106 protein-coding genes, 2 pseudogenes and 1 riboswitch (1 of these 109 only partly in view) are annotated in these 113,571 nt (G+C 71.8%); of the genes and pseudogenes, 49 read left to right on the top strand and 59 right to left on the bottom strand.

All coding sequences use genetic code 11. From position 1 onward, the window contains the following. Positions 1-170 carry the start of a cation:proton antiporter regulatory subunit gene (locus GIS00_RS17285; RefSeq protein WP_154769651.1) on the bottom strand. 328 nt of this gene lie to the left of the window's left edge, so 170 of the gene's 498 nt are visible here — the first part of the coding sequence; its start codon is at positions 168-170; the stop codon falls past the left edge of the window. Between the two features lie 116 nt (positions 171-286). Between GIS00_RS17285 and GIS00_RS17280 the strand changes: the two genes are divergently transcribed. Both GIS00_RS17280 and GIS00_RS17275 read left to right on the top strand, forming a co-directional pair. After that, positions 287-1,363, top strand: a complete 1,077-nt coding sequence (locus tag GIS00_RS17280) for a serine hydrolase domain-containing protein (RefSeq protein ID WP_322098068.1) — start codon at positions 287-289, stop codon at positions 1,361-1,363. A gap of 23 nt (positions 1,364-1,386) precedes the next feature. Then, positions 1,387-2,292, top strand: a complete 906-nt coding sequence (locus GIS00_RS17275; protein WP_154769650.1) for an SDR family NAD(P)-dependent oxidoreductase — start codon at positions 1,387-1,389, stop codon at positions 2,290-2,292. A gap of 18 nt (positions 2,293-2,310) precedes the next feature. On the opposite strand, the gene GIS00_RS17270 is transcribed toward GIS00_RS17275, so the two are convergent. From GIS00_RS17270 to GIS00_RS17245, 6 genes are all read right to left on the bottom strand, one after another. Continuing rightward, on the bottom strand, positions 2,311-2,817 hold the full coding sequence (locus GIS00_RS17270; protein ID WP_154769649.1) for a PaaI family thioesterase: 507 nt from the start codon (positions 2,815-2,817) through the stop codon (positions 2,311-2,313). Next, positions 2,817-4,049 (bottom strand): MFS transporter, encoded by a 1,233-nt coding sequence (locus GIS00_RS17265; protein WP_154769648.1) that lies wholly within the window; start codon positions 4,047-4,049, stop codon positions 2,817-2,819. The genes GIS00_RS17270 and GIS00_RS17265 overlap by 1 nt, the downstream gene beginning before the upstream one ends. 103 nt (positions 4,050-4,152) lie before the next feature. Beyond that, complete coding sequence (locus tag GIS00_RS17260) at positions 4,153-4,875, bottom strand: copper resistance CopC family protein (RefSeq protein WP_154769647.1); 723 nt, start codon at positions 4,873-4,875, stop codon at positions 4,153-4,155. After that, positions 4,872-5,654: a YcnI family copper-binding membrane protein gene (locus GIS00_RS17255; RefSeq protein WP_230313691.1), complete on the bottom strand. Its 783-nt coding sequence runs from the start codon at positions 5,652-5,654 to the stop codon at positions 4,872-4,874. Before GIS00_RS17255 ends, GIS00_RS17260 begins: the two co-directional genes overlap by 4 nt. 84 nt (positions 5,655-5,738) lie before the next feature. Continuing rightward, positions 5,739-6,269 carry a hypothetical protein gene (locus tag GIS00_RS17250; RefSeq protein ID WP_154769646.1) on the bottom strand — a complete coding sequence of 177 codons (531 nt, stop codon included), beginning with the start codon at positions 6,267-6,269 and terminating at the stop codon, positions 5,739-5,741. A 67-nt stretch (positions 6,270-6,336) separates the two neighbouring features. Beyond that, complete coding sequence (locus tag GIS00_RS17245; RefSeq protein WP_154769645.1) at positions 6,337-6,939, bottom strand: DUF6474 family protein; 603 nt, start codon at positions 6,937-6,939, stop codon at positions 6,337-6,339. A 96-nt stretch (positions 6,940-7,035) separates the two neighbouring features. Here GIS00_RS17245 and GIS00_RS17240 point away from each other — a divergent pair, with 96 nt between their 5' ends. Then, positions 7,036-8,679 (top strand): TM0106 family RecB-like putative nuclease, encoded by a 1,644-nt coding sequence (locus GIS00_RS17240; protein ID WP_322098067.1) that lies wholly within the window; start codon positions 7,036-7,038, stop codon positions 8,677-8,679. A 10-nt stretch (positions 8,680-8,689) separates the two neighbouring features. Here the strand turns inward: GIS00_RS17240 and GIS00_RS17235 are convergent, their stop codons facing one another. From GIS00_RS17235 to GIS00_RS17225, 3 genes are all read right to left on the bottom strand, one after another. Further along, positions 8,690-9,454: an SDR family NAD(P)-dependent oxidoreductase gene (locus GIS00_RS17235; protein WP_154769644.1), complete on the bottom strand. Its 765-nt coding sequence runs from the start codon at positions 9,452-9,454 to the stop codon at positions 8,690-8,692. Between the two features lie 515 nt (positions 9,455-9,969). Then, the gene (locus GIS00_RS17230; RefSeq protein WP_154769643.1) at positions 9,970-11,352 is read right to left on the bottom strand and encodes an MFS transporter; all 1,383 of its coding nucleotides are present in this window, start codon (positions 11,350-11,352) and stop codon (positions 9,970-9,972) included. Between the two features lie 34 nt (positions 11,353-11,386). Continuing rightward, positions 11,387-11,989, bottom strand: coding sequence for a TetR/AcrR family transcriptional regulator (locus tag GIS00_RS17225; protein ID WP_154769642.1), 603 nt, complete (start codon positions 11,987-11,989; stop codon positions 11,387-11,389). Positions 11,990-12,233: 244 nt separating this feature from the next. Here GIS00_RS17225 and GIS00_RS17220 point away from each other — a divergent pair, with 244 nt between their 5' ends. Further along, a complete protein-coding gene (locus tag GIS00_RS17220; protein WP_322098066.1) occupies positions 12,234-13,172 on the top strand; it encodes a proline dehydrogenase family protein in 939 nt (312 codons plus the stop codon). 94 nt (positions 13,173-13,266) lie between these two features. Beyond that, on the top strand, positions 13,267-14,892 hold the full coding sequence (gene pruA, locus GIS00_RS17215) for an L-glutamate gamma-semialdehyde dehydrogenase (protein ID WP_154769640.1): 1,626 nt from the start codon (positions 13,267-13,269) through the stop codon (positions 14,890-14,892). An 18-nt stretch (positions 14,893-14,910) separates the two neighbouring features. Here the strand turns inward: pruA and GIS00_RS17210 are convergent, their stop codons facing one another. The 3 genes from GIS00_RS17210 to GIS00_RS17200 all read right to left on the bottom strand — a co-directional run bounded on the left by GIS00_RS17210 (position 14,911) and on the right by GIS00_RS17200 (position 18,933). Further along, on the bottom strand, positions 14,911-16,047 hold the full coding sequence (locus GIS00_RS17210) for an epoxide hydrolase family protein (RefSeq protein ID WP_154769639.1): 1,137 nt from the start codon (positions 16,045-16,047) through the stop codon (positions 14,911-14,913). A 25-nt stretch (positions 16,048-16,072) separates the two neighbouring features. After that, positions 16,073-17,572, bottom strand: coding sequence for an amino acid permease (locus GIS00_RS17205; RefSeq protein ID WP_154769638.1), 1,500 nt, complete (start codon positions 17,570-17,572; stop codon positions 16,073-16,075). 113 nt (positions 17,573-17,685) lie between these two features. Beyond that, positions 17,686-18,933, bottom strand: coding sequence for a cytochrome P450 (locus GIS00_RS17200; RefSeq protein ID WP_154769637.1), 1,248 nt, complete (start codon positions 18,931-18,933; stop codon positions 17,686-17,688). Positions 18,934-19,034: 101 nt separating this feature from the next. On the opposite strand from GIS00_RS17200, the gene GIS00_RS17195 reads away from it, so the two are divergent. Together GIS00_RS17195 and GIS00_RS17190 are read left to right on the top strand one after the other, a co-directional pair. Continuing rightward, entirely contained in the window at positions 19,035-19,490 is a 456-nt protein-coding gene (locus tag GIS00_RS17195) for a YdeI/OmpD-associated family protein (RefSeq protein ID WP_154769636.1), read from the top strand. Positions 19,491-19,495: 5 nt separating this feature from the next. Next, positions 19,496-20,338 carry an NAD(P)H-binding protein gene (locus GIS00_RS17190; protein WP_154769635.1) on the top strand — a complete coding sequence of 281 codons (843 nt, stop codon included), beginning with the start codon at positions 19,496-19,498 and terminating at the stop codon, positions 20,336-20,338. Between the two features lie 37 nt (positions 20,339-20,375). Here GIS00_RS17190 and GIS00_RS17185 read toward each other — a convergent pair whose 3' ends face one another. Beyond that, positions 20,376-20,534 carry a hypothetical protein gene (locus GIS00_RS17185; protein ID WP_154769634.1) on the bottom strand — a complete coding sequence of 53 codons (159 nt, stop codon included), beginning with the start codon at positions 20,532-20,534 and terminating at the stop codon, positions 20,376-20,378. Between the two features lie 297 nt (positions 20,535-20,831). Between GIS00_RS17185 and GIS00_RS17180 the strand changes: the two genes are divergently transcribed. The 7 genes from GIS00_RS17180 to GIS00_RS17150 all read left to right on the top strand — a co-directional run bounded on the left by GIS00_RS17180 (position 20,832) and on the right by GIS00_RS17150 (position 28,887). Next, the gene (locus GIS00_RS17180) at positions 20,832-22,211 is read left to right on the top strand and encodes an ATP-grasp domain-containing protein (protein WP_154769633.1); all 1,380 of its coding nucleotides are present in this window, start codon (positions 20,832-20,834) and stop codon (positions 22,209-22,211) included. Then, positions 22,208-23,719 carry a coproporphyrinogen-III oxidase family protein gene (locus tag GIS00_RS17175; protein ID WP_154769632.1) on the top strand — a complete coding sequence of 504 codons (1,512 nt, stop codon included), beginning with the start codon at positions 22,208-22,210 and terminating at the stop codon, positions 23,717-23,719. The genes GIS00_RS17180 and GIS00_RS17175 overlap by 4 nt, the downstream gene beginning before the upstream one ends. Next, positions 23,719-24,999: an MFS transporter gene (locus GIS00_RS17170; RefSeq protein WP_196073328.1), complete on the top strand. Its 1,281-nt coding sequence runs from the start codon at positions 23,719-23,721 to the stop codon at positions 24,997-24,999. The genes GIS00_RS17175 and GIS00_RS17170 overlap by 1 nt, the downstream gene beginning before the upstream one ends. Then, entirely contained in the window at positions 24,986-26,182 is a 1,197-nt protein-coding gene (locus GIS00_RS17165) for an ATP-grasp domain-containing protein (RefSeq protein WP_154769630.1), read from the top strand. The genes GIS00_RS17170 and GIS00_RS17165 overlap by 14 nt, the downstream gene beginning before the upstream one ends. A gap of 65 nt (positions 26,183-26,247) precedes the next feature. After that, positions 26,248-26,658, top strand: a complete 411-nt coding sequence (gene speD, locus GIS00_RS17160; protein WP_154769629.1) for an adenosylmethionine decarboxylase — start codon at positions 26,248-26,250, stop codon at positions 26,656-26,658. Positions 26,659-26,689: 31 nt separating this feature from the next. Then, positions 26,690-27,862, top strand: coding sequence for a hypothetical protein (locus GIS00_RS17155; RefSeq protein ID WP_154769628.1), 1,173 nt, complete (start codon positions 26,690-26,692; stop codon positions 27,860-27,862). Next, entirely contained in the window at positions 27,859-28,887 is a 1,029-nt protein-coding gene (locus GIS00_RS17150; protein ID WP_230313690.1) for a methyltransferase, read from the top strand. Before GIS00_RS17155 ends, GIS00_RS17150 begins: the two co-directional genes overlap by 4 nt. Here the strand turns inward: GIS00_RS17150 and GIS00_RS17145 are convergent. The 3 genes from GIS00_RS17145 to GIS00_RS17135 are packed head-to-tail and all read right to left on the bottom strand — an operon-like array spanning position 28,835 to position 31,441. After that, positions 28,835-29,653 carry an AlkZ-related protein gene (locus tag GIS00_RS17145; protein ID WP_154769627.1) on the bottom strand — a complete coding sequence of 273 codons (819 nt, stop codon included), beginning with the start codon at positions 29,651-29,653 and terminating at the stop codon, positions 28,835-28,837. The genes GIS00_RS17150 and GIS00_RS17145 overlap by 53 nt on opposite strands. Further along, positions 29,640-30,458, bottom strand: a complete 819-nt coding sequence (locus GIS00_RS17140; protein ID WP_154769626.1) for a helix-turn-helix domain-containing protein — start codon at positions 30,456-30,458, stop codon at positions 29,640-29,642. Before GIS00_RS17140 ends, GIS00_RS17145 begins: the two co-directional genes overlap by 14 nt. Before the next feature lie 11 nt (positions 30,459-30,469). Beyond that, on the bottom strand, positions 30,470-31,441 hold the full coding sequence (locus tag GIS00_RS17135) for an aldo/keto reductase (RefSeq protein WP_154769625.1): 972 nt from the start codon (positions 31,439-31,441) through the stop codon (positions 30,470-30,472). Positions 31,442-31,496: 55 nt separating this feature from the next. On the opposite strand from GIS00_RS17135, the gene GIS00_RS17130 reads away from it, so the two are divergent. Then, positions 31,497-32,879 carry a UDP-glucose dehydrogenase family protein gene (locus GIS00_RS17130; RefSeq protein WP_154769624.1) on the top strand — a complete coding sequence of 461 codons (1,383 nt, stop codon included), beginning with the start codon at positions 31,497-31,499 and terminating at the stop codon, positions 32,877-32,879. On the opposite strand, the gene GIS00_RS17125 is transcribed toward GIS00_RS17130, so the two are convergent. Continuing rightward, positions 32,817-34,136, bottom strand: coding sequence for an SAM-dependent methyltransferase (locus GIS00_RS17125; protein WP_154769623.1), 1,320 nt, complete (start codon positions 34,134-34,136; stop codon positions 32,817-32,819). The genes GIS00_RS17130 and GIS00_RS17125 overlap by 63 nt on opposite strands. Positions 34,137-34,429: 293 nt before the next feature. Here GIS00_RS17125 and msrA point away from each other — a divergent pair, with 293 nt between their 5' ends. Further along, entirely contained in the window at positions 34,430-35,110 is a 681-nt protein-coding gene (gene msrA / locus GIS00_RS17120; protein WP_154769622.1) for a peptide-methionine (S)-S-oxide reductase MsrA, read from the top strand. A 48-nt stretch (positions 35,111-35,158) separates the two neighbouring features. Here msrA and GIS00_RS17115 read toward each other — a convergent pair whose 3' ends face one another. From GIS00_RS17115 to GIS00_RS17100, 4 genes are all read right to left on the bottom strand, one after another. Next, positions 35,159-36,055, bottom strand: coding sequence for a hypothetical protein (locus GIS00_RS17115; protein WP_154769621.1), 897 nt, complete (start codon positions 36,053-36,055; stop codon positions 35,159-35,161). A gap of 207 nt (positions 36,056-36,262) precedes the next feature. Next, entirely contained in the window at positions 36,263-37,828 is a 1,566-nt protein-coding gene (locus tag GIS00_RS17110; RefSeq protein WP_154769620.1) for a GMC family oxidoreductase, read from the bottom strand. A 1-nt stretch (position 37,829) separates the two neighbouring features. Next, on the bottom strand, positions 37,830-38,345 hold the full coding sequence (locus tag GIS00_RS17105) for a hypothetical protein (protein WP_230313689.1): 516 nt from the start codon (positions 38,343-38,345) through the stop codon (positions 37,830-37,832). 114 nt (positions 38,346-38,459) lie between these two features. Then, positions 38,460-39,236: an IclR family transcriptional regulator gene (locus GIS00_RS17100; protein WP_196073327.1), complete on the bottom strand. Its 777-nt coding sequence runs from the start codon at positions 39,234-39,236 to the stop codon at positions 38,460-38,462. A gap of 54 nt (positions 39,237-39,290) precedes the next feature. Here GIS00_RS17100 and GIS00_RS17095 point away from each other — a divergent pair, with 54 nt between their 5' ends. From GIS00_RS17095 to GIS00_RS17085, 3 genes are all read left to right on the top strand, one after another. Then, the gene (locus GIS00_RS17095; protein WP_154769618.1) at positions 39,291-39,617 is read left to right on the top strand and encodes a putative quinol monooxygenase; all 327 of its coding nucleotides are present in this window, start codon (positions 39,291-39,293) and stop codon (positions 39,615-39,617) included. Between the two features lie 220 nt (positions 39,618-39,837). Continuing rightward, the gene (locus GIS00_RS17090; protein WP_322098064.1) at positions 39,838-40,410 is read left to right on the top strand and encodes a mismatch-specific DNA-glycosylase; all 573 of its coding nucleotides are present in this window, start codon (positions 39,838-39,840) and stop codon (positions 40,408-40,410) included. A 175-nt stretch (positions 40,411-40,585) separates the two neighbouring features. After that, complete coding sequence (locus GIS00_RS17085; protein ID WP_154769616.1) at positions 40,586-41,215, top strand: TetR/AcrR family transcriptional regulator; 630 nt, start codon at positions 40,586-40,588, stop codon at positions 41,213-41,215. 19 nt (positions 41,216-41,234) lie between these two features. Here the strand turns inward: GIS00_RS17085 and GIS00_RS17080 are convergent, their stop codons facing one another. Together GIS00_RS17080 and GIS00_RS17075 are read right to left on the bottom strand one after the other, a co-directional pair. Continuing rightward, complete coding sequence (locus tag GIS00_RS17080) at positions 41,235-42,197, bottom strand: NAD(P)/FAD-dependent oxidoreductase (RefSeq protein WP_322098063.1); 963 nt, start codon at positions 42,195-42,197, stop codon at positions 41,235-41,237. Between the two features lie 18 nt (positions 42,198-42,215). Then, positions 42,216-42,764: a hypothetical protein gene (locus GIS00_RS17075; protein ID WP_154769615.1), complete on the bottom strand. Its 549-nt coding sequence runs from the start codon at positions 42,762-42,764 to the stop codon at positions 42,216-42,218. Positions 42,765-42,826: 62 nt separating this feature from the next. Between GIS00_RS17075 and GIS00_RS17070 the strand changes: the two genes are divergently transcribed. Then, the gene (locus tag GIS00_RS17070) at positions 42,827-43,357 is read left to right on the top strand and encodes a DinB family protein (RefSeq protein ID WP_154769614.1); all 531 of its coding nucleotides are present in this window, start codon (positions 42,827-42,829) and stop codon (positions 43,355-43,357) included. Here the strand turns inward: GIS00_RS17070 and GIS00_RS17065 are convergent. After that, positions 43,344-44,165 (bottom strand): TetR/AcrR family transcriptional regulator, encoded by an 822-nt coding sequence (locus GIS00_RS17065; protein WP_154769613.1) that lies wholly within the window; start codon positions 44,163-44,165, stop codon positions 43,344-43,346. The genes GIS00_RS17070 and GIS00_RS17065 overlap by 14 nt on opposite strands. A 93-nt stretch (positions 44,166-44,258) precedes the next feature. On the opposite strand from GIS00_RS17065, the gene GIS00_RS17060 reads away from it, so the two are divergent. Together GIS00_RS17060 and GIS00_RS17055 are read left to right on the top strand one after the other, a co-directional pair. Then, positions 44,259-45,146, top strand: a complete 888-nt coding sequence (locus tag GIS00_RS17060) for an ABC transporter ATP-binding protein (protein ID WP_154769612.1) — start codon at positions 44,259-44,261, stop codon at positions 45,144-45,146. Next, positions 45,143-45,889: an ABC transporter permease gene (locus tag GIS00_RS17055; RefSeq protein WP_154769611.1), complete on the top strand. Its 747-nt coding sequence runs from the start codon at positions 45,143-45,145 to the stop codon at positions 45,887-45,889. The genes GIS00_RS17060 and GIS00_RS17055 overlap by 4 nt, the downstream gene beginning before the upstream one ends. Before the next feature lie 5 nt (positions 45,890-45,894). Here the strand turns inward: GIS00_RS17055 and GIS00_RS17050 are convergent, their stop codons facing one another. The 4 genes from GIS00_RS17050 to GIS00_RS17035 form a co-directional block, all read right to left on the bottom strand. After that, complete coding sequence (locus GIS00_RS17050; protein WP_154769610.1) at positions 45,895-46,395, bottom strand: DinB family protein; 501 nt, start codon at positions 46,393-46,395, stop codon at positions 45,895-45,897. After that, the gene (pgi, locus tag GIS00_RS17045) at positions 46,382-48,067 is read right to left on the bottom strand and encodes a glucose-6-phosphate isomerase (protein ID WP_154769609.1); all 1,686 of its coding nucleotides are present in this window, start codon (positions 48,065-48,067) and stop codon (positions 46,382-46,384) included. Before pgi ends, GIS00_RS17050 begins: the two co-directional genes overlap by 14 nt. 143 nt (positions 48,068-48,210) lie before the next feature. Continuing rightward, positions 48,211-49,176, bottom strand: coding sequence for a prolyl aminopeptidase (gene pip, locus GIS00_RS17040; RefSeq protein ID WP_154769608.1), 966 nt, complete (start codon positions 49,174-49,176; stop codon positions 48,211-48,213). 140 nt (positions 49,177-49,316) lie between these two features. Then, positions 49,317-50,048: a hypothetical protein gene (locus tag GIS00_RS17035; protein ID WP_154769607.1), complete on the bottom strand. Its 732-nt coding sequence runs from the start codon at positions 50,046-50,048 to the stop codon at positions 49,317-49,319. A 403-nt stretch (positions 50,049-50,451) separates the two neighbouring features. On the opposite strand from GIS00_RS17035, the gene GIS00_RS17030 reads away from it, so the two are divergent. Next, on the top strand, positions 50,452-50,808 hold the full coding sequence (locus GIS00_RS17030) for a helix-turn-helix domain-containing protein (RefSeq protein ID WP_154769606.1): 357 nt from the start codon (positions 50,452-50,454) through the stop codon (positions 50,806-50,808). Between the two features lie 103 nt (positions 50,809-50,911). Further along, positions 50,912-52,900, top strand: coding sequence for a hypothetical protein (locus GIS00_RS17025; protein WP_154769605.1), 1,989 nt, complete (start codon positions 50,912-50,914; stop codon positions 52,898-52,900). Positions 52,901-52,949: 49 nt separating this feature from the next. Here GIS00_RS17025 and GIS00_RS17020 read toward each other — a convergent pair whose 3' ends face one another. Continuing rightward, positions 52,950-54,185: a GNAT family N-acetyltransferase gene (locus tag GIS00_RS17020; RefSeq protein ID WP_154769604.1), complete on the bottom strand. Its 1,236-nt coding sequence runs from the start codon at positions 54,183-54,185 to the stop codon at positions 52,950-52,952. A 92-nt stretch (positions 54,186-54,277) separates the two neighbouring features. On the opposite strand from GIS00_RS17020, the gene GIS00_RS17015 reads away from it, so the two are divergent. After that, the gene (locus GIS00_RS17015) at positions 54,278-55,147 is read left to right on the top strand and encodes an Fpg/Nei family DNA glycosylase (RefSeq protein WP_154769603.1); all 870 of its coding nucleotides are present in this window, start codon (positions 54,278-54,280) and stop codon (positions 55,145-55,147) included. A gap of 6 nt (positions 55,148-55,153) precedes the next feature. Here the strand turns inward: GIS00_RS17015 and GIS00_RS17010 are convergent, their stop codons facing one another. From GIS00_RS17010 to GIS00_RS16995, 5 genes are read right to left on the bottom strand one after another with little or no spacing between them, the layout of a single operon-like run. Continuing rightward, the gene (locus GIS00_RS17010) at positions 55,154-55,945 is read right to left on the bottom strand and encodes an ECF transporter S component (protein ID WP_154769602.1); all 792 of its coding nucleotides are present in this window, start codon (positions 55,943-55,945) and stop codon (positions 55,154-55,156) included. Next, positions 55,942-57,540: an ABC transporter ATP-binding protein gene (locus tag GIS00_RS17005; RefSeq protein WP_154769601.1), complete on the bottom strand. Its 1,599-nt coding sequence runs from the start codon at positions 57,538-57,540 to the stop codon at positions 55,942-55,944. Before GIS00_RS17005 ends, GIS00_RS17010 begins: the two co-directional genes overlap by 4 nt. After that, complete coding sequence (locus tag GIS00_RS17000) at positions 57,537-58,664, bottom strand: energy-coupling factor transporter transmembrane component T (RefSeq protein ID WP_322098062.1); 1,128 nt, start codon at positions 58,662-58,664, stop codon at positions 57,537-57,539. The genes GIS00_RS17005 and GIS00_RS17000 overlap by 4 nt, the downstream gene beginning before the upstream one ends. Further along, positions 58,661-59,767 carry a putative sodium/potassium/calcium exchanger gene (locus tag GIS00_RS26970; RefSeq protein ID WP_196073334.1) on the bottom strand — a complete coding sequence of 369 codons (1,107 nt, stop codon included), beginning with the start codon at positions 59,765-59,767 and terminating at the stop codon, positions 58,661-58,663. Before GIS00_RS26970 ends, GIS00_RS17000 begins: the two co-directional genes overlap by 4 nt. Beyond that, positions 59,764-61,404: an LPXTG cell wall anchor domain-containing protein gene (locus GIS00_RS16995; RefSeq protein WP_154769600.1), complete on the bottom strand. Its 1,641-nt coding sequence runs from the start codon at positions 61,402-61,404 to the stop codon at positions 59,764-59,766. Before GIS00_RS16995 ends, GIS00_RS26970 begins: the two co-directional genes overlap by 4 nt. Positions 61,405-61,487: 83 nt before the next feature. Further along, a riboswitch (cobalamin riboswitch) is annotated at positions 61,488-61,619 on the bottom strand. Positions 61,620-61,802: 183 nt separating this feature from the next. Here GIS00_RS16995 and GIS00_RS16990 point away from each other — a divergent pair. From GIS00_RS16990 to GIS00_RS29045, 3 genes and pseudogenes are all read left to right on the top strand, one after another. Further along, positions 61,803-62,051 (top strand): hypothetical protein, encoded by a 249-nt coding sequence (locus GIS00_RS16990; protein ID WP_154769599.1) that lies wholly within the window; start codon positions 61,803-61,805, stop codon positions 62,049-62,051. Positions 62,052-62,316: 265 nt separating this feature from the next. Beyond that, positions 62,317-62,649, top strand: coding sequence for a rhodanese-like domain-containing protein (locus GIS00_RS16985; RefSeq protein ID WP_154769598.1), 333 nt, complete (start codon positions 62,317-62,319; stop codon positions 62,647-62,649). Between the two features lie 38 nt (positions 62,650-62,687). Further along, a pseudogene (locus GIS00_RS29045) lies at positions 62,688-63,500 on the top strand (DUF4328 domain-containing protein); the annotation flags it as partial. A gap of 167 nt (positions 63,501-63,667) precedes the next feature. Here GIS00_RS29045 and GIS00_RS27825 read toward each other — a convergent pair. Continuing rightward, positions 63,668-64,798 carry an SDR family oxidoreductase gene (locus tag GIS00_RS27825; RefSeq protein WP_154769596.1) on the bottom strand — a complete coding sequence of 377 codons (1,131 nt, stop codon included), beginning with the start codon at positions 64,796-64,798 and terminating at the stop codon, positions 63,668-63,670. Between the two features lie 562 nt (positions 64,799-65,360). On the opposite strand from GIS00_RS27825, the gene GIS00_RS16970 reads away from it, so the two are divergent. Beyond that, positions 65,361-66,308 (top strand): DUF5926 family protein, encoded by a 948-nt coding sequence (locus GIS00_RS16970; RefSeq protein WP_322098061.1) that lies wholly within the window; start codon positions 65,361-65,363, stop codon positions 66,306-66,308. Between the two features lie 64 nt (positions 66,309-66,372). On the opposite strand, the gene GIS00_RS16965 is transcribed toward GIS00_RS16970, so the two are convergent. Continuing rightward, positions 66,373-67,182 (bottom strand): CPBP family intramembrane glutamic endopeptidase, encoded by an 810-nt coding sequence (locus GIS00_RS16965; protein ID WP_154769594.1) that lies wholly within the window; start codon positions 67,180-67,182, stop codon positions 66,373-66,375. Positions 67,183-67,342: 160 nt separating this feature from the next. Here GIS00_RS16965 and GIS00_RS16960 point away from each other — a divergent pair, with 160 nt between their 5' ends. Continuing rightward, positions 67,343-68,737, top strand: coding sequence for a polysaccharide deacetylase family protein (locus GIS00_RS16960; RefSeq protein ID WP_154769593.1), 1,395 nt, complete (start codon positions 67,343-67,345; stop codon positions 68,735-68,737). On the opposite strand, the gene GIS00_RS16955 is transcribed toward GIS00_RS16960, so the two are convergent. Together GIS00_RS16955 and GIS00_RS16950 are read right to left on the bottom strand one after the other, a co-directional pair. Then, positions 68,724-69,197 carry a hypothetical protein gene (locus tag GIS00_RS16955; protein WP_154769592.1) on the bottom strand — a complete coding sequence of 158 codons (474 nt, stop codon included), beginning with the start codon at positions 69,195-69,197 and terminating at the stop codon, positions 68,724-68,726. The genes GIS00_RS16960 and GIS00_RS16955 overlap by 14 nt on opposite strands. 46 nt (positions 69,198-69,243) lie before the next feature. After that, a complete protein-coding gene (locus tag GIS00_RS16950; protein ID WP_154769591.1) occupies positions 69,244-71,364 on the bottom strand; it encodes a hypothetical protein in 2,121 nt (706 codons plus the stop codon). Here GIS00_RS16950 and GIS00_RS16945 point away from each other — a divergent pair. The 3 genes and pseudogenes from GIS00_RS16945 to GIS00_RS16935 all read left to right on the top strand — a co-directional run bounded on the left by GIS00_RS16945 (position 71,336) and on the right by GIS00_RS16935 (position 74,750). Then, positions 71,336-72,343, top strand: coding sequence for a polysaccharide deacetylase family protein (locus GIS00_RS16945; protein WP_154769590.1), 1,008 nt, complete (start codon positions 71,336-71,338; stop codon positions 72,341-72,343). The genes GIS00_RS16950 and GIS00_RS16945 overlap by 29 nt on opposite strands. A 76-nt stretch (positions 72,344-72,419) precedes the next feature. Then, a complete protein-coding gene (locus GIS00_RS16940) occupies positions 72,420-72,956 on the top strand; it encodes a TOPRIM nucleotidyl transferase/hydrolase domain-containing protein (protein WP_407666881.1) in 537 nt (178 codons plus the stop codon). 585 nt (positions 72,957-73,541) lie between these two features. Continuing rightward, positions 73,542-74,750, top strand: a pseudogene (locus GIS00_RS16935) (IS30 family transposase). 426 nt (positions 74,751-75,176) lie between these two features. Here GIS00_RS16935 and GIS00_RS16930 read toward each other — a convergent pair. From GIS00_RS16930 to GIS00_RS16875, 12 genes are all read right to left on the bottom strand, one after another. Continuing rightward, on the bottom strand, positions 75,177-76,280 hold the full coding sequence (locus tag GIS00_RS16930) for an ABC transporter substrate-binding protein (RefSeq protein ID WP_154769588.1): 1,104 nt from the start codon (positions 76,278-76,280) through the stop codon (positions 75,177-75,179). Next, on the bottom strand, positions 76,277-77,470 hold the full coding sequence (locus GIS00_RS16925; protein ID WP_322098059.1) for an ABC transporter permease: 1,194 nt from the start codon (positions 77,468-77,470) through the stop codon (positions 76,277-76,279). The genes GIS00_RS16930 and GIS00_RS16925 overlap by 4 nt, the downstream gene beginning before the upstream one ends. Next, positions 77,467-78,237 carry an ATP-binding cassette domain-containing protein gene (locus tag GIS00_RS16920; RefSeq protein ID WP_154769587.1) on the bottom strand — a complete coding sequence of 257 codons (771 nt, stop codon included), beginning with the start codon at positions 78,235-78,237 and terminating at the stop codon, positions 77,467-77,469. Before GIS00_RS16920 ends, GIS00_RS16925 begins: the two co-directional genes overlap by 4 nt. Further along, the gene (locus GIS00_RS16915; protein ID WP_196073326.1) at positions 78,234-79,151 is read right to left on the bottom strand and encodes a DUF2090 domain-containing protein; all 918 of its coding nucleotides are present in this window, start codon (positions 79,149-79,151) and stop codon (positions 78,234-78,236) included. The genes GIS00_RS16920 and GIS00_RS16915 overlap by 4 nt, the downstream gene beginning before the upstream one ends. A 28-nt stretch (positions 79,152-79,179) precedes the next feature. Continuing rightward, positions 79,180-80,661 (bottom strand): FGGY-family carbohydrate kinase, encoded by a 1,482-nt coding sequence (locus tag GIS00_RS16910; RefSeq protein WP_196073325.1) that lies wholly within the window; start codon positions 80,659-80,661, stop codon positions 79,180-79,182. Beyond that, on the bottom strand, positions 80,658-81,707 hold the full coding sequence (locus GIS00_RS16905; RefSeq protein WP_154769584.1) for a class I mannose-6-phosphate isomerase: 1,050 nt from the start codon (positions 81,705-81,707) through the stop codon (positions 80,658-80,660). Before GIS00_RS16905 ends, GIS00_RS16910 begins: the two co-directional genes overlap by 4 nt. Next, positions 81,704-82,705: a LacI family DNA-binding transcriptional regulator gene (locus GIS00_RS16900; RefSeq protein ID WP_154769583.1), complete on the bottom strand. Its 1,002-nt coding sequence runs from the start codon at positions 82,703-82,705 to the stop codon at positions 81,704-81,706. The genes GIS00_RS16905 and GIS00_RS16900 overlap by 4 nt, the downstream gene beginning before the upstream one ends. Then, entirely contained in the window at positions 82,702-83,667 is a 966-nt protein-coding gene (locus GIS00_RS16895; protein ID WP_196073324.1) for a 1-phosphofructokinase family hexose kinase, read from the bottom strand. The genes GIS00_RS16900 and GIS00_RS16895 overlap by 4 nt, the downstream gene beginning before the upstream one ends. Positions 83,668-84,129: 462 nt before the next feature. After that, complete coding sequence (locus tag GIS00_RS16890) at positions 84,130-86,979, bottom strand: FAD-binding and (Fe-S)-binding domain-containing protein (RefSeq protein ID WP_154769581.1); 2,850 nt, start codon at positions 86,977-86,979, stop codon at positions 84,130-84,132. 4 nt (positions 86,980-86,983) lie between these two features. Continuing rightward, positions 86,984-88,174, bottom strand: a complete 1,191-nt coding sequence (locus tag GIS00_RS16885) for a Gfo/Idh/MocA family protein (protein ID WP_322098058.1) — start codon at positions 88,172-88,174, stop codon at positions 86,984-86,986. Continuing rightward, a complete protein-coding gene (locus tag GIS00_RS16880) occupies positions 88,171-89,022 on the bottom strand; it encodes a class I fructose-bisphosphate aldolase (protein WP_230313687.1) in 852 nt (283 codons plus the stop codon). Before GIS00_RS16880 ends, GIS00_RS16885 begins: the two co-directional genes overlap by 4 nt. Next, positions 89,019-90,056, bottom strand: coding sequence for a LacI family DNA-binding transcriptional regulator (locus GIS00_RS16875; protein WP_196073323.1), 1,038 nt, complete (start codon positions 90,054-90,056; stop codon positions 89,019-89,021). Before GIS00_RS16875 ends, GIS00_RS16880 begins: the two co-directional genes overlap by 4 nt. Positions 90,057-90,257: 201 nt before the next feature. Between GIS00_RS16875 and GIS00_RS16870 the strand changes: the two genes are divergently transcribed. From GIS00_RS16870 to GIS00_RS16855, 4 genes are read left to right on the top strand one after another with little or no spacing between them, the layout of a single operon-like run. Then, on the top strand, positions 90,258-90,812 hold the full coding sequence (locus GIS00_RS16870) for an AAA family ATPase (RefSeq protein WP_196073322.1): 555 nt from the start codon (positions 90,258-90,260) through the stop codon (positions 90,810-90,812). Between the two features lie 40 nt (positions 90,813-90,852). Then, on the top strand, positions 90,853-91,782 hold the full coding sequence (gene pheA, locus GIS00_RS16865; protein WP_322098057.1) for a prephenate dehydratase: 930 nt from the start codon (positions 90,853-90,855) through the stop codon (positions 91,780-91,782). After that, positions 91,779-92,456 carry a histidine phosphatase family protein gene (locus GIS00_RS16860; protein ID WP_154769578.1) on the top strand — a complete coding sequence of 226 codons (678 nt, stop codon included), beginning with the start codon at positions 91,779-91,781 and terminating at the stop codon, positions 92,454-92,456. The genes pheA and GIS00_RS16860 overlap by 4 nt, the downstream gene beginning before the upstream one ends. Positions 92,457-92,481: 25 nt before the next feature. Beyond that, positions 92,482-93,141, top strand: a complete 660-nt coding sequence (locus GIS00_RS16855) for a DUF1707 SHOCT-like domain-containing protein (protein WP_154769577.1) — start codon at positions 92,482-92,484, stop codon at positions 93,139-93,141. Positions 93,142-93,148: 7 nt separating this feature from the next. Here GIS00_RS16855 and GIS00_RS16850 read toward each other — a convergent pair whose 3' ends face one another. Further along, positions 93,149-94,099 (bottom strand): PfkB family carbohydrate kinase, encoded by a 951-nt coding sequence (locus GIS00_RS16850; protein WP_154769576.1) that lies wholly within the window; start codon positions 94,097-94,099, stop codon positions 93,149-93,151. A gap of 245 nt (positions 94,100-94,344) precedes the next feature. On the opposite strand from GIS00_RS16850, the gene GIS00_RS16845 reads away from it, so the two are divergent. Beyond that, positions 94,345-94,752 carry a DUF6855 family protein gene (locus tag GIS00_RS16845; protein ID WP_154769575.1) on the top strand — a complete coding sequence of 136 codons (408 nt, stop codon included), beginning with the start codon at positions 94,345-94,347 and terminating at the stop codon, positions 94,750-94,752. A 37-nt stretch (positions 94,753-94,789) separates the two neighbouring features. Next, entirely contained in the window at positions 94,790-95,437 is a 648-nt protein-coding gene (locus GIS00_RS16840; RefSeq protein WP_154769574.1) for an alpha-ketoglutarate-dependent dioxygenase AlkB, read from the top strand. 8 nt (positions 95,438-95,445) lie between these two features. On the opposite strand, the gene GIS00_RS16835 is transcribed toward GIS00_RS16840, so the two are convergent. Next, a complete protein-coding gene (locus tag GIS00_RS16835) occupies positions 95,446-96,564 on the bottom strand; it encodes a phosphotransferase (RefSeq protein WP_154769573.1) in 1,119 nt (372 codons plus the stop codon). Between the two features lie 55 nt (positions 96,565-96,619). On the opposite strand from GIS00_RS16835, the gene GIS00_RS16830 reads away from it, so the two are divergent. Further along, positions 96,620-97,054: a MarR family winged helix-turn-helix transcriptional regulator gene (locus tag GIS00_RS16830; protein ID WP_154769572.1), complete on the top strand. Its 435-nt coding sequence runs from the start codon at positions 96,620-96,622 to the stop codon at positions 97,052-97,054. 96 nt (positions 97,055-97,150) lie between these two features. On the opposite strand, the gene GIS00_RS16825 is transcribed toward GIS00_RS16830, so the two are convergent. From GIS00_RS16825 to GIS00_RS26965, 5 genes are all read right to left on the bottom strand, one after another. Further along, complete coding sequence (locus GIS00_RS16825) at positions 97,151-97,498, bottom strand: metallopeptidase family protein (protein ID WP_154769571.1); 348 nt, start codon at positions 97,496-97,498, stop codon at positions 97,151-97,153. A gap of 195 nt (positions 97,499-97,693) precedes the next feature. Then, positions 97,694-99,421, bottom strand: a complete 1,728-nt coding sequence (locus tag GIS00_RS16820) for an MDR family MFS transporter (RefSeq protein ID WP_154769570.1) — start codon at positions 99,419-99,421, stop codon at positions 97,694-97,696. Between the two features lie 74 nt (positions 99,422-99,495). After that, entirely contained in the window at positions 99,496-100,101 is a 606-nt protein-coding gene (locus GIS00_RS16815) for a MarR family winged helix-turn-helix transcriptional regulator (protein ID WP_196073321.1), read from the bottom strand. A gap of 123 nt (positions 100,102-100,224) precedes the next feature. Continuing rightward, a complete protein-coding gene (locus GIS00_RS28475; RefSeq protein WP_196073320.1) occupies positions 100,225-102,129 on the bottom strand; it encodes an alpha/beta hydrolase in 1,905 nt (634 codons plus the stop codon). Continuing rightward, positions 102,126-102,416, bottom strand: a complete 291-nt coding sequence (locus GIS00_RS26965; protein WP_196073319.1) for a hypothetical protein — start codon at positions 102,414-102,416, stop codon at positions 102,126-102,128. Before GIS00_RS26965 ends, GIS00_RS28475 begins: the two co-directional genes overlap by 4 nt. 140 nt (positions 102,417-102,556) lie before the next feature. Between GIS00_RS26965 and serS the strand changes: the two genes are divergently transcribed. Further along, positions 102,557-103,819 (top strand): serine--tRNA ligase, encoded by a 1,263-nt coding sequence (serS, locus tag GIS00_RS16805; RefSeq protein ID WP_322098056.1) that lies wholly within the window; start codon positions 102,557-102,559, stop codon positions 103,817-103,819. Positions 103,820-103,871: 52 nt separating this feature from the next. On the opposite strand, the gene GIS00_RS16800 is transcribed toward serS, so the two are convergent. Next, positions 103,872-104,360 (bottom strand): phosphoribosyltransferase, encoded by a 489-nt coding sequence (locus GIS00_RS16800; RefSeq protein ID WP_154769567.1) that lies wholly within the window; start codon positions 104,358-104,360, stop codon positions 103,872-103,874. Between the two features lie 207 nt (positions 104,361-104,567). On the opposite strand from GIS00_RS16800, the gene GIS00_RS16795 reads away from it, so the two are divergent. The 8 genes from GIS00_RS16795 to GIS00_RS16760 all read left to right on the top strand — a co-directional run bounded on the left by GIS00_RS16795 (position 104,568) and on the right by GIS00_RS16760 (position 113,439). Next, positions 104,568-105,611, top strand: a complete 1,044-nt coding sequence (locus GIS00_RS16795; protein ID WP_154769566.1) for a hypothetical protein — start codon at positions 104,568-104,570, stop codon at positions 105,609-105,611. A gap of 229 nt (positions 105,612-105,840) precedes the next feature. Next, on the top strand, positions 105,841-107,247 hold the full coding sequence (allB, locus tag GIS00_RS16790; protein ID WP_154769565.1) for an allantoinase AllB: 1,407 nt from the start codon (positions 105,841-105,843) through the stop codon (positions 107,245-107,247). Between the two features lie 230 nt (positions 107,248-107,477). Then, entirely contained in the window at positions 107,478-109,007 is a 1,530-nt protein-coding gene (locus GIS00_RS16785) for an NCS1 family nucleobase:cation symporter-1 (protein ID WP_154769564.1), read from the top strand. 253 nt (positions 109,008-109,260) lie between these two features. Further along, positions 109,261-110,079, top strand: coding sequence for a GntR family transcriptional regulator (locus GIS00_RS16780; protein WP_154769563.1), 819 nt, complete (start codon positions 109,261-109,263; stop codon positions 110,077-110,079). Further along, the gene (gene uraD / locus GIS00_RS16775) at positions 110,076-110,600 is read left to right on the top strand and encodes a 2-oxo-4-hydroxy-4-carboxy-5-ureidoimidazoline decarboxylase (RefSeq protein ID WP_322098055.1); all 525 of its coding nucleotides are present in this window, start codon (positions 110,076-110,078) and stop codon (positions 110,598-110,600) included. Before GIS00_RS16780 ends, uraD begins: the two co-directional genes overlap by 4 nt. Further along, positions 110,597-110,947: a hydroxyisourate hydrolase gene (gene uraH, locus GIS00_RS16770; protein WP_154769562.1), complete on the top strand. Its 351-nt coding sequence runs from the start codon at positions 110,597-110,599 to the stop codon at positions 110,945-110,947. The genes uraD and uraH overlap by 4 nt, the downstream gene beginning before the upstream one ends. A gap of 4 nt (positions 110,948-110,951) precedes the next feature. After that, a complete protein-coding gene (gene pucL / locus GIS00_RS16765; protein ID WP_154769561.1) occupies positions 110,952-111,857 on the top strand; it encodes a factor-independent urate hydroxylase in 906 nt (301 codons plus the stop codon). Between the two features lie 157 nt (positions 111,858-112,014). After that, a complete protein-coding gene (locus tag GIS00_RS16760; protein ID WP_154769560.1) occupies positions 112,015-113,439 on the top strand; it encodes a nucleobase:cation symporter-2 family protein in 1,425 nt (474 codons plus the stop codon). Positions 113,440-113,571 lie beyond the last annotated feature (132 nt).

Below are 113,571 nucleotides of genomic sequence, written 5' to 3'. Positions count from 1 at the left end.
GCGGAACACGAGTCCGGGTCGTCCTTGCTGAACACCACGAGATCGCGCTTGCCGTTGCGGTGGCTCACCACGCCGACCCGCCGGCCGGCCTCGGTGAGGAAGTCGTGGCGGATGCCGACGCCGGGCAGCCGGGTCTCGCTGATGTCGACGTCTTCGCTGAAGATGCCCATCTCCGTATCGCCTCCACTGACCTGCACCGGGCATTCGTTGCCCGGATCGTGCAACGCCGGACCGGTCGAGGGTAATCCCGTGGCGGGGGTGCGTGTGCCGGGCGTACGGTCCGACCGTGCCGGACCTCGACGAAGCCCTCCGGACCTGCGCCGATGCGGGGTTCTCCGGCACCGTCTGCGTGCGCCGCGGCGGGCAGGACCTGCTGCACGCCGGTTACGGCCTGGCCTCCCGCCGCTGGCTGGTCCCGGTCTCCACGGCGACCCGGTTCGACGCCGCGTCCATCGGCAAGGTGTTCACCGCGGTGGCGGTGCTGCAGCTGGTCGACGCCGGCCGGCTGGCCCTCGACGAGCGGATCGGCCGGTTCGTCGACCTGTCCGGCACGGTGATCGACCCGGACATCACCGTGCGGCAGTTGCTGCTGCACCGGTCCGGGATTGCGGACTTCGACGAAGAGAACCCCGCGAATCCTTCGGAGGCGCGGCCGTCGGTCTGGCTGACGGTGCCGTGCCAGGCGATCAACAGCACCAGGGACTTCCTGCCGCTGTTCGGCTCGCTGCCGCCGAACTTCGCGCCCGGCACCGACTTCCGCTACTCCAACGCCGGGTACGTGGTGCTGGGGCTGGTGATCGAGGGGGTGACCGGCCGGGAGTACCGCGAGGTGGTGACCACCGACGTGCTGCAGCGGTGCGGGCTGGCCTCCAGCGGGTTCTTCGACCGGCGGGAGGACCGGCCGGACGTCGCCGAGGGCTGGGAGCCGCTCACCGACGACCCGGCCGGCGGCTGGACGCAGAACCTCTACGAGTACCCGCCGGTCGGCGCCCCGGACGGCGGGATCCACCTGACCGCAGGCGATCTCGCCACCTTCCTGCGACTGCTGCGCACCGGCGAGGTGCTCTCGCCGGCCTCGACGACGGCGATGCTCACCCCGTTCGACGTCTATCGCCGGCGCGAGGACTGCACGCTGGAGTACGGGTATGCGCTGGAGTTCGTCCGGGACGCCGGCGGGGTGGTGCGCAGCACCTACAAGGACGGCGCGTCGCCCGGTGCCGGCGGGATCGGCCGCTGGTACCCGGACATCGACGTGGACGTCGCGATCCTCGGCAACGCGGAGAGCATGTTCGAACCGGTGGTCGACGTGGTGCACGACTGGCTGCGCGCGCAGTTCCCGGAGATCGGGCCGTCCGGCTTCTGAACCCGGGGTAGTAGGTTCGCCGGATGAGCCGTTGGCACCGCGTCACCACCGCAGAGGACCTGACCGGGCGGCGGGCCGTGGTGACCGGGGCGAACACCGGCCTCGGCTTCCGGACGGCGCTGGACCTCGCCGCGCTGGGCGCGCACGTGACGCTGGCGGTCCGCCGGCCGGAACGCGGTGAGCAGGCCGCCGAGCGGATCCGGAGGGCCGGAGCTCCGGGCGGGATCGATGTGGCGGCACTGGATCTCGGGGATCTGGCGACGGTGCACCGGTTCGCCCGGGACCGCTCGGAACCGGTCGACGTACTGGTCAACAACGCCGGTCTGATGATGGTGCCCCGACGGGAGATCACCATCGACGGCTTCGAGAGTCAGATGGGGGTCAACCATCTCGGCCACTTCGCGCTCACCGCGCTGCTGTACGAACGGCTCTCGCCGGATGCGCGGGTGGTGTCGCTGTCCTCCATCGCCCACCGGTCGGCCCGGCGACTTGACCACGGCATGGGTCTGGTCGGCGACTACGACCCGGCCACCGCCTACGGCCAGTCCAAGCTGGCGGTGCTGCTGTTCACCGCCGAGTTGCACCGCCGGCTGGCGGCCGTCGGCAGCGGCATCCGCGCCGTCGCCGCCCATCCCGGATGGTCCGCCACCGCGGAAGGCCCTGCGCCGCAGGACGATCCGGGGCTGCAGGTACGGATCGGCCGGGCCGCGACCGCCCTGCTCGGAACCCGGCCCGCCCACGGTGCGCGTTCCCAGGTGCACGCCGCATCGGCGTCCGGCGTCCGCTCCGGCGACTTCTGGGGCCCGCGGTTCCTCACCGCCGGGATGCCGCACCCGGCCCGGACCTCCCGCGCCGCCACCGATCCCGCCGACGCCGAATGGCTCTGGGCGGAGTCGGAACGGTTGACCGGCGTGCTGTTCCGGCCCTGACCCGTCCTGCGTGTGCTTTCAGGCCGGGCCCATCACCAGGCAGGTGGAGCTGGCGGTGGCCAGCACCGTGCCGGCCGCGTCCCGGACATCGCCCTCGGCGAAGGCCGCCCGGCGTCCCGGCTTGGTGACCCAGCCGTGCGCGGTGAGTTCGGCGCCGGCCCGCACCGGACGCAGGTAGTTCACCTTGATCTCGAGCGAGGTGTAGGCGACCCCGGCCGCCAGCGTGGTGTGCACGGCGCAGGCGGTGACGGTGTCCAGCAGCGTGCAGACCAGCCCGCCGTGCACCACACCGATGGGGTTGTAGACCGACTCGTCGGGCAGACAGCCGAACACCACCTCGCCCGGGTCCACCCGCTGCACGGTGAAGCCCATCAGCTGGGCGATCGGGGGTGGCGGCATGTCGCCGGCCATCATGCTGCGCAGGAAGTCCAGGCCGCTGAGATCGCGCCCGCGCAGGGCGAGATCGGCGGGATCGGCCCAGGACACCGTCTTGGACCGGGCGGGGACGGCAGGCTGGTCGCTCATCACTGCATGCTAGGTCCGGGTATCTCGTCCTCGATCGCGCGGTCCCGGGTGAGCCGGACGCCGACCAGCACCATCGGCACCAGCGACACGATCGCCACCACCAGCGGGACGGTCCAGTCCCCGGTCAGGTCGTGCAGCGCGCCGAACACCAGCGGCCCGATCGCGCCGAGCAGGTAGCCCAGGCACTGGGTGAACGCGGACAGCGCGACGGTGCCGTCCGGGGTGCGGGCCCGCAGCGGCACCATGGTCAGGCCGAGGGCGAAGGTGCCGCCGCCGATGCCGACCAGCAGCATCCACAGCCAGGCGGCGTCGGCCGGGGCCAGTAACATGCCGAGATAGCCTCCCGCGTAACAGATCCCGAAGACCATCATCACCGGTCTGATCCGGGACTGCGTGCGCAGCAGCAGCGGAACGGCCAGCGACAGGGCGATGCTCAGCGCCGGCGGGATCGCCAGCAGCGCGCCCATCGTCACCGGCGGCACCCCGGCGTCCAGCAGCACCTGGCCGAGCCAGCCGAGGGCGATGTAGATCTGCACGGTCTGCAGGGCGAAGAAGCCGGCCATCGCCCAACCCAGCCCGGTGCGCAGCAGCGCCCGGAGCGGGACCGCCGCGCCGCGACCGGCGCGTTCGCTGCCCCGGCTGCGCAGCACGACCAGCAGCCACGGCACCAGCGCGGTGACCGCGACCAGCGCCCACACCAGCAGGCCGGTCCGCCAGTCGCCGCCCAGGCCGTTCTGCAGCGGGATGGTCACGCCGGATCCGATGGTGGCGCCGAGGGAGAGCGTCGTGACGTACACCGCGGTGACGGTGGTGATGTGCTCCGGGAAGTGCCGCCGGATCAGGCCGGGCATCAGCACGTTCCCGGCCGCGAGACCGATCAGCGACACCCCGGTGCCGGCGAACAGTGCGGTCGCCCCCGGCACCAGCACCCGGAACAGCTGACCGGCGAGCGATGCCACGATCGCCACCAGCACCAGCCGATGGGCGCCGATCCGGCCGGCGACCCACGGGGTGACGATGCCGGCGAAGGCGAACACCACCGGCGGCAGGGCGTTGAGCGCGCCGCCGGCCAACCCGTCCAGGCCCAGGTCGGACCGGATCAGCGGCAGCACGGCGCCGACCGAGTTCACCGACAGCCGCAGGTTCAGCGCCAGCGCGATGACCGCGACCAGCATCAGCCCCAGCGGGATGCGCCGGGCCCCGGCGGGTGATCTCTCGGGGACGTCCGGCACGCCCCGCACGGTCCCACGACGCCGACCGCCGGTGACGCCCGGGGGATCTCCTCGAGCGTCACCGGCCGTGTGCGCGGTGCTGTGGTGCCGGCGTGGCCGGTTGTCAGTCCTGGGGGCCGGGGGTGTCCTTGGACGGCTTGCGGATCAGCACCACTGCGGCGCCGGCCACCAGCACCGCTGCCACCGCCAGGCCGATCCAGATCCAGGCGGACAGGCCGGAGTCGTCCTCGCCGCTGGTGGGGGTGACCGCGCTGGTGACCGGTGCGGCCGATGTCGCGGACGATGCCGGCGACGACACCGTGGTGTCCGGGCTGCTGGTCGTCGCTGCCGTCGTGCTGCTGTCCGGCGACGAGCCGGTGGTGGCTGCCGTCGTGCTGCTGCTCGCAGTCGTGCTGCTCGACGGGGTGCTCGGCGAACTGCTGCTGCTCGAGGTGCTGGAACTGCTGGTGGGCGCGGCGGCGCTGACGGTGAAGCGGAGTTCGCCGGTCACCGGATGCCCGTCGGCGGAGACGATCCGGTAGGCCAGGATGTACTCCCCGGCCGGTCCGGCGGTCGCCGCGGAGCTGACCACGTTGCCGTCGACGCTCACCGCGCCGGTCTGGTACTGGTTCCCGTCCGGACCGGTCAGCGCGATGACCGGCTCGAAGTTCTGCACGGCCTGGTCGAAGGTCAGGGACACGGTGGTCGGCGGTGCATCGAGCACCGCCCCCTCCGCGGGGTCGCTGCCGGTCAGCACGTCGTGCGCGGAGGCCGGACCGGCCGCGAACAGCAACGCTCCGGTCGCGAGCAGCCCGGTGAGCAGGATGCGGATCAGGCGCCCTCTCATCGGGCGCTCCGCCCGCGCCGGATGCCGATGGCACCGACGAGCAGCCCACCGGCCCCGACCACGATGCCGATGACGGCGAGCACCCGGGCCGCCGAGTCGGTGTCGCCGTGCTCCGCTGCTGCGGACACGGTGGCCGTGCTGTCGGTGGCCGGGGCGGTGGAGGTGTCTGCGCCGTGGGAATGCCCGGCGTCGCCGTCGCCGTCGGCCTGCACGACGGTCAGGGTGGGTGCCGGGTGCTCCGGCTCCTCACCGCTCGCCGGGGTCGGCTCGTCCCAGTCGACGACGGTGCCGTCCGAGTAGGTCTGGGCCGCGGGGAACGAGATCGACTCCACGTCCGGCACCGGGCCGACGGAGACGTCGAACTCTGCGAACTCACCGAGCGAGATCTGCCCGTCGGCATCGGCTTTCCAGGTGATCGAGGTGACGGCCTCGGTGATGGTGGTGTTCCCCTGGGTCACCGGAGTGTCCAGGGTCGACCGGGTGACGGTCGCCGTCCAGCCCGGCTCCTTCTTGACCGAGACGGAGGCGAACGGATGGTCGGTGGGGAAGTCGACGGTCACCTGGACCGTCGATGCGGTGGCCGACTCGTTGGGCACCCGGAAGGTGAGCTTCGAGTAGCTGCCGGCGGTGGCGGTGCCGGGGTTCACGGTGACGTGCGCGGAGGCCGCGCCGGCGCCGATCAGCAGGCCGAGACCGGTGAGCAGGGTGAGCACTCCGGCGCGGCGGGCGATGCCCGGCTTCCGGGGTTGAAAAGGTGTTGCTGGCAAGGGGAGTGACAAGGTGTTTCCTTCAGGACGTCAGGAACGCGCGGCACCGTCGGGGCGCGGGCGCGGACACACCGGCGGCCGTCAGGAGGCCACCGGTCAGGGGAGGAGCGACACCCGTGGCGGTCCGCGCCGGACTGCGGGACCGGAGACGAGTCGGGCCAGTGCCGGGCCGGGCACCGCGGTGGTGCGGACGAACCAGGACAGGATGGCGATCGGGCCGGCGGCGACCCCGGCGGACAGCACCAGCCGGCGCCGGCCGACCCGGCCGGCTGCCCGGTCGGCGGCGGTCAGCACCAGGCCGGTCAGCAGGGCGGCGAGCAGGTGGAAGACGACCATCCGGCCGCTGGGCCACCCGTCGCCGGACCCGTGGTGCGCGGAGGCGGAGAAGAGCAGGTGGAACAGCACCTGGGCGGCGAGCAGGGCGCCGGTCACCGACAGCGCGGAGCGTCGGCGATCGGCGAGACCGACGGCCATCGGGACCAGCGCGGCGCCGACCACCACGGTGACCGCGGGATCGGGCAGGCCGCCGCCGGCGGCCTGGTGACCGGCCGTGGCCAGCAGCGCCGACGACCCGGCGAAGACGACGGCGCGCGGCACCCGCCAGGGGCTCTGTCGCGCGCGTTCCACAGCTGTCGAGCTTAGTGCCCGGGATCCCGTGCCGGATCTGCTCCGGGCCGGCCGGACCTGCGTGCGGTCAGGCGGCGACGAGGAAGGTCATCAGGTCGGCCTCGATCTGACCGAGTTCCTTGCCGACGGCGTGCAGAGTGGCGCGGCGGCGTCCGGGCGGCATGGACCCGGAGGCCCGGACCGCGGTGGACAGGTCGGCCAGCCGCTCCCGGGCGACCTGGACGAAGCGGGTCACCTGCAGGTCGCGGGACCGGCGGTTGCGCAGGTCCTCGATCGACCGCTCCAGGCCGACGATCCGCGCGGACACCGGTCCGGTCGGCCCGCGGAACTCGGCCACCTCGCTGATGCCGACGCCCAGCTTCGCCGCCCGGCGCTGGTCCAGGAACCCGCGGGCGCCGGTGGATGCCTTGAGCGCCAGCGGGGCGAGTGCCGGACCGGCGATCTTCGCCGCAGCGACGGCCCGACGTGCGGTCTTCGGGTCGGTGAGGGTGCCGATCAGCCCGCCCTTGGCAGCCTTGGCCTCGGCCCGTTTGGTGGCCTCGAGGGCCTTGCGATCGGCGGTCTTCCCGGCCTTCAGCGCCTTCTTGTCGGCCTTCTTCGCAGCCTTGGCAGCCTTCTTCGCGGCCTTGTCGGCACCGCCGCCGGCGCTCTTCTTCCTGCCGAACACCACGGGTTCTCCTTCGTCGTGGGCGGAATCCTGCACCGTGGGTTCCCACCCTAGTGGGGTCACTCACCCCTGTCGGTGCGGGCTCCTAGGGTGGGGATCGTGCAGGTGCCCGTCGGATCCCCGATGCCGGTCCGGCTCGCGCCGTCGGCGGCCGGCCGGTGCCGGCGTCGTGTGCATCTCGACAACGATCCGCAGGCCCCCCGGGAGCGCCGGCTGGCGGCGGACGACGGCGCCCGGCACCGCATCGCCGACATGGACGCGCACCGCGACCGGGTGGTGCAGGAACTCGCCGTCGCCTTCCCCGGTGCGCCGGAGGGAGCCTCGGCGTGGGACGTGCTCGACGCCGGCGGGCGACCACCGGTGGTGCTCGGGCTGCCGCTGGCCTCCGAGCACCGGGTCGGTGACCCGGAGATGGTGGTGTGGCTCGGCGACGGCTACGTGCCGGTGATCGTGCGCAGCCACCGCACCACCGACCAGGGTGCCGGTGCCGTGCTGTCGTCGCCGGCCGAACCGCTGCGGCGCACGGTCGCCGACGGCCGCAAGCCGAGGCCGCACCAGTCCGACGTCCTCGCGCTGGCGCACCTCTACCGGTTGCTGGGCGAGCAGGGCCTCGCGTCCGACACCGCGCTGGGCGGGGTGATCGGCCGCGGTCACGCCGACGCCGGGGAGCCGGGTGCGGCGCACGACGACGCGGAGAACGTGCTGTGGCACGACCTCTCGGTGCTGCTGCCGGAGTACGACCGGCGGTTCGCGGACCGGCTTGCGGTCGCCACGGCGGCGCGGGCCGGTCAGGTGCTGGCCCGGCCGACCCGGATCGGCGAGTGCCGCCGCTGCCCGTGGTGGCCGGTGTGCTCGGTGGAACTCGAAGCGGGACACGACATCTCGCTGGTCTCGGCGGGGGGCGACACCGAGGTGCTGCTCGGCGCCGGGGTGCGGACGGTCGACCAGCTGGCCCGGATGCCCGCGGACGAGGTGGCCGAGCTGCCGCTGACCGGGATCGACCCGGCGACGGCGCGGACCCGGGCCCGGGCCTGGTTGGTGGGGGCACCGGTGGTCCGCCGGCACGGCCGGATCACCGTGCCCAGGGCGGATCTCGAGCTCGACGTCGACATGGAGTCCTACCTGGACGACGGCGCGTACCTGTGGGGCACGTTCCTCACCGGACCGGCCGTCACCCGGCTCGGACTCACCGCCGGGTACCGCCCGTTCGCGTCCTGGCGGCCGATGCCCGATGCCGACGAGGGTCGGGCCTTCGCCGACTTCTGGGGGTACCTGACCGAATTGCGCCGGCTGGCCGCCGAGCACGGGCTGACCTTCGCCGCCTACTGCTACTCCCGCTGGGCCGAGGAGCGCTGGCTGCGGTCCACCCCGGTGCGGTATCCCCAGGTGCCGGGCATGCCGGGCACCGCCGCGATCGAGGCGTTCTGCTCCGGGCCGCAGTGGGTGGACATGTACCAGCAGATCCGCGACCAGTTCATCGTGCCCGGGTCCATGAAGCTGAAGTCGCTGGCGCCGCTCGCCGGGTTCCACTGGCGGGACGCGGAGCCCGGCGGGGAGAACTCGATGGCCTGGTACCGGACGGCCGTCGGCTTCGACGGCGCCGCGCCGGACGTCGCCTCCGCCGAGCGGGTGCTCCGCTACAACGAGGACGACGTCCGCGCGACGCTGGCGCTGCGCGAGTGGATGACCCACCGCAGCGGCACCGTGCCGACAGCGGCCGAGCTGGACGCCCGGGTGTTCTGAGCAGGGGTTTTTAGCGGGGGGCCATCCGCAGCGAGCCGTCGAGCCGGATGACCTCGCCGTTCAGGTAGTCCTGGGCGGCGAGGGAGAGCACCAGCGCGGCGTACTCGTCCGGCCGGCCGAAGCGGGCCGGGAACGGCACGGTGGCCTGCAGGCCCTTGCGGAACTCCTCGGTGATCGAGGCCATCATCGGGGTGTCCAGGATGCCCGGGGCGATCGTCATCACCCGGATCCCCGACTGCGCCAGGTCGCGCGCGGCCGGGAGGGTCATGGCGGCCACGCCGCCCTTGGACGCGGAGTAGGCGATCTGCCCGATCTGGCCGTCGAACGCCGCGACGGAGGCGGTGTTGACGATCAGCCCGCGCTGGCCCTGCTCGTCGACCGGCTCGGTGGCGGCCATCGCCTCGGCGGCGAGGCGCAGCACGTTGAAGGTGCCGATCAGGTTGATCCCGATCACCCGGGAGAACTGCTCGAGCTCGTGCACGCCCTTGCGGGACAGGATGCGGCCCGGGGTGGCCACGCCGGCGCAGTTGACCGCGAGGCGCAGCGGCTTGCCGGACTCGACCGCCTTGGTCACCGCCGCCTCCACGTCGGCCGGCTCGCGGACGTCACCGGACACCGGGACGATGCCCTCGCCCGGCGCGCCCGCGCGCTCCCAACCGACACCGAGGTCGATACCGATGACGGTCACACCCTGAGCGACCAGGGCGGCGGCGGTGGCGGCGCCGAGGCCGGAGGCCGCGCCGGTGACGATGGCGGAAGAGCCGGAGAGCTGCATCTGTGGAGACTCCTGAAGTCGTTCGCGGTGGATCGGCACGCGCGCGGTGCCGTCCTCATCATGGGGTGCCGCCGGGCCGCTGCCCACGGTCCCCCGCCACCTGTGGTCACCCTCACCCCCGGGCCGGCGCGGATTCCTTTCGTGGCCTCGGAGCGATAGTGGGACGGGCCGCGACGTTCCCGCTGGAACGTCGTGCCCTCCCGGATCGGGGACCTTTTCCGTCGGTGGGCGATGGTTTCGGTCCCGGATGTGGCACTGCCGGTCCGGACCACCGATCGACCCCCGCCCGGCTCGGGAACCGGCTGACCGCAGGTCCTCCCGAATCCGGGACCTTTTCCGTCGGTGGGCCATGGTTTCGGTCCCGGATCTGCACTTCTGACGGGATCACCGCCACCCGGCTCGAGAACCGGTCCGCCGCAGATCCTTCCCGCTGGTCAGGGCAATCAGTGAACCCGACCCTCGACCCACCGCAGTCAGGGCTCGAGAACCGCCACGAGACCCCCACCACCCCGCCCTCAGCGGCTCTCCCGCGGCAACGCCCGGTCGAAGACGGCCATCAGCAGGGCCACCGCGGCGGCGACGAGGACGAAGAGGGCGAGGACGTGCAGACCGCCGGTGGTGGCGCGGTCGCCGTAGACCAGGCCGATGACGGCGGCGGAGACGATGGCGGAGAGGTAGACGCCGGTGCGGGACAGGCCGGCGGCGGCGCCGATGGCGGAGTCGGGCGCGGAGCGGTAGAGCACGGTCTGGTTCGCCACCGACGCGAAGCCCTGCCCGAGCCCGGCCACACCGGACACCAGCACCAGCAACCAGGTACCGCTGCCCGGGTCGAGCAGCAGCATCAGCGCCGCCCCGGCGGTCAGCAGCGACCCGGCGACGATCAGCGGCCAGCGGGTCGGGATCACCCTGGCGATCAGGATCGAGCCGATCCCGGCCAGGATCGCGTTCGGCAGTTGGATCAGCCCGGCCCCGCCGCTGGAGTAGCCGGCCTCCTCCTGCAACCACTGGGAGAGCCCGTAGAGCACGGTGTAGGGCGCCAGGTAGGTGACGAACATCCGCAGGAACGTGCGCACCAGCACCCCGTTGCCACCCAGCATCCGGAGGTCCAGGAAGGGACGCCGGCGGGAGAGTTCCCACCGCACCAGTGCCGCACCCGCCACCAGGGTCAGCACCGCCAACCACCAGCCCGAGGGCCGCAGGTCGTGCAGGAACAGCAGCAGCCCGGTGATCGTCGCGGCGAACAACAGGGTGCCGACGGGATCCAGCAGCTCGACCCACCCCGGCCGGGCCGCGGCTTCGGCGGACCGCGCGGGCCGGGTGCGGTCGGACGGCAGCCACAGGATCCCGAGCACCAGGGCGGTCAGCGCCAGCGGGACGTTGACCAGGAACGTCGCCCGCCAGTCGAACGCGGCGATCAGCACGCCGCCGAGCACCGGACCCACCGCCGTGCTGGACAGGGCGGCGATGGACAGCCCGGACACCAGGGTCTGCGGCGCAGGCCGGCCCAGCCGCAGCGCCTGGTCGCGGATCATGGTCAGCGCCGCGGGGTAGGCGGCGGAGGTGCCGATGCCGATGCCGATCCGGGCCAGCAGGGCCCCGGTGAACCCCGGCACCAACTCGGGCAGCACGCCCGACACCGCGACCAGCGCGGTGCCGAGGAAGAAGATCCGCCGTGGCCCGAGCAGGTCGGCGAGGTTGCCGAGCACCGGCTGCGCCACCGCGCTGGCCAGGTACAGGCCGGTGACCAGCCAGATCACCGTGGCGGTGGGCAGGCCCAGGTCGCGGCCGATCGGCACAAGGGCCACCGCGATCATCGTGGTGTTGATCGGGTTCAGCACGGAGCCCAGCAGCAGCGGGACGGCGAACCGGGCCCCGAAACCCTTCGTCTCCGCGCTCACCCCCACAGACTAGTGAGTCTGCCTAACAAACTTGTCAGCCGGTCAGTGCGCTGTCCACGTAGCCGTGCAGGATCCGCCGGGCCCGGGACGGGGAGAGCGCAGCGTCCGGCAGGTAGGCCTGGACCACCAGACCGTCCATCAGCGCGATGAACTCGACCGCCGCGGACTGCGGGTCGGCGACCCGCAGCGAACCGTCCGCGTCCGCCCGGGCCAGCAGCCGGCCGGCCAGCGCGTGCAGGTCCCGGTAGATCTGCGACTGCCAGGCGCTGTAGGTGGGCCGGTGCGCGGCCATCGCCCAGAAGTCCAGCCACAGCTGCCAGTGCGCGCGGCTCGCGGCATCGGAGCCAAGCAACCCGTCGATCAGCTCGGCCACGCCCTCCCGGCCGGTGGCGGCCTGCTCGGCGCGCTGGTACACCGGATCGGAGAAGCTCTCGGTCTCGAGCTCCAGCACCCCGGCGAGCACCTCCTCGATCCCGGCGAAGTGGTAGGTGACCGTGCCCACGGCGACCTCTCCGGCGGCGGCCACGTCGCGCACCGTGGTGGCGTGCAGCCCGCGCTCGGCGATCACCGAGCGCGCCGCCTCCAGCAGCATCCGGCGCCGTACCTCGGGCGGCAGGCGCCGCGGCCCCCCGGCCATCCGCCCCACCTCCGGTTGTCCCTGCTGCTCGGTGGTTCCTGCAGCTCAGTCGTTCATCCAGTCCAGTCGGTCAGTTGTCCGATTGTGGCACGGATCGCCTGCTCGCGCTGGAACTGACCCCGTGACGGCGGCTGGTCCGGGTGCTACGCTCGCACTCAGATGCTTAATCGGGCAGTTGTACGATAATAGCCGTACGCCGCCACCCGCTCCGATGTCACTCCGCCTCCCAGAAGGGTTGCCCGCCGTGGCCTTCCTCCTCCGCAAGCCGATCCTGGCGCTGTCCGGCAGCGACACGGTCCGCTCGGTGATCACCACCCTGCCGCCGACCCGCGCGGTGGTGGACCGGTTCGTGGCCGGCGAGCACACCGTCGACGTCATCGACGCCGTGGTCCGGCTGCGCGAGCAGGGGCTGCAGGTCACCCTCGACCACCTCGGCGAGTACACGGAGGAGAAGGCGCAGGCCGACGCCACCGTCGCCGCCTACCTGGAGCTGATCGACGCGCTGGTCGTGGCGAACGTCGCAGCCGGCACCGAGCTGTCGGTCAAGCTCTCCGCAGTCGGCCAGTCGCTCCGCGACGGCGGCCACGACTACGCCCTCGCCTCGGCGCGGACCATCGCCGACGCCGCGTACGCGGTCGGCGCCCGGCTGAACCTGGACATGGAGGACCACACCACGGTCGACTCCACCCTGGCGATCCTGGCCGACCTCCGGCGCTCCCACCCGGACGTCGCGGTCGCCGTGCAGGCCATGTTGTTCCGCAGCGAGGACGACCTGAAGACCCTCGCCGGCCCGGGATCCCGGGTGCGGCTGGTCAAGGGTGCCTACGACGAGCCGGCCGAGGTGGCGCACAAGGACCCGGCCGAGGTCGACCTGGCCTACGTCCGCGGGATGAAGATCCTGATGGCGGGAGAGGGCTACCCGATGATCGCCTCGCACGACCCGCGGATGGTGGCCATCGCCGCGCAGCTCGCCGAGGACGCCAGCCGCGCCCCCGACACCTGGGAGCACCAGATGCTCTACGGCATCCGCGCCGACGAGCAGCACCGGTTGGCCGCGCTCGGCCGCACCGTCCGGGTCTACGTGCCCTACGGCACCGACTGGTACGGCTACTTCACCCGCCGGCTCGCCGAGCGCCCGGCGAACCTGCTGTTCTTCCTGCGGGCCATGGTCTCCCGGAACTAGGCGAGCACGCCGGACGAGCCACCGACAGCCACGAGATCCACCAGCCCCCAGCACCACAGACTCCAGCACCACCGAACGCCAGGAGATGTCACCGATGGACGCGATCACCACCCCGCCGGCCCCGGTCAACGAGACCGTGCTGACCTACGCCCCCGGCAGCAAGGAGCGGGCGGAGCTGCAGGCCGCATTGGCCTCGTTCGACTCCGTGCTGGAGCTGCCCGCGGTGATCGGCGGCGACAAGCGGCTGCCCGCAGGTGATCCGTTCCGGGTGGTGGCCCCGTTCGACCATGCCCGGGTGCTCGGCACCTCGGCCAACTCGGTGCAGTCCGACGCGCAGGCCGCGGTCGACGCGGCGCTGGCCGCGGCCCCGGCCTGGCGCTCGCTGTCCTTCGACGACCGCGCCTCGATCCTGCTCCGTGCCGCCGATCTGCTGACCGGCCCCTGGCGCGCCCGGATCAACGCCGCAACGATGCTCGGCCAGGCCAAGACGGCCACCCAGGCGGAGATCGACTCGGCCTGCGAGCTGGCCGACTTCTGGCGCTACAACGTGCATTTCGCTCGCGAGATCCTGGCCGGCCAGCCGATCGCGAACTCGCCCGGCATCTGGAACCGCACCGACCACCGCCCGCTGGAGGGCTTCGTCTACGCGATCACCCCGTTCAACTTCACCGCCATCGCCGGCAACCTGCCGACCGCGCCGGCGCTGATGGGCAACGTCGTCGTCTGGAAGCCGTCGACCACCCAGCAGCTCGCCGCGTCGCTGCTGATGGACCTGCTGACCGAGGCCGGGATGCCGGCTGGTGTCATCAACATGCTGCCCGGTTGGGGAGCCGAGATCTCCGAGGTGCTGCTCGCCCACAAGGATCTCGCCGGTATCCACTTCACCGGGTCCACCAAGGTGTTCCAGAGCCTGTGGGCATCGGTCGGCGCGAACATCGCGAACTACCGCTCCTACCCGCGGCTGATCGGCGAGACCGGCGGCAAGGACTTCGTGCTCGCCCACTCCTCGGCCGACATCGATGTGTTGCGCACCGCTCTCGTCCGCGGCGCCTTCGAGTACTCCGGCCAGAAGTGCTCGGCCGCCTCCCGCGCCTACATCCCGGCCTCGCTCTGGCCGGCGCTGAAGGACGACCTGATCGCCGAGACCGAGGCGCTGAAGGTCGGTTCGGTGGAGGATTTCTCGAACTTCACCTCGGCCGTCATCGACGACCGCTCCTTCGCCCGGTTGAAGGCGGCGATCGACCGGGCGCACGCCACCGACGGGATCGACGTGCTGGCCGGCGGCACCTACGACGACTCGACCGGGTACTTCGTCCGGCCCACCCTGCTGCAGGGCACCGATCCCCGTGACGAGATCTTCTGCAACGAGTACTTCGGGCCGGTGCTGTCGATCCACGTCTACCAGGACAACGCGTTCGATGCGGTGCTCACCGAGGTCGACACCGCCTCGCCGTACGCGCTGACCGGCTCCATCATCGCCCGTGACCGCTATGCGGTGGCGAAGGCGTCGGAGGGGCTGCGGTTCACCGCGGGTAACTTCTACATCAACGACAAGCCGACCGGCGCGGTCGTCGGGCAGCAGCCGTTCGGCGGTGGCCGGGCCTCCGGCACCAACGACAAGGCCGGTGCCGCGGTCAACCTGCTGCGCTGGACCTCGCCGCGGTCCATCAAGGAGACCTTCGTGGCACCGATCTCGGTGGGCTACCCGCACCAGGGCTGAACCGCACCTGGCCGACCGCTACGGCGGCCCGAGGATGGCGTCGAACCCGGCGCGCACCTCGTCGACGAAGATCCCCGGCTGTTCCATCGCCGCGAAGTGACCGCCGCGCACCGGCTCCGAGAAGTACCGGATGTCCGGGAAGCGGCGCTCCGCCCAGCGACGGGACGGCCGGGGCACGTCGCGGAACACCGAGCACGCCGTCGGCACCCGCACCAGGTCGGCCGGTCCAGGCGGGCTCGAGAGGCGTTGCTGCACAGTGCCGATGCTCTCCCAGTACAACCGTGCCGACGAGGCGGCGGTGCGGGTGAGCCAGTACAGGGTCACGTCGTCCAGTACCTGGTCCCTGGTCAGCACCGACCACAGATCGCCGGTGCCGGCGGTGTCCACCCACGACCGGAACCGCTCCAGGATCCAGGCGAGCTGGCCGGCCGGAGAGTCGGTGAGGGCGTAGCCCAGGGTCTGCGGCCGGGTGCGCTGCTGCTCGGTGTACCCGGCGCCGTCGTCGACGGCCGCCTCCAGCAGTCGCACCGCCTCCTGCTCGCCCGCTGTCCACGGCGGATCACCGGCGGCCACCAGTGGCGGCGTCAGGTGGATCCCCAGCAGCCGGGCGGGATGTCGGAGCGCCAGCTCGGTGGTGATGCTGGTGCCCCAGTCGCCGCCGGAGGCGAGGAACCGCTCGTACCCCAGCGCCGACATCAGCTCCGCCCAGGCATCCGCGATCCGCTCGATGCCCCAGCCGGTCTCGCGCGGCGGCGGGCTGAACCCGTAGCCGGGCAGCGACGGGCAGATCACATGGAACGCCCGGCCGTGATCCGGTGCGGTGAGCGGCCCGATGACGTCGAGGAACTCGAGCACCGACCCGGGCCAGCCGTGGGTGAGCAGCAGCGGTACCGCGGCCGGGTCGGCGGACCGGGCGTGCACGACATGCAGACGAGTACCGCCGATGTCGAGCAACTCCTGCGGGAAGATGTTGAGCCGCCGCTCGATCCGCCACGGGTCGTACTGCTGTGCCCAGTACCCGCAGAGGTCCACCAGTTCGGCGAGCGGCACACCCTGGGACGGGTCGGTCTCGGCGTCCGGCCAGCGGGTCCGGCGCAACCGGTCCCGCAGGTCGTCGACGTCGGCGGCCTCGATCCGTACCCGGAACGGCGTCATCGCAACAGGTATCGTCCGGGACCTGTCACTGCTCGTCCAGCTTTCCGCTCGCCTCGTCGGCCAGCGGGCGGGCAGCGATGACCGGATACTCGCCGGTGATCGCCATCCGCTCCTGCGCCACCGCCATCACCCGTTTGCGGGCCAGGTACCAGCCGCCGATCAACGCCGGGATGATCACGACCAGGGTGCTCACCGTCCAGGTGCCGATCGGTGCGTCGAAGCCCATCAGCACCAGCACCAGCAGCAGGAAGGCCAGCGTCGCGTACCCGGTCCAGGGCGCGCCGGGCATCCGGAAGGCCGGCCGGTGCAGGATGCCCTTCTGCCACCAGCGGTACAGCTGCAGCTGGCACACCACGATGGTGGCCCAGGAGGCGATGATGCCGAGAGCCGACATGTTGAGCACGATCTCGAACGCCTCGCCCGGATTGAGCGCGTTCAGGCCGACGCCGAGCAGGGTGATGCAGCCGGTCAGCAGGATGCCGCCGAACGGCACCCCGTTCCGGCTCATCTTCCCGGTGAACCGCGGTGCGCTGCCGTTCATCGCCATCGAGCGCAGGATCCGGCCGGTCGAGTACAGGCCGGCGTTCAGCGAGGACAGCGCGGCGGTGAGCACCACGATGTTCATCAGGGTGCCGCCGCCGCCGAACCCGATGTGCGAGAAGAACGTGACGAAGGGACTCTCGCTCGCCTGGTAGGTGGTGTAGGGCAGCAGCAGGGCCAGCAGCACCAGCGACCCGACGTAGAAGATCGCGATCCGGAAGATCACCGAGTTGATGGCCCGCGGCATGATCTTGGCCGGGTTCTCCGTCTCCCCGGCGGCGGTGCCGACGAGTTCGACGGCCGCGTAGGCGAACACCACGCCGGAGGTGACCAGCACCAGCGGCAACGCGCCGGTCGGGAAGAGCCCGCCGCTGTCCGAGAGCATACCGAAACCGGTTGGTTCGCCGTCGATCTCGAAGCGGCCGGCGAGGAACACGGTGCCCACCACCAGGAAGGCGACCAGCGCGATCACCTTGACCATCGCCGCCCAGAACTCCAGCTCGCCGAACAGCTTCACCGAGATCAGGTTCATCGCCAGCACGATGGCCAGCGCGATGAGCGCGATCAACCACTGCGGGATCCCGCCGAAGGCGTTCCAGTAGTGCATGTAGGTGGCGATCGCCGTGACGTCGACGATCGAGGTCATCGCCCAGTTCAGGAAGTACATCCAGCCGGCGACGAAGGCGGCCTTCTCGCCGAGGAACTCACGGGCGTAGGAGACGAACGACCCCGACGACGGGCGGTGCAGCACCAGCTCGCCGAGCGCGCGCAGGATGAAGAAGACGAAGACGCCGCAGATCGCGTAGATGATGAACAGACCCGGGCCGGCGCTGGCCAACCGGCCGCCGGCGCCGAGGAACAGGCCGGTGCCGATCGCGCCGCCGATGGCGATCATCTGCAGCTGCCGGGGCTTGAGGCCCTTGTGGTAGCCCTCGTCCTCGTGGGCCAGCGCCGAGTTGTCGTACGCGTCCCGGTCGACGGTCATGGGTCCCCCTTCGCGACAGCACGTGTCTCGTGCGCGAGAGGGAACATACTGCTACCCACGTCACCGGAGCGGCACGCTGTGTGACATTCCGATGACGCGTCCGGACAACCGGGTCACCAGGTGACGGGCAGCGCCTCCACGCCGTGCACCACGGAGTAGTCGCGGAAGGCGATCTGGCCGGCCGGCACCGCCGGCTGCAGGTCGGGCAGGCGGGCGAACAGCCTCGGGTAGGCGATGCGCAGCTCCATCCGGGCCAGCTCGGCGCCCACGCAGCGGTGGATCCCGTGGCCGAAGGCGAAGTGCGACACCGGTTCCCGGTCGGCGACGAAGCGCTCCAGGTCCGGTCCCAGCGCCGGGTCGCGGTCGTTGGCGGTGAGCGAGACCAGCAGCATCTCGCCGGCGGCGATCGGCACCCCGCCGACCTCCATGTCCTCCTTGGCGAACCGCGGGAACGCCATCTGCACCACGGTCAGATAACGCAGCAGCTCCTCGACGATCTTCCGGGTGGCCGCCTCGTCGTCCAGCGAGGCGCGCACCTCCGGTTCCGCCTGCATCAGCACCAGGGTGCCCAGCGCCAGCATGCTGGCGGTGGTCTCGTGGCCGCCGACCAGCAGCCCGTCGGCCAGACCGGCCAGCTCGCGGTCCGTGAGGTCGTCGCCGTGCTCGCGGATCAGCATGCCGAGCAGGCCCTCGCCGGGGTCCGCCCGCTGCTGCGCGACCAGTTCGCCCATGTACTCCAGCGAGTCGCTGATCGCGTCCAGGCCGGTGCCGACGCCGCCGAAGATGTCGAACCGGGAACCGGTCAGCCGGCCGAAGTCCTCGCGGTCCGGGAACGGCACGTCCAGCAGCTCGCAGATGACCAGCGACGGCACCGGCATCGCCACCTGCTCGACGAAGTCGGCTCCCGGGCCGGCCTGCTGCAGGGCGTCGAGCCGTTGGTCGACGATCTCCTCGATCCGCGGCACCAGCCGCTGCAGCCGGCGCATGGTGAACTCCGGCGTCAGTGCCTTGCGCATCCGGGTGTGGAACGGCGGGTCGGCGAAGCCGAGGCCGCCCGGGTCCTGTTCGGCGGAGGCGATACCACCGGTGGTCTCGGTGAGCCGGGCGAAGTCGTTGCTGAAGGCGGCCGGGTCGCCGAGCACCTTCCGGGCCTCGGCGTAGCCGGTGACCAGCCACGCGCTGATGCCGAACGGGAACTGCAGCTTGCGCACCGGCTGGGTCTCCCGGGTCTGCCCGAGCGCCGGGATCGGATCGAAACCGTCCCGCTGCAGCGGCATGAACGCCTCCGCCATGGCCGCCGCCTGCGCGGCCATCGCGGCGTCCTCGTCGGTCTCCGGTACCTGGCTGTTCTCGCTCACCATTCGACAGTGCCATGTCACGCGCCGTGGCGACTGCTCCGACGGAGTGACCGGCGCCACGCCGGGCCCTTCTCCGGTGATCATCTGCGTCATAGAGTGCCGCCATGCAGATCCGCACCGCCGTCGTGCAGGCCGAGGGGAAGAAGGCGACCGGGTTCGAGATCCCGCCGGCCTCGGTGGCCGAGCTCGGGACCGGCAAACGTTTCAAGGTGGTCGTCACCGTCAACGGCGGCTACAGCTACCGCAGCAGCGTGGCCTCGATGGGTGGCGCGTTCATGATCCCGTTGTCCGCCGAGCACCGGACCGCCGCGGGCGTGCAGGCCGGTGACGAGGTCGACCTGACGGTGGAGCTGGACGAGGCGCCGCGCGAGTTGGAGATCCCGGAGGACCTGGCCGCCGCGCTCGCCGCGGACCCGGCGGCGCAGGCGTTCTTCGACGGGCTCTCGTTCAGCGGCAAGCGCGTGCACACCCTGGCCGTCGAGGGTGCGAAGACCGCGGAGACCCGGCAGCGCCGGATCGCCGCCGCGGTGGACAAGCTGTCCCGCGGGATCGCCCGGTAGCCGACATGCCCGTGCTGGTGATGGGCGCGACCGGGAACACCGGTGCCGCGGTCACCGGCGCCCTGCGCGCGCAGGGGATCGAGGTGCTGGCGGTGAGCCGGCGGGCGCAGGAGTGGCCGTCCGGCGTGCGCGGTGTGGTGGCTGACGTCAACGATCCGGACGGGCTGCGCAGCGCCGCGCGCGACGCCACCGGTGCCTACCTGCTGAGCGGCTACCCGGCCGAGGCCGGCCTGCTGGACTCACTGCCGGCCGACGCCCCGGTGGTGCTGTTGTCGTCGAGTTCCGTCGCGCTGGACCCGGAGCGCGCCCGCTCCAACCCGGTGGCCGGCTACCACCTGGGCTCCGAGGAGGCGGTGCGGGCGTCCGGGCACCCGTGGACGATCCTGCGGCCCAACTCGTTCATGGCCAACGCGCTGCGCTGGCTGCCGCAGCTGCGCGACGGCGACGTGGTGCGCGGCCAGTTCGGCGACATACCGGTGGCCGTGGTCGATCCCGACGACATCGGGGCGGTGGCCGCGGCGGCCTTCGCGGATCCGTCCGTCCACGCCGCCCGGACCTACCGGCTCAGCGGCCCGGCGGCGCTCACCCCGGCCGAGCAGGTACGGATCCTCGGCGAGGGCATCGGCCGGTCCCTGCGGTTCGAGGGCTGGGACGACGAGCAGGCCCGGACCGAGATGGGCCGGGACATGCCGGCCGAGTACGTGGACGCCTTCTTCGGGATCTTCCGCGGCGGCCTGGCCGACGAGACCACCGTGCAGCCGGACGTCGGGCGGGTGCTGGGGCGGCCGCCCGCGACCTTCGCCGGCTGGGTGGCCCGGCACGCGGCGGAGTTCCGCCGGCCGGTCTGATCCAGCCGGTCACCTCCGGCCGGTCACATCCAGCTGGTCACATCCAACACAGGCCACAGGTCGGGGCGTAGGGGTCGGGGCCGGCGGTGGTGCCGGCGGCGGCGGGTGCGGCGGACAGGGCGACCGTGGCGGCGGCGCCGAGGGTGACGGCCGCGGTGGCGAGGCGCTGCAGGTGCCGGCGGATGGTGCGCATCATGATCGTTTCCTTCGCGTCGTGGAGTGGAGCGGCGGTGGGGGAACGGCGGGGGTTGCGGGGTTGGGGAGGGTCCGGGGCTGCGGCAGGCGGTGCCGAGGAACCCGGCGTGATCGGTGGCCGGCGATCGGCCGTGGGTGATGGGTGGTGCTCGGTGCTGCACGACCAGTAGAGCCGGTTCGGCCCCGCTCCGGGAACGTTCCCGGCAGGTCGTGTCCGGAACCGGCCATCCTGCGGCGACGACCTTGTCCGGCGCCGGACGCCGCTGGTCAGGTGGTCCCCGAGAGGAGGACGACCGACATGACACGTCCAGACACGACGACAGACCGGGCAACTGCCCATGCAACAACTGCCCGCGCGGCGACAGCAGGCAGCACCTCGGTGCCGCCCCGAGGTCCGCGCGCCGTCGCCTGCACCCGCACCGCGGTGCCGGCCCAGCGCCGCGACCGCGGCACGGTGGTGCTGGTGGACCCGCTGCACACCGGTGCCGGGTTCAAGCGGGCCGCCCGGGAGCGCGGGTACCGGGTGGTCGCGATCTACACGATGCCCCGGGAGGTGCTGCGGGCGATCGATCCGGAGTACACCCGCGGTGCCGTGCTCAACCTGCACACCCGGGACGTCCCGCGGGCGGCCCGCTCCCTGCCGTCCGACGTGGTCGCGGTGGTGCCCGCCACCGAGCCCTCGGTCGATTTCGCCGACCGGCTGGCGGCCCGGCTCGGGTTGCCCGGGAACCTGCCGGCCACCGCACGCGCCCGCCGCGACAAGACCGAGATGCGGCGCCGCGCCGTCGGATCCGGCATCCGGGTGCCCCGCCACCAGGTCACCCACGCGGCCGGGATCCGCTCCGCCGCCGACGCTCTCGGTTACCCGGCGATCCTCAAGCCGCCGACCGGGGCCGGATCGGCCGGTGTCACCCTGCTGCCGGACGCCGCCGCGGCCGACCGTGCGGTGGCCGCCCTCACCGGGACCGACCTGTTCGGCGCCCCGGTGCTGCGGTACCTGGTCGAGGAGTACGTCCGCGGCCGCGAGCTCGCGGTCAACGTCTTCACCGTCGACGGGGTGCACCAGCTGGTCGACGTCTGGGAGTACCGCCGGCCCGACGGTGCCGACTACGACCAGCCCTACTGGGATGTCGTGCAGCTGGATCCGGACGACCCGGCCGCCGCGGCCGGCTGGGCCTTCGCACGCACGGTGATCGACGCCTTCGGTGTGCGCACCGGGCCCAGCCACACCGAGATCAAGCTCGGCGCCGCGGGTCCGGTACTGATCGAGACGGCCAGCCGGCTGCCCGGCGCGCACATGACGGACGTCTGGGCCGCGCACGCGGGTCTCCGCCCGTTCGAGGCGACCATCCAGGCGCTGTGCGCCGACGGCACCGCCGGCCGTGGCGCGCTGGCGGCGTTCACCCGGCCCGTCACCTTCGACGCCCGACCGGCCGTCTGCTGCATCGGCAACGACGACCGCCCCGGCCTGCTCACCGCCGTACACGGGATCGACGACGTGCTGGCGATCCCCGGAGTGGCGCAGGTCCTGCTCGGATACGAGGTGGGACAACAGGTCCCGCTCACCACCGGGCTGGACAGCGTCGTCGCCACCGTCCTGCTGTCCGCCCCCGACCGCCACACCCTCACCGACGTCCTCGACCGCGTCCGCGGCACCCTGAAGGTGGAGATCTCATGATCAACCTCGTCCCCGGCAAGTCCCTGCTGAAGTTCGACAGCCAGCTCCCGCTGTACAACTGGCTCTACCCGATGAAGGGCCAGGACCTGGACACGGTCACCCACGGCGAGCTGTTCACCTCGGTCGACACCGCCTACGTCCGTGGGCGTTCGCTGTACTTCCACATCCCGTTCTGCGACACCATCTGCACCTTCTGCACGCTCAACCGCGGCATCGGGCACACCGGTGACGAGGCGGTCGAGGCCTACGTGCAGGCCCTGGTCAAGGAGGTTGCGATCAAGGCCCGGCACGCATCGGTCACCGCACTGCCGATCACCGCGATCTTCTTCGGCGGCGGCAGCCCGAGCATCCTGACGGCCGGCCAGATCCGCCGGATCGGCCAGGCGATCCACACCCACTTCGACATGAGCCAACTGCGCGAGTTCTGCTTCGAGGTGGAGGTGAAAAGCGTCACCGAGGAGAAGTGCGCGGCGATGCGCGACATCGGAGTCAACAAGGTGCGTTTCGGCTGCCAGTCGTTCGACCCGACCTACCGCCGGCTGTTCAACATCACCGCCTCGGTGGAACAGACCTACGCCGCGGTCGAGATGTTCTCCCGGTACTTCGAGTGGACCAGCCTGGACATGATCTACGGGATGCACGGGCAGAGCTTCGAGCAGTTCTCCTCGGACATCGAGCAGGCGATGGCGCTCGGCACCGGCACGATGGAGCTCTACCCGATCACCAACATCGTCACCCAGGCACCGCTGCACCACGGCTACGCGGCGAAAGGCCTGCAGCCGCTGAGCTTCACGCACAAGATGGCGATGACCATCTACCTCAACCAGTACCTGCGCGCCTCCGGCTGGCAGCAGCACAACGGCCACGGCTTCCTGCGGCTGCCGGAGGGGCACGTCCGCGAGCCGCAGTTCATCTCCCGCGCCTACACCAACATCTACAACGAGTACTGCTGGGCCTACCACGATCTCGACCTGATCGGCTTCGGCTCCAGCGCGATCTCCCAGGTCGACCGGTTCACCGTGATGAACGACGAGAACCGGGTCAGCTACACGAAGCGGCTGCTGGAGGAGGACGACTTCCGGATCAACGTGAGCGTCGCCGACGACCTGCCCTGGGCCCGCGGGCTGGTGCTGCGGCTGCCGTACTTCGGGTTCGTCGAGAAGTCGCTGATCCCGTGGGAGCACATCCCGGCGGAGATGGTCGACAAGCTGGGTCGACTGGTCGACGAGGGACTGCTCGAGGAGGACGAGAAGGAGTACCGCGTCACCGAACTCGGCTGGATCTGGTACGTCGACATGATGTACTACCTGTCCCCGGCGGACGACCAGCGGATCCTCGACGAGTTCGTCGAGCTCAAGGACCGCACCCGGGGCATCACCGACGGCGACCGGCGCACGCTGCCGCTCACGCCGATCGGCGGTGGCGGCACCGCCGGCGCACCCGCCTGCGGGACCGGATGCGGCAGCGCGGCCCGGCCGCCCGCCCGGGTGTTGCAGGGAGCCGTGTGATGACGGCACCGGAATCGGGGCTGCGGTCGCTGCTGCCGGCCACCCGGCCGGCCCGTCTGCTCTCCGGCGGCGCGCTGCTCAGCTCGGTCGCGTTCTTCGCCGTGATGCCCTTCGGCACGCTGTACCTCGCGGCGGTCACCGATCTCGGCGCGGCGGCCATCGGCGCGGTCGTCGGCAGCGTCTCGCTGATCGGCGCCATCGGCGGGGTGTTCGGCGGCCTGCTGGCCGACCGGATCGGCGCCCTGCGCACCCTGCAGCTGGGCCTGGTGCTCAACGTGCTGACCTTCGGGGCCTTCGCCGTGGCCCGCGAGACCTGGCTGCTGATCACGCTCTTCGCCCTGCTCGGGGTGGCCCGGCTGCTGGTCGAACCGGCCACCAAGAACCTGATGTCCACGGTCTCCGGGGACGCCCGGGTGTTCCGGCTGCGGTACATGATCCTGTGTGTCGGGGCGATCGCCGGGCCGCTGATCGGTGCCGCGCTCTACCACGTCGGCCCGGCGGCGTTCTTCCTGGTGCCGGCCGCCTTCTTCGCCGGCTACCTGGTACTGATGGCCACCTCACGGGGTGACTTCCCGGACACGCTCACCCGGGACCCGGCCGCCGGGCTGCCCGGCGGCGGTGCCCTGCGGCGGGCGGTGACCGACCGCCGGCTGCTCGCCGCGGTGGCGGCCGGTGCCGTGGTGTTCTTCGTGTTCTCCCAGCTGGAGTCCATGGTGCCGCTCGCCATGCAGAGCACCTTCGGCGACCGGACGGCATCGCTGTTCGCCGGCCTGCTCATCGCGAATGCGGTGCTGGCACTGTGTTTCCAGCCGCTCGCCGACAAGCTGTCCGCCCGGCTGGGCCACCGGGCACTCGTGTTCACCGGCGCAGCGGCCTTCGCCCTGGCCTTCGGCTGCTTCGCGCTGATGGACGTCTCCCCGGTCTGGCTGTACGTCGGGGTGGCGGTCTGGACCGTCGGCGAGGGACTGCTGCTGCCGCTGCCGGACATGGCCGTGCACGACCTGGCCACCCCCGAGAACAAGGGCGCCTACTTCGGTCTCGCCGAACTCCGGTACGTCGGGTTCTTCGCCGGCCCACTGGCCGGTGGCGCGCTGATCGGCACCACCGGCACCGGGGTCCCGCCGGTCTACTACCTGGTGATGGCGCTGGCCATCGGTGTCGCGGTGCCGTTCCTGCTGCTCCGCCGGCAGGCACCCGAACAGGAACCGGGCGGCGCGGATCGCGGTGCCGGCGACCCTGCGGCTGACCGGGTGGAGGAGGTGTCCGGTGTCCCGGCGTGAGCGCGTGGTGATCGCGCACCGGATCCCGGCCGCCGTCACCCCGCTCGGCAGCTGGTTGACCGAGATCGCCGACGACGTCGTGCTCGTCACCTCCGCGGAAGCGGCGGACGGCTACCGCGGGGCCATGGGTGAGGTGATCGCCGTCGCCGACTACGGATCGAACGAGACGGTCGAGGTGCTGCGAAGGCTGTGCCGGGACGGCGGGGTGTCGCGGATCGTCTCCGGCACCGAGGACGACGTGCTGCGGGTCGCCGCGGTGCGGGAGGAGTTCGGCCTGCCCGGGATGCACACCGTCGCGGCCACCGCCTTCATCGACAAACTGGTGATGAAGGCGGCGGCAGGCCGGGCGGTCGAGGTACCACGGCACACCGGGGACATCGACCCGGATCACCTGCGGGACTTCGCCTCCCGGGTGCCCGGACCGTGGGTGGTCAAGCCGCGACGCAGCTACGGCTCGCGCGGGATCGAGGTGGTCACCGGGATCGGCCACCTGCTCGCCGAGACCGCCGGCCGCGACCCGGACGACACCCTGGTCGAGCAGTTCGTCGACGGGACCCTGCACCACGTCGACGGTTTCATGTGCGGTGGCGAGGTGGTGCTGGCGCTGCCGTCGGAATACCTGGGCACCTGCCTGTCGTTCCAGGACAGCACGCCGCTCGGCAGTGTCCAGCTGGATGCCGCCGACCCGGTGTGCCGGCAGCTGGTGGACTTCGCCCACGCGGTGGTCGGCGCGCTGCCGGCCACCGATGCCGGGCCGTTCCACCTCGAGGTGTTCCGGCGCCCGGACGGATCCCTGGTGTTCTGCGAGATCGCCTGCCGGCTCGGCGGCGGTCACATCATGGAGTCGCTGACCTACCGACTGGGGGTCAACCCGGTGCAGGTCTGGTACCGGCTCCAGGCCGGTCTGCCCGCGGACATCCCGACCGTGCCCGCGGCCGGCAGCGTCGGGTTCCTGCTGGTGCCACCGCGGATCGGCACCCTCACCGCCATCGACACCCCGGACCTGCCCGGATACGTCCGCGACTTCTGCATCCGGACCGAGGTGCCACGCGACTTCCGCGGCGCCACCGCCAGTACCGACGAACTGCTCGGTTTCGTCGTCGACGGCCCCACCGCCGCGACCGTCCGGGAGAACCTGCGTTCCTGCACCGCCCTCGCCGACCGCATCACCACCTGGGTCTGACCCCTCACACGACCCCACCCGCACGACCCCACAGACGACCACACACACACGGGAGAGAAGCCATCATGGGACTGTTCGCCTTCGGCGGTACACACGTGCTCAGCGACATCAGCGGGATCCCGGACGACGTGGTCGCCGACCACGACCTGATCCTGGGTGCCATCGCCCGTGGGATCCGCACCTCCGGCGCCACCCTGTGCGGCATGCAGGTCAAGGAGTTCGAACCGGCCGGGATGACCGCGATCTACCTGCTCAGCGAGTCGCACGTCTCGGTGCACACCTACCCGGAGAGCAACGCGCTCTTCCTGGACGCCTTCACCTGCGGTGAGACCTGCCGCCCGGAACTGATTCTCGACGAGCTGCTGGCCGCGCTCGGCCGGTGCGACCACCGCACCAGCACCGTGCACCGCGGCACCGCACGCCCCCGCCACGCGATCCGGCCGGTCGAGGCGCCGGTGCTGGCCGCCGCCCGCTGACCGCGGGCCCACCACGAGAGAGGTGATCACCATGGCGCAACCCCTCGAACGGCTCGAGCCCACCGGGCCGGCCGTCGACCACCACCGCTGGGCGAGCGGCTGCCCGCGCTCCCGGGAGCGGGCCCGGACGGCCGTGCACGGTTGGCGGCCCGGCACCGGCTTCCCCTACGACGAGGTGCTCGACCACTACCGCGCGGTCGGCCGCAACCAGGCCGACGTCACCATCTGCCGGTCGGCCGAGGCCGGTGCGGCCGCCTCCGGCTGGCCGCTGGCCCAATGGCTGCCGATGACCCTGGACGCCGGGATCGGCGGCTACGACTCCTATCTCGGATCCGCGTTGTTCGAGGACCTGCCGGGGGTGGAGCCGGCCGGATCCGAGCGGACCTGCGCCGTCACCGACACCCTGGTGGTGGCCCTGCTGGCGGACCTGTGCCGCACCGAGATCCGGCACTGGGAGACCGCCGGCGACAGCCCCGCCCGTGGCGCCCGGGTGCGCGCCGTGGTGCACGCGCTGCAGGCCGCGGCCGGGTTCGCCCCGGCCTCCCGGGTGCTGCCGGAGGGGATCTCGGGCAGTGCGCTGCCGGACCTCGCCGCCACCGGACGGCGGGCCGCCGCCGAGGTGCTGGTGGCCTGCCCGTCCTCCGTACGGTTCGCCGTCGACCTGAGTCTGCTGCCGACCACGACGGTGCACGACGAGATCATGTTCGTCCGCACCATCCAGGCCTTCGAGTGTGTCTACCGCCAGGTGGCGGGGCGGCTGCGGGCGGCGAGCGGCGCGGCCGGCCGGGGCGAGGTCGGCGACGCGATGGCGGCCTTGCAGGACGCCACGGCACGGCTCGACGCGACCAAGGCCCTGTACCGGGTGGTCACCACCATCTCCAAGGACGCGTTCGCGGTGATCCGCGGCGCCACCGACGGCCGGAGCGCCATCCAGTCCCGGGCCTACGCCGAGGTGGAACAGCTGGCCGCAGGTCCGGCCGCACCGCTGCGGGACCATACGAACACCGGGATATGTTCCGCAGCTGAGGATCTCGGCCGGGCCTGGGTGTCGATGAAACGCACGCACTGGGGGATCGCGCTGAAGGTGATCGGCCGGGTGCGCGGCACCGGCGGCACCGAGGGTGCCGACTACCTGGAGCAGAAGGCGGTGCAGCCACTGTTCCCGCAGACCGGCCGCACCGCGGGGGCGGGGTGCCCGGTATGACCGCGCTGCTGGCCGACGAACTGACCGAGCACCTGGACGGCGAGTACGCCGCGCTGCGCCGACAGATCATGGGCTACATCGTGTCCCGCAGCATCATGGCGATCACCGAGGCCGGGATCCCGGACCTGCTGCACGACGGCCCGCGCTCGGTGCCGGACCTGGCGACGGCGGCCGGGGTGGACGCCGATGCGCTGCGCCGCATGCTCGGCCTGCTGGAGAGCGAGGGCCTGCTCACCGGTGTCGCGCCGGACCGGGTCGAGCTGACCGGTCGTGGCCGGTTGCTGTGCTCGGACACCCCGGGGTCGCTCAAGCACCTGTGCGCGCTGATGGACCACGAGGCGTACACCTGCTGGTCCGGGGCCGGGCACGCGCTGCGCACCGGCGGTGCCGCCTTCGACCAGGTCTACGGCCAGCCGTACTTCGACTGGCTGGCCGGGCATCCCGACGACGCGACCCGGTTCCACGCCGCCCAGGCCGGGCTGGTGGAGATGCGGCTGCTCCCGCTGCTGGCGCTCGACTGGTCGGCCACCCGCACCGTGGTCGACGTCGGGGCCGGGGACGGGGTGCTGCTGCACACGCTGCTCACCGCGCAGCCGCACCTGGCCGGCATCGGGTTCGACCTGCCCGAGGTCACCGCCGCGGCCCCGGTCGGCGAGCGGACCACCCGGGTGGGCGGCAGCTTCTTCGACGGGGTGCCGGTCGGCGGCGACACCTACGTGCTGGCCCAGATCCTGCACGACTGGCCGGATGTCGACGCCGTGCGCATCCTGCGCCGGGTGCGCGAGGCGATGCTGCGCACCGGCTCGCCGGCCGCCCGTCTGCTGGTGCTGGAGCAGGTGGTGCCGGACGACACCCGGCCGCACCCGGCCCGGCTGCTGGACCTGCACATGCTGGTCCTGCTCGGCGGCCGCGAACGGACCGAGCGGCAGTGGCGGGAGCTGCTGTCCCGCAGCGGGTTCCGGGTGGAGCGGATCACCGCCGGCGCGCGGTCCGCGCTGCTCGAGGCCGTGCCGGAGCCGGACTGACCCGCAGCGCGTCCAGCGCCGCCCGGGCCCGGTCGATCGGCCAGGAGAACCCGGAGGCCAGCTCGCGCGGCCGGCAGTCGACCATGGTGTCCAGGAAGATCGCGGCCGCGGCCCTGTCCCGCTCGGGTCGGGGCCGGCCGCCGAGCCCGGGGAAGGCCCGCGCGGTCAGCTCCAGCACGCTGCTGGGCCAACCTGCCCGGCTGTCGTCGACGCCGTAGTGGGTGATCAGCAGGGCCCGGCCGAGCTCCTTGCGGGCCTTGGCCAGATCGGCGGCCGAGTGGCAGACCTGTTCCCGCAGCACCGGTGTCGACGTCGGCCCGTTCCGCCGGAGGAAATCGGCGAGCCGCCGGGAGGTCTCGCTGAGGCCGACCGCGGAGTCCGCGTCGTCCTCGTCCCCGGCGTGGTCGTAGAGCAGGCCCAGCAGGTGCGGTGACACCAGGGACAGCCGGCCGCCGACCAGGTGGCCGTACCAACCGTCGCCGGTCAGCGGCAGGTCGTCCTTCCAGCCCCACATCCGGTCGAGATCCTCGCCCCAGCCGGACTTCCCGCGCTCCACCTCGTCGTCGCGGGACACCTCGCGCAGGCACGGGAAGGTGGCGTCCGTGCCGAACAGCTGCGCGAAGTGCACGTCGGCCAGGAAGGCGACGGCCTGCGGCTGGGTGCGCAGCGGCTCGCGGTCCAGCCACCAGCGTTGCAGCCGCAGTTCGTGCAGTTGCTCGGTGTCCACCTTCTCCCCGCCCGCGGACCTGCGGTCAGATCCAGCCACGTTCCACCGCCTTCACACCGGCCTGGAACCGGCTGGTGGCACCCAGGCCGGTGAGCAGGGCGCTGACGTGCCGTCGGAAGGTGCGCTCGCTGACCGACAGCCGGCGCGCCGCGACCTCGTCGGTCACCCCGGAGCTGAGCATCCGGATCACCTGCAGGTCCATCTCCGACGGCAGTCCGTCCGCCTCGCCGTCCGGGATCGCGGCGGCCTCGCGGCCGCGGCGGAACAACGACACGGACAGGTGCCGCAGGCCGCGGGCCAGCAGCGGCTCGTCCACCAGCATCGCCCCGGCGGTCAGGTCCCGGCTGTCGATCGGCACCACCGCGCGGGCGCCGTCGGCCACGATCAACCGGTGCGGCAGTGCGTCGGCGAAGCTGATCCGGGCGCCGGCGGCGGTCATCTCGTCCACGTACCCGCGGAGGTGGCCGGCCTGCAGGAAGGCCACCGGGAAGACGATGCGCAGGTCGACCCCGCGCCGCAGCAGGTCGGTGTCCGCCTCCATCGAGCCGCGCAGCACCTGCTCGGCGGGGACGGCACCGGCGTGCACGCTGACCAGTTCGCGGCGGGTGGTGGTACCCAGCCGGAGCAGCCGCTGCCGCAGGTCGGCCAGGTCGGTGACCGCCTCGATGCCCGGCGCCCGGCCGGTGCCGCGGCCGCCGTGCAGCACGGTGTCCAGCGCCACCCGGGCATCGACCACGTCCGACTCGTCGGCGGTGGCGACCGCCCGGGTCCGGCGGGACAGGCCGAGGACCGCAGCGCGGATCCCGTCCTGCTCCGGGGAGTCCCGTGCTGCCGGCCGGTCCATGATCGACAACGCTACCGGCGGGCGGGGGCGATCCGGTCGATCTCGTCGAGATCCGCTGCGGTGGGCTGCCATCCGGTGGCGGCGGCCACGTTGCCGCGGATCTGCTCCGGAGTGGTGGCCCCGGCGATCACCGAGGAGACGCCGGGCCGGGCCAGCAGCCAGCCGAAGGCGACGTCCAGCATGGTGATCCCGCGCTCGTCGGCGAAGGCCTGCAGCCCCTCCAGCACGTCCCACGGTGCGGACTCCAGCAGCTGCGGTTTGTTCACCTTCAGCCGCGAGCCGTCCGGGGCGTCGTGGCGGGTGTACTTGCCGGTGAGCAGGCCGTTGGCCAGCGGGAAGAACGGCAGGATGCCGATACCCACGTGCGCCGCGGCCGGCAGCACCTCGCGCTCGAGATCCCGGTTCAGCAGCGAGTACTCGTTCTGCGCGGACAGGAACGGGGTGCGGCCGGACGTCCGGGCCACCCAGTGCGCCTCGGTGAGCTGCCAGCCGGACAAGTTGGAGTGGCCGATGTAGCAGACCTTGCCGGCGAGCACCAGTTCGTCCAGGGCGGCCAGCGTCTCCTCGATCGGGGTCAGCGGGTCCGGCTGGTGCAGCTGGTAGAGGTCGATGTGGTCGGTGCCCAGCCGGCGCAGCGAGGCCTCCACCGCGATCCGGACGTAGCGGCGGCTGCCGCGGGCCAGGTCGTCGGGGCCGTTCGCGCCCTTCATGTCCATGCCGAACTTGGTGGCCAGCACGATCTCGTCCCGGCGCTTCCCGAGCGCCTGGCCGAGCAGCCGCTCGGACAGCCCCGGCTCGGCCCCGTAGATGTCCGCGACGTCGAACAGGTTGATGCCGGCGTCGATGGCCGCGTCCACCACGGCGCGGGTGCCCGCGAGGTCGGCGGTGACGGTGTTCGCCCGGCCGAAGTTGTTGCAGCCGAGCCCGGCGGTGGACACGGCCAGGCCCGAGGAGCCGAGCCTGCGGAGAGTTCTGTGGTCCATACCCGCAGCGTACGATCCTGACTTCCGGGGGCCGACGGGCGGAGCAGGAGAACGTATGGGACAGGGCCGGGTCGCGGTGATCGGCAGTGGGTACGTGGGACTGACGACGGGAGCGTGCCTGGCCCGCCTCGGCCACGAGGTGGTCTGCGGTGACGTGGACGCGGCCAAGGTCGAGCTGCTCTCCCGCGGCGAGGTGCCGATCCTCGAGGACGGCCTGCCGGAACTGGTCGCCGAGGGACTGGCGAGCGGCCGGTTGCGGTTCGTGCACGGCGCCGTCGCCGCGATCAGCGGCGCCGACTTCGTGTTCCTCTGCCTGCCCACGCCGGACGGCGGCGACGGCCGGGCCGACCTGCGGATCGTGCACGCGGTGGTGGCCGAGATCGGGCCGTTCCTGGAGCGGGACGCGGTGCTGATCACCAAGTCGACCGTGCCGGTGGGCACCGCCCAGCAGATCACCGCGACCGTGCAGCGGCCGGACGTCGCGGTGGTCTCCAATCCGGAGTTCCTGCAGGAGGGCACCGCCGTCCGTAACTTCATGAACCCGGACCGGGTGGTCGTCGGGTCGGACTCGCGGGCCGCGGCGGAAGCCGTGGCGGGGCTGTACGACGGCCTGTCCTGCCCGCAGGTGGTGACCTCCGCCGAGTCCGCCGAGCTGATCAAGTACGCGGCGAACGCGTTCCTGGCGATGAAGCTGTCCTTCGTCAACTCGGTCGCGGCGCTGGCCGAGGAGGTCGGCGCGGACGTCGGCGAGATCACCTACGGCATGGGCATGGACGAGCGGATCGGTTCGAAGTTCCTCAAGGCCGGTCCGGGCTGGGGCGGCTCCTGCTTCCCGAAGGACACCAAGGCGCTGGCCGCGATCGCGCTGGACCACGGCGTGCCGTTCCCGCTGCTGGACGCCACCACGCTGTCCAACGACCAGGCGCAGGACCGGGTCGCCGAGATGGTGCGGCAGGCCGCCGGGGGCAGCGTCGCCGGCAAGCGGATCGCGCTCTGGGGGCTGACCTTCAAGGCCGGCACCGACGACCTGCGCGACTCGCCGGCCCTCGAGGTCGCCGCCCGGCTGGCCGAGTCCGGCGCCGAGCTGGTCGGCCACGACCCGGCCGTGCACCGGGACCTGCCGATCAAGCCCGGCCAGCCGACGGTGCGGGTGGTCGCGGACCCGATCGAGGCGGCCGAGGGTGCCGAGGTGCTGGTGGTGCTCACCGAGTGGCCGCAGTTCGCCGAGGTCGACCTGGAGGTGGCCCGCGCGGTGTCCGCCGGCGACGTCATCGTCGATGCCCGGAACCTGCTGGACACCGCTGCGGCCGTCGGGGCCGGCTGGACCGTGGTCGGCGTCGGCCGGCCCACCGTCCGGCCAGGTGACCCGGCCGGATCAGCCGCGACCGATGCCCAGCTGCCAGTCGTCGAGGTAGCCGGAGGCGAAACCGGCCTCTGAGTAGGCCAGGTAGAAGTTCCACATCCGGATGAAGGTCTCGTCGAATCCCTCGGTGCGGACCAGTGGCAGATTCGCGTTGAACCGGTGCCGCCACTGCTCCAGCGTCGGGTCGTAGGACCGGCCCAGGCGCCGGGTCTCCAGCATCCGCAGGTCGGTGTGCTGCTCCAGGACGTGGTCGATCGCCGGCAGCGAGGGCAGGATGCCGCCCGGGAACACGTACTTGTGCACCCAGGTGTAGCTGTTCCGGGTGGCCAGCAGTCGCTCGTGGTCGATGGTGATGGCCTGCAGCCCGAGCCAGCCCCGCGGGGTGAGCATCCGGTCGATGGCGCCGAAGTAGTCCGGCCAGTACTGCTCGCCGACCGCCTCGATCATCTCCACGCTGACCACCGCGTCGTAGGCCTGCGGCCGGGAGGCCGCGTGCACCCGGTAGTCCTCCAGCCGGACCTCGATCCGGTCGGACATGCCGGCCGCGGCGATCCGCTGCTCGGCCAGCGCCTTCTGCTCCTCCGACAGGGTCAGCGTGGTGACGTGCACGTCGCGCTCCGCGACCGCCCGCATGGCCAACGCCCCCCAGCCGGACCCGATCTCCAGGATCCGCATGCCCGGCGCCACCTTGGCCAGGTCCAGCACGCCGTCGATCTTGCGCAGCTGGGCCTTCTCCAGGTCGCGGGCGTGGTCGTCACCGGGCACGTACCAGGCCGACGAGTAGGTCATCGTCGGGTCCAGGAACAGCTCGAACAACTCGTTGGACAGGTCGTAGTGGCGGTGGATGTTCTCCTTCGCCCCGTCCGGGGTGTTCTCCTCGTCCTTCGGCGGGCGGGCCTGCCAGAGCTTGCGCAGCTTCTGCACCGGCTGCGGGATCAGGATGCTCATCCGCTTGGCCATCACGGTCAGCGCGGCCGCCAGTTCGTCGGTCGCGGCGTTGATCCGCTCGACGTCGAGCAGGTCGTGGCCGGGCAGCCAGCCGCCGGTGGTCAGCTCACCGGTCATGTAGGCCTCGCCGAAGCCGATGAGCCCGTCCCGGCCCAGCCGCGAGAAGAACGCGTCGTCCCGGATCTGCAGCTCCGGCCCGCCGGATCCCCAGCGGGTGCCGTCCGGCAGCGACACGGTGATCGGCAGCTTCCGCACCGCGGTGCGGAACAGCGCGCGGGCGATGCCGGCGTGGATCGGGGCGCGGCGCCGGTCGAAGAGTCCGGGCCAGACACCGGCGGACGGACGCGGGATCACCCGCGGTCGGGACGGGGAAAGGATGGCCATCTTCTGCTCCTGTGTACGGCGTGCGGCATACATTCTGCGGCGGTGGTTCGGCACCCTGCACAGCAGGGGTGGGTGCCCGTCCGTGTGAGGTCCATGTGCGCTCTGTGGCCCCGCCCGACCCACTTCCCGCTTGTGCCCACGGGAAAGCGTCGGCGGGCGGTGGTTCCGGCGTGCCGGTTGGAACGCCCCGGCTCCCGGTCCCTGCTGCTCCCGCCGTGTGAAGCCCATGTGTGTCCCGGACGAGCCCGGGGAACGACGGACGAGGGGGAGCGGATCGCTCCTATGGTGGAGGCATGAGTCTCTTCGGCCGTTCGACGCCCACGATCCCCGCACCGCAGCAGGCGCTGCCCGGCCGGGAGGATCCGATGGCGGTGGCACCGGAGAACATCGTGCTGCACCACCCGATGACGCCGCCGTTCCCGGAGGGCTCGGAGGTGGCGGTGTTCGGCATGGGGTGCTTCTGGGGCATCGAGCGACTGTTCTGGCGGATGCCCGGGGTGTGGACGACCGCCGCCGGCTACGCGGGCGGCAGCACGCCGAACCCGACGTACCAGGAGGTGTGCAGCGGCGGCACCGGGCACACCGAGGTGGTGCTGGTGGTGCACGACCCGGCGGTGATCACCTACGACCAGCTGCTGGCGGCGTTCTGGGAGAACCACGACCCGACCCAGGGGATGCGGCAGTGGAACGACGTCGGCACCCAGTACCGGTCGGCGATCTACACCACCACGCAGGCACAGTTCGACGCCGCGGTCGCCTCGATGGAGGTCTACCAGGGTGCGCTGCTGTCCGCGGGCAAGGGCGAGATCACCACGGAGATCCGGCCTCTCGGCTCCACCGCCGAGTTCTTCTACGCCGAGGACTACCACCAGCAGTACCTGGAGAAGAACCCCGGCGGCTACTGCGACATGCACGGCACCGGTGTCGCCTGCTCCATCACCGGCACCCGCGGCACCGGCGTCACCGCGTCCTGAGACCGGGTGACGCCGGTGCCGTGATCGGGCGACCGGTGGATCAGGCGGTCAGTCCGCGTCGATCCCGGTGCACTGTGCCTTCCAGGCCTTCTCGACCTTGCGCTGCTGCGACATCGCGGCCGCACCGACGACCACCAGGGCGACGCCGATCCACACCGGGTCGGCCGTGAAGACCAGCATGATGATGCCGATGACCAGCAGATAGGTCGCCAGGTCCAGCAGCAGCATCGCCGGCGGCGGCGGCGGGTCGGTGGGGATCCCCAGCTTCGCGCGGCCGATGGCCCGGGCGTACTTCGGGTACCAGATGGTGAAGTGCGCGGCGGTGAGCGAGGCGAAGATCTGGATGACCCACCCGGTCCACAGGTTGTTCGAGTTGTGCAGGACGGCGTCGCCGATGTACCCGGAGACGGCGGAGACCAGGAACGCCAGTCCCCAGACGCCGGTGATCACGTAGTTGATCCGCATGAAAGCCGGTGCGTGCCACAGGGACTCGTCGACCTGCTCGCGGGCGTACTGCACGGTGAACGGCACCCGCAGCAGCATCGAGACGACGACCACCAGCACCAGCAGGGCGTTGGAGAGCTCGCCGAACCAGGTCTCCATCCAGGTCAGCGCCGGCGCCGAGGCGAGCAGTGCGAAGGCCACGAAGCCGCCGAAGCTGACCAGGTCGACGACCTCGAGGATCTTCGTCCGGGTGCCCATGACCCGGGCGCTGACGAACAGCAGCACCGACAGGCCGAGGGCGATCCAGGCGGCGAGCATGACCCGGTTCTCGCCGCTCAGCATCGAGTGCACGATCCACGGCACGAAACCGGCGATCGGGTTGTCCACCAACAGCTTCAGGATCCGGCGGCCACCGGTGGGTGCGACGGACGTGGGCGGTGTCGGTGGGGTCGGCCCTGGTACGGGAACCTGCCCGGACGGTGCTGCTTCGGCCTGCGTCATCTCCGCGTTCCCCACTGTTCAGTCTCACCCGACGCGACCGAGTGGTCGCACGGAGTGAACGGTAGGCCGGTCGGGGCGGGCAGCACCATTGCCGGGAGGGCCGAACAACCCGGACGTGGGCACGGTTCAGTCGTCCGTGCCCACGTCCGGTGCTCCGGTCACCGGGAGTGATCGCGAAGGCGGCTCCCGGCGGAGAAGCCGGACGAGTCAGAGCCTTCCGGCGCTCATCTCGTCCAGCAAATGATCGGCCTGACGCATGGCCAGGGCGACGATGGTGAGCGTCGGGTTGGCGGCGGCGCCCGTGGTCATTACCGATCCGTCGCTGACGAACAGGTTCGGCACGTCGTGCGCCCTGCCCCAGCGGTCGACCACGCCGTCCGCCGGATCGGCACTCATCCGGCAGGTGCCGAGATTGTGCGTCGACGGATACGGCGGCGTGTGGTGCACCTTCAGCGCCCCGACCGACTCGTAGATCGCATCGGCCGCGGCGTAGGCGTGGGTGCGCATCGCCACGTCGTTGGGATGGTCGTCGAAATGGACGTCCGGGACCGGCAGGCCGTGCTGGTCCGTCACCTCGGTGTTGAGGGTGATCCGGTTCGACTGCTGCGGCATGTCCTCGCCGACCAGCCACATGCCGGCGGTGCGCTGGTAGGCCTCCATCTTCTCGGTGAAGCTGCGACCCCACTCGCCGGGCTCGACGAAGCTGGCCAGGAAGGCCGGGCCGAGCGACAGCGTCTCCATGTAGTAGCCGCCGGCGAAGCCGCGGTCGGTGTCGTGCCGCGCCTCGTCGGCGACGATCCCGGCCATGGTCTCGCCGCGGTACATCCGGACCGGCTTCTCGAACTGCGCGTACGCCGAGCCGGTCATGTGCCGCATGTAGTTCCGCCCGACCTGGCCGGACGAGTTGGCCAGCCCGTCCGGGTGCAGCGAGCTGGCGCTCATCAGCAGCAACCGCGGCGACTCGATCGAGTTGCCGGCCACACAGACCACCCGCGCCGCCTGCTTGTGCAGACCGCCTGCGGCGTCGAGGTACTCGACGGCGTCGACCTTCCCGGCGCTGTCGTGGGTGATCCGCACCGCCTGGCACTCCGGCCGCAGGTCCAGGTTCCCGGTGGCCAGCGCCCGCGGGATCTCCCGCACCAGCGTCGACCACTTGGCGCCGCTCTTGTCGCCCTGGAAGTTGAAGCCGTCCTGCACCGAGGCCGGGCGCCCGTCGTAGGGCTCGGCGTTCGTCGCGTACGGGCCGGTCGCGTAGTAGCGGTAGCCGGCCTTCTCGGCCCCGTTGGCGAACACCATGTAGTTGTTGTTCGCCGGCAGCGGGGGACGGCCGTGCCGGTGGGTCGAGCCCATCGCGATCTCGGCCTTGTCGTACCAGGGGGCCATCTCGTCGAGGGTGATCGGCCAGTCCAGCAGCGAGGCCCCGTCCAGGCCGCCGTAGGTGGTGCGGGCGGCGAACTCGTGCCGCATGAACCGCGGGGTGGCGCCGGACCAGTGGGTCGTCGAGCCCCCGACGGCCTTGACGATCCAGGCCGGCAGGTTCGGGAAGTCCTTCGCCACCCGCCAGGAGCCGCTGGTGGTGCGCATGTCCAGCCAGGCCATCTGGCCGAAGGCCCGCCACTCGTCGTTCTCGTAGTCGTCCCCGGTCAGGTGCGGGCCGGCCTCCAGCACGACGCACTTCACCCCGCGGGTGGTCAGCTCGTGGGCCAGGGTGCCGCCGCCGGCACCGGATCCGATGATGACGACCGCCGGGTCGTCGTGCGCGATGGTCGCCATCTCAGAACGCCTTTCCGTTGGCAGCGCTGCCGATCTCCACCCGCGGTTCCGCGGTGTACTCCGCGATGCGCGGCGCCGGCAGCCAGTCCAGGTCGTCGAAGCCGCGGTGCAGGTAGCCGCCCTTGTCGTAGGACGCGCCCTCGTAGCCCAGCAGGTCCCACACCTCGTGGTCGTCGTAGAGCGCGACGACGGTGGTGGAGTGCACCAGCTTGAAGAAGGCGCTGTCCTGGATCCGCTCCAGGGCGGCGGTCGCCTCGGCGTCGGACAGCGCACCGAAGTCGCCGCCGGCCGCCTCGTCCAGGTCGGCGAGCCCTGCGGTGAGCAGGTTCTCGGCATCGGCGTCCTGGACGGCCTTCGCCGTCCGTTCGTAGGGGGCGTCCGGGAAGGTCGGGTGCGGGTAGGCCACCCGCAGCAGCCGGACCAGCTGGGTGATGCGGTCCGGCGGGAGCGCCCCGTCGGAACCGTCCGTGTCGGCCGTGTCCCGTTGCAGTTCGACGGGCTCCTGAGGTGCGGACATCGACTTCCTCCTCCTGCCCCGCACATCGGTGTGTGAGGCCTGGATCACACGGTAGGGGGAGGTCGGGAGTCCGGCCAGGGTGCTTTCTCATCGAGTGAGAACGCGGGCCGGTTTCTAGTTCAGCGTCCCGCGCAGTTGTGCGCCGACCCGGGAGGCCACCTGCCGCAGCCGGGCCACCAGCCGGTCCGTCGCCGGTGCAGCACTCGGGAAACGGTGCGCCTGGGCCGACACCGCGATCGCGCCGACCAGCGAGATGTCCGCCGCCCGAACGGGTACCGCCGCGCAGGCCCACCCGGCGAGGAACTCCTCGTGCTCCCAGGCGATGCCGTCGCGGCCGACGACGGCCAGTTCGCGGGCCAGCGGGGCGTGCTCGGTCAGCGTGTTCGCGGTGAAGGCGCGCAGGTCCTGCCGGTCCACGAACTCGCGGCGCGCGGCCACCTCCATCTCGGCGAGCTGGATCTTCCCGAAGGCGGTGGCGTGCGGGGCCTCGTGGAAGCCGAACCGCATCGGGTGCAGTCGCGGGCAGTCGGGGGAGTCGACCACGTGCACGATGACCAGCGTCGACCCGCGCAGGATCGCGAGATAGGCGGCGAAGCCGGTGGACTCGTGCAGCAGCGAGATCTCCCTGGTCACCCCGCGGGACAGACCCAGCCGGCGGTGCAGCGACAACCCGAGGGCGTGCACCTGGTGGCCGAGCTCGTAGCGGCTCTCGCTGCGGATGTGCACGAGGTAGTCCGCGTCGGCCAGCTCGGCGGCCAGCCGGTACACCGTGGGCAGCGGAAGCCCTGTCGCATCGGCGATCTCGCGTGCGGTGGCACCACCGCGTTCGGCGACCACCTCGAGGATGCGCAACGCGCGCGCCACCGGGCCGCTCCGGGTACCGTCGCTCACGCCTCCCATAGTGACCCGCAGCGGCCGGGTCGGCACAGCCCGAAAGGTCCCCGGATGTACTTCATCGTCGTCAAGTTCAAGGTCAAGCCGGAGCAGGTGGACGGTTTCGTCGAGCTGGTCACCCCGTTCACCGAGGCCACCCGCGCCGAGCCGGGCAACCTCTGGTTCGAGTGGTCGCGCAGCATCGAGGACCCGGACACCTTCGTGCTCGTCGAGGCCTTCGCCGACGACGACGCCGCCGGTGCGCACGTGAACAGCGAGCACTTCAAGGTCGCGACCCAGCAGACGATCCCGCCGGCCCTGGTGTCGACCCCGCTCATCGTCTCCCGCAAGGTCGAGGGCTCCGAGTGGGGCGAGATGGGCGAGATCACCGTCGCCTGAACCGGACGCCCGGACCTGGTCGCCCGGACCTGGTCGCCCGAGCCGGCCGGCTGAACTCGGCCGGCTGAACTCGGCCGTCTGAACAGAAGGGCACGATCCGGCCGGTCCCGTTCGTCCGGACGGGACCGGTGGATCGTGCTCGGCTTGGATCCTGCTCTGCTTGAATCCTGCTCGGCTTGGATCCTGCTCGGCTTGGATCCTGCTCTGCTTGAATCCAGCGGTGGGATTCACCCGGGCCGAGCTGGAGTCGTACCGCGGGGCGGAGGTCCCGGACCTGATCGGGCCGGGCGTGCGCCTGCTGTTCGTCGGCATCAACCCCGGCCTGTGGACCGCGGCCACCCGGACCCACTTCGCGCACCCCGGCAACCGCTTCTACCCGGCGCTGCTGGCCGCCGGCCTGCTGGAGCACCCGATCGACCCGGCCGCCGGGATGACCGATCCGCAGCGGGCGGAAGTGCTCGCTCGTGGCATCGGCATCACCAACCTGGCGCCGCGGGCCACCGCGCGCGCCGACGAACTGACCCGCGACGAACTGCGGGCCGGCCGGGTACGTCTGGAGGAGTTCGTCGCCCGGTGGCGTCCGGCGGTGGTCGCGGTCGCCGGCATCACGGCCTACCGGACGGCGTTCGGCCGGCCGAAGGCCCGGACCGGTGAGCAGCCGGAGGACCTGGCCGGCGCGCGGCTGTGGGTGGTGCCGAACCCGAGCGGTCTCAACGCCCACGACACGGTCAGGTCGTTGGCGGAGGCGTACCGCGCGGCCGGGGCCGCGGCCGGGCTCACGACCATCGGGTAGCCCGAACCGGGCATCGGGTCGCCAACCGGACAAACAGCCTGTGACCTGCTGTGATGATGTCGTCACCCGAAGGCGTTCCGGTACTCCGGACCTGGCTCGCAGCAGTGCACCACCGGTACGATCGACGCTGATCGTGGCGATCCGGCCACGGTCAGCGAGCGAGGGTGTGGTCCTGATGACCCAGGTGATCGCCGGGAGTCGCGAGCGGGTGTCGCGCGTGCAGCGCCGCCGCTTCGCCCACCGCCGCGACCAGCTCGCGTCCTCTGCTCTGCAGACCCTCGCCGAGCTCGGCTACGCCCGCACCTCGCTCCGGGACATCGCCGACCACTCCGAGTTCTCGCACGGGGTCTTGCACTACTACTTCACCGACAAGATCGACCTCATCACCGCGGCCGTCCGGATGTTCAAGCAGGACTGCGTGCACCGGTACGACGACATCGTGGACAACGCGACCTCCGCCGACGAGCTCCGCGTCGAGTTCGCCGCCGCGATGGCCCGGACCCTGCGGACGGAGGCTCCGGAGCACCGGCTCTGGTACGACATCCGCAACCAGAGTCTCTTCGAGGGGGCCTTCCGCGACGACGTGCTCGAGCTGGACGCCGGCATCGAGGCGATGATCTGGCGGGTGGTCAGCCGGCACGCCGAACTCGACGGGGTGTCGGTGCACGTCGAGCGGCCGGTCGCCTACGCGATGTTCGACGGTCTGTTCCACCAGTCGCTGCTGCGGTTCGTCAGTGGAGACGAGGGCGCCGTCGGTGATCTCGAGGACCGCGCCTGCGCCCTGCTCGAGACCACCACCGCTTGAACTCCCGCTGCGACCGGGATCAGACGGCGGTCCGCTCCGCTACCCGCTGCGCCGCCGCGGCCACGTCCTCCTCGATCAGGTCCGCGTTGATCATCGCGCCGGCCTTGAGTCCCTGACCTGCGGCGACCACCACCTGGGCCTGCAGGTCGGTGACGTTGCCGGCGGCGAACACCCCGGGTACCGACGTGCGCCCCATCGGGTCCACCGGGATCTGCATCCCGATCCAGCCGCCCATCGGGTGCGGCTCGGCCACCAGTCCCAGCCCGTCGGCAACCGCGCTGCGGGCGACCATCCGCGACGCGACCGCGACCACCCGGCGGGAGAGCTCCCGGCCGTCGGCCATCCGTACCCCGGCGAGCGCGCCGTCCGGCCCGTCGAGCAGCGCGGCCACCCGGCCCTCGATCACCGGCACGTTCATCGCGGCCAGCTTCGCCAGTTCCTCGGCCGGCGGCAGCGGCTGCTCGTGGGTGAGCAGCACGACGTCGGCGCTGAGCTGGCGGAACATCAGTGCCTGGTGCACGGCCATCGGGCCGGTCGCCAGCACCCCGATCGGCAGGTCCCGCACCTCCCACCCGTGGCAGTACGGGCAGTGCACGACGTCGCTGCCCCAGTGCTCGCGCAGTCCCGGCACCTCCGGCAGCTCGTCGACCAGGCCGGTGGTGAGCAGGATCCGGCGCGCCCGCACCGGTGCCGACCCGTCGATCTCCACGACGAAACCGGCGTCGTCCGCCCGGTGCGCCGAGGTCACCGTCCCGGACCGGACCACGCCGCCGTAGGACTCCAACTCGGCGCGTCCGGAGGCCAGCAGGTCCGTCGGTGAGGCATCCTCCCGGCCCAGGTAGCCGTGGACCCCGGCGGCCGGTCGGTTCCGCGGATCCCCGCTGTCCACCACCAGCACCGACCGGCGTGAGCGCGCCAATGCCACCGCCCCGCTCAGTCCGGCGGACCCGCCGCCGATCACCACCACGTCGTACCCGGTCACCCTGACCACCTCCTGCGATCAAGGGTGCGGGGGGATCCCACTATCCGCAAGGGAGCTTGCAGGATCGGCAAGACGCTGCTCGAGGCGACGGAGTCCGTCCTCGATCATGTCGAGATAGCCGGCGGCGTCCGTGCGCACGTCCACGGGCAACTCGTGCAGGGCGGTGCGACCGAGGTCGAGATGCCGCCGCGCCCCCCGGTCGTCGCCGCAGCGTCGGTGGGCCTCTCCCGCATTGAGATGCAGCGACGGGTACAGCGCCGCCGCGTTCCCGGGCATCCCGGCGGCCGCCACCTCGGCGTCGGTGACCCGGGACGCGACCTGCAGGGCCACCAGGTCCCATTCGAGTTCGGCGGTGACCTCCTCCTGCACGTCGGCGAGCGCGTGCGCGACGGAGAGTCGTTGCAGAGGCGGGCCTTCCGGGCCGATCTCGGCCCACAGGGCGGACAGCAGCAGGCGCGCCTCGGTGGTCTGTCCGCGCTGGCCGAGCCCGATCCCCGCGGCGATCCGCTGCATCGCGGTGGGAGTTCCGGTGGCGGACGGGCCCGCGGGCTCCGGGATGGCTGTCATCCCGGCCCACCGTAGCGAAACCCTGTGGTGCCGCCTGCCGCCACCTGGGTAGCGTCCGGCCCATGGACCTTCCCGCGCCGCAGCGCACCGAGCCCGCCATCGCCGCCGACGAGCGCACGACCCTGTCCGAGTTCCTCGACTACTACCGGACCACCCTGCTGATCAAGGTTCACGGGCTGTCCGACGACCTGGCCCGCCGGCCGACCGTGCCGCCGTCGGACCTGAACCTGATGGGCCTCGTCCGGCACATGGCCGACGTCGAGCGGTACTGGTTCCGCAACCGGTTCGTCGGTGACCCCGACAGCGACCCGCTGTTCTACGGCGATCCGAACCTCGGCCAGGACCCGGACGGCGACCACCATCCGGGCCCGGACGACACCCTCGCGGACGCCCTGGCGGCGTGGGAGACCGAGGTCACGTTCGCCCGGACCACCGCCAGCGACGCCGATCTCGATGCGCTGTCGGCGAAACCCATCCGGGACGGCCACTTCTCGATGCGCTGGCTGCTGGTGCACATGCTCGAGGAGTACTGCCGGCACGCCGGCCACGCCGACCTGCTCCGCGAGTGCGCGGACGGGGTCACCGGGGACTGACGGGGTCACCGGGACCAGGAGCACCCCGGGAGTCCAGCAGCGCCTGGAGTCCGTCCAGGATGCGCTCCAGCCCGAAGTCGCGGAGGAAGTCGTCGGCCCGTTCCGGGTCGACGTCCGGCGGCAGGTCGAAGAGCGAACCGGTGGAGACGAAGTCGTGCAGGGCCGGGAAACGACCGGGATCGGCGAGGGCCACCAGGGCTGAGGTGTAGTCGGCCGCGGCCTGCTCGCCCGCCTCCGGGTCGGCCGGCTCCCCAGGCGTGGTGCCGATCGAGACCGCCAGTGCCGCTTCGTGTCTGGCGTGGCCGTTGAGCAGCAGCAGGGTGTAGAGCTTCTCCCACGGGGCGAAGGCGGTCCCCTCCAGCAGCCCCATCGCCCAGTCCATCCAGTCCAGGTTCCGCGGCATCAGCGGCGGCCCGGTGATGGGGATCTCGAGCAGCCACGGCCGGCCGACGAACACCTGCAGGGAGGCGCGGGTCCAGGTGGCCAGCCCGTCCCGCCAGCCGGTCCCGGGTGGGGTCCGGTCCCGTGGTGGTGCGGACAGTCCGGCATCGAACATGTGCTGCAGCAGATCGGTCTTCGACGGGACATGCCGGTAGAGCGCCATCGTCGCGCAGCCGATCTCCGCCGCCACCTTCGCCATCGAGATCCCGGCCAGGCCGTCCCGGTCCGCCAGCACCACCGCGGCATCGACGATGCGGCGCAGCGAGAGCTCCGGGCGCCGGGGGCGCCGGCCTCCGCTGCCCAGTTCGCTCTCCCAGGCGGCGCGCACCGGACCCGGTAGGGGGTCGGGCAGCGGGTCGGAGGTCATGTCTGCATTCTGCCGGATGTTGGGCGTAGCGCATACGCATGCGTACGTGATACACAAGCGTACGGCATACGCTGAACCCGAGAAGGAGGCCCGATGTCGCAGGTGAGGGTGCGCGGACTGTGCAAGAGCTACGCGGACCGCACGGTCCTGGACGGTGTCGATCTCGACGTTGCCGCCGGGTCGGTGCTGGCACTGCTGGGGCCGAACGGCGCCGGGAAGACGACAGTGGTGCGGATCCTCGCCACCCTGACCCCGGCGGACGCCGGTGAGGTGGCGGTGGCCGGGCACGACCTGCACGCCGACCCGGCGGCGGTCCGCCGGGCGATCGCGGTGACCGGTCAGTTCGCCGCCGTGGACGGCCTGCTGACTCCGCGGGAGAACCTGCGGCTGATCGGCCGGCTGGCCCGGATCCCGGCGCCGCGTCTGCGCACCGACGTCGACGAGCTGCTGGAGCGTCTCGACCTGACGGGCGTGGCCGACCGGCTCACCCGGACCGCCTCCGGCGGCACCCGGCGGCGCGTGGATCTCGCGGTCAGCCTGCTCACCCGGCCGCAGGTGTTGTTCCTGGACGAACCGACCACCGGGCTCGATCCGCGCAGTCGGCAGGCGCTCTGGGACCTGGTCGACGACCTGGTTGCCGGCGGGACGGCGGTGCTGCTGACCACGCAGTACCTGCAGGAGGCGGACCGGCCGGGCGGCCGGGTCGCGGTGCTGGACGGCGGCCGGATCGTGGCCGAGGGCGCGCCCGCCGAGCTCCGGCAGCGGGTGGGCGCCGACGTACTGGAGGTGACGTTCACCGACGGCAGCACCGCCCGGGTGCCGGTCGACGGCACCTTCGCCGACCTGCGCCGGGCCATGGCCGGGGTGGAGGCCCGGCTCGGTAACGGACCGGGGGTCGCCTCGTTCGCGGTCCGGACGCCGAGCCTGGACGACGTGTTCCTGCAGCTGACCGGCCGGCGCGACGGGGAGGTGGCGGCATGAGCGCGGCGCTGGTGATGACCGGCCGCAGCCTCCGGCACGCGGTGCGCAGCCCGGACGGCCTGCTGATCGGCGCGCTGCTGCCGGTGATGATCATGCTGCTGATGACGACCGTGTTCGGCGGTGCGATGCGCACACCGGCCGCGGACTACATCGACTACGTGGTGCCCGGGGTGATCCTGCTCTGCGCCGGGTACGGGGCCTCGACCACCGCGATCAGCGTCTCCGCCGATCTCCGGGAAGGGATGGTCGACCGGCTGCGGACGATGGACCTGCGGCCGTCCTCGGTGCTGACCGGACACGTCGCCGCGAGCGTGCTGCGGAACCTGGTGTCGGTGCTGCTGGTGATCGGTACGGCCGTCGCGGTCGGCTTCCGGCCCTCGGCCGGACCGCTGCAGTGGCTGGCCGCCGCCGGTCTGGTGGGCGCGTACGTGCTGGCGCTGTCCTGGGCCGCGGCGGCGGTCGGGCTGGTCGCCCGGACCCCGGAGAGCGCATCGGCCTTCGGGTTCCTGCTGCTGTTCCTGCCCTACCTGTCGAGTGCCTTCGTGCCGGTGGACACCCTGCCCGGGTGGCTGCAGCCGATCGCCCAGCACCAGCCGGTGTCGCCGGTGACCGAGGCGCTGCGCGGCCTGCTGCTGGGCGGTCCGGTCGCCGGGCCGGCGCTCACCTCGTTGCTCTGGTGTGCCGGGATCCTGCTGGTATCGGGTGTTCTCGCCGCCTGGCTGTGGCAGCGCACCCGCCGCTGACCCGGTCACATCCCGGTGCTGCCGTCGATCGACTCGCGGAGGATGTCGGCGTGGCCGGCGTGCCGGGCGGTCTCCTCGATCAGGTGGTGCAGCAGGTAACGCAGGTTGCAGTCGGCGACATCCGGCCGGGCGCAACGGGTGTCGAGGTCGTGGTCCGCGGTGGTCCGGCGGGACTCCTCGATCGCCTGCTGGTACCGCAGCACCCAGACGCCGACCGTGTCGGAGTCGTCGAGACGGAAGTCGGCGCCGGGATCGCGCCGCTCCGGCCAGCCGTCGTCGAGCGGGCGGCCGGCCATCACCCCCTGGAACCAGCGCTGCTCCCAGACGGCGCAGTGCTTCAGCAGGCCGAGCAGGGTCAGCGCGCTCGCGGTCGGTGCGCGCCGGGCGTCCTGCTCCGGGACGCCGCGCACCTTGCGCAGCACGGCATCCCGCTGCTGGTCGAGAAGCGCTTCCAGGGATCGCTTCTCGTCCAGCGGGTGGTACTCGTCCGGCTCAGGCGCGGCCACGGCCCTGCAGGTAGTGCCCGATCAGCGTGGCGGTGGAGGAGTCCTGGCCGTCGGTCGAGGTCTCGCCGGACAGCATCGGCGCCAGCTCCTTGGCCATCGCCTTGCCGAGCTCGACCCCCCACTGGTCGAAGGAGTTGATCCCCCAGATCACACCCTGGACGAAGGTGATGTGCTCGTAGAGGGCGACCAGCTGGCCGAGCACCGACGGCGTCAGCTTCTGCGCCAGGATGGAGGTCGACGGCCGGTTGCCCGGCATCACCTTGTGCGGGACGACCTCGGGCGCAACACCTTCCGCCGCGATCTCCTCGGCGGTGCGGCCGAAGGCCAGCGCCGTGGACTGGGCGAAGAAGTTGGACATGAACAGGTCGTGCACGTCGGCGTCGCCGTCGTGCAGGTCGTGGTTCGGCTCGACGAACCCGATGAAGTCGGCGGGGATGATCCGGGTGCCCTGGTGCAGCAGCTGGTAAAAGGCGTGCTGGCCGTTGGTGCCGGGCTCGCCCCAGAACACCTCGCCGGTGTCGGCGAGCACGGGGGAACCGTCGAGCCGGACGGACTTGCCGTTGGACTCCATGGTCAGCTGCTGCAGGTAGGCCGGGAAACGCAGCAGGTACTGCGAGTAGGGCAGCACCGCATGGCTTCCCGATCCGAAGAAGTCGCCGTACCACACGTTCAGCAGGCCCAGGATCACCGGCGCGTTCACCTCGAACGGGGCGGTCCGGAAGTGCTCGTCCATGGCGTGGAAGCCGGCCAGCATCTCGCGGAAGTTGTCCGGCCCGATCGCCACCATCACCGACAGGCCGATGGCGGAGTCGTAGGAGTAGCGGCCGCCGACCCAGTCCCAGAAGCCGAACATGTTGGCGGTGTCGATGCCGAACTCCGACACCTTATCGGCGTTCGTCGACACGGCGACGAAGTGCTTCGCCACGGCGGCGGTGGCGTCGTCGGCGGACAGGCCGTGCTTCGTGGTCAGCCCGCCGGTCAGCCAGTCCCGGGCCAGCCGGGCGTTGGTCAGCGTCTCCAATGTGGTGAAGGTCTTGGAGGCGATGATGAACAGGGTGCTCGCCGGGTCGAGATCGTGTGTCTTCTCGTAGATGTCGGTCGGGTCGATGTTCGAGACGAAACGGCAGGTGATGCCGCGGTCGGAGTAGTCCTTGAGCGCCTCGTAGGCCATGACCGGCCCGAGGTCGGACCCGCCGATGCCGACGTTCACCACGGTGGTGATCCGCTCCCCGGTGGCGCCGGTCCATTCGCCGGAGCGGATCCGGTCGGCGAAGCCGGACATCCGGTCCAGCACCTCGTGCACGTCGGCCACCACGTCCTGCCCGTCGACGACCAGCTGCGCGTCGGACGGCAGCCGGAGAGCGGTGTGCAGCACGGCGCGGTTCTCGGTGGAGTTGATGTGCACGCCGGAGAACATCGCGTCGATCTTGGCGCGCAGGCCGGCCGCGGAGGTCAGCTCCTGCAGCAGGCCGAGCGTCTCCCGGGTGACCCGGTGCTTGGAGTAGTCGACGTAGAGGTCGGCGGCCTGCAGGGTCAGCTCGCTGCCGCGCGCCGGGTCCTGCGCGAACAGTTCGCGCAGGTGGACCGCGCTCATCGTGCCGAAGTGCGTGTGCAGTGCGGCCCACGCGGGCGAATCGGTGGCGGAGATGTCGGTCGGCTGCGCGGCAGTCATGCTCGGGTGCTCCTCGTCGCGGTCCCGGTACGCCGATCCGGCGTACCGCGGACAGTCTGCCGTCTCCGGCCCGTCGCCGCCCGACCGGGGTGCCGGGCTCCGCGCCCGCCACCCCCGGTCCGGCACCCGGCCGGTAGGCAAGGTCAGTATGGCAGGTCGGCGAAGGAGTCGGTCGCGTCCAGCAGGGCGGTCAGCGTGGCCGGCTCGTCGAAGGCGTGCCCGGCGTCCGGGGTGATCACCAGCTGCGCGGACGGCCAGGCGCGGTGCAGGTCCCAGGCGGTGAACGGCGGGGTGCAGACGTCGTACCGGCCCTGCACGATGACCGCCGGGATGTCCGCCAGCAGACCGGCGTCCTCGATCAACTGCCCCTCCCGCATCCAGCCGCCGTTGACGAAGTAGTGGTTCTCGATCCGCGAGAAGGCAAGGGCGAAGCGGGGATCGGCGGCCTCGGCGATCTTGGCCGGGTCCAGCCGCAACCGCACGGTGGAGGCCTCCCACACCGACCACGCGACACCGGCCGGCACGTGGACGGCCGGGTCGGGATCGTTGAGCAGCCGGTGGTAGGCCTGCATGCAGTTGCCGCGCTCGGCCTCCGGCACCGGGGCGACGAACGCCTCGCGCAGGTCCGGGAACAGCGCGCCGGCGCCGCCCTCGTAGAACCAGTCGAGCTCGGCCTTGCGCAGGGTGAAGATGCCGCGCAGCACGAGCGAGACCACCCGGTCGGTGTGCGTCTGGGCGTACGCCAGCGCGAGGGTGCTGCCCCAGGAGCCGCCGAACACGTGCCAGCGGTCGATGCCCAGGTGCTCGCGCAGCTTCTCCATGTCGGCGACCAGGTGCCAGGTGGTGTTGACCGAGAGGTCGGTCCCCGGATCAGCGACATGCGGTGTGCTGCGCCCGCACCCGCGCTGGTCGAACAGCACGATCCGGTACTTCGCCGGGTCGAACACCCGGCGCTGGAACGGGTTGGTGCCGCCGCCCGGGCCACCGTGCAGGAACACCACCGGCGCGCCGTCCGGGTTGCCGGAGGTCTCCCAGTGGATCAGCTGGCCGTCGCCCACGTCGAGCATGCCGGAGGCGTCGGGTTCGATCGGCGGGTACGGGCTGCGCATGCCCTCACCCTAGAAGCACCGGGAACGCGAACACCCCGCCCGGGCCTGCGCGGTGCAGGGCCGGACGGGGTGGGCCGGTGGATCGGGTGGACTCCGGTGGGATCGTCGGCACGTGGCCGGGACCTGCGGGGTGCGCCGGATCAGATGGTGGTCGCGGAGTCCCAGTGGCCGTTGCCGTTGGGGTCGGTGTAGGCGGTGTCGTAGTGGCCGTCGTGGTTCGAGTCCACCGCGATCACGTCGACGACGCCGTCGCCGTCGGAGTCCCAGGCGATGTCGTCGTGCCCGCCGTTGCCGTCCATGTCGATCCACAGCGCGTCGTTGACGCCGTCGCCGTCGATGTCGATGTTCGCCTCGGACTGGTAGGTCTCGGTGGGGTTGTTCGAGTCGCCGAAGGAGTAGGTCAGCTGCCCGTCGCCGGCGGTGGTGGCCGCCGGGGCGTCGGTGGTCTCCGGCGAATCCGTGTAGTACGTGGTCTCGGTGTAGGTGACCGTGCCGTCGTCCGAGGTGGTGACGGTCTGGGTGGTGTAGGCGCCCTCGTCGGTGGTGGTCGTGGTGTAGCCGGCGGTCTCCGTGGTCTCGGTGGTGCCCGGGTCGCCGAGGATGTAGCCGCCGGGGACGGAGATGGCCTCGTCCCAGTTGCCCTGGCCGCTCGGGTCGTAGAAGCCGACGTCGTAGTTCCCGTCGTTGTTCGACGCCATCAGGATGGTGTCGATGACGCCGTCGCCGTCCGAGTCCCAGGCGATCTCGTCGCGGTTGCCGTCGCCGTCGAAGTCCGCCAGCACGGCGTCGTTGACCCCGTCGCCGTCGACGTCGATGGTCGCCTCCGCCTGGTACAGATCGCCGGCGACGGTGATGTGCAGGTCCTTGCTCATGATGTGTCCTTCAGTTCGGTGGGGCCGGTTGTTCCGGTGGTGTTGCCGGCTACGACGGGGACCGGGAGCGATCGGTTCCCGGCAATTCCGGCATCGCGATGTGGCATTCGGGTGATGCTGCGGTGGCGCGGACGGGCGGAAGTGCGGCAGTGCAGTGCCGGCGGGTGTGCTGCGTGGTGCCGGCCGATGTGCTGCGTCGTTCCGGCGGAGGTGCTGGTGCGACTCCCTCCCAGGAGGATGCGGCCCGGGGTCTGATACCGCACGTCGGAGGTGTGCCGGTGGCGGGAGCAGGACGGTCCGCTGACAGCGAACCAGCTTCCGGGGGCTGCGCCAAGGCTTCTAGGGTGACGATCAGGACGGCATCGGATCGCCCGGCCGTCACCGGATCCCGGGAGGCGCCGCGATGCCCACCGCACCTGCTCCGCTGCTGCGCGAGGAACTCGGCCGCAGCCTGCGTGCCGCGCGCGTCGACCGCCGGCTCACCCTGCGCGAACTGGCCGCCCGGTCGATGGTGTCGCGCGCCTACCTGTCGGAGATCGAGCGCGGCGAGAAGGAGATCTCCTCCGAGCTGCTGGCCGCGCTCTGCACGGCACTCGACGTCGATCTCGCCGACCTGCTGCTCGACACCGCCCGCGCCGCAGCCGGTGTCGGCGTGGTCACCCCGCTGCCGGTCCGGCAGATGTCGCCCGACCGCGCCGTCGTCGGCGGATCCGGCGCCGCCGGTGCGGGTGCCGGGCAGGTCGCGCTGCGCGCCGCCTGACCCCTGGGTCGCCGCCCCGGGGTGGCCCGCACCCTCGATGCGCCCCGCGAGAGCACGGGACATGGGAGGATCTGCCGTCACAGCGGCGCTCCCGGGGGGTCACATGAGCACCATTCGTCGATCGGTGGGCGTCCTGCTCGCGGCCGGACTGCTGATCACCGCGTGCGGCACCCCGCCGCCGGACATCGTCGCAGGACCGACGAGCAGCCCGGTCGTCATGACCACGTCGAGCCCGGTGTCCGGCGGTACTGCTGCGGCCTCCACGACCTCGGACGGCGCAGCGACCGGGGCCGTGCCCGACGGGATGTCCGCCCGGGCGCTGACCCCCGGCACCCCGCTGCCGGCGTTGTCGCTGCCCGAGGTGTCGTCCCCCGTCACCGCGGGAGCGGTCCCGGCCGGACTGGCCGGTCCCTGGTGGATGCAGGCGCCGGACTGGCTCGCTGTCGGCTGGTTCGCCTCCGGCGACGCCGGTCCGAGCGGGACCAGCAGTCTCGGCTACCTGATCACCGGAGCTCAGGACACCGGGCCGATCACCGACGACGGCCGGACCTACGGCAACGAGATCGTCTTCACCACCACGCAACTCGGCGATCGGACGGTGGGGTGGTCGTGGACCCGCGGGGCCGCCTTCGACAGATACGGGCTGCCTGCGACCGCGCGGCTGACCTGGCAGCTGTCCGACGGTCGGTGGATCCACGTCTGGCAGGAGAACCTCGATGACTCCGCCGGCTACGAACCGGATCTCGCCGCCGCGCGCGACCCGTCCCCGGAGCTCGTCGCGTTCGCCACGGGCCTGGTCGAGCAGCCGACGGCCCTGCGACGGTCCGTGCTGCTGCGGTCCGGTGTCCCGGGTTTCGACCAGGTGGTCTCGGTGGACGGTCCGTCGGTGGAGGGGCAGATGCAACCGGCCGTCGCCCTCTGCCCGGCCGCGGTGCTGCCGGCCGAACTCCGGGACCGGTGTGTGGTGGTCGCCGTGCAGTCGGCCCCGATCCCCGATGTCCCCGACGGCGGGATGGTCTCGATCTCGACCGTGTCGGGGGAGGACGGCCCGGGCGAGCACGTGACCCTCGGCGACAGCTGGGCCGAGCTCTGGCCGGGCAGATCCGCCCAGACGATCTCCGACAACTTCGCGAGCGTGCTCGTCCGCCGGCCGGCGGATGCGGACCTGACCGACGAACAGCTGGTCGCCCTGGCGGTATCGGTCGAGGTCGATCCGGCACTGACGGCGGGGCAGTCCTGGTACGAGCCACCGTTCAGCAGGTCGCTCGGCGTCGACGCGGTCGAACAGCCAGGCACCGACGCCACCACCCTGACCACCGCTCCGCCGACCACCGACCCGGAACCGTCCGGGGAGCCGCTCGACGTCACGCCGGTCGACCTACTGGTCCGTCCCGTGCAGCCACCCAGCTCGGTCGGCCTCGGCTTCCCGGGCCGGACGGTGAGCTCCTGGACCTGGTACGCGCCCGACTCGCTGATCGTCGACTTCGCCCCGACCGCCGGCTCCGACGACCAACTCACCCTGATGACGGGACCGGAGGACGGAGTGTCCTGGTCGGAGCCCTACGGTGGCCGCCCGGTCGACATCGACGGGGCGAGCGGCACCCTCTGGGACGACGAAGGCATCCAGACCCTGACCTGGACCGTGGACGGCTTCCGGTACGACCTGACCGACTGGTCGGCGGACCTGCCGGCGCTGGCCCGGTCGGCCACGCCGGAGCCGGCGACGCTCCTGCCGTCGGCCGCGCTGCCGGCCGCTCTGCCGGCCGGCTGCGAACTGTTCGACGTCGATGCGGAACGTCAGCGGGAGGACGGGACCACCTCGTCCCGGTCGTCGATGAGCTGCGCCGGCGGCACCATGCTCGACATCGCGGTGACCGCCGCCGACGGCCTGTTCCCGAAGGCGGTCCGCGCCGCGGACCTGCGACCGGTCACCGTGGACGGATCGGCGATCGCCGGGGGGACGCTGCTCGCCGACCCGACATCCGGCATCGTCGCGCTGCGGACCGCCGACGGCCGGGCCGTCTCGGTGCAGGGCGCCACGTCGGCCGACCTGCTCACCGCGTCGGTGGCGCTGGCCCTGTCCCTGGTCTGACTGCGCCGCTGGTCCGATCGGCACCGCTGGTCCGATCGGGCCGGGTGGGTCAGAACCCGACGCTGCAGTACGGGGTCTTCCGGCAGCGGAGCAGGTCGTCGGCCTTCACCAGTCCGCGGGCGGTGTGCTCGTCGACCTGTCCGGCGGCGGCGAGCAGCGACGGCCGTACGGTGCCGAGCGCGGCGGCGGAGAGCGCACCGATGCCGAGGGTGATGTCCGCCGACTCGGTGGTCGGGGTGCAGCTGCCGCCCTGCGGGCCGCCCTCCAGCCGGAACCGGCCGCCGGTCAGCCCCATCGGGTCGGTCACCTCGAGGACCAGCGTGCCGGGGTTCGGATAGCTGCGCGCCGACAGCACGGCCGGCACGTCCAGCGGTCGCCACCAGAGGTGGTCGCCGCGTTCGGTGACGGCGGCGTGCCGGTGGTCGGTCAGCAGCCAGGGCAGCAGGTCGTCGGTGCGGCCCATGTCCTGGACGACGGTGGTGGCCCAGTCGATGCCGATCAGGTATTCCCAAAGCAGCGACGTCGCCTCCGGGCCGGTGCTGATGAAGCCGTCGATGGTGATCGTGCCCGCCGGGCGCCGGTCGGTCCACTTGTCGGCGAAGGTGTAGCGGGCCAGGCCGATCGGGGTGCCGGCCTCGTCCTCCGCCAGCACCGAGAACTTCTTCGTCGGCTCGCCCCAGCTGGGGTAGTGCACGACGCCGAGGACGACGTCCCAGAGTTGCGGGGTGCGGTTGATCTCGCCAGGGCTGTGCCGGCGGTGCCGGTCGAAGATCTCCGGCGCCAACCGGCGGGTCTCGGCGGCGTCGATCATCCGGGTACGGCCGGCGACCGGCCGGGCGATCCGGGCGACCGAGGTGTCCACCCGCCAGCCCTGGGTCTCGGTGCCCATGCCGAACCCGAACCGGCCGTAGATCGGCCACTCCGCGGCGATCAGTGCCGCGCCGGGCTCGCCCCGCTCCTTCGCCGCGGTCAGGTCGTGCGCCATCATCCGGCGGGCCAGTCCACGCCGCCGGTGTGTCGCGGTGGTGGACACCGCGGTGATCGCGGAGACGGTGATCTCCGCCGTGCCGGGCAGGGTGAGCTCGGTCGGGAAGCTGCGGAAGGTCGCGACCACACGGTCCCCGTCGAAGGCCCCGATCGTCCGGTCCGGGTCGATAGAGGGGCGTCGGGCCTCGGCATCCGCGTCGCCGGAGGCGTTCTGGAACCCGGTGTTGAGTGCGGCCACCCAGGCCGGCACCTCGTCAGGGGTGATGGTGCGGACATCGATCGCGGCGTCGGGACTCACCCGCCGACCGTAGCGCCCGGCCTGCCGCGATGCCCGCGGGTTTCCGGGAGATGCCCCCGGTGCCGGCGCGCGCCGTGCGGCACACTGTCCGTATGCCTGAGTTGCCCGAGGTCACCGCCCTGGCCGAGTTCCTGGTGGAGCACGCCGCGGGCCGCCCCGTCGCCTCCGTCGCGGTGACCGCCCTCAACGTGCTGACCACCTATGATCCGCCGGCCACCGCCCTGATCGGCCGCACGCTGACCGCCGGCGGACGGCACGGCAAGTTCCTCGACCTCACGTTCAGCGGGGCGCCGGGTTCCGAGGACCTGCACCTGGTGGTGCATCTCGCCCGCGCCGGTTGGCTGCGCTGGTCCGACGCGCTGTCGCCGACCCCGCCGAAGATGGGCGGCCCCATCGCCTTCCGGCTGCGGCTGGAGGGTGGCGCGGGGTTCGACATCACCGAGGCCGGCACGAAGAAGTCCGTGGCCATCGCAGTCGTCACCGATCCGCAGCAGGTGCCCGGGGTGGCCCGGCTGGGGCCGGACGCGCTGTCGCTGTCCGCCGACGAGTTCGCCGCGCTGCTGAAGGGCCGGACCGGCCGGATCAAGAACGTGATCACCGAGCAGCCGGTGATCTCCGGGATCGGCAACGCCTACTCCGACGAGATCCTGCACCAGGCGAAGCTGTCGCCGTTCGCCACTGCCGGCACACTCAAGCCCGAGCAGCTGGAAAGGCTGTACACGGCGATGGTCTCGGTGCTGAACGCGGCCGTCGGCAAGGCGGTCGGTGCGGAGGCCGCCCGGCTCAAGGGCGAGAAGCGCACCGGGCTGAAGGTGCACGCCCGCACCGGGCTGCCCTGTCCGGTCTGCGGTGACACGGTGGCCGAGGTGTCCTTCGCCGACCGGTCCTTCCAGTACTGCCCGACCTGCCAGACCGGCGGCAAGCTGCTCGCCGACCGCCGGCTCTCCCGGCTGATCAAGTAGTCGGGTTCAGCCGGCCCAGCGGGCCTTGCGGGCCGCCCGGCGCAGCACGAACAGCACCCCGGGCCCGGCCAGCACCACCAGCAGCACGGTGGTGACCGCCCGCATCAGGTCCCAGCCGAGCGAGGTGGCCAGGCTGAAGGCGAGCAGTCGCGGGAGGTTGTCGGCCACCGGATCACCTGGTACGAAGGAGATCTCGGTGCCGCCGCCGAGGGTGAACGGCCAGAACGACAGGTTCAGCGCGACTCCGTAGGCGAGGGCGGCCAGGGTCGCGTAGCCGGCCAGCACGGCGATCTCCCACCGGCCGCGGACGGCCGGCAGGCAGCCCGCGCCGAACCCGACCCAGGCCGCACCGAGCATCTGGAACGGCAGCCACGGACCGACCCCGCCGGTGAGCAGTGCCGAGGCCAGCAGGGTGGTGCAGCCCAGGACGAACCCGAACCCGCGGCCGAACACCCGCCCGGCCAGCACGATCAGGAAGAACACCGGCTCGATCCCGCCGGTACCGGCGCCGAGCAGCCGGATCGCCGAGCCCACCGCGGACAGCACGCCGAGCATCGCCACGGCCTTCGCGTCGATGCCGCCCTCGCTGAGCTCGGCGAGCACCACCGCAAGCACCAGCGGGAGCAGCACGGCGAACACCAGGGTCGCGTCGTTGCCGTGGGCCAGCCCGGAGTCCGGCGAGACCAGCAGCGGCCAGCCGAAAGCCGCGACGGTGGCCAGGAAGGCGAGCAGCAGCGCGACGGTCGAGCGCGGGTGGATGCGCAGCGCGGTCGGTGTGCCGGTGAGGTGATCGGTCATGACGGCATCCCGGCTCGCAGCTCGTCGACGGTGAGCACCGGCACCGGCGCCATGATCTTCGCGACCTGCGGTGCATAGGTCGGGGAGGCGGTCACCACGGACGCGGTCGGGCCGTCGTCGATCAGGCGGCCGTCGGCCAGGATCAGCACCCGGCGGCAGACGCCGGCGACGAACTCGACGTCATGACTGGCCAGCAGCACGGTGACGCCGTCGGCCGACCACTGCCGGAGCAGGGTCGAGAGTCGTTGCTTTGCCGGGTAGTCCAGCCCGCGAGTGGGCTCGTCGAGCAGCAGCAGGCGCGGCTGCGCGGCCATCTGAATCGACAGCGCAAGGGCCAGCCGCTGCCCCTCGGACAGGTCACGCGGGTGCAGGTCGGCGTCGGCGCCCGGTGCCAGCTCGGCGAACAGCGCTGCCGTGGTGCCGGGCGGCCGGGCGGCATCGGCGTCCGACTGCCGGAGCTCCGCGGCGGCACTCCGCTGGTACAACAGATCGCCCGGCTGCTGCGGGACCAGGGCGACGGACCGGCGCCGGTCGGCGGGCGGCAGCGTCCGCGGGTCAGCACCGCCGACCAGCACCGAGCCCGAGATCGGTGTCAGCGCAGCGGCGATCGTCCACAGCAGTGTCGACTTCCCGGCGCCGTTGCGTCCCATCAGGCCGATGATCTCCCCGCTGCCGGCGGTGACGGTCAGCGGTCCGGCGACCGGCGTGCGACCGTCGTGTCCGGCCGAGAGCTTCAGCAGGCCGATGACTCCCGTGCCGGCGGTGTCGGCCTGACGGGCCGGGGCGGTGACCTGCTCGCGCAACGGCGCCGCGCGGCGCCGGGCGTCCCGCACGGTGAGCGGCAGCGGGGACCAGCCGGCCCAGCGTCCGAGCTCCACCACCGGCGGTACCACCGGGGAGATGTCCATGACCGGGCCGGGCGGGCCGTGCCAGACGTGCCCGTCGGGCTGCACCAGGATCACCGCATCCACATCACCGACGACCCTTTCGAGTCGGTGCTCGGCCAGCAGCACGGTGATGCCGACGTCGTGCACCAGGCGGTGCAGGGCGGCCAGCACCTCCTCGGCCGCGGCGGGATCCAGTGCGCTGGTGGGCTCGTCGAGCACCAGTACCGACGGGTGCGCGGTCAGCGCGGCGCCGATCGCCACCCGCTGCTGCTGCCCGCCGGAGAGGGTGGCCAGCGGCCGGTGCCGGAACTCGGCCAGCCCCAACAGGTCCACCGTGTCCTCGACCCGGCGGCGCATCACCTCGGGCGGCAGCGCCAGCGACTCCATCGTGTAGGCGAGCTCGTCGTCCACCCGGTCGGTGACGAACCCGCGCCGCGGGTCCTGCACCACCACGCCGACCACGTCGGCGAGGTCCCGCGGGCGGGACTGCCTGGTGTCCCGGCCGTCCACCCGCACCCGGCCGGTGACCGTGCCGCCGGTGAAGTGCGGGACGTGCCCGTTGACCAGCCCCAGCAGTGTCGACTTGCCGGCGCCGGTCGGCCCGACGACCAGACAGAACTCACCGTCCGGGATCTCCAGGTCGACGCCGCGCAGGGTGTCCCGGGTGGCGCCGTCGTAGCGGACGGAGACGCCGTCGAAGCGGATCATCGGGCGGTCACCATCTCCGGATCGGCGGCCCGGTGCACCGGCGGCACCCGGGTCGGCAGCAGCAGTCCGGGCAGCGCGGCGACCAGCACGGCGACGAACGGCAGCACCGGCAGCGGCGGCAGGGCCAGCAGGTCCGGCGGGTCGAGCGGGGCGTCGAGCAGGCCACCGACGACCGACCCGGCCAGCGCGACCAGCCCGGACCCGATGACCACACCGTCCCGCCAGGTCCACGGGTCGGTGCGGTACCGGGTACGGACCACCCGGCGCGACCCGGCGGTCAGGCCGGCGACGGCGGCGCCGCAGCCGATCACCAGCGCAAGGACCGTCACCGGCAGCGGGGTGGTGGTGTCCAACAGCCCGTAGATCCCCAGCACCAGACCGCCCAGCCCGACCAGCACCAGGCCGGCCGTCCACCGGCGGCCGGTGCGACCCAGGCCGCCCTCCCGGCCGTACCCGCGCCCGTCCATCGACGCGGCCAGGGTGAGCGCGCGGTCGGTGGCGTCGGCGAGCAGCGGCAGCGCCAGCCGGGCCCAGGCGCGGATCCGCCTCAGCAGCCCGCGGCCCGCGGTGGCGTCACCGCGCAGTTCCCGGGCCCGGCGGACCCGCTGCGCCCCGGCCAGCAGTTCCGGCGCCAACGACATGGCGACCACCACCGCGACGCCGACCTCGTAGAGCGCCCCGGGCAGCGCGGCCAGCAGCCGGCGCGGATCGGCCAGCGCCACCGCCGCGCCGACGCAGCACAGCAGCACCGCGAGCGACAGCGCGGCGTACAGCGTGCCGAGCAGGCCGTCGGCGTACACCGGCCCGCCGATCCCGATCCCGGTGGCCCAGTCCGGCAGGTGCACCGTCGGCAGGGTGAACAGCACCGGACCGCCGGTGGGCGAGCCGAGCAGGATGTGGAAGACGGTCCTGATGGCCAGCACGACCAGGGCCAGCTTGAAGAAGGCGGCGAACCCGCGCGTCCAGCCCGGCGCCCACGGTTCGCGGGAACGGCAGCTGCTGACCACGAACCAGGTCACCGCGATCAACGTCGCGAGCAGGATCGGGTTGGTGGTCCGGTCGGCCGTCGCGGCCAGGCACAACGCCCAGATCCACCACGCCTCCGGACGGACCTGCGCCGTCACCCGCGGGACCGTCGCGACCGCAACACCGCGACGGTGCCCAGTCCCGCGACCGCGAGCGCTCCGACCACCACACCCCAGATGGTGCCTGCCGACGAGTCGTTCTCGTCGGAGGTGGCCGCCGACGCGGGCAGGACCGACGGATCGGCGGACGGGGTGGTGTCGCTCGATCCGGTGGCCGATGGGGCCGGGGCCGATGTCGAGCTGATTGGTACAGGAGGCGCGGAGCTGCCCTGGTGCGAGAGCCGGGTCGGGGACGACGCGCTCGGCGGGATCGCGGAGGTAGCGGGGGAGCGGCTCGGCGTCGACGGTGCGCCGGTGGTGGCCGTTCCGGAGGTCGTTGTGGTGTCCGGCCCGCCATCGGTCTGCTCGGCAGTGGTGTCGGCCGTGGGCGGGTCGGCGGTCGGCGCCGTCGGCGGAGCCGGGGCGGTCGTGCCAGGTGCCTGCGTGGTCGGCGGTGTCGTGGGAGACGGTGCTGTCGGCGGGGCAGCAGTGGTCCGCGTCGTCGGAACCGGGGCGGTGGTCGGCCGCGGGGTCGTCGCCCGGGTGGTCGGAGCCGGAGTGGTCTTCGTGGGGGTGGGCTTGGGCGTGGTCGGCGCCGGTGCCTGCGTGGGGGTGGGCTTCGGGTTGGTGGGCGGCGCGGCCAGGGTCGGTGGGTCGATCGGCGGCGGGTCGCCGGCACCGAAGGCCCAGCCCTCGACGCTGCCCGGGGCCGGGTCGTACGAGCCGGCTCCTGCGGTGCTGTAGACCCAGGTACCGCCGGGCTGGGCGTGCCAGTAGGACCAGTAGGCGTTCGAGGGCGCCCCGTTGCACGGATCCGGTTGGCCGTCGATCTGGCAGACGAAGCCCGGTTGGCGCGGGACGAAAGCGTAGCTGTGGCCGGCCGACTGCAGGGCAGCGAGGCCGTTCGCGGCGTCACCGCTGCAACTGACGTCGGACCCGACGACAACGGTGACCTGCTGGGCGGTGCACGGCACGGCCGCTGCCGCTGCGGCCGGTGCCGCCCCGAGGAGTGGGGCGGCACCGGCGGCGAGCAGGGACAGCAACAGCGGGCGGAACCGGTGGTGTCCCCGGGCGCGGGAGTTCCTGGCCCGGGTGCGGATCATCGGTGCCGGTGTCCCGCGGCCACGCTGCGACGACGGGCGATCAGCAGCAGCGACCCGCCGAGCAGCAGGGTGACGAGGCCGATGATGCCCAGGGTGGTGACGCCGGAGGAGACGCCGGTCGCGGCCAGCGAGGGCTCGACGGTGACCGGGATGGTGACGACCACACCGGAGGTCTCGCCGATCACCCAGATCTCGTGCTGCCCGGCCTCGGCGTCGTCCGGGATGGTGACGGTGGCCGAGCCGGCGCCGTCGGCGCCGATCAGGAAGGTGCCCAGCACGATCGGGGTGGAGTGCAGCTCGACCCGGGCGGTCTCGCCCGGCAGGAAGCCGCTCACCGTGACCGTGACGGAGCCGCCCTGCGCCACCGAGCCCAGATCGGCGGAGACCGACGCCGACTCGGACGTGCTGGTGGCCGGGGTGGTCGCGGTGGTGGCCGGGGTGCTCGTCGACGGGGTGGACGGGGCCGAGGTCGAGGACACCGGAGCGGAGGAGCTGGACGGGGACGACGTCGAGGAGCCGGACGACGACGAGGGGCTCGTGCTGGAGCCGGCGGAGCTGCTGGAGCTCGGCGCGCTGCTCGAGCTGGTCGGCGGGTCGGTGCCCTCGAGCACCGGCGCCTCGGCGGCCGCGTCGGTGTTGTCGACCGTGTTCAGGTCGGCGCCGATCAGGCCGAGGATCGCCTGCGAGGTGGCACGCGGGGCGGTGGTGGCGTCGAAACCGGTGCCGTCGTAGGCGATCGCGCCGACGTCGTCGCCGTTCACGGTCACCTGCAGACCGGTCAGGTACTGCATGCCGGCCGCGGCCGGATCCGGGCGGTCGCCCTTGAGCAGGGCGGCGGTGGCCAGCCCGGTGGTGTTGCTGTTGACCGCACCCGGCACGCCGCCGGTGGCCGCGGCTGTGAAGCCGCCGTTCTCCTGCTGGATGCCCTCGAGGTAGTCGAGTGCGGCTTCCTGGGACTCGCCCGGGTTGAGGGCCTGGATCGCGTGGGCGGTGCCGTCGGGATCGCTGACGCACGGCTGGACGTCGTAGGAGAGGGCGAACCCGCCGTCCTGGCACTGCAGGCTGCGCAGCGAGGCGCCGGCGTCCTGCGGCGCGGCGTCGGTGGTGCGGTTCAGCGCGATGATCGCCAGCGACTGGGTGATCGCGTTGCTGTAGTCGCCGTACTCCGAGACGTCGCTGTAGCGGCCGGTCTGGGAGTGCAGGTTCTCCAGCTGGACGACGAGGTCGACCCCGCCGAAGTTGCGCGGGTCCTCACCCTGGGCGTCGGCGACCAGGATGGTCTTGGCCAACGCGCCCGCGTACGACTCGGTCTCGCCGTTGCCGACGTAGGTCCGGACGTTGTCCGCCAGCCAGCCGGTGGCGGCCGCGGCGGCGTCCTGGCCGACCTTGGCGCTGTCCAGCGCGAGGATGACGTCCGCCGTCAGTCCCTGGTCGTCGTACTTCGTGCCGCCGAAATCGGTCTGCATGTGGTCACCGTCGACCAGCTGACGGGCGAGCCAGCCGGCCGCACCCGCGGCCGGATCCGTGGTGTACACCGGCCCTTCGGCGGGGACGGCGAGGGCGGGGGCGGCGAGCAGCGCGCCGGCGCCCAGGACCGTCGCGGACACGACCGCGGCGGTACGGATCAGGAAGGACATCGGGGCCTCTCAGCTGGGTCCCGACGGACGTACCCCCGCTGCGACGCGGGGGGACTCCGCCCGCGGACCTCGACGGGTGGTGTGGAGCCGTTTCGCACCGGGCAGGTATCCGGACTCGTCCGCGGCGCGGGCCGCGGACCTACCGTTGCGGGTCAGTGCCGGAGTCGGACCGGCTTCCCCTGCCAGGTGGGCACAACCGGTCCAAAGTCCCAGGCAGGTCCGGGTGGTGTCAACTCGGTGTGACCCGCCCGGCCGGGCGAGCACCGTGTCCGATGGCAGCGCTTGTCCGCCGGTTGATGACGCCGCAGCGGCTTCCAGCACGCGCGAGCGGCCGCCGGCGGAACGTTGCCGGGTACCGTTCGGGGCGGCGGGTCCGGTGAGGCTCACGGAGGTCGGGCATGTATCGAACACTCCTCGTCGGGATCGGCGTCCTGCTGGCGGTCCTGGCCGTCGGGCCTGCGGGGTCCGCCCGCACGAATCCGGATGTAGGTGATTCGTCGGATCCGGAATCAGATTTCTCGGGCTCGAGCGCGCTCAGGTTCTTGTCCAAGGAGCAGTTCAGGACGCGCGTGGGTGAGGCGGCCTACGAGGAGAAGTTGGCGCGATACCGAGCTGTCGAGGCGGACGACTCCCGCAGCAGCGAGTGACCCGACTCCACACCGCCCTCCCGAGCGCTCCGTGTCTGATAGTCGCGCTGGTCCGCCGGTTGATGCAGCTGCAGTCGCTCCCTCGTTCCGAGTGGACTGTCGCGCCGGTCCGCCGGCTTGAGCGGCTGCAGTCCTTCCTCGTTCCTCGGTCGTCCCGCACCCGCCCGGCTCCCCGCCGCTCCGGAGTCGTCCCGCACCCGCCCGGCTCCCCATCGCTCCGGATCCGGGGACGCCCGCGGGGGTGGGTGGGAGGATGGAGGGCGTGATGCCATCCCAGGTTCCCGAGGTCGGGATCGACCAGGTGCCCGCCGACGCCGTGCTGCTCGACGTGCGCGAGAGCGACGAGTGGGAGGCCGGGCACGCGCCGGGCGCCGTCCACATCCCGATGACCACGCTCACCGGCCGCCTCGGCGAGGTGCCGGAGGCAGCGCCGCTCTACGTCATCTGCCGGTCCGGCGGCCGGTCCGCCCGGGTCACCGAATTCCTCAACGCCAACGGCTGGGAGTCGGTCAACGTCGCCGGCGGGATGATGGAGTGGGCCCGCGCCGGCCGGCCGTTGGAGGGCGCCGGCAGCGGCGGGGCCCCGGAGATCATCTGACCGTGCGCTGTCCCCGCTGCGCCCGCACCCAGCCGCCGATGCCGCGCGGCGTGCACAGCTGCGTCTACTGCTCGGCCCCGCTGCCGATCCAGCGGTGGCGGGCGCACCCGCCGCCAGGGGTGACCGTCGGTCGCCGGCCGGAACCACCGCCGCGTGCCTATCACGGCCCGCCGTCCTATCACGGGCGGCCGCCGCGCTGGGGCTTCCCCACCGTCATCTGGCGGACCGCCACCGTGCAGACCGAGAGCGACGACGCCGCAGGCGTTCTCGGCCGGGCGCGGAGCGCCCTGCGGATCGGTGCACTGACCGCCGGACTGACCGCCCTGGCTGCGGTGATCGCCGCGAGCGGAGAGACCTGGCGCTACGTGCTCATGCTCCGCGGCCGGACCGAGGTGCTGCCACCGGTGCCGGTCCGGGCGAGCGAGGCCCTGGTGGTGTCCGCGAGCTGGACGGCGGTGGCCGGCGCGTTGCTCACCGCGGTCCTGGTGCTGCCGGCGCTGGTGCGCCTGCACGCCGCGACCGCCCACCGGGCCGGGGCTTCGCCGTCCCGGCGACCGGCCTCGGTGCTGGCCCGGATGGTCGTGCCGGTCTGGAACCTGCACGGGATCGGTCAGGTGCTGTCCGAGATCGACCTCGGACTGCAGGTGGAAGGTTCGGAAGATCAACGCCCGCAACGGGTCTCCCGCTGGATCACGGCCTGGTGGGTGCTCTGGGTGCTGAATGCGGTGCTGGTGGTGGCCACCCTGGTGCGAGCGTTCGGCACCAGCGAGCAGGCGGTCGCCGACACCGTGGAGTTGCACATCGCCGTCGACCTGGTGGGCGCCGCGGTCGCACTCTGCACGGTGTCGGTGCTGCGCCGGTTCCTGGCCCGCTGGGACGGCCGCGACGGCGCAGTGCCACGCGGGTGGCAGGTGCAGGCGCCTGCCCCGACGCGTCTCCGGCGCGCCGGCGCGGATCGCCCGTCAGCAGATGCGGACCCAAGCCCGGCCGCCGACGACGCGACTGCCGAAGGCACGGGTCAGTCGATGGTCACGACGGCGCCCGAGGGCCCGCCCGGCGGACCGGACGAGATCCGGCAGACCAGCGACGCGACCTCTGCCGGGTCCCAGCCATCCGAGCCGGCCGACGGTCCGGAACTCAGCACGGCCACCCGGATCCCCTGACCCTGCAGCTCCACGGCCAGGCCGGCGCCGAGTCCGGCGATGCCCTGCGACAGGGCGCGGTCCATCGCGACACCGGTCCCGGCGCGACCCTGGTCGGCCAGCAGGACCAGTCGGCCCCCCTGCCCGCGGCCGGCGAACGAGCGGGCGGCGGCCTGCGCCACCAGGGCGGCACCCAGCAGTTCCACCGACAGCGCGGTGGCCCACGCCTCGCCCCAGGCGGCGGACGCGGCGCCGATGTCCGTGCTGCGCGGGGTGCCGGCGGCGTGCACCACCACGTCGATCCCGTCGAAGTGCTGATCCACGGCGTCGAACATGCGCTCCACGGCGTCCGGATCGGTGAGATCCGCTCCGACGGCGAGATGCCCGCGCCCGGACAGCGCGCGGCTGATCTCCCGGGCCCGGTCCGCGCGCTGGCCGTGGTGCACCGCCACCCGGAAACCGTCGTCGGCCAGTCCGGCCGCGATCAGCGAACCGACGGCACCGGACCCGCCGATGATCAGGGCGCGACCGCCGTGGGCGGGGTCGGCGCGGTGGTGCGACGAGCGGGTGGCGGAGAAGCGCTCCGGGGTGTCGTCGTCGGTGCGCCGTCGCCGGTGCCGACGGCCCGCGGTCGCCGCCGACGGGGTGTCGGCGGCCCGGACCACGTCGGCCGGGATCCGCACGGTCGGGTCGGCGGCCACCGGGATGGGCGATTGGCCCGTTTCGGGCACGACTGTGGTTTCGCTCACAGCCGCCTCGGCGATCTCGTCACCGTCGGTACCGGTCGGTGCGGCGGCCTCGGGGAAGTCGTCATCGAACGGCTCACTGTGGTGGTGGCCATTGGTGTGAACACCGTCGGCGACATCGTTCGCGACCGGCGCCGGCGCCGGCGGTGGCCATTCGAAGGGGCGCAACGACAACAACGGGCGCAGGTTCGGCAGCGGCGGGAGCTGCCGGTCGTCGCGCCCGGCGCCGGTGTGGTCGGCAGCGGATCGATCGTCGGTCATCGTGCTTCCGTTCGGGTGATCTGCTTCACCTGTCCGGCGGTCAGGAGTGTGTCTCGGGAGTGCGGTCGCCAAGGCCGGTGGGCCGGAAGGATCCTCGCCCGACCGCTGCGACGGCAGCACGGCGGAGTCCGCGTGCCGACCGACAGTGGTGGGTGGATCGCTCGGCACAAGTCATCATCCTCACGGGAGTGGGCGGACCGGTCCTGCGGGGCTCTGACCTGCATCGAGACCGGCTGCAAGCGCTGCGGTGCGCCGGTGGTGCCACGACGTGTCGGCACCGTGGCGGCTCCTCGACTTCCGTACTCCCCGACGGATTGACACTGTACTGACCGGACCCCCGGCACCGACAGCCACGATCCCGGTGACGACCGCGACCGTCCGGTTGCCGGATCCCGCCCGGCTCTCAGGTACCACCACGGAGCCACAGCGCGGCGCGCGGAGCAGTCGGTCGTCGGCGCCGGACGGGTGGACGACGAGCGGCCCGATGCCGCCGTACGGAACCGGACTCCGGGGCCGGTACGAGGCGTCCGGAGGTCACCGTGAGGTCGGCTACCGTTGCCGGGTGTCCAAGAAGTCCTCGACCAGGTCCGCCCGTGCCACCGCTCCCGAGGGCGAGGCTGCGGTCAACCCGCGCAGCCCCTGCCCGTGCGGTTCCGGCCGCCGTTACAAGGCATGCCACGGATCGGCCGACGCCGCCGAGCTGATCGTCGTCCGCCCGTACGAGGGCCTGGCCGGCGAGACCGAGCTGATCGCGCTGCGCGAGTTCGTGCCGTCCGCGACGGTGCCACTGGAGCTGAAGGACGCGGGCGAGGACAGCCCGACCGTCACCCTCGCGACCGTGCTGCCCGGCGCGGCCGCCGCGCTGACCCGCGCCGACGGCTCGATCCTGCTGGGTCTGCAGGTGCAGACGCACTCCGGCGATCTGGCCCGCGATCTCGGTGCGGCGCTGGAGTGGGCGCTGCAGGCCGGGCCGTCGCAGGTGCTGCCGGTCACCGGCCGGGCCACCGCCGGCCCGCGGTTCGGCGACCTGGTCGTCGACGCCCCGTTCGACGTCACCGTGTACGAGGACTTCTCCTGGTGGCTCGAGGAGGAGCCGGAGCAGGGCGGCGAGGTGGCGCTCTCGCTGGAGCGGGCCAACGCCGCGATCATGCCGACCGCGCGGGTCGCCGAACAGCCGGGCGCCTACTGGGTCGACGCCGGTGAGAAGGCGCACCTGCGCTGGGTGCGACCGGAGGACGAGACCCCGTTGATGGCCGCGCTGGCCCGGCTCTCCGCCGCAGGCGAGCTCGATCTCGGCGAGGGATCCCGCTACGTCGGGTCGTTCCGGGCGCACGGCCGGCTGGTGCCGGTGTGGGACCTGGACCGGGACGCGCACGCCAGCGAATGGGACACCCCGGCGCTCGCCTTCGCCGGCCGGCTGGAGAAGGCGCTGGCCGTCGAGGCACCGCTGACCGACGACGAGCGACGGGCCCGGGACGGCATCCTGACCCGGCAGTTCACCCTGCGCTGATCCGCTTGCCGGTCGGTCGCCGTCGGGCGGCCGGTGGTGGGGGTCGTCGGGCGCCGTGCCTCGGTCAGGGCAGCCAGCTGACCTTCCCCTGCAGCAGCGGGTAGGCGACGAAGACCACGATGTCGATCAGCGAGTGCGCGATCACCAGTGGCCAGAGCCGCCGCCACCGCAGGAACACCAGCGCGAAGATCACGCCCATGATCGCGTTGCCGACGAACCCGCCGTACCCCTGGTAGAGGTGGTACGAGCCGCGCAGCAGCGCCGACGCGGCGACCGCGACCCACAGCCGGACCCGCAGGTCCTGCAGCCGGGTGATCAGGTAGGCGACAACGAGAACCTCTTCCAGGAAACCGTTCTCGATCGCGGCGAGGATCGACACCGGGAGTCGCCACCAGGTGTCGGTGAGGTTCGAGCCGACCACCGTCAGCGAGAAGCCCAGGGCGTGCGAGACCAGGTACAGACCGAGTCCCGGGACGCCGATGAACGCGGCCAGACCGGCGCCGCTCGCCAGGTCGCGCCACGGGTGGCGCAGGTCCAGCCCGAACCGCTCCTTGACCGCCAGCCCGGACCGCCACAGCAGGTACAGGCCCAGCACTCCCCAGGTGACCGCCTGGGTGATCGACAACAGCTGCCGGATCAGGTCGATCCAGTTCAGGTCGGACTGCGGCGCGACCACCGCGACCGCCTGCGAGGACAGCTGCTGCCCGGCCTGCGCGGCCCGGATCTGGTCCTCGATGATCGAGACGATCGAGCGCAGCCCGGACATGCCGAGGGTGATGAGCAGGACGATCGCGATCTCGACACGGATCGCGTTGGGGGTGTCCCGTCGGGGCTCCCGGAACTCCGGGGCAGCGGGCACGGATGCGCTGGTCATGGCGTCCGTCAGGGTAGAGCGGCGGGCGGTGCGGCGGATGGCAACGGGCATGGCGCCGGATGGGGAGCGGGTGGGGATCACACCGATCCGATCCTCGGTGGCGCACACTGGTCCCGTTTGCTTCGCGTTGCGAAACTGTGTGCGGACCGTGTGAAGAGGGATGAGGGACATCGTGCTGCTGCGCCGTCGGGCCCGACGACTGCCGATCGTGCTGCTGGGGCTCGGTGCCCTGCTGCTCACCGCCTGCAGCGGTGGTGAGCAGGCCGCGGTGACGGTCACGTCGGAGGTGGTGGTGCCGGCGACCGGGGGTGTGACCTCGTCATCGGGCGCGGTCACCGACCCGACGAGTGCGTCGAGTTCTTCGAGTATTGATCCGACGTCCTCGAGCGCGGATCCTTCGAGCACGACCCCGTCGACCGCATCGACGACGAAGTCCGGCGGTGCATCGGACGGCGGCGTGGCGTACCAGGTGCCGGCCGGCGACGTGGTGAAGACTGAACCCGACGGCTTCACGATCACCAAGCTGCGCAAGGGCGACAAGGTCCCGCAGTTCATCGTGTTCAGCTTCGACGGCGTCGGCTGGCACGAGAAGTGGGACTACTGGTTCGATCTCGCCAGCAAGGTGCCGCTGCACTGGACCGGGTTCCTGTCCGGCACCTACATGCTCAGCGATGCCACCAAGGACAAGTACACCGGGCCCGGCCACGTGGCCGGCAAGTCGTCGATCCCGTGGGCGAGCGCGAGCGACCTTCCGGTCGAGATCGCCGATCTCAACAAGGCTGTCGCCGCGGGCGACGAGATCGGTACGCACTTCAACGGGCACTTCTGCGACGACAACCCGCCGGGCGGCGGCGACTGGAACACCGCCGACTGGAACAACGAACTGGACCAGTTCTTCGCGCTGGTCAAGGATGTCGACGCCAACAACGGGATCAGCGACCAGTTGCAGGTCGACCTCTCGCAGGTGAAGGGCGAGCGCACGCCGTGCCTGACCGGCCACAAGGCCGACCTGTACCCGGCTCTCGAGGCGCACGGGATGAACTACGACAGCTCGTTCACCCGGGTCGGGCTGTCCTGGCCGACGTTGAGCGAGGACGGGAAGGTATGGGAGATGGGGATGTCCGAGTTCCCCACCCACGGCACCGGCCACGTGCAGATCACCATGGACTACAACTACTACGCGCAGCAGGAGCCGGACGCGATCGGCAGCGGCACACCGCCGGCCGCCGCGCAGAGCAAGATCGACTCGCAGCAGGTCCTCGACACCTACGCCGACATGTACAAGGCCGCGACCACCGACGGCGTGAACGAGCCGATCATCCTGGGCAACCACTTCAACGACTGGAACAACAACGCCTACAGCGACGCGGTCGGCAACTTCGCCCTGCAGTACTGCGGCAAGGAGAACACCTACTGCGTGCCGTTCCGTGACCTGGTCGACTGGATGGAGGCGCAGGACCCGGCCGTGCTGGCCGACCTGCAGAACCACCAGAGCAATCTCGGCGGGTGCCCCTACGACGCCTGGCCGAAGTGCACCGGGCTCATCCAGTACTGACCGTCGGCGACGGTCGGTACCGGATCGCCGGTCGGTGGCCCCATGCAGCGCGCACCAGCCCGAGGAACCATCCGTCGTCGTCGATCTCGACGGTCTGTCCGTCGATCCCGGAGTCGATGATGACCTCGGTGACCCCGGCCGGCGCCGTCCCGCACACCGCCGTCCAGGCGGTGTCCGGACGATCGGGTCCCGGTGGCGCGGTCTGCTGGAAGGACAGCCCGGCGATCTGATCCGGCGGCCCCGCTGATCGCTCGGCGTTGAACGGCAGCTGCGTACCGTCCAGGAGTTCGGGGACCTGCCAGTGGTCCCCGTCGTGCAACAGGATCACCAGAAACCTGACCCGGTCGTCGGTCTCGACGCAGATGCAAGCCGCGTCATCACGGCGGACGATCCCGCGCGTGGTGCCACTCCCGGCCCGTGCCTCGGCCAACTCCCGGATCTCGTCCCCATCCGTGCTCATGCAGTCCCCCCACGATCCCTCGGTGCCCGCCCCCGCGTACCGATCGTCAGCCCCGATGGTAGGCGGTGACATCGCCGACCAGGTGCACAGTTCCGGTCGAGTTGTTGCGCAGCACCACTGATCCGCCGGCACCGAGCTGCACCACGGTCAGGCCGGAGATGTTGACGCCCTTCGTCCAGTTGATCGCCGCGGCCAGCGGTGCGGCGCTGCCCGCGGGATAGGCGGTGACGGTGCCGGCCGCTGTCGGTGACACCACCGACAGGGTCAGCGCCACGGATCCGGCGCCCGTCGACGGCACGCCGGGACGCCCAGCGATCCGCACGGTGATCGACTCCCCGGGCGCCAGCGGCCCACGGGCCGCGCCGAGCCCGGTCCGGGTGTCCAGCGTGCGGACCGGATCGACCGCGACCAGGCTGCCGCCGGCGGTCGGGGTGCCGCTGCGGTACCAGCCGGCGACGTCGCCGACGAGGTGGACGATGCCGGTGGAGTTGTTGGTCAGGGTGATGCGGCCGGCGGCGGAGGTCGGGACGATGAGCAGTCCGGAGATGCTGGTGCCGCGGCTGAAGTTGATGGCAGCGGTGCGCGCGGTGACCCCGGCCGGTGCTGCGGAGATGGTGCCCGCGGCGGTCGGGCCGACGGCGGACAGGGTCAGCGCCACAGCGGCCGCCCCGATCGGGACCCCGGTCCGCCCGGCCACGGTGACGGTGATCGACGCACCAGGTGCGAGGGTGCGCTTGGCGGTGCCGAGGCCGGTCCGGGTGTCGAAGCTGCGGGTCGGGGTGAGTGCGGTGAAGGTGCCTGCGGCGGTCGGGGTGCCGGTCCGGTACCAGCCGGCGACGTCGCCGACGAGGTGGACGGTGCCGGTGGAGTTGTTGGTCAGGGTGATGCGGCCGGCGGCGGAGGTCGGGACGATGAGCAGTCCGGAGATGCTGGTGCCGCGGCTGAAGTTGATGGCAGCGGTGCGCGCGGTGACCCCGGCCGGTGCGGCAGAGATGGTGCCGGCGGCGGTCGGGCCGACCACCGAGACGGTCAGCGCCACCGCCCCCACCTGCTGCGGGACCCCGGTCCGGCCGGCGAGGGTGACGGTGATCGACGCGCCCGGGGCCAACGTGCGCTTCGCGGTGCCGAGCCCGGTACGGGTGTCGAAGCTGCGGATCGGGGTGGTCGGGCGGTAGGTGCCGGGTTGCGCCGGCGGCGGGTCGATGCGCGGCGGAGTGCCGGCGCCGAACGCCCACCCCTCCACGGTGCCCGGGGCCGGGTCGTAGGAGCCGGCGCCCTTCGTCGAGTAGATCCAGGTGCCGCCGGGGACCGCGTGCCAGTACGACCAGTAGGCGGTCGACGGGGCGCCGTTGCAGGAGGCGGGGTAGTCATCGATCGTGCAGACCAGACCCGGCTGTCGGGGCACGAACTCGTACGGGAAGTCGGCCGCGCCGAGTGCGGAAAGACCGTCCGTCGGATCGCCTGGAGCGCAACCGGCCGCGGCCGGCTCGACGCCCTTGTCGACCACCACGGTCACCCCGGTCGCGCCAGTGCAGGCTGCTGCAACGACAGGCGTCGACGTGGCGAAAGCCGCCGTCGCGACCACTGACCCCGTTGCAACTGCGGCGTCCGCGGACACCGGTGTCGCGACCGTGTGTGCCGACGCGGCAGGGGTGACCAGCGAGGCCGCTCCGAGGACGAACAGCATGACCAGGCCGTGCGCCCACCTGCGGTGCATCGGGGTGACTCCTCCCGTTCGCCGTACCCGGAGTGGTGCGGCGACTACAGTCTGTCCGGTGAGAACGAAGGTCTGGTACCGCTCCCGCTCCCGCATCGCCGCCACCGGAGCGCTGATCGCCGCATCGTTGCTGCTCAGCGCCTGCGGCAGCAGTTCCGACGACGCGGCGGTCACCGTCACCAGCAACGTCACGGTGACCGCGGGTCCGGCCGACCCGTCGAGCTCGAGCGCCGCTCCCTCGTCGAGCACGGCGCCGTCGACCAGCACGGCCCCCAGCACCTCGAGCGCACCGCCGTCGACCTCGAGCGCGCCGCCCACCTCGAGCGCGCCGCCCTCGACGTCCTCCAGCACGAACCCGGCCACCGGCACCGTCGCCCCCGGCGTCGCGGACCTGCCGCAGTACCAGGACCCGACCGGCGAGGTGATCAAGGTGGAGCCGGACGGCTTCAAGATCACCAAACTGGCCGCCGGGGAGAAGGCGCCGCAGTTCGTGGTGGTCAGCTTCGACGGCGTCGGCTGGCACGAGAAGTGGCAGTACTGGAAGGACATCCAGACCAAGGTGCCGTTCCACTTCACCGGCTTCCTGTCCGGCACCTACATGCTGACGACGGAGACCAAGGAGAAGTACCAGGGCCCGGGCCACAACCCGGGGGCCGCCTCCATCAGCTGGAACGAGCCGGCCGACCTGGTGCCCGAGATCAACGACCTCAACGACGCGATCAACCGCGGCGACGAGATCGGCACCCACTTCAACGGCCACTTCTGCGAGGGCAACGACCCCAGCGGCAACGTGTGGAACACCGCCGACTGGAACAACGAGCTCGACCAGTTCTTCTCGCTGGTGGCGAACGTCGACGCCAACAACGGCATCACCGACAAGCTGAACATCGACCCGTCGGAGATCCGCGGCGGCCGCACGCCCTGCCTGGAAGGCCATGCGGAGGACCTGTTCCCGGCCTACAAGGCCCACAACATGGACTACGACAGCTCTTTCACCAAGCACGGCATCAGCTGGCCGCTGAAGTCGAAGGAGAACAAGATCTGGCAGATCGGGATGGCCGAGTACCCGATCCACGGCACCGACCACTTCCAGATCACGATGGACTACAACTTCTACTACACGCAGCGCGAGGCGAACTCGGAGGGCGTGACCGAGGCGGAGTCGGCGCAGGACTCGCAGCAGGTGCTGGACACCTATCGCGACATGTACAACGCGACGTTCAACGGCAACCGGGCGCCGCTGATCCTGGGCAACCACTTCAACTCGTGGAACAACAACGCCTACTCCGACGCGATCGCCAACTTCGTGCTCGAGACCTGCGGCAAGGCCGACACCTACTGCGTCACCAACCGGGACCTCATCGACTGGATGGAGGCGCAGGACCCGGCCGTGCTGGCCGACCTGCAGAACCAGGACCCGGAGGTCTGACCCACTGACCCGTCCCACGACGTCGCGGACGCCGCGGCCGGCCTGGCTGGAGCCACTGCCGGACGCCCGGACCGTGGTGCTCGTGGAGGGTCGGAGTGACGCGGGAGCGGTGTCGGAACTGGCCCGGTGCGCCGGGCGGGACCTGGATGCCGAGGGTGTCGCGGTGCTGCCGATGGCCGGTGCGACGAACATCCGCCATTGCCTGGCGGCGTTCGGTGTGCAGGGCCGCGGGTTGCGGGTGGTCGGGCTCTGCGACGTCGCCGAGACCCGTTTCTTCGTCGAGGGTCTGCGCCGCACCGGGTACGGCGACCCGACGCCCGAGGACCTGCCCGGGCTCGGCTTCCAGATCTGCGTCAAGGATCTGGAGGACGAACTGATCCGGGCGCTGGGGGTGCCGGTGATCGAGGAGATCCTCGCTGCGGAGGGCCATCTCAGCTCCTTCCGCACCTTCCAGCGGCAGCCCGCCCAGGCCGGCCGCCCCGACACCGCCCGCCTCCGCCGCTTCTTCGGCAGCGGGAGCGGTCGCAAGATCCACTACGGCCCGGTCCTCGTCCGGGCGCTGGGGGTGGAGCGGTCGCCGGCACCGTTGAAGGCCCTGCTCGACTCGCTCTGAGGGCGGGGTGGTGGCGTCGGGTGGGAGCGGTTGCGTTCGGATGTCGGACCGCTTCTGCGCTGGAGCGGGAAGGTCCGCGAGCGCTGGCGGGCGGCGGTTGGCGACGGTCAAGATCGCCTGGAAGAGAAGGGCTCTCGAGGGTGGAGGGCCAGGTGGGGCTGTCCGGTCGGCAGCGGTGGTCGCGGTGGGATCGGGGACCGGAACCATCGGTGGGCGACGGAAACGGTCCCCGATTTGCCTGCGGCGGGGGCAATGGTCCAGCGGGAATGTGGTGCAGGGGCCCGGGAGTCGGCGGGATCCGGGGTCGGCGCTTCGCTGGCCGTTTCGCTACACGGAGGCAAGTTCAAGTGGTCATCGCAACGCCCCTGTTCAGGGGAGTTCGCGATGACGATCTGGGATCGGGTCCGGGAGGAGTTCCTGGACGCTTACACACGTTTGGACAGCTTGACCGCTGTGGCGCGGGAGTTGGGAGTCCATCAGAACACTGCGTATCACTGGGCTCGGAAGGCGGGGCTCGCACCGAAGAAGTCGGGGCGGCGGCCGCATCCTGGTCGGGAGGAGTTCTTCCGGCTGCGGGGGCAGGGCGTGTCGGTCAAGGATGCCGCCCGCCAGGTCGGGATCGGTCGCCGGTCTGCGTACGACTGGGATCGCGGGATCCGCAAGGCCGATGGCGATGTTCGGGTCTATCCGGACGGGCGTCGGGTGGGCTACACCGCTGAGATGAAACTTGCGCTTTCCCAGGAACTGCAGGCCTCGATCGCCCGTTCGGGGAAGTTGTTGCACCCGCGGTTCCTGTCGCTGCGGGACCGGGAGAGGATCGCTGAGCTGCGTGAATAGGGCTGTTCGTTGCGGGCGATCGGTCGGGAGTTGGGCCGGTCGGCGTCCACGATCAAGCGGGAGCTGGATGCCAACAGCGACCCGGCCGGCGGGTATCGGCCGTGGCGGGCGCAGCAGGAGTCCGCGGCCCGGCGGGTCCGGCCCCGGTCGTGCAAGCTGGCGGTGCCGGGTCCGTTGCGTTCGTTCGTGCATGCCAGTCTGGGAACACGCTGGTCACCGGAGCAGATCAGCAACGACCTGATCAACAAGTTCCCGGACGATGATCGGATGCGGGTCAGCGTGGAAACGATCTACCAGGCCTTGTACGTCCAGGCCCGCGGCGGCCTGAAACGGGAGGTCGCCGCCGGGTTGCGGACCGGCCGGATCCGCCGCACACCGCACCGTGACCCGCAGCAAGACCGGCCCCGGTTCACCGACACGGTCGGGATCGCGGACCGGCCGGCCGAGGTCGCCGACCGGGCGGTGCCCGGCCACTGGGAGGGTGACCTCATCACCGGGCGTGAGAACCGTTCCGCGATCATCACTCTCGTCGAGCGGCAGACCAGGTACGTGCTGCTCGGGCATCTCCCGGCCGGGCATGATGCCCCCGCGGTGCGGGACGTGCTGATCCAGTTGATCGGCAGCCTGCCCGAGCACCTACGGGCTTCGCTGACCTGGGACCAGGGATCGGAGATGGCCGCACACCGCGCGTTCACCATCGCCACCGGCGCCCCGGTCTACTTCTGCGACCCGGCCAGCCCATGGCAGCGGGGCAGCAACGAGAACACCAACGGCCTGCTCCGCCAGTACTTCCCCAAGGGCACCGACCTGTCCCAGCACAGCGCGGACCACCTGCGCCACGTCGCTCAGGAACTCAACGGCAGACCCCGAAAGACCCTCGGATGGGCCACGCCCGCCGAGCGAATGGATGCTCTACTGAACCCGACACAACCACCAGGTGTTGCGATGACCGCTTGAATCCGCCGGAGTGTGGTTTTTCGGCCCCGCAACGACTGCGGGGCACGGTCGCGGGTGCCGGCCGGGTCCGCGTCCGCCCCGAAGCGCCGCGGCGTCAGGACCCGGGTCCATCCGGGGACGGATTTCCGTGAGTCGTACGAAAAGTGGTCCCGGACGGCCGCCGACCGGACTGCCTTGCCGCCGGACTGCCTTTCTTTGACTGACCGCGGACCGCCGACTGCCTGCCCGCGGACCCGCCGGACTCCCGGACCTCACGGACCTCACGGACCTCCCGGACCCGCCGGACTCCCGGACCCGCCGGACTCCCGGGAAAGGCCGGAGCCCCCGGTCCTGTGGCGGACCGGGGGCTCCGGGGTCTGGTGCGGTGATGCTGGTGGAACTGGTGAGTCAGGGACTGCTCGTTCCAGGAACCACCGAGGGTCTGCGTCAGCAGGAGGACTGGTACACAGCCTCGTTGCCCTCGACGTTCTCCTGGGTGATGATCGAGAAGCCGGTCTGGATCACCGGGGTGATGGTGCCGCCGTCGAGCGCGGCGACGGCCTGGTCCAGACCGTCGGTGCCGATGGTGGCGGGCTGCTGGGCGACGAGCGCCTGGACGGTGCCCTCCTTCAGCGCCTCGACCTGGTTCGGGCCGGCGTCGAAGCCGACGACGTCGATCGCACCCTGCTTGCCGGCTTCACGGATGCCCTGGGCGGTGCCCTCGGCGGCGAAGAGGTTGGTGGCGAAGACGCCGACGATGTCGGGATCCTTCTGCAGGGCGGCCGAGACCAGCTGCGCGGCGGTGGCCGGATCGTTGTGCGAGTACTGCACACCCAGGTAGGTGAAGGCGGAGTCGGCGTTGGCCGCGTCCTCGAAGCCCTTCACGCGGGCGTCGGTGGTGGAGATGCCCGGGTCGACCGAGATGACCAGGACCTTGCCGCCGTCCGGATTCAGCTGCTTGATGGCGTCGAACGCGGCCTTTCCGCCACCCAGGTTGTCCGAGGACACCTGCGAGACGGCGAAGGACGGGTCGTCGACGGTGGTGTCGACGAGGACGACCTTGATGCCGGCGTCGGCCGCGGCCTTCAGCGGTGCCTGCATGGCGGTGACGTCGGTCGGGGCGATCAGGATCGCGTCCGGCTTGGAGGCGACGACACCGTCGAGCACCGGGCTCTGCAGGGTCGGGTCGAACTTCTGCGCACCCTGCGTGTTCACGGTGACGCCCAGCTTCGCGGCCTCGGCCTCGATGCCGCACTGCATGGAGATGTAGAACTCGTCACCGGCGACGCCCTGGATGAACGAGATGTTGTAGTTCTTGCTCGCCGAGGTGGGGGCGACGGCCGAGCTGCCGTCGGACGTCGACGAACCCGCCGAGGTGGCCTCGGAGGTGGAGGATCCCGCGGACGACGCACTGGTGGCGGCCGAGGTGGCCGCCGTGGTCGGCGCGGCGGTGGTGGAGCTCTCCGCCGGCCGGCTGGAGGAGCATCCTGCCACCGCGAGCAGGGCGACGGCTGCGCCCGCTGCGGTCTTCAGGACGACAGAACGCTTCATTGCGATTCCTTTCGTGATCCGACGGCCGACCCGGTGCCGACCGTCTTCTGCAGATCCGCCGACGCTTCTCCGGCGGAACCACTGGTGCTGCTGGGGGTGCTGCTGACACTGCTGGCACTGCTCGCGCCCACCGATGGGGTGGTGGGCTTCTTCTTCCTCTTCGATCCACGCATCGCCGCCGCCCGGCGGCTCTGGTCGACGAACACCGCGGCGATCAGCACGCAGCCGACGGCAACGCCCTGCCAGAACGGCTGCACGCCGATGATCACCAGACCGGCCTGCAGCACCGCGGGGATGAACAGGCCGACGACCGTGCCGAACATCGAACCGACACCACCGAAGATGGAGGTGCCGCCGATGACGACCGCGGTGATCACGTTGAGGTTCAGCAGCGCGTTGCCGCTGATGGTGGTGGTACCGAACCGCATCAGGTAGAGCACGGCACCGAGGCCGGCCAGCAGGCCGGACAACAGGTACACGAAGACCAGGTGACGATCCACCCGGACCCCGACGCGGCGGGCCGCTTCCTCGTTCGAACCGATCGCGTAGGTGTACCGGCCGAACTTGGTGCGATGCAAGATGATGCCACCGATGATGACCACGATCAAGGCCACGAAGGCAAGTGCCGGCAGACCGAGAATCCGGTCGTACAGATTGATCTCGGTCAGGACACGGGGCACGGAGCGGATGTCCAGGCCGTCGGTGACGATCTGCGCCGCGGACAGCGCGATGGACAGTGTGCCCAGGGTGACGATCAGCGGCGGGATCTTGGCCTTGGCGACCAGGATGCCGTTGATCAGGCCCCACACGCCGCCGCCCAGGATGGCCACGATGATGCCGACAGTGGCTGCGCCCCAACCCTGTCCGCCCATGGCCTCCATCACCTTGGCCGAGATGACCGAGGCGAACACCAGCACCGACCCGACCGAGAGGTCGATGCCGGAGGTGATGATCACGAAGGTCATCCCGACGCCGACCACGGCCAGCACCGCGAGGTTCAGCAGGATCGCGGTGAAGTTGGAGCCCGAGAAGAAGCTGCTGCCACCGGTGATCGAGAAGAACGCGACGATCACCACCAGCACCATCAGGATCCAGACCGACTGCACACCGGCGATCCGCTTGAGCATGCTGGTCGGCTGGTCGTCGACGCTGGGCGCGTTCGAGTTCGCCGCGGGGGCACTGGTGGTCACGCCGGCACCTCCTTGGTGCTGAAGTCCAGGGCACCGGTCATGGCGCCCACGAGCTGCTCGACGGTGGTGCCCGCGGCCGGCAGGGTCGCGACCCGCCGACCCAGGCGCATCACCTGGATGCGGTCGGACACCTCGAGCACGTGCGGCATCGAGTGGGAGATGAAGACCACCGCGATGCCCTTGTCCCGGACCCGCTTGATCGTGTCCAGCACGTTCTTGGTCTGCACCACACCCAGTGCCGCCGTGGGCTCGTCGAGGAACACGACCTTCGACGCCCAGGCGATCGCCCGGGCGATCGCGATGCCCTGGCGCTGACCGCCGGACATCGAGCCCACCGGGGAGGTGAGCGAGCGGACCGTGGCGCCGAGCTCGTCGAAGCTGGCGCGGGCCTGCTTGCGCATCTCCTTGTTGTTCATGAACCCGAACTTGCCGAGCAGCCCCTTCGCCGGGATCTCCCGGCCCAGGAACACGTTCTGCGCGGGGTCCAGATGGGGCGCCAGGGCGAGATCCTGGTGCACCACCTCGATCCCCATCGCGGAGACCTGCTGCGGGTCGTGCAGCTCCACCGGGCTTCCCTCGAACAGGATCTGGCCGGAGTCGAGCTCCAGGTTGCCGGTCAGCGCCTTGGTGAGAGTGGACTTGCCGGCACCGTTGTCGCCGATCAGGGCGACCACCTCACCGGCGTTGATCTCGAAGTCGGCCTCGTCCAGAGCGCGGACGTGCCCGAAACTGCGCGACAGTGAGCGGGCTTCGAGGATAGGGGTCATGCGGTCGTCACCACCTCCGTGTAGGGGCGCGCACGCCCGTCGATCACCTTCACCAGGTTGTCCAGCCGGCGACGGCCCTCGTTGCCGAGGAACTCCTGCCGCTCCGGACGGGACATCCCGACTGCTTCCTTCCAGATGGAGCGGCCGGCGATGAAGCCGCTGGTGCCGCCCTCGTCGCAGGAGACGCGCAGCGCCTCGGCGAACTGGTCGAACCCGACGCCGGCCGAGAGCACGGCCCACGGGCTGTGCAGCGAGTCGGCCAGCTTGCGGCAGGAGGCCGCGTCACCCGGGTACTCGAGCTTGATCAGGTCGGGGCGCAGCTCGTCCAGCATGACCGCGGCCTCGATGATCCGGTCGGCGCGCTGCTGGGCGGTCGGCGGCTCCTCGCCGGCCAGCGGGAAGATGAGGTTCTCGACGACGGAAGGGATCCCGACCTCGCGGCAGTCCGCGACGACCTGCTTGACGACCTCCAGCACCTCGGCGGTGATGTCCGGCTCGCCGGGGGCGGCGGTGCGGTCGGCGCGCAGCTGCACCAGGAACTTGACGGCGTCGCCGCCCTGGTCCTTGACCCACTGCGCGTTCAGCGCCGGGTCGCGGTGGGTGCGGGGCTCCCCGTTCACGTTGCCGCGGACCGACGGCTCGGCCGCCACCAGCACGCCGTAGGACGGGCCGTCGGTGGGCAGCTGGGCCAGGGCCGGCACGCCGTAGGTCGGGTCGAGCAGGAAGCCGGAGCCGACGCCGCGCAGGGCCTGCACGGTGTCCGCCTTGATGTCGGTCAGTTCGGCATCCGACGGGTCGGCGATGCCGACGGAGTGGTACATGCGCTTCAGCGTGTTGCGCTGGTCCATCGCCACGATGGCGAAGGTGCCGTCAGCGGTGGCGATGTTCTTCAGGGCGGCGAAGCTGTCTGTCATGAACTGGATCTCCTGTGGTGTCGCCGGGTCAGCGGCTGGGGACGGCCGGCTGGTCCGCCGGTGTCTGCGAACGGGTGGTCCGGGTGTAGTCGGCCGCGAACTGCTCGCTGGGACCGACCGGCACCGTGACCGCGACACCGGTGGGATCACCGGCGGCGCGGAGGTTCTCGGCGTGCGCATGCGCATGTGCTGCGAACATGCTGGCGCCGAACGCCCCTGCCTGCGAACGGTCCGAGAACCGGACGTCGGGCAGGGAATCCTGCTTGGACCGGCGGACGGACTGCATGCGCATCCACCCGCCGGCCACGACTGCGGCGCTGGTCGGTCCGACCTCGCGCTCCATCAGCTCCAGACACCGTGCGGCCTCGTCGATCCCGTGGGCGACGACCGCGTGCCAGAGCATGCCGGGGGTGATGTCGTCCCCGGTGGCGGTGATCTTCAGGGTGCCGTCGGCGTTCAGTGCGCCGGACACCGAGATCCCGGGCACCGCACCGGGGTACTGCTCCGCCGCGGCGACCGCGGCGGCGTCCAGTTCGGCGCGCCGCGACGGCTCGCCGGCACCGAGCATGTTGAGGGTGCGGCGCAGCAGCAGGCCGGCCTTGGTGCCGCCCAGCAGCAGCCGCCGCCCCTCGAGCACGTGGTGCACGCTGTTGATGCCCTCGCGGCCCAACCGCTCGCGGGCGTCGAACGCCAGGTTGCCGTCCACGGTGCGGACGAGAGCCTCGGCGGTACCGAAGGAGTCGAACACCTCGGCGGAGCCGACCACACCGCAACCGACGGCGGCGACCGGGTGGTCGTGCCCGGCCACGGTGACCACCGCGCCGTGCAGCGCGGTGGGCACGTCGTTGCCGGAGATCCGGCCGAGGGGGGTACCGGCCGGGACCAGCGGGGCGATGAGATCGGCGGTGGCGCCGAGGGCCTCGAGCATCTCCGGCCAGAGCGTCTCGGTGTCCTGGTCCATCAGGCCGGTGCGGGCGACCAGCGACATCTCGCCGACCTGCTCGCCGCCCAGCCGGAAGGCCAGGTACTCGGGGACGTTGAGCCAGCGGTGCGCGGCCAGGTCGGTGCCCTGCTCGCGCATCCAGGCCAGCTTGGCCACCGTGCACAGCGCGGACACCGGCAGACCGGTGCGGCCGCAGAACTCGGTGAGCAGCTCCTGCGGCAGCCGCAGCATCTCCTCCCCGCCGCGCGGGTCGAACCAGGCGAGAACGGGATGCACCGGCCGGTTGTCGGCATCCAGCAGGACGCCGGCCTCGGCCATGCCGGTGATCGCCACCGCGGCCACGGTCACCGGGCCGACCAGGTCGGTGGCCGCCGCGACCGCCCGGCCGAGCAGGCCGAACACGCCGTCGGCCAGGGTGGACGCGTCGCAGTCGGTGAACTTCCCGCCGTGGTTGCGCCACACGGTCGGAGTGGCCACGGCGGTGATCTCGCTGCCGTCGAGGCGGGTGACCAGCACCTTGGAGTCGGAGGTGCCGACGTCGACGCCGAGCAGGATGTCGATGCTCACTGCGCGACCGCCGTTCCGTGGTGCAGGGTCGCCGGCCAGCCCGCACCGGGCCGGCAGACGACGAGATCGAGGGCGCCGGAAGCGGTCCAGTCGCCGAAGTCGTGGGGCACGGCCAGCACCTGGCCGCGGGTGACGTCCAGGCTGCCGCCGGTGCCGGACACGGTGCCGGAGCCGTCGAGCACGACGACCACGGCGAAGCCGGCGTCCACCGGGACCGCCGCCGCGGCCGGGGCGACCCGGTGCAGCAGGAAGAACGGGTCGGCCTGCGGAGGGAGCAGCCGGATCGGCAGGTCGGACCGGCGCGCCGGATCGGTGTGCAGCACCAGGTCGGCGACCTCGTCGGCCGACCAGCCGTGGTGGTTGAGGGCCTGCAGGGCGAGCGGGAAACCCAGGTCCAGGTGCGATTCCTCGCGGGTGGCCGTGGTGACGATCCACTCCAGCAGGATCGAGAAGTCCGTGGGCTCCTGCACCTCGGCGACGAACACGCCGGATCCGATGGCGTGCGTGGTGCCGGCCGGGACCAGGATGCCGTCGCCCGGCTTCACGTCCAGCCGGTGCATGCGGGAGAGCATCCACTCCGAGTCCTGCGCGTCGATCCGCTCGGCCAGTTCGGCCGGGTCGACGTCCTCGGTCCAGCCGAGCCACACCGAGGGCTGTTCGCCGCTGGTGGCCAGCACGTACCAGGCCTCGGTCTTGCCGTACGGGCAGTCCAGGTGCGCCACAGAGAACGGCCGCTCCGGGTGCACGTGCACCGGCAGCCGCTGGCCCGGATCGAGAAGCTTGACCAGGATCCCGTTGTCGCCGGAGGGGCCGGCATCGCTGCCCAGCCAGGCGATCGGGTCGGCGGCGATCAGGTCGCGCAGCAGCGCGCCGTCCGGGGTCCGGGACAGTCCGGTGTCACCTTCGCCGGCCCGGCGGGTGGTGGCGGCCAGCCACTCCTCGGGTCGCCGCGGCGAGGGCATGTCGGTGCCGCGCAGCTCGGCGATCCGCTCGCCACCGAGGTAGAAGTGGTCGAGGATGTTGGGGGGCATCAGCAGGGGGATCATGGAGCGATTTCTCCGGAACCTCGTTCGATCAACGTGATGGGCAGCACGATCTGCTGCGCCGGGCCGCTCTCGCCGGCCATCCGGTCCAGCAGCCGGTCCGCCGCCGCGACGGCGATCGGGGTCGGGTCCTGGTCGATGATCGAGATCGCGGGGGACAGGGCGTCGGCCAGGTCGAAGTCACCGAAGCTGACGAAGGCGACGTCGGTCCGGCCGGCCCGGTGCAGGGCGGAGACGGAACCGAGGCTCGCCCGGGGGTTGGACGAGAAGATGGCGGTCGGCGGATTCGGCTGCGTGAGCAGCTCCAGGGTCGCCAGCGCCGCGATCGGTGCCTCGCTGCAGTCCGTCCGGATCAGCGACTCGTCCAGCGGTACACCGGCATCGGCCAGCGCGTCGTGGTACCCGCTGCGCCGGTGGGTGATGGTCTCCAGCCGGATGTCCTCGCCGAGGAAGGCGATCCGGCGATGGCCGTGCCGCAGCAGGTGCTGGGTCGCGGCGTAACCGCCGCTGTGGTCCTGGACCCCGACGGTGTCGAAGCCGGGGAGCTCCCAGCCGCGGTCGATGAGCACCATCGGCAGGTCGCCGGCGGTGCCCAGCAGGTAACTGTGGTCGGAGGTGTTCGGCGCCAGCAGCAGTCCGGCGACGTTCTGCTGCAGCATCCGCTGCACCTGCCCGCGCTCGCGGCCCGGATCGCGGCCGGTGGAGCCGATCAGCACGCTGAAACCCTTGGCCAGCGCGCGCTCCTCGACCACGGAGACCAGTGCGGAGAAGAAGTGGTCGCTGATCGAGTCGACGACGACGCCGATGGTGTCCGACGAGCCGGTGCGCAGGGAGTGGGCGATCGGGTTGCGGACGTAGCCGAGCTCGGCCACGGCGTCCAGCACCTTGGCCCGGGTCGTCTCGGAGACCTGCAGCGAGCCGTTGACGACCCGGGACACGGTCTTGATCGAGACCCCGGACAGCCGGGCCACGTCGTACACGGTCGCGCGCGTGGTGCTCATCGGGACACCGCGGTGATCTGCTCGAAGAGTCCTGCGGCACGGGCGGGATCGAGACGCCCGGCGACCGGGTGCTCGACGGAGGCCGTGGCGGCGGCCATCCCGCGCCGCACCACGTCGACGTCGGAGGCGCCGGTGGTCAGGGCGAGGGCCGCGCCGGCGGCGAAGCAGTCACCAGCACCGATCGGGTTCACGGCGTCCACCCGGACGGCCTCCAGCCACCAGCTGCCGTCGTCGGTGGCCAACGCCGCGCCGGCGGAACCGGCGGTGACGACGGCGCGTCGCGCACCGCGGGCGTGCAGCTCCTTCGCGGCCCGGATGGCCCGGTCCGGGATGTCGTCGCCCTCCTCGTGCACCTGCTCGTCGACCCGGCCGTCCAGCAGACCCTCGGCCTCGGACAGGTTGGGGGACACCAGGTCCGGGCCGGCCGGCAGGGCGGCCTCGAGCACGGCGGGGGCGGCGTCGACCAGCACCGGCACGCCGGCTGAGCGGGCCAACCGGACGAGTTGGGCATAGCCGTCCACCGGGACGCCGGGCGGCAGCGAGCCGGAGCACAGCAGCACGTCCTGGCCGGTCAGCGCGCGGGCCAGCTTGGAGCAGAAGCGGGACCAGGTGGCCGGGTCGATGTCCGGTCCGCGACCGTTGATCACGGTGACCGGTCCGTCGGCCGGCAGCAGGATCGTGGCCAGCCGCATGACGCCCGGCACCGCGACCGGCAGCAGCCGGCCGGACTCCTCGGCCTGGTAGAGCCGGGCGAAACGGTCGCCGTCGTCCACCGGCAGGAAGCCCATGAGTACCGGGGTGGCGGCCTCCACGCCGGACAGCGCCCGGGCGGCACGGGAGACGTTGACGCCCTTGCCGCCGGCGGTGGTCGTGGTGGAGGTGGCCCGGTGGATGCCGCCGGGGACCAGCTGCGGGATGCGGACGGTGACGTCCAGGCACAGGTTGGGCGTGGCGATGAGCATCGGTGCCCTCCTGTCCACAGGTCGGTCCGCCCGACCGGGCGGCCGGAGGGACGGCGCCGCCAGGAAGGCAGCGCCGCCGTCACCCCGCACTCTCGGTGACAGCGTTGTCACTCGCCGGAACTGCTGGCATCCTGTGACTGCGGTCACCCCGGAGCGGGGCGTGCCACCAGAGTGCTCCAGCATTGACAGCGTTGTCAAGTGGCGGGACAACGACGGGACATCACGGTTCGGTCACCAGACGATCATGACCTCGTCGGTGCTGGTCCATCCGGTGTCCACCGGTGAGATCGGCGTACTGCCAACGGCTTCGCACCGAAACCGGAATCGGTTCCGAAACCGGGCGTCCCGGGCCGGCGACCGGATCGGGCGATCGGGTCCGACCCGGCCCGCGGGCGACCTGCCCGGACCCGGACGGTCGGTTGCCCGGAAAATGCCCGGATCGGGTGACGTCGCCTGCCCGGATCAGGCGGTGGCCCAGTCCAGCAGCTCCAGCACGTGCCGGTAGGGGTGACCGGTGGCCCGGGTCATGCCGAGTTCGCAGGTCCGGTTGCAGGAGGCGTGCGCATCGTGCGACCCGGCCGCGATCTCCGCGGCCTCGGGCGCGGTGGCGCTGGCGGTGAGCTCCGGGTGCAGCAGACCGCGGTCGCCGGCGAAGGCGCAGCAGCCCCAGGCGGCCGGCACATCGACCCGGTCGGCCACGGCTGCGGCGACCTCGCGCAGCGCGGGGTCCAGACCCATCCGGGTGGACGAGCAGGTCGGGTGCAGGGCCAGGTCCGCCTTCCGGCGGTGCACGGTGAGCCTCGGCAGGATCTCGTCCCGGACGAACTGCACGGCGTCCACCGTCCGGATCCGGGCGGCCCGCGGGTCGCCGGCCTCCTGCGCCGACTCCAGCATCTGGTGGAAACCCTCGGTGCAGGAGGATGCATCACAGACCACCGGCAGCTCGCCCTGCCGGGTCGCCGCCCACAGCGCAGGCAGCACCCGGTCCGTCATCTCGGCGTAGCCGTCGGCGAGACCCTTGGACTTCCAAGGTGTTCCGCAGCAGAGCGAGCCGATCTCCGGCGGCACGGTGAGGATCACCCCGGCCCGGACGGCCAGTCTGGCCATCGCGGTGCCGACGCCGTCACCGGTCGCGCCGGCCCCGTTCTCCGCCGGACCGAACATCCGGCCCACGCAGGCGCTGACGAAAACGGCCTTCGCATCCGGGTGCGACGCGGACGACGGCTGCCAGCGGGCCCGGCCGCCGGCCGGCAGGTCCCGGCCGTACTGCGGCAGCACGTCGGGGTCGACGAACCGGCGGCCCACCGAGGTCGCCAGCTCGGCCAGCGCCGGCACCTTGTGCGCGACGTCGAGAGCGGTGGCGGCGAGGGCACTGCCGGCCTTCCAGCCCTTGGCCGCCTGCTTCCAGCCGATCTGCAGCGGCTCTGCCGCGGTGTCCCGCCGCAGGTGCTTCACCAGGTCCCCGGTGTTGATCAGCACCGGGCACGCGGTCTGGCACATGCCGTCCACCGCGCAGGTCTGCACCCCGTCGTAGCGGTACTGCTCGTCGATGGCCGCGACCAGCTCGAGATCCCCGGCCGCGGCGGCCCGCTCGCGCTCGCGGCGGAGCACGATGCGCTGCCGCGGGGTGGTGGTCAGGTCCCGGGACGGGCACACCGGCTCGCAGAACCCGCACTCCACGCAGCGGTCCACCTCGGACTCGACGGTGGGTGTCGTCTTCAGATGCCGCACGTGGGCGCCCGGGTCGTCGGTGATGATCACCCCGGGGCTCAGCAGACCCCGAGGATCGAAGAGCCGCTTGACCTCCCGCATCACCTCGTACAGCTCGTCGCCGTACTGCCGGCGCACGTAGGAGGCCATCATCCGGCCGGTGCCGTGCTCGGCCTTCAGCGATCCGCCGTGGCCGAGCACCACCTCCACCATGTCCTCGGTGAAGGCGGTGAGCCGGTCCTCCGAGGTGGTGTCACCGAGCTTCTCGGTGATCATGAAGTGGATGTTGCCGTCCTTGGCGTGGCCGAAGATGACACTGTCGGTGTAGGCGTGCTTGTCGAAGAGCCCGATGAGCTCGGTGCAGGTCGGCAGCAGCGCCGGCACCGGGACCACGATGTCCTCCAGCAGCGCCGTCGACCCGGACGGTCGCGCGCCGGAGACGGTGGCGTACAGACCCTTCCGGACGTGCCAGAGCTGCCCACGGATCACCGGGTCGGCGGTGAGGTCGGCGGGCAGGCTCAGCGGCAGGTCTCCCAGCACCGGGGCCGCCGACGCGGTGAGCTCCGCCAGCTCCTCCGGCACCAGGCCCTGGTACTCCACCAGCAGCGCGGCGTGCCGGTCGACCTGCATGGCCTTGAGCACCTCGGGGGCATCCGGGTCCCGCTTGCCGACCCGCAGCGAGGTGGCGTCGAGCAGCTCGATGGTGGCGGGGGAGGTCGAGACCAGCGCCGGCAGTGCGGCTGTCGCGGCGGCCAGGTCGTCGAAGTAGAGCAGCCCGCTCGCGGTGTGCGGGCGGATCGGGACGGTGCGCAGCACGGCGGAGGCCACGAAACCGAGTGTGCCCTCGCTGCCGATCATCAGGTGGGCCAGGATGTCCGCGGGCGAGCTGTGGTCCAGGAACGAGTTCAGCCCGTACCCCATGGTGTTCTTCATGGCGAACTGCTCGGTGATCCGGCGGACCGATGCCGGATTGCCGCGGATCCGGTTGCGCAGCAGCGACAGCCCCTGCCAGAGATCGGGTTCCAGCGCGCGCAGCCGGTCGTCGGCGTCGGCGGCCGCGGTGTCGACCACCGTGCCGGAGGGCAGCACCACGACCATCGACTCCAGCGTGCGGTAGGCGTTGTCCACCGTACCGCAGGCCATGCCGGACGAGTTGTTCGCCAGCACACCACCCAGCGTGCAGGAGTTCTCGCTCGCCGGGTCGGGGCCGAGCTTGAAGCCGAGCCGGGCCAGCCGGGTGTTGACCTGTCGGATCGTCGCGCCCGGCTGCACCCGCACCCGCCGGCCGCCGTCCAGCACCTCGATGCCGCGGAAGTTCCGCCGGGTGTCGACCAGCACCCCGTCGGTGACCGCCTGGCCGGACAGCGAGGTGCCACCGGACCGGAAGGTCAGCGGCACCCCGGCCGCGGCGGAGGCGGCGAACAGCCGGCCCACCTCGGCAGGGTCGGCCGGGGTGGCGACCGCCTGCGGGACCAGCAGGAAGTGCGAGGCGTCGTGCGCCATCGCCAGCCGGTCGAGCGGGCGGTCCCGCACCGTCCCCCCGGCGGCGTGCAGGGACGCCAGCAACCGGGGGGACGGGGACGGCAGTGTCGCGGTGCTCATGGGATCAGTCTCTCCCGAGCACACCGCTCACGTCCGCCGCGGTGTGCCGGCGCCGCACGCCGGCGGCCACCGGGGCCGCGGCGGCGGAGGCGGAGGACACCAGCGCGGCGTCGAACAGCTCGTGACTGGCCAGCGCCTCCTGCGGGGTGGCGCAGCCGAAGGCGTCGCCCAGTTCGCCGGCGCGCTCGGCCAGATAGGCGGCCCACATCTGCAGCAGCGCGTCCGGGAAGCCGAACTCGAAGATCGGGCCGGTGATGGTCGGCTGCGCCGACTGGCTGCCGGCCATCCGCTCCTCCCACACCTGGGCGCCGTCGCGGACGGTCATCACCCGCAGCGACTGCGGGTACCGGGTGGAGAACTCGACCCCGCCGTCCATCCCGACCACCCGCATCCGCCAGGTGTTCATCTCGCCGGGGGCGACCCGCTTGGTCTGCAGCGAGATCGGGAAGGTGCCGGTACCGGTGCCGACCCGCCCGGTCAGGGTGGCGTTCTCGATGGTGTCGCAGGGCACCGTGCCGCCCTTGCCGTCCGGCCGCACCGAGACCAGCTCCTGCAGCTGGGCGAAGACCGTCTCCGGCCGCCAGCCCAGGCGCAGCGGCACGTGGGTCACGTGCATCCCGAGGTCGCCCATCACCCCGATCTGGCCGCAGAACTGGGTCTGCCGCTTCCAGTTGATCGGCTTGTCCGGGTTGAGGTCGGAGCTGTGCAGGAAGGCGAACTCGGCCTCGATGATCCGGCCGGCACTGCCCTGCTGCAGGTAGCGGATCGCCTGCTGGGCGCCCGGGTAGAACGGCATCTCGCTGGAGCAGCGGACGAACGCCGACGAGCCGGCGATGGCGTCGCCGATGGTCGCCGAGGCGAACGGGTCGATGCCGAAAGGCTTCTCGCCGAGGAAGTCGACTCCGGACTCCGCGATGTCCACGTAGAGTTTCTCGTGCAGGTGGTGCGGAACGGCGACGTACAGCACGTCGACGGAGCCGTCGAGCAACTCGCGGTACTCGGTGGTGAAGGTCTGCACCGAGCCGACCCGGCGGAACCAGTCCAGGGCGGGGGCGTTGACGTCGCACACGGCGGTGAGCACCGGGTCGACCGGACTCTGCTGCAGCGCCGACCAGCGGCCGACGACACCGGCCAGCTCCTTGCCCATCAGGCCGGCGCCGATGACGCCGATCCGTACCTGCTGCCGGGCGGTCACGCGGCACCGCCGATGAGGGCGAGAGCGGACTCCACCGAGGCGTTCTCGTGCAGCACGGCCATCAGTGCCCTGGTGATGCCGGCCGGGTCGGCATGCTGGATGATGTTGCGCCCGTAGACGATCCCGGCCGCGCCCTGGGCGAGCACATCGGTGGTCCGCTGCAGCAGCTCGGCGTCGCCGACCCGGCCGCCGCCGCGCACCAGCACCGGAATGCCGGAGGCCACCTCGATGACCTTGTGGTACTCGGTGATGTCGTCGGTCGGATCGGCCTTGATCAGGTCGGCGCCCAGCTCGACGGCCTGCCGCACCAGCGAGGTCACCCGGGAGATGTCGCCGTCCACCAGGTAGGCACCGCCGGCGTTGTTGGCCCGCATGACCAGCGGCTCGACCATCAGCGGGATGTGCAGCGCGGTGCACTCGGCGCGCAGGGCGAGCACGTTGCGGACACACTGCTCCCGCAGCTCCGGCTGGCCGGGCATGTCGAAGATGTTGACCACCAGACAGGTGGCGTCCAACTGCGCCGCGGTCTCGGCGGCGTGCTGGATGGGCAGCGAGTAGAGCCGGTCCGGCAGCTCCGGGCCGTACACGTTCGCCACGTCCGACCGCAGTACCAGGCTCGGCTTGAACCGGCCGGGCCGCTGCTGCAGCAGGCGGGCCTGACCGACGGTGAGCTGGATGGCGTCCGGAGCGGCGTCGACGAGCGTGTCGATCGCCGCCTGCATGTCCGAGATGCCCTGCAGGAAGGCGGGTTCCCCGAAGAAGCCGTGGTCGACGGCCACGTCGAGGAGTCGGCCGGAGGTCGGGTGGAACAGGCGGTTGATGCGGTACTGGATCATCGGGTGGGTCATTTCTCCTGTGGTCGGATCCGGTCGGAGCCGCGCCTGATCGCGGTGACCGGGAGGGTGACGTGCTGGGGTTCGGTGTCGTCGCCGCGGATGCGGCGCAGGACGAGATCGGCCGCCCGGCGGCCCATCTCGGCAAGATCATGGGTGACGACCGTCAGCTGCGGGGACACCAGGGTGGCCGCCTCGAAGTCGTCGAAGCCGACCACGGCGCGCTGTTCGCCGAGTTCGCGGAGGGCGCCGAGGATGCCGACGGCGGACCGGTTGTTGGAGCCGAACAGGCCGTCGATCGTCGGGTCTGCGGCGAGCAGGCGGTGCACGGTCCGGCTGACCGCGTCGGCGCTGCGGTCACCGGCCAGTCGCAGTGCCGGGTCCGGGGTGAGTCCGGCGGCGCGCAGGGCGTCCTGGTAGCCGCGGTGCCGTGCGGCGACCGACACCAGGTCGAGGGACTCACCGACGAAGGCGATCCGCCGGCTGCCGCCCTCCAGCAGCAGTTCGGTGGCCAGCCGGCCGCCGGCCCGGTCGTCGGCGACGATGGTGTCGGCGGTGACCTGCGGATCCGGCCGGTCCAGCAGGACCAGGGCCGGGATCTCGTCGGCGAGCCGGACCCACTGCGGGCCCGGGTCGCGCGGCGGCACGATGATCAGGCCGTCCACCCGTCGCTCCAGGAACTGCTCGACCAACTGGGTGTGTCGTGCGGTGTCCTCCTCCGAGCTGGCCACGATCAGCACGAAACCCTCGTCGCGCAGGGCGTTCTCGATCGCACCGGTGAGTGCGGAGTAGAACGGGTTGGCGATGTCCTCGATGATCAGCGCGATGAGCTCGCTGTGCCGGCCGGGGCGGATGCTGGCGGCGGCGAAGTTGCGCCGGAAGTTCAGCGCCGAGATCGCCTCGCCGATCCGGGCGGAGATGTCCGGCGCGATGTTGGTCTCGCCGTTGACGTAGCGGCTGACCGTCTTCAGGCCGACGCCGGCGAGGGCGGCGACATCGGCCATGGTGGCCCGCTTGTGCGGGGTGGAGCGGGGCACGGTTCGGGTCACCGCCTCGTGGGTCATCTCGTGCCGGGTGCTCGGCGTGCGGTCCGGCTGCCACGGGTGTTCCCGCCGACCGGACCGTCATGCTGAGACAACGTTGTCTCAGCAACTATGTCCGGATCGGCCCCCGGTGTCAAGGCGATCCCGGGTGCTCCGTCAGCCGGGTCCGCGATCGGCGGGTGCCGACGCGCCCGGCAGAATGACCGGGTGCCCGAGGACCGTGAAGCCGCCACACCCGTCGTCTACGTCGTCGCCGGCCCGGCCGGCAGCGGGAAGAGCACGCTGGGTCGCTCGCTGGCGAAGGTGACCGGGGCGGTGCTGGTGGACCAGGACATCGCCACCAACCCGCTGATGGACCAGATCGCCCGGCTGGTCGGCGCGGGCGACGACCTCGACCACCCGGCCCTGCGCGGCCCGGTCCGGCAGGCCCGGTACCAGTGCATCATCGACGTCGCGGTGGACAACCGGCGGCTGGGCCGCTCCGTGGTGCTCGTCGCACCGTTCACCGGTGAGGTGACCGACCCGGCGCGGTGGCTCGCGCTGGCGGCCCAGCTCGCACCGGCCCGGGTGGTGCTGGTCTGGGTCACCGTGCCGCCCGAGGTCGCGTGGGAGCGCCGGCAGCGGCGCAACCTGGCCCGGGACCGTGCGGCCACGTCGCCGCCCCCGCCGCTGCCCGAGCCGGCCGTGGCCTTCGTGGCCGCCGACGGCGCCCTCGACGGCATGGTCGAGGCGGCGCGGGTGGCCGCCCTGATCCGGGGCTGACCCGTCGGGCGGCGGCCGGTGCCCGGCTAGGGTGACCGGTGTGACCGCGCACTGGGCCTACCTCGGACCCGAGGGGACGTTCACCGAACAGGCCGCCCGGGATCTGCTCTCGCGGGACGCCGGCCCTGCGGAACTCGTTCCCTGCGCCGGGGTGTCGGCCGCTCTCACCGCCCTGCGGGAGGGGCGGGTGGACGCCGCGATCGTGCCGCTGGAGAACTCAGTGGAGGGCAGCGTCCCGCTCACCCACGACGAGCTGATCCACGGCGAGCCGCTGGTCATCGTCGGCGAGGCGTTCGTCCCGGTGACCTTCGACCTGCTCGTACGGCCGGGGACGGAACTGTCGCAGGTGCGCACCGTCGGGTCGCACCCGCACGGGCACGCCCAGGTCCGGGACTGGCTGGCCACCGGCCTGCCGCATGCCGAGATCGTCACCACGCTGTCCACCGCCGAGGCGGCGGCCGAGGTGGCCGCGGGCCGGCTGGACGCCGCGGCCGCGGCCCCGGTGGCCGGCGCCCGGTACGGGTTGGTCGCGCTCGCCCGGGACATCGGTCTGGAGCGCGATGCCGTGACCAGATTCGTTGCGCTGCAACGTCCCGGGCCACCGCCGCCACCGACGGGCAACGACCGGTCGTCCTTCGTGCTGTCCGTCGAGAACCGCCCGGGGGCGCTGCTCGACGTGCTCACCGAGATCACGGGCCGGGGCGTCAACATGGTGCGGCTGGAGTCCAGGCCGACCCGGTACCGGATGGGCGAGTACGTCTTCCTGGTGGACGTCGACAGTCATCTCGCGGTGCCGTCGGTGCGGGAGATGGTGGCCGCCCTGATCCGCCGGTCCGCGCTGCTGCGCTGGCTCGGTTCCTATCCGCGCGCGCTCGGGACCAACGTCCCGGTGCCCGATTTCGCGTCGTCCGCCTCGTACGAGGCGGCGGCGCAACAGGTCTCCGACCTACTGGGAGAGTATCCGGCATGACCCTCATCCTGATCCGGCACGGCCAGACCCCGTCGAACGTGCTCGGCCTGCTCGACACCGCCCTGCCGGGACCGGGTCTCACCGACCTGGGCCTGGAACAGGCGGACGCCGTGCCGGGACGGCTGGCCGGTGTCCCGCTCGCCGCGGTGGTCTCCTCCCCGGCGCGCCGGGCGCAGCAGACCGCCGCGCCGCTCGCGGCCGGACGCGGACTGCCGGTGCAGGTGGTCGACGGTCTGCAGGAGGTCGCGGCCGGTGACTGGGAGATGACGGGCGATCACGACCTGGTCCGCGAGTACCTGCGCACCCTGGGCAGCTGGATGGAGGGCGACCTCGACGCCGCCACCCCCGGGCCGACGGGCGAGACCGGGCACGCGATGTTCGAGCGGTTCGACGCGGGCCTCGCGGCGGCGTTGGAACTCGGCGACGATGTGGCCGTCGTCGCCCATGGCGCGATCATCCGCGTCTGGGCCGGGGTCCGGTCCACCAACATCGACCCGCGGTTCGGCGGCGACCACCCGCTGCCCAACACCGGGATCGTCCGGCTGGAGCCGGATCCGGCGGGGGGCTGGGTGTGTGTCGACTGGGACGGCCAGGAGATCGGCATGCCCGAGCTGCAGGCCGACGGCACCGGTGACCCGACCGCCGAGGTGGTGCCCGGGGCCCGCCGGGACTGACCGGCCGGCGGGTACCGTGGGCCGCATGACCGGCCCGATCGACCCGCGTGACCTGCGGGTCTCCGACGACGAGCGGGCGCACGTCATCTCCCTGCTGCAGCGGGCCACCGGCCAGGGGCTGCTGGACCTGCCGGAGTTCAACGAACGCAGCGCCGCCGCGGTGGCTGCCCGCACCCGCGGCGACCTCAACGCGCTGCTGCTCGACCTGCCAGGACTGCAGGTGGCCGGGCGCACGGTGCAGCAGGCCCGGACGGCGACCGCGCCACCCCCGCGGCAGGTGCCCGGCTGGTCCGGTGCCCCGGCGGCGGCGCGCGGCGGTGACCGGGACTCGGTGCTCGAGCTGCTGGGGTGGGGGTCCCGCACGTTCAAGGGCCGGTGGACGGTGCCGGCCCGGATCGTGATCGGCGGCCTCGGCGCCTCGACCAAGTTGGACTTCACCGAGGCCGACCTGTCCACCCGCACGGTCGTCGTCGAGTTCCGCTCCAACAGCGGGGGATCGACCGAACTCGTGGTGCCGCACGGCACCTCGCTCGCCGTGCACGGGCTGTCGATGCGCGGCGGTCACCTGACGAACAAGCTCACGCCCGATGACGGCGGGGTGCTCGACCTGCGGCTCACCGGCACCAAGAAGGGCGGCTGGATCTCCGTCCGCTACCCGCGCGGCGGCATGTTCGGCCGCCGCTGAGCCGCAGTCAGAGCTCGTTCGCCCAGGGCGGGTTCGCGCCGGCCCGGGAACAGGTGATCGCCGAGACACGGGAGGCGAAGGTCAGTGCCTCGTGCAGGCTCTCGATGGTCAGCTCGCCCAGCCGGCCGCCGAGCAGCCCGGCCCCGGCGAGGTGGTGCAGCAGGCCGCCGTGGAAGGAGTCGCCGGCGCCGACGGTGTCGACCAGCGTCGTCGGGGCGATCGGCACCCGGACCGTCTCGCCACGCAACGAGGCGAAGGCGCCGGCCGCGCCGAGGCTGATCACCGCGAGCGGCACCCCCTGCTGGTGCAGGTGCACGGCCGCCTGCTCCGGGGTCCAGCCCGGCCACAGTTGCTCCAGGTCGTCCTCGGAGAGCCGGACGATGTCGGCGAGCGATGCCCAGCGGTCGATGACGGCGCGGTAGGTCTCGACCGGTACCAGGAGAGTGCGCAGGTTCGGGTCGACGGAGACCGTCATCCTCTCCCGGGCCCGCTGCAGCAGCCGCTCGATGACCATCCCGGAGGGCTGCAGGGCCAGTGCCAGCGTGCCGGTGTGGATGGCGACCGGGGCCGGTCCGTCGCCGAACGGCCCGTCGATCAGTGGGGCCAGCGAGGCATCGGTCCAGGCCCAGTCGGCGGTGCCGGCGGTGTAGAACTCGTAGCTCGCCGCGCCGCCGTCGTCGAGCCGGGCGATCGCCAGGGTGGCCGGCTCGGTGGCCGCCTCGGAGGCGGACAGGTCGACCCCGGACTCCTCGAGCTTCGCCCGGCAGAGGGCGCCCAGCGCGCCCACCGACAGCCGCCCGGCGAAGCGGGCGGTGGTGCCGAGCCGGGACAGCGCGACCGCCGTGTTGGCCGGGCCGCCGCCCGGGTGGACCGTGAGATGGGCGGCGCCGTCGACGATCCCGTTCGCGGGCAGCACGGCATCGGCCACCACCTCTCCGACGACGGCGATGGTGGGCATGTCTCTCCTGGCGTCTCGTGCACTGCCGCCCGGGCGGGCCCCGCCAGCGTAGTGGGGGCCCGATGGGTGCGCAGTGGACCCCTCGGTGCGCTCCGGGGCCCGTGTCGCGCGCGTCGGGGTGCCGACGCCCACACTGGTCGTCGGACAGGCCGTGCCGGCTGTGTGCGGTGTCGGCCGGGTCCGGTGCAGGGAGTGGCCGAGCAGGCCGCGGGAGCAGCGAGACGACAAGGGATCGAGGGACGCGGATGAGCGGCAGCGGTACCGCCGAGGACCCGTGGCAGCTGACCACGGCCCCGGGCAGTTCGGCGTACGCGATGTACCGGGATCCGGCAGCGGATCCGCCGGCCCTGGTCTGCACGGTCGGCACCACCACCCTGCGGTACCGGCTCTCCGCGGTGGAGGACCTGCACGCCTGGCTGATCGCCCAGGGGGACTGGGTGGACCTGGGCGCGGCGGACGAGAAGAAGCCGGCCGCGGACGGCACCGTCGAGGCGTGGGGGCGATCGGCCGACAACCCGGTGGGCGGGTGGTACGGGCTGCGCAACGGCTACCGCGGCCGTTTCGGCATGTACCTGCCGCCGCTGCTGGAGGAACTCGGGCTGGCCGAGCTCACGCACCAGCCGCGGAACAACCGGATGCGCGCCGCCGAGTAGATTCGCACAGGCGTTCGAATCGGCGTAGGGTCGCAGCATGACCGCTGCGTACCAGCCGTCGATGTTCGACCTCGACGACGAGCTCTCGCTGGCCCCGCTCACCGGCCGGGTGGTCCGGCACGAGCTGAGTCTTGGGGCCTGGGTGGACGAGTGCCGCGGCTGGCTGGCCGGGTCGGACGAGGTCCTCGACACCTTGCTGCGCGACGTCCCGTGGCGGGCCGAACGGCGGCAGATGTACGACCGGGACGTCGACGTGCCCCGGTTGCTGTGCTGGTACTCGGAGCGCTCCGCCCTGCCGCACCCGGTGCTGCAGCAGGCCCTCGATCTGCTCAACGAGCACTACGCCGCCGAGCTCGGCGAGCCGTTCGTCACCGCCGGGCTGTGCCTGTACCGGGACGGTCGGGACAGCGTCGCCTGGCACGGCGACCGGATCGGCCGCGGCAACTCCGCCGACACGATGGTGGCGATCCTGTCGGTCGGCTCCGACCGGGTGCTGGCACTGCGGGAGCGGCCGGAGACCGGGCGCGCGCCGGGCCGGCCGGGGCTGCGACTGCCGGTGGGCCACGGCGATCTGGTCGTGATGGGCGGCAGTTGCCAACGCACCTGGGACCACGCAATACCGAAGACGGCCAAGCCTGTCGGACCGCGGGTGAGCATCCAGTTCCGGCCTGCCGGCGTGGCCTGACCGGCGTCTCAGGAGGTGGCGTCCAGCAGGTCCAGGCTGTGCCGGGCAAGTGCCGCGCGGGCGGCCGACTGCGCCGGCGTCATTCCCGGCTCTGGCAGGCTGGAGATCCCGGCGAAGAGCAGCAGCTGCAGCGCGTGTGCACGGCGGACGAGTGCGGGGTCCAGCGTGACGCCCTCCTCGGCCGTGCCGGCGAGATAGGCGGTCAGACAACGCTCGTCGAGCTCGCCCAATCGGTCCCACGGGCCGAGCCCGAGCTGGGTGTTGCCGGCGATCAGCTGACCGAGGTCGAACCCCACCGGCTGGTCCAGGAAGAACCCGAAGTCGATCAGGGTGAACGAGTCGGGGTCCGTTCCGGGCAGCAGGTTGTTGGGGCAGGCGTCGCCGTGCGAGGCGAACTTCGGCACCCGGACCAGTTCGCCGGTGATCGCTTCCAGCCGACCCGCCGCCTGCTGCAGTCGCTCTCGCAGCTCGGGGTCGAAGTGCTCCCGCACCTCGTCCCGCTGCCAGGCCTCTTCGCCGAGCACCTCGGGCACCACCTGCGCGGCGACCCGCCCGTACAGGTAGTCGAAGACGGTCCACTCGAACCCGGCGAGCCCGGTGCGCGCGACGATCTCCGGCCGGGCGGCGAACCGGCCGAGCAGGTACGCCGCCCGCTCGTAGCGCTCCAGGGTCCAGTCCACGGGCGGGTGCTGCACCGCCTCCAACCACACCGCCGCGGCGTCCGGTTCCAGGTCGAACACACCCAGTGCGCGAGGTGCCCCGAGGCCGGGCGGCAGCACCGACGGAAGGTCCGACCGGTAGACGGCGGGCTCGATCCGCCACGGGAACTTCGCCTTGGCGAACTCCCTGGCCTCCTCCGGGACGAAGGCGAAGAACGGCGAGTGGTGCCAGGCCTGGATGTGCTTGACGAACAATCGGTACGGCTGCCGACCGCCGGGCGTCTCCGCCTCCCCGTGCACCCAGTGCCGGCTCACCGTGCTGATGGCCGGGATGTCGTAGTCGACGGGGGTGGCCGTGGAACAGATCAGGCGCACCGCAGCCGGGTCGTGACCGAGCAGGTCGGCGACCATCCCGGTCAGGGTGACGTCGTCGACATCGGCCGGGCCGAGTGCCTGTCGGTCGTGCATCGCGGACTCCGATCTGAAAGTCGCTTTACTGTTCCGTCGACGGTAAAGTGACTTTATGGTTCCCGTCAAGAGCAGCGACATCCCCGAGGGTGAACGACATGTGGCCGTCCTGCTGGGCGGACTGCTGCAGGGCGTGCGGGATGCCTTCGACCCGGTCGAGTGGGGCGGTCTGCGCCAGTCGCACTTCCGCGTCATCTCCTCGGTGCCCGCCGGCGGGATCAGTGTGACCGAGCTGGCGGAGCGGGTCGGCATGACGAAACAGGGGTGCGGTCAGTTCGTCGCTCAACTCGTCGCCTCCGGGCACCTGACCAGCGAACCCGGACCGGTCGACGCCCGGGTGCGCATCGTCCGGCGGACGCCGCTCGGCGAGGAGAACGTGGTGGCCGTGACCGCACGGATGGACATGGTGGAACAGGCCTGGCGGGAGCGGGTCGGCGATCGCCGCTACGCCACGTTCCGAAAGGTGTTGGAACAACTGGCAGACGCCTGACTCTGCCCGGGCATGGCTGCGGCAGCGCAGAACCGGCAAGAGATCGGGCTCCGCAGATCGGGCTCGGACCGTCGTGGTCGAGCCGGCCGGATCGGCTCAGGCCCAGCCGAGCTCGTCCAGCCGGTCGTCGTCGATCCCGAAGTGGTGGGCGACCTCGTGGATCACCGTCGTCACCACCTGCTCCCGCGCCGCGTCGGCATCCGCGGCGTGTGCCAGGATCGGCTCCCGGTAGATGGTGATGGTGTCCGGCAGGTTCCAGCTGTAGTGCGAGTTCCGCGAGGTCAGCGCGACCCCGTGGTACAGCCCGTAGAGATGACGGGTCGGGTGCCGGCCCTCGACCAGCACCACGACGTTGTCCATCGCCTTCAGGAACTGCTCCGGGATGAGGTCGAGCGCCTCGGAGACCAGCTCCTCGAACTGTGCGTCGGACATCGTGACTGCCATGTCCCCATTCTGCGGGAGCCCACCGCGGGCGACCGGCTCCCCGGAGGTCTCCGGCCGTCTCACCGGCCCTCCCGGCGAGATCGGGCCCGCCGCCCGGAACGACGACGCCGGCGCCACCTGGATGGGTGGCGCCGGCGTTCGTGCAGGTGGGTGGTGTGGCGCAGCTCGTCCTGCTGTTGATCGGCGACGGCCGGTTCAGCTGCGGGTGGACACGCCGTCCTTGCGGAGGCTCGCCCGACGCGCGCCGCGGGCGGCCAGGTGGCGGGCCGGGTGCCGTCGGGCGCGGGAGCCCTGCGCCGGCACCGTCACGCCGACCGGGTTCCGGTCCGTGGCCCCGTCGGTGACATCCGAGGAGCCGTCGCTGACGTCCGGCGTGGCCGGCCTCTCGAGGACGACCGTCGCAGCGGCCTGGTCGACCGTCGTGGGATCACCGGGCTCGCTGTTGCTGGTGCGCAGCGGCACCTCCTTGATGAACATCATCAGCACGGCGCCGATCAGGGCGGTGGCCGCGGCGATGCCGAAGGTCCAGGCGGTCCCGATGCCGTAACCGTCGCGCACCAGGCCGGCGACGGGCTCCGGCAGCGAGCCGATGTCGGCCAGGTCGGCGCTGCCGCTGCCGGCCGGGATCCCGAGGTCGGCCAGCCCGCCGGTGACGTGCCGGCTGACCTGGGTGCCGAGCACGGCGCCGAGGGCGCTGACACCGATCGCGCCGCCGAGGGACCGCAGGAAGGCGACGGTCGAGGACGCGCTGCCCATGTCGCGCATGGAGACGCTGTTCTGCACTGCCAGCACCAGGTTCTGCATGGTGGCGCCCATGCCGGCGCCGGCCAGCGCCATGCCGACCGCGAGCACCCAGTACGCGGTGTCCGCGCGCAGGGTGGACAGCACGGCCAGACCCAGCACCAGCGTGATGCCGCCGCCGACGAGGAACCGCTTCCAGCGCCCGGTCGCGGTGATGATCCGGCCGGTGATCAGCGAGGACAGGAACATGCCGAGCACCATCGGGATGGTGGCCAGCCCGGACACCGTCGGGCTGTCGCCGCGCGAGGTCTGGAAGTACTGGCTGAGGAACACGGTGACGCCGAACAGCGAGGAACCGACGAAGATGCCGGCGATGCTGGCGAGGGTGACGGTCCGGGACCTGAACAGGGACAGCGGGATGATCGGCTCCGCGGCGCGGGACTCGACCACGACCGCGAGACCCAGCAGCACCAGGCCGCCCAGCACCATGACCGCGCTCGCCACGGACAGCCAGGCGAAGTTGGTACCGGCCAGGGACACCCAGATCAGCAGCAGCGAGATGCCGCCGACGATCAGGGTGGCGCCCAGGTAGTCGATCTTCGCCTCACGCTTCAGCGACGGCAGCTTCAGCGTGCGCTGCAGCACGATCAGCGCCGCGGCCGCGAACGGCACGCCGACGTAGAAGCACCAGCGCCAGCCGAGCCAGTCGGCGTCCACGATCAGACCGCCGACCAGCGGCCCGAGGACGGTGGCGACCGCGAAGACGGCGCCCAGGTAGCCGGAGTACCGGCCGCGCTCACGCGGCGGGATCATCCGGGCCAGGATCACCTGGACCAGGGCCATCAGACCGCCGGCGCCGATGCCCTGGATGGCCCGGGCGACGATCAGCATGGCGATGCTCTGGCTCAACCCGGCGATGACCGATCCGGCCACGTAGATCACCAGGGACAGCTGGACCAGCAGCTTCGGGTCGAACAGATCGGAGAGCTTGCCCCAGATCGGGGTGGTCGCGGTCAGCGCCAGCAGCGTGGCGACCACCACCCAGGTGTAGCCGGACTCGGTGCCGTGCAGGTCGCCGATGATGGTCGGCAGGGCATTGGTGACGATGGTCGACGACAGCATCGCCACGAACATGCCCAGCAGCAGGCCGGACATCGACTCCAGGATCTGGCGGTGCGTCATCGTCGGCACCTCGCCCGGATGGAGGTCCCGTGGCGGTGCGGCCGGCGATGCGGCAGACGGGGTGGAGGTGGTGGTCACGCGATCACGCTTTCGAGCTCGGGGTGGTGCACTGGCGTCGATGTCGGTGCGGGTGGTTCCTGTGCTTGTTCCTGGTGCGGTGGTTCCTGATGCTGGTCCGGGGACCGGCGGGATCCCGGACCGTGTCCCGGGCCCGCGGCGGGGTCGGAGCACAGTGAGGTGGTGAGTCGCTGCAGTTCGGCGGTCATCCGTTCGACCTGGTCGTCCGTCCAGTCGGTGAGCCGGCCCGCCACGGCGCGGCCGGAGTCACGCTGGTACTCGGCGAGCAGCTGCTCGCCGTCGGCGGTCAGTTCCACCAGGCAGGCCCGGTGGTCGGACTCGTCGCGGATGCGGCGCAGCAGCCCGTCGTTCTCCAGCACGCTGACCTGGCGGCTGGCCGCGGACAGGTCGATCATCAGTCGTTCGGCCAGTCCGGAGATCCGGGTGCGGCGCAGCTCCTGCACGGTGTACAGGGTGATCAGGGAGGTGAAGTGCACCCGCGGGCTGTCGCCCACGATGTGCTTGCGTGTGCGGTTCAGCTGCGAGAGTGCCTGCAGCAGTTCACTGCAGAGCGCCGGTGACGGTCCGCTCCGCTGGGCCTCGTCGTTCGTTCGGTCGTGCACGTTTCGTCGGCTTCTTCTGGTTTGTTCTCTAGCGGTACTAAACAAGTGTGCCACAGATGGTTGCTTGCGGCAACCAATGGACGTGCGGCACCACGGACGTGCCGGAACCGATGAAGGCCGGGATCAGCGCGGTGGTCGCGGGACGTGGGTCGCCTCCGGGTCCCGGCCGTCCCAGTGTCCGGTGCCGGGTGGCCGGGGCGGCGCGACCGTGACCTCGTGCAGGCGGCCCTTCACCACCGCCGCGATGTTCGCCAGCGACTCCGATCCGGGCCGGTAGTACTGGGAGTGGTTGGCGGGGTCCAGGGTGTTGGTGCTGCCGGTCTCCGCGTGGAAGCGGGTGGCCCCGAAGCCGGCGCCGGCCGGGTCGTTGCCCAGCCGGGACCGCATCGACCCGACCATCCCCACCACCCCCGGGAACAGCACGGCGCTCGCACCGGCGATCCCTTCCCATCCCTCGAGGAACCCGTCCCCGGCGAGCTGGGCGTGGGTGGTCACCGGATCGCCGGAGGCCGCGCCGACGAAGACCGAGCCCGGGCCGAGCCCGGGGTAGTCGCCGACCGAATCCGCCGGCCCGGCACCGGGCGACCCGATCAGCACCAGGGCGTCCGCGTCCGCCCCGCCGGCGAAGGCGAACGACGCCGTGGTGGATCCGTAGGAATGGGCGACGACCGTGGTGCGGCCGGGGTCGCCCGTGCGGGTCCCGGCGAATCCGGCGAGGTCCTGGGTGAGCAGCGCGGCGCCGGCCGCGGCGAGCGCCGGGTCCGACACCGCGACGTCGACACCCGGTGCGCGGTAGCCGACCCAGGCCACGACCGCGGTGGTCCCGGCAGTGCGGTCGGCCTCGGCCTTGAGGTCCAGGGCGTTGCCGAGCTGGTTGTCCAGGTAGCCCGGCACGTCCGATCCCATCCCGGGCACCAGCACCGCGACGTTGTCGGCCGTCGCCATGTCGCCGACCGAGATGGCCGCCCGCCCGTGGCCGTCGAAGGCGTCCGGGTCGTAGATCAGCAGCTGCACCGGATCACCTCCGGCGGCCGCCTCCGCCCGGGCGAGTGCCTCGTCCACCGCCCGCGACCCGAGCAGCGAGGTGATGTCCTGCTCGCTCCATCCCGCCGCAGCCAACTGCGCCCGCACCAGTTCCGGATCGGTCCCCGGCGGTGGCAGTCCGCTGCCGGTCGCCGCGGCGACCGCCTCCGCCGTGGCAAGGTCCTCGGCCAGCGATGCCCGGGAGGCGCGGTCCCGGACGTCCGCGGGCAGTCCGGCCGCCGACCCCAGCAGCCCCGGGTAGGTCGCGATCAGCTGCTCCCGCACCGGCTCGGACAGCCCGGACCACCAGCGCGCGGCGGCCGCCGGATCGGCGGGGACCGCCGGGGCACCGGCGAGCAGGGCCGGGTCGACGGCAACGGATGCGCTCCCGGGATGCCCGGTGGCGGTGGCGCTCCCGGGCACACCGGAACCGACCGGTCCCGCGCCGCCGGCCGTCACGGTGCGGACGGCCAGCAGGACCAGCGCCACCAATGACTCGCCCAGCAGCTCCGCGGTCGCGGTGGCGTCCAGGGTCGCCTCGAACTGCAGCAGTGCCGCCTCGGTACCGAGCCCTGCGGTCAGCCCGGCCAGTTCGCGGATCTGCCGGGTCCGCTCGAACACCGGCGTCAGGCCGGCGACCGGCCAGGGCGACTCGAGCATCGTGATGGTGGCGGCGTTGCGTTGTGCGGCCTCCAGCAGGACCGCGCACCGGGACTGTCTCTCCTCCATCCGCCCGGCGTAGGCGACGAGCACCTCCGCGCCGGATGTCAGTGCGAGTGAGCCCCGGTCGAACGCGGTCACCGGCGCGGCGAGCGCGACCGCGACGGACGAGCCGCCGCCGGAATCCCAACCGGTGGCGAGCAGGGCCGATGCCGCCCGGAGATCTCCCACCGCGGCCCGGTCCACCTCGGCCCGCGCGGCGAACCCGGCGGCCAGCACCCGCAGTTCCGACGGCGATCCGGGAACCGGATCCGCAGCCAGACCCAACAACGACCAGTCGCTCACCGGGACCCGCCGAGCAGCCGCTCCTGGTCCGCCCACCACAGGGCTGCCGTCCGGATGCCGTCGGCCAGCTCCTGCACATCGCCCTGTCGGGCGGCGGCGTGGTTCATGGCCGCGGTGACGATCTGGCCGGCCACCACCGTCACCTCCGGCGGTGCGGCCGCCGCGGACGGGGCGGTGATCGCCGGCCCGTCCAGTCGTCCGGCGAGTGCGCCGAGATCGGAGGAGAGCCGTTGCAGGACATCGGTGTCGACGGTCAGCGAGCCGTCGGCGGGTGAGGTGGGGGACACCAGGGCAGCGTTGCCCGCCGGCGGCGGCCGCGGGGGTCGACCCGGGCGGGATGTGGACAGCCGTCGGCATGTGGACCGACCAGGACGGACGCTTCCGGGGGTGGGCCGGACGGGCCCGGCGCACCGGATACGCTCGGGGAGTGATCGACCTGCGCCAACTCCGTGACGACCCCGATGCCTTCCGTGCCTCCCAGCAGGCCAGAGGGGCCGATCCCGCGGTGGTGGACGTGTTGCTCTCGGCGGACTCCGACCGCCGTGCCGCCGTCGTCCGGGCGGACGAGCTGCGGACCGAGCAGAAGGCGTTCGGCCGGACCGTGGGCAAGGCCTCCAAGGAGGAACGGCCTGCGCTGCTGGAGCGCGGCAAGGAGCTCGCCGCCGAGGTGAAGGCCGCGGAGGCCGTCGAGTCGGAGGCGAACGCCGCGCTGACCGCCGCGCACAAGTCGATCCCGAACCTGGTCGAGGACGGTGCCCCGGCCGGCGGCGAGCAGGACTTCGTGGTGCGCGAGCTGGTCGGCACCCCCCGCGAGTTCGACTTCACCCCGAAGGACCACCTCGAACTGGGCGAGGGCCTCAAAGCAATCGACACCGACCGCGGTGCCAAGGTCTCCGGCGCCCGCTTCTACTTCCTGCGCGGCGTCGGCGCCCGGCTCCAGTTCGCGATGCTCAACCTGGCGATCAGCAAGGCGGTGGCCAACGGGTTCGTGCCGATGATCCCGCCGGTGCTGGTCAAGCCCGAGTCGATGGACGGCACCGGGTTCCTCGGCGAGCACAACGACGAGGTGTACCGGCTGGAGGCCGACGACCTCTACCTGGTCGGCACCTCCGAGGTGCCGCTCGCGGCCTACCACTCGGACGAGATCCTCGACCTGTCCGACGGCCCGGTCCGGTACGCGGGCTGGTCCTCCTGTTTCCGGCGCGAGGCGGGGTCGTACGGCAAGGACACCCGCGGGATCCTGCGGGTGCACCAGTTCGACAAGGTGGAGATGTTCTCCTACACCACCCCCGAGCGCGCGCACGACGAGCACCTGGCGCTGCTCGGGTTCGAGCGGGAGATGCTGGATGCGATCGAGGTGCCCTACCGCATCATCGATGTCGCGGCCGGCGACCTCGGGACGTCGGCCGCCCGTAAGTACGACTGCGAGGCCTGGGTGCCCAGCCAGCAGACCTACCGCGAGCTGACCTCGACGTCGAACTGCACGACCTTCCAGGCGCGCCGACTGTCCGTGCGCTACCGGGATGCGGACGGCAAGCCGCAGGTGGCGGCCACCCTCAACGGCACCCTGGCCACCACCCGATGGCTCGTCGCCATCCTGGAGAACCACCAGCTCCCGGACGGCTCCGTCCGCGTGCCGGAGGCGCTGCGGCCGGGCCTGGGCGGGCTCGAGGTCCTGGAACCCGCCTGAGCCCGAAACTTCTGCCCAGGAACAGCTCTCGCCCCACGGCAGGCGGCCGGCCTCAGGACTCCCGCACGGTCACCGGCGGCTGGGCGGACCAGGGGAAGGTGATCCAGAGATCGGTGTCCCGCCAGGAGTAGTCGGGCACCACGATGGTGCGGGGCTTGGTGTAGAGGACGGCGGAGCGGGCGTCGGCGCCGTGCTGGCGCATCAGGTCCATGACCAGTGCCAGGGTGCGACCGGAGTCGGCGACGTCGTCGACCACCAGCAGGTTCTTGCCCTCCAGGGCGGCGGTGTCGAGCAGCGGCTCCAGCACCACCGGGTCCGGCAGGGTGGTCTCGATGTCGGTGTAGAACTCGACGTTGAGCGTGCCGGCGGCCTTGGTCCCGAGCGCGTAGGACAGCGCCCCGGCCGGGATCAGCCCGCCGCGCGCCACCGCGATCACGACGTCCGGCCGGAACCCGTCGTCGGCGATGGTGGCGGCCAGTTTCCGGACGGCGGTGCCGAACATCTCGTAGCTGAGGACCTCGCGGACGGGGGATGTGGACATCCGCAGAACGTACCCGTCTCCGCGCACAACCTGATGCCGGGCCGCACGTCCCCTGTGCAGTTCCGGTGAAGCACCGGCCGCAGGACCGGCGGAGTACCGCCGCCCCGGCCGTGCGACTCCGGCCCTACGCCTTTGCAGGACCATCGACATCCGTTGCACCGCAGTGCATACCGGCCAGGCCCACCAGTCCCGATGCCAGGAGTCCAGATGCCCCGCTCCGCAGTCCGTACCGTCCTCGGATCCCTCACCCGGTCCACCGTGCTGGCCGGCGCGATCGTGCTCGCGCTGACCGGGTGCGGGACCAGCACCACCGCCGGCACCCCGAGCATGCCGGGCGCGGCGATCGGTGCCGGATCCGACCTCGGGACCGACCTGCCCACCGATCCCGGCACGGATCTCGGCACCGATCTGCCGGGGGCGGGCTCGGGCGGTGCCTCCGACCAGGTGCCGACCGCCGAGCTGGACATGCAGATCCGCCTCGCCAACCTGTGGCTCCCGGCGGGGGCCACCGGGGGCCAGGCCATCGACGTCTGGGTGGGATCGCCGGAGTACGGCGGGACGAAGCTGATGACCGTCGACTACGGCACTGCGAGCGAGTTCGTCGCGATGCGCATCCCGGACCCGCAGGGCCAGGGCCAGGTCGACAAGAACACCTCGTGGACCATCTCGTACTACCCGGCCGGGAAGACCGCGACGGACGACATGCTCATGCAGGCCGGCGGCACCTCCTCGCCCGGCCAGAAACTGACCCTGCTGGCCGGCCCGGTCGACGCCGACTCCACCGGCCTGACCCTGCAGCAGTTCGCCGACGACGCCGGCAGCGACCCGCAGGAGGGCAACTGGTCGGGCCCGAGCATCGCGGTGCCGACCGACGGCACCGCCGCGGTGATGATCAACGCGATGGCGCTGCAGTACACCGGCACCGACGGGGACATGCCCGGCTACATCGCCTCGGCCGCCGACGGCTGCCTGGACTACATCGACCCGCTGACCGGTGAACTGCACGACGACCCCTACACCGACAACCTGGTCGGCGGGACGCAGGGACTGACCTACTTCCTGCAGCCGGGCGGCGACCTGCGTCTGCACCTCACCGATCCGGACGCGCAGACCCCGGTCCGTGACGAGTGCGCCGCCGCCCCCACCCTGGACGCCGGTGACACCGGGCTGGCCGCGAACGGCCGGGCCTTCGGGTTCATGTACGGCACCGACCCGGCGGCACCGAAGATGCTCCTGCTGCCCGTGGGCTGAGCCCCGCCCGGCAGCACCACCCCGGCGCCGTCCGTCCCGAGTGCGGGGCGGACGGCGTCGTAACGTGCGCGTGACGCGACGGACCGGCCGGGGAAACCATGGCCTGGATACCCTGCGGCCATGACCACGCTGTCCCCGCACCCGGGCCTCGACGCCGCGTTCCTGCGCTCGTTCTGACCACCGGGACACCACAGCACCACCGCGACGACGAAGTGAGGCGGCCCCCGCGATGACGACCGACCCCGCCCTGGAACTCGCCCAGGCCCCGGTGCTGGCCCACCGCAACCGTTTCCGTGCCCCGCAGCTGGTGATCCGGGCGGCCCGGGCGATGATCGACGGGGTCGAACGGCCGGCCGCGATCCTGGTCCGCAACGGTGTGGTCGTCGGGATCGAGGAACCGGGCTGGTCCGGCCCGGCGGCCACCGAGTACGTGCTGGCCCCGGACGAGATCCTGATCCCCGGACTGGTCGACAGCCACGTGCACATCAACGAGCCGGGCCGGACGGAGTGGGAGGGCTTCGACACCGCCACCGCTGCTGCGGCCGCCGGCGGCGTCACCACCGTCATCGACATGCCGCTGAACTCGTTGCCGCCCACGCTGACCCGGTCCGCGCTCGCCGAGAAGCGGCGCGCCGCACGGGGTCGATGCCGGGTGGATGTCGGATTCTGGGGTGGCGCCACCCCGACCAACCTCGACGAGCTGCCGGACCTGTTCGCCGCCGGGGTGTTCGGTGTCAAGTGCTTCCTGCAGGACTCCGGCGTGCCGGAGTTCCCGCCGTTGTCCGATGTCGAACTGCGCACCGCCGCACGCACCATCGCCGGCATCGGCGGGCTGTTCCTGGTGCACGCCGAGGACCACGATGTCCTGCACACCTCGCCGACCCCGCAGGGCCGCAGCTACGCCGCGTTCGTCGACTCCCGACCGGACACCGCCGAGGCCGCCGCGGTCGCCCGGGTGATCGAGGCGTCCCGGGCGACCGGATGCCGGGTGCACGTGGTGCACCTGTCGTCCGCGGCCGGTGCCGAGCTGATCCGGCAGGCGAAGGCGGACGGCGTGCCGATCACCACCGAGACCTGCCCGCACTACCTGACCTTCTCCGCCGAGACGATCCCGGACGGCGCCCCGCAGTACAAGTGCTGCCCGCCCATCCGTGGCCGGCAGGACACCGACGCGCTGTGGGAGGCGTTGGCGGACGGCACGATCGACATCGTGGTGACCGACCATTCGCCCTCGACGCCCGAGCTGAAGTTGCTGGACGTCGGTGATCTCGGCCTCGCCTGGGGCGGGATCGCCTCGCTGCAGTTCGGTTTCGGCGCAGTCTGGGCCGAGGCGCAGCGCCGGGGCATCGATCTCGCCACCGTCCTGGGCTGGATGTCCCGCGGTCCGGCCGACCTGGTCGGGCTCTCCCACAAGGGCCGCATCGAGGTCGGGGCGGACGCCGACCTGGTGGCGCTGGCCGACGGCGAGCGGTACACCGTCGAGCCGTCGATCATCCGGCACCGCCACCCGGTGACCCCGTACCTGGGGGCCGAGCTGGCCGGCCGGGTGCGCCGGACCTGGCTGCGCGGCACGGCTCTCGAACCGGACATGGTCGCCGGGCGGCTCGTCGCCCCGGGCGACCACCGGCCCGGCTGACCCACCGGCTCGGGCGCCAACAGGATCCGGGCCGATCCGTTGCGCTCGGCCACGTCCGACGTGGGCGTTCGCACCGGATGTGCTGCGGGAGCCGTGCCGTCGGAACGGGATCGAGCAGATCGCGGATATATCGTTCGCGACACCGAGGCGCAACAGCCCGCTCCTACCGTTCCCGGTACATCCAGTGTGGCGCGCCGGTCACGGGCGCCCATCCGTTCACAGGAGCGCAGATGACCGACACCATCAGGCCGGCCGGTGACGGCGGGGCCGCCCCCGTCGCGGCCGAGGCCGACAGCGCGGTGCTGATCAAGCCCGGGTACGACCCGCGGCTCACCAACGAAGATCTCGCGCCGCTGCGCAAGAAGACCTGGGGCTCGTACAACTTCTTCGCGTTCTGGATGTCCGACGTGCACAGCGTCGGTGGGTACGTCACCGCCGGCTCGCTGTTCGCACTCGGACTTGCCGGCTGGCAGGTGCTGCTCGCCCTGCTGGTCGGCATCACCATCGTCTACTGGCTCTGCAACCTGGTCGCCCGCCCCAGCCAGCGCACCGGTACCCCGTACCCCGTCGCCTCCCGGATCAGCTTCGGGGTGCTCGGCGCGAACGTGCCGGCCATCATCCGCGGCCTGATCGCCGTGGCCTGGTACGGCATCCAGACCTTCCTCGCCTCCCACTCCCTGGTCGTCCTGGTGGTCAAGATCTGGCCGAACCTCGCGCCCTACGCGGACAAGTCGCTGTACGGCTTCGTCGGGCTGTCGATGCTGGGCTGGATCGGCTTCATCGTCATGTGGATCGCCCAGGCGCTGGTGTTCTGGCGCGGCATGGAGGCGATCCGCAAGTTCATCGACTTCTGCGGCCCCGCGGTCTATGTCGTGATGTTCGCGCTCGCCATCTACCTGGTTGCGAAGGCCGGCTGGTCCAACCTGACCTTCAGCCTCAACGAGGACGGCATCTCGCTGACCGGCTGGGCCGCACTGCCGGTCATCCTCTCCTCGATCGCGCTGGTGGTGTCCTACTTCTCCGGCCCGATGCTGAACTACGGCGACTTCGCCCGCTACGGCAAGTCCTTCGCCGCGGTGAAGCGGGGCAACCTGCTCGGCCTGCCGCTCAACTTCATCGTCTTCTCGCTGCTGGTCGTCGTCACCGCCGCTGCCACCAAGCCGGTGTTCGGTGACTTCATCACCGACCCGGTGGAGACCGTCGCCCGGCTCGACTCGGTCACCGCGGTGGTGCTCGGTGCGCTCACCTTCATGATCGCCACGGTCGGCATCAACATCGTCGCCAACTTCATCTCGCCGGCCTTCGACTTCTCGAACGTCAACCCGCAGAAGATCTCCTGGCGTACCGGCGGCATGATCGCCGCCGTCGGTTCCGTGCTGATCACCCCGTGGAACCTCTACAACTCCCCGGACACCATCCACTACACGCTGGACGTCCTCGGCTGCTTCATCGGTCCGCTCTACGGCGTGCTGATCGCCGACTACTTCCTGGTGAAGAAGCAGAAGGTCGTCGCGGACGACCTGTACACGCTGAGCCCGAAGGGCCGCTACTACTACCGCAAGGGCGTGAACCCGATCGCGGTCGGTGCCACCGCCCTCGGCGCCCTGATCGGTGTGGCGATCGTGTTCTGGGGCTCGATGCAGGTGGCCGCCTACAGCTGGTTCATCTGTGCCGGTATCGGGTTCGTCGGCTACCTGGTCGGCACCTCGATGGCACGCAACAGCGTCCCGACCGACGACCTGCCGGCGCCGACCGACTGAACGGCCCGGCAGCGGTGACCGGTGTGCCCGGGAGGACAGGCGACCTCCCGGGCACACCGGTGTCCGCAGCTCCGGACGACGGGGCGTCGGCACCGGCCGGGCCCGCCCGGATGCGGGGTCGGTCGGGTATTCGTCACGAACGGTCATCGGGACGCAACATCCCGCAGCTAGCGTCCCCGCCGTCGGGGCACAGCGAGGCCGGTAGCAGCAACAACACCGGTGGCGCTGGCGGCGGAGAAGCGGAGGTGGCGGCTTGGGGACTCCACGACGGCGGTCGGGCCTGGTCGGTCAGCTCGGCGCACTGGCACCGGAGGAGCGGCGCCCGGGCAGCTCGCAGGAGGACATCCTGCACGCGCTGCGCACCACCATCCTGGGCGGCGGCAGCCCGCCCGGCGCGCCCATCCCGGTCGACGAGGTGGCCGAGCTCTTCCAGGTCTCCCGCATCCCCGTCCGGGAGGCACTGAAGACGCTGATCGGCGAGGGCCTGGTCGCGCACCGCGCACGGTCCGGATACACCGTCGCCCAGCTGACGATCGAGGAGTTCCAGGAGATCTACGTGGTGCGCGGCGTTCTCGAGCGTGCCGCGATCATCGCCGCCGTCGTGGCGGCCGGGCCGGCCGACGACCTGGAGCAGCAGACCGCGCACGACGCGCTCGGTGCCGCGGTCGCCGCCGGTGACCTGCAGGCCTACCACCGGGAGAGCCGCCGCTTCCACTCCTCGCTGCTGGCCCCGTCCCGGATGCCGCGGCTGCTGCACATGATCGACGCCGCCTGGAACCTCACCGAGCCGTGCCGGCCGATGGCGCACATCTCCGAGGTGGCACGGGAACGACTGCACGACGATCATGGCGACATGTTGACCGCCTTCCGCGCCCGGGACACAGTGGCGCTGCTCGCCGCCGTCGACGCGCACCAGGAGCACCTCGAGGCCTCCATCGCGACGCTGCCGCGGCACACCGGGCTCTTCGCCGAGACCGCACCGACGCCGGTCCGATTGCCCGCCCAGGCGGCGCGCCGCTCCGTCGTCGGGCCGGGTGCCGCGCAGTTCGCCGTGCCGGGTGGCGCCCGGTGAGCGCGGTGTCGCTGACCCGCTTCAACGACGACAGCGCGCTCGCCGCCGAGGTTCTCGGCGCCTGCCTGGACATCCCCGCCTGGATCGGCACGGTGAGTGACGGCCGTCCGTACGCCGATGTCGCCGCCCTGCGCAAGGCGGGTGCGGAAGCGGCCGGCGCGATCACCTGGGGTGAGGTGGCCGGGGCGCTGGCCCGGCACCCGCGGATCGGCGAGAAGAAGGCCGCCACCGCCGGGACCGCGACCGAGCAGGGGTGGTCGCGAGGCGAACAGGCCGGGGTCACCGCCGCCGAGGTCGACGACCTGGCCGCCGGTAACGCGGCGTACGAGGCGAGATTCGGTCACATCTTCCTCATCTGCGCCGCCGGCCTGTCCGGCGACGAGATCCTCGCCTCGCTACGGGAGCGGCTGGGGCACAGTCCCGAGGACGAGCGACCGGTGGTGGTGCACGAGCTGCGCCGCATCGGCGAACTCCGTCTGGCGAAGGCGGTCTCGGACGAGTCCGGCGGGGGTGCCGCGTGACCGGCATCATCCAGCGCATCTCCACCCACCTGCTGGACACCTCGATCGGCCGGCCCGCTGCGCAGGTGCCGGTGGGGCTGCACACCGTCGCCGACGACGGATCGACCCGACTGGTCGGCGGCGGCGTGACCGACAACGACGGCAGGGTGGCGACTCTCGCCGACGGCGCGCTGGCGCCCGGCACCTTCCGGCTGGTCTACGACACCGTCGGGTACTTCACCGCCGTGCACCGCAAGCTGTTCTACCCGCGGATCATCGTCGAGGTGTACCTGGACGGCGCGCGGGCGCACTACCACGTGCCGGTGCTCGCGAGCACGTACTCCTATTCCACCTACCTGGGGAGCTGACGAGATGGCGATCGTCCTGGGACACAACCAGTACGGCAAGGCCGAGGTGCGGATGGTGCACGTCGACCGGAGCACACCGCAGCACGTGCTGACCGACGTCAACGTCACCAGCCAGCTGATCGGTCACTTCGAGGACACCCATCTGACCGGGGCGAACGACAAGGTCATCGCCACCGACACGCAGAAGAACACGGTGTACGCGCTGGCCCGGACCGGTGGCATCACCACGATCGAGGAATTCGCACTCCGGCTGGCGCGCAACTACGTCGGTACCTACGAGCAGGTGACCGGCGCCCGGATGGAGATCGAGCAGACGTTCTGGGACCGGATCACCACGGCCGGCGGTCCGCACGACCACTCGTTCGTCAAGGGCTCCCCGGAGGTGCGCACGACGGTGGTGCGCAAGGACGGCGACACCGAGAGCGTCATCTCCGGCATGGAGAACGTCGTGCTGCTCAAGAGCACCGGCAGCGAGTTCCACGGCTTCCCGGACGTGCCCTACACCTCCCTGGTGGAGACCGACGACCGGATCATGGCCACCTCGGTCACCGCCCGCTGGCGGTACGACGCCGGACTGGACCTCGACACCGCGCCGTGGGACCACCTGTACACCTCGGTGAAGGCCGTGCTGCTCGAGCAGTTCGCCACCGTGCACTCGCTGTCCCTGCAGCAGACGTTGTTCTCGATGGGCCGGACGGCCCTGGAACTGCACCCGGAGATCGCCGAGATCCGTTTGTCCTGCCCGAACAAGCACCATTTCCTGGTGGACCTGTCGGCCTGGGAACTCGACAACCCGAACGTCGTCTTCTACGCGGCGGACCGCCCCTACGGCCTCATCGAGGCCTCGATCCTCCGCGACGACGCGGCACCGGCCGGCAGCGCCTGGGAAGGCATCAACGGTTTCGTCTGAGCCGCAGGTTCCGGCTCCGGGCGCTGTCACCCGGATGCCCGGCACTTCGTTACCTCGGGTTCACCTGCGGATATCGCCGTGCAACGGTCCGGTCCGACGATGGCCCGGTCCGGGGGCACTCGGGAGCCACCCGGCAAACGGGGAAACGAGGTTCACCATGGGATTTCGTCGCAAGCTGGCCGAGGACGGGACTCCGATCGAGTCGGTCGACGAACTGCCGCCGTGGTCACGGCTGATCCCCCTGGGACTGCAGCACGTGCTGGCGATGTATGCCGGCGCGGTCGCCGTGCCGCTGGTGGTCGGCGGAGCGCTCATCGCGGCGGGCAAGCTGGATCCGAGCGACCTGGGCTACCTGGTCACCGCGGACCTGCTGGTCGCCGGCATCGCCACACTGATCCAGACGATCGGCTTCCCGTACTTCGGCATCCGGATGCCGCTGATGCAGGGCTGCACCTTCGCCGCGGTGTCGCCGATGATCGTGATCGGCTCGGACTACGGTGTGGCCGCGATCTACGGCTCGGTGATCGCCAGCGGTGTCTTCATGATGCTGCTCGCCCCGGTGTTCGCGAAACTGCTGCGGTTCTTCCCACCGCTGGTCACCGGCACGGTCATCACGATCATCGGTCTGTCGCTGATGAGCGTGGCGGCCGGCTGGACCAGCCGGGGCGGTGAGGACGGTGCCGCCCCGGTCGAGAACGTCGCGCTGGCAGCAGGTGTGCTCGTCGCGATCGTGCTGATCGAGCGGTTCGCGCCGCCGGTGCTGGCCCGCATCTCGATCCTGCTGGGGATCGTGCTCGGCACGATCGTGGCGATCCCGATGGGCCTGGCGCACTGGTCCACCGTCGGCAGTGCGGACTGGGTCGGTGTCTCCACGCCGTTCCACTTCGGCTTCCCGATCTTCGAGGTCAGCGCGATCATCTCGATGTGCATCGTGGCGCTGGTCATCATGACCGAGACCACCGGCGACATCCTCGCCATCGGCGAGATCGTCGATGTCAAGGTCGACGGCCGGCGGCTCGCTAACGGGCTGCGGGCGGACGGCCTGTCCACCGTGATCGGCGGTGTCTTCAACACCTTCCCGTACACGGCGTTCGCGCAGAACGTCGGGCTGGTCTCGATCACCGGTGTGCGCAGCCGTTTCGTCGCCACCTTCGCCGGTGCGGTGCTGATCATCCTCGGGCTCACCCCGAAGATGGGTGCGATCGTCGAGGGCATCCCGTTGCCGGTGCTCGGCGGCGCCGGGATCGCGCTGTTCGGCATGGTGACCGCCTCCGGCATCCGGACGCTGACCACGGTGAAGATCAACAACCGGAACATCCTGGTGATCGCGATCTCGATCGGCATCGCGATGATCCCGGTGGTCTCGCCGGCCTTCTACGACGCCTTCCCGAACTGGTTCAAGACGATCTTCCACTCCGGTATCAGCGCCGGTGCGATCGTGGCGATCCTGTTGAACCTGCTGCTGAACTCCCCGGAGCAGAAGGCGAAGGCGGAGTCCGAGGGCGAGCACGGCGGCTTCGACGCCAACCGGGAGAACCTCCAGGTCGAACCGAAGGGTGAGTCCGCGGTCATCCCGCACTGAACCGCACTGAACCGCACTGAACGCAGCACCCGCTCGGATCAACCACCACCCCGGATCACCCGTCCGGACCGGGCTTCCGCGACCCGAATGACCATCGGTGGCCGCGGAAGTCCGGTTCGTGATCGCCACATG

The sequence above is a fragment of the Nakamurella alba genome, from assembly GCF_009707545.1.
Lineage (GTDB): Bacteria > Actinomycetota > Actinomycetes > Mycobacteriales > Nakamurellaceae > Nakamurella > Nakamurella alba.
Note: the sequence above shows the minus strand (reverse complement) of the source record. Positions and strands in the feature narration are given on the sequence as shown.

Coding starts and splice junctions, on each gene's coding strand:
- GIS00_RS17205 (WP_154769638.1), bottom strand. CDS start 17,572: ATGACCGTCGACCGGGACGCGTACGACAACTCGGCGCTGGCCCACGAG.
- GIS00_RS16960 (WP_154769593.1), top strand. CDS start 67,343: ATGAGGGACATCGTGCTGCTGCGCCGTCGGGCCCGACGACTGCCGATC.
- GIS00_RS17225 (WP_154769642.1), bottom strand. CDS start 11,989: ATGGCCGGGGGGCCGCGGCGCCTGCCGCCCGAGGTACGGCGCCGGATG.
- GIS00_RS17140 (WP_154769626.1), bottom strand. CDS start 30,458: ATGGACCGGCCGGCAGCACGGGACTCCCCGGAGCAGGACGGGATCCGC.
- GIS00_RS17155 (WP_154769628.1), top strand. CDS start 26,690: ATGGCGCAACCCCTCGAACGGCTCGAGCCCACCGGGCCGGCCGTCGAC.
- GIS00_RS16845 (WP_154769575.1), top strand. CDS start 94,345: ATGAGCGGCAGCGGTACCGCCGAGGACCCGTGGCAGCTGACCACGGCC.
- GIS00_RS16795 (WP_154769566.1), top strand. CDS start 104,568: ATGCCCCGCTCCGCAGTCCGTACCGTCCTCGGATCCCTCACCCGGTCC.
- GIS00_RS17065 (WP_154769613.1), bottom strand. CDS start 44,165: ATGACCTCCGACCCGCTGCCCGACCCCCTACCGGGTCCGGTGCGCGCC.
- GIS00_RS16890 (WP_154769581.1), bottom strand. CDS start 86,979: ATGAGCACCGCGACACTGCCGTCCCCGTCCCCCCGGTTGCTGGCGTCC.
- GIS00_RS26970 (WP_196073334.1), bottom strand. CDS start 59,767: ATGATCCGCACCCGGGCCAGGAACTCCCGCGCCCGGGGACACCACCGG.
- GIS00_RS17150 (WP_230313690.1), top strand. CDS start 27,859: ATGACCGCGCTGCTGGCCGACGAACTGACCGAGCACCTGGACGGCGAG.
- GIS00_RS16800 (WP_154769567.1), bottom strand. CDS start 104,360: ATGTCCACATCCCCCGTCCGCGAGGTCCTCAGCTACGAGATGTTCGGC.
- GIS00_RS16905 (WP_154769584.1), bottom strand. CDS start 81,707: ATGATCCCCCTGCTGATGCCCCCCAACATCCTCGACCACTTCTACCTC.
- GIS00_RS16785 (WP_154769564.1), top strand. CDS start 107,478: ATGACCGACACCATCAGGCCGGCCGGTGACGGCGGGGCCGCCCCCGTC.
- GIS00_RS17005 (WP_154769601.1), bottom strand. CDS start 57,540: ATGATCCGCTTCGACGGCGTCTCCGTCCGCTACGACGGCGCCACCCGG.
- GIS00_RS16915 (WP_196073326.1), bottom strand. CDS start 79,151: ATGACAGACAGCTTCGCCGCCCTGAAGAACATCGCCACCGCTGACGGC.
- GIS00_RS16820 (WP_154769570.1), bottom strand. CDS start 99,421: ATGACGCACCGCCAGATCCTGGAGTCGATGTCCGGCCTGCTGCTGGGC.
- GIS00_RS16825 (WP_154769571.1), bottom strand. CDS start 97,498: ATGGCAGTCACGATGTCCGACGCACAGTTCGAGGAGCTGGTCTCCGAG.
- GIS00_RS17190 (WP_154769635.1), top strand. CDS start 19,496: ATGCCCGTGCTGGTGATGGGCGCGACCGGGAACACCGGTGCCGCGGTC.
- speD (WP_154769629.1), top strand. CDS start 26,248: ATGGGACTGTTCGCCTTCGGCGGTACACACGTGCTCAGCGACATCAGC.
- GIS00_RS17130 (WP_154769624.1), top strand. CDS start 31,497: ATGGGACAGGGCCGGGTCGCGGTGATCGGCAGTGGGTACGTGGGACTG.
- GIS00_RS17135 (WP_154769625.1), bottom strand. CDS start 31,441: ATGGACCACAGAACTCTCCGCAGGCTCGGCTCCTCGGGCCTGGCCGTG.
- msrA (WP_154769622.1), top strand. CDS start 34,430: ATGAGTCTCTTCGGCCGTTCGACGCCCACGATCCCCGCACCGCAGCAG.
- GIS00_RS17060 (WP_154769612.1), top strand. CDS start 44,259: ATGTCGCAGGTGAGGGTGCGCGGACTGTGCAAGAGCTACGCGGACCGC.
- pip (WP_154769608.1), bottom strand. CDS start 49,176: ATGCGCAGCCCGTACCCGCCGATCGAACCCGACGCCTCCGGCATGCTC.
- GIS00_RS17275 (WP_154769650.1), top strand. CDS start 1,387: ATGAGCCGTTGGCACCGCGTCACCACCGCAGAGGACCTGACCGGGCGG.
- GIS00_RS17270 (WP_154769649.1), bottom strand. CDS start 2,817: ATGAGCGACCAGCCTGCCGTCCCCGCCCGGTCCAAGACGGTGTCCTGG.
- pucL (WP_154769561.1), top strand. CDS start 110,952: ATGGCGATCGTCCTGGGACACAACCAGTACGGCAAGGCCGAGGTGCGG.
- GIS00_RS17095 (WP_154769618.1), top strand. CDS start 39,291: ATGTACTTCATCGTCGTCAAGTTCAAGGTCAAGCCGGAGCAGGTGGAC.
- GIS00_RS17110 (WP_154769620.1), bottom strand. CDS start 37,828: ATGGCGACCATCGCGCACGACGACCCGGCGGTCGTCATCATCGGATCC.
- GIS00_RS17180 (WP_154769633.1), top strand. CDS start 20,832: ATGACACGTCCAGACACGACGACAGACCGGGCAACTGCCCATGCAACA.
- GIS00_RS17035 (WP_154769607.1), bottom strand. CDS start 50,048: ATGAGCAAGGACCTGCACATCACCGTCGCCGGCGATCTGTACCAGGCG.
- GIS00_RS17195 (WP_154769636.1), top strand. CDS start 19,035: ATGCAGATCCGCACCGCCGTCGTGCAGGCCGAGGGGAAGAAGGCGACC.
- GIS00_RS17210 (WP_154769639.1), bottom strand. CDS start 16,047: ATGACGCCGTTCCGGGTACGGATCGAGGCCGCCGACGTCGACGACCTG.
- GIS00_RS17235 (WP_154769644.1), bottom strand. CDS start 9,454: ATGCAGCTCTCCGGCTCTTCCGCCATCGTCACCGGCGCGGCCTCCGGC.
- GIS00_RS17075 (WP_154769615.1), bottom strand. CDS start 42,764: ATGACAGCCATCCCGGAGCCCGCGGGCCCGTCCGCCACCGGAACTCCC.
- GIS00_RS16840 (WP_154769574.1), top strand. CDS start 94,790: ATGACCGCTGCGTACCAGCCGTCGATGTTCGACCTCGACGACGAGCTC.
- GIS00_RS16955 (WP_154769592.1), bottom strand. CDS start 69,197: ATGAGCACGGATGGGGACGAGATCCGGGAGTTGGCCGAGGCACGGGCC.
- GIS00_RS16965 (WP_154769594.1), bottom strand. CDS start 67,182: ATGACCAGCGCATCCGTGCCCGCTGCCCCGGAGTTCCGGGAGCCCCGA.
- GIS00_RS16760 (WP_154769560.1), top strand. CDS start 112,015: ATGGGATTTCGTCGCAAGCTGGCCGAGGACGGGACTCCGATCGAGTCG.
- GIS00_RS16850 (WP_154769576.1), bottom strand. CDS start 94,099: ATGCCCACCATCGCCGTCGTCGGAGAGGTGGTGGCCGATGCCGTGCTG.
- GIS00_RS17070 (WP_154769614.1), top strand. CDS start 42,827: ATGGACCTTCCCGCGCCGCAGCGCACCGAGCCCGCCATCGCCGCCGAC.
- pgi (WP_154769609.1), bottom strand. CDS start 48,067: ATGACTGCCGCGCAGCCGACCGACATCTCCGCCACCGATTCGCCCGCG.
- GIS00_RS17185 (WP_154769634.1), bottom strand. CDS start 20,534: ATGATGCGCACCATCCGCCGGCACCTGCAGCGCCTCGCCACCGCGGCC.
- GIS00_RS17175 (WP_154769632.1), top strand. CDS start 22,208: ATGATCAACCTCGTCCCCGGCAAGTCCCTGCTGAAGTTCGACAGCCAG.
- GIS00_RS17015 (WP_154769603.1), top strand. CDS start 54,278: ATGCCTGAGTTGCCCGAGGTCACCGCCCTGGCCGAGTTCCTGGTGGAG.
- GIS00_RS17010 (WP_154769602.1), bottom strand. CDS start 55,945: ATGACCGATCACCTCACCGGCACACCGACCGCGCTGCGCATCCACCCG.
- GIS00_RS17055 (WP_154769611.1), top strand. CDS start 45,143: ATGAGCGCGGCGCTGGTGATGACCGGCCGCAGCCTCCGGCACGCGGTG.
- GIS00_RS16900 (WP_154769583.1), bottom strand. CDS start 82,705: ATGAGCACCACGCGCGCGACCGTGTACGACGTGGCCCGGCTGTCCGGG.
- GIS00_RS16835 (WP_154769573.1), bottom strand. CDS start 96,564: ATGCACGACCGACAGGCACTCGGCCCGGCCGATGTCGACGACGTCACC.
- GIS00_RS17200 (WP_154769637.1), bottom strand. CDS start 18,933: ATGGTGAGCGAGAACAGCCAGGTACCGGAGACCGACGAGGACGCCGCG.
- allB (WP_154769565.1), top strand. CDS start 105,841: ATGACGACCGACCCCGCCCTGGAACTCGCCCAGGCCCCGGTGCTGGCC.
- GIS00_RS16990 (WP_154769599.1), top strand. CDS start 61,803: ATGTATCGAACACTCCTCGTCGGGATCGGCGTCCTGCTGGCGGTCCTG.
- pruA (WP_154769640.1), top strand. CDS start 13,267: ATGGACGCGATCACCACCCCGCCGGCCCCGGTCAACGAGACCGTGCTG.
- GIS00_RS17085 (WP_154769616.1), top strand. CDS start 40,586: ATGACCCAGGTGATCGCCGGGAGTCGCGAGCGGGTGTCGCGCGTGCAG.
- GIS00_RS17115 (WP_154769621.1), bottom strand. CDS start 36,055: ATGACGCAGGCCGAAGCAGCACCGTCCGGGCAGGTTCCCGTACCAGGG.
- GIS00_RS17105 (WP_230313689.1), bottom strand. CDS start 38,345: ATGTCCGCACCTCAGGAGCCCGTCGAACTGCAACGGGACACGGCCGAC.
- GIS00_RS16855 (WP_154769577.1), top strand. CDS start 92,482: ATGACCGGCCCGATCGACCCGCGTGACCTGCGGGTCTCCGACGACGAG.
- GIS00_RS27825 (WP_154769596.1), bottom strand. CDS start 64,798: ATGACCGACGATCGATCCGCTGCCGACCACACCGGCGCCGGGCGCGAC.
- GIS00_RS16860 (WP_154769578.1), top strand. CDS start 91,779: ATGACCCTCATCCTGATCCGGCACGGCCAGACCCCGTCGAACGTGCTC.
- GIS00_RS17125 (WP_154769623.1), bottom strand. CDS start 34,136: ATGGCCATCCTTTCCCCGTCCCGACCGCGGGTGATCCCGCGTCCGTCC.
- GIS00_RS17260 (WP_154769647.1), bottom strand. CDS start 4,875: ATGAGAGGGCGCCTGATCCGCATCCTGCTCACCGGGCTGCTCGCGACC.
- GIS00_RS16985 (WP_154769598.1), top strand. CDS start 62,317: ATGCCATCCCAGGTTCCCGAGGTCGGGATCGACCAGGTGCCCGCCGAC.
- GIS00_RS17170 (WP_196073328.1), top strand. CDS start 23,719: ATGACGGCACCGGAATCGGGGCTGCGGTCGCTGCTGCCGGCCACCCGG.
- GIS00_RS16920 (WP_154769587.1), bottom strand. CDS start 78,237: ATGACCCCTATCCTCGAAGCCCGCTCACTGTCGCGCAGTTTCGGGCAC.
- GIS00_RS16995 (WP_154769600.1), bottom strand. CDS start 61,404: ATGTCCTTCCTGATCCGTACCGCCGCGGTCGTGTCCGCGACGGTCCTG.
- GIS00_RS16830 (WP_154769572.1), top strand. CDS start 96,620: ATGGTTCCCGTCAAGAGCAGCGACATCCCCGAGGGTGAACGACATGTG.
- GIS00_RS17030 (WP_154769606.1), top strand. CDS start 50,452: ATGCCCACCGCACCTGCTCCGCTGCTGCGCGAGGAACTCGGCCGCAGC.
- GIS00_RS17025 (WP_154769605.1), top strand. CDS start 50,912: ATGAGCACCATTCGTCGATCGGTGGGCGTCCTGCTCGCGGCCGGACTG.
- GIS00_RS16930 (WP_154769588.1), bottom strand. CDS start 76,280: ATGAAGCGTTCTGTCGTCCTGAAGACCGCAGCGGGCGCAGCCGTCGCC.
- GIS00_RS16880 (WP_230313687.1), bottom strand. CDS start 89,022: ATGACCCACCCGATGATCCAGTACCGCATCAACCGCCTGTTCCACCCG.
- GIS00_RS16895 (WP_196073324.1), bottom strand. CDS start 83,667: ATGCTCATCGCCACGCCCAACCTGTGCCTGGACGTCACCGTCCGCATC.